Annotated in this window: 108 protein-coding genes, 1 tRNA gene and 2 riboswitches; of the genes, 58 read left to right on the forward strand and 51 right to left on the reverse strand. The window is 71.1% G+C overall.

Features of this window, described 5'->3' with window-relative positions; translation table 11 throughout:
- Positions 1 to 1,199: amidohydrolase family protein (locus CJ226_RS02325; protein WP_102208406.1), on the reverse strand; the 1,199-nt coding region annotated here is incomplete at its 3' end.
- A 164-nt stretch (positions 1,200 to 1,363) separates the two neighbouring features.
- Between CJ226_RS02325 and CJ226_RS02330 the strand changes: the two genes are divergently transcribed.
- Both CJ226_RS02330 and CJ226_RS02335 read left to right on the forward strand, forming a co-directional pair.
- Positions 1,364 to 2,806, forward strand: coding sequence for a glyceraldehyde-3-phosphate dehydrogenase (locus CJ226_RS02330; RefSeq protein WP_102208203.1), 1,443 nt, complete (start codon positions 1,364 to 1,366; stop codon positions 2,804 to 2,806).
- A 98-nt stretch (positions 2,807 to 2,904) separates the two neighbouring features.
- The gene (locus CJ226_RS02335; RefSeq protein WP_102208204.1) at positions 2,905 to 3,948 is read left to right on the forward strand and encodes a winged helix DNA-binding domain-containing protein; all 1,044 of its coding nucleotides are present in this window, start codon (positions 2,905 to 2,907) and stop codon (positions 3,946 to 3,948) included.
- A gap of 91 nt (positions 3,949 to 4,039) precedes the next feature.
- On the opposite strand, the gene CJ226_RS02340 is transcribed toward CJ226_RS02335, so the two are convergent.
- On the reverse strand, positions 4,040 to 5,482 hold the full coding sequence (locus tag CJ226_RS02340; RefSeq protein WP_025103893.1) for an XRE family transcriptional regulator: 1,443 nt from the start codon (positions 5,480 to 5,482) through the stop codon (positions 4,040 to 4,042).
- A gap of 109 nt (positions 5,483 to 5,591) precedes the next feature.
- On the opposite strand from CJ226_RS02340, the gene CJ226_RS02345 reads away from it, so the two are divergent.
- Positions 5,592 to 7,454 carry a phosphoenolpyruvate carboxykinase (GTP) gene (locus tag CJ226_RS02345; RefSeq protein ID WP_180964514.1) on the forward strand — a complete coding sequence of 621 codons (1,863 nt, stop codon included), beginning with the start codon at positions 5,592 to 5,594 and terminating at the stop codon, positions 7,452 to 7,454.
- Between the two features lie 247 nt (positions 7,455 to 7,701).
- Here the strand turns inward: CJ226_RS02345 and CJ226_RS02350 are convergent, their stop codons facing one another.
- Together CJ226_RS02350 and CJ226_RS02355 are read right to left on the reverse strand one after the other, a co-directional pair.
- Complete coding sequence (locus tag CJ226_RS02350) at positions 7,702 to 9,588, reverse strand: ABC transporter ATP-binding protein (RefSeq protein ID WP_102208205.1); 1,887 nt, start codon at positions 9,586 to 9,588, stop codon at positions 7,702 to 7,704.
- A 76-nt stretch (positions 9,589 to 9,664) separates the two neighbouring features.
- Positions 9,665 to 9,871 (reverse strand): hypothetical protein, encoded by a 207-nt coding sequence (locus CJ226_RS02355; protein ID WP_062633485.1) that lies wholly within the window; start codon positions 9,869 to 9,871, stop codon positions 9,665 to 9,667.
- A 119-nt stretch (positions 9,872 to 9,990) separates the two neighbouring features.
- On the opposite strand from CJ226_RS02355, the gene CJ226_RS02360 reads away from it, so the two are divergent.
- Both CJ226_RS02360 and CJ226_RS02365 read left to right on the forward strand, forming a co-directional pair.
- Entirely contained in the window at positions 9,991 to 10,236 is a 246-nt protein-coding gene (locus tag CJ226_RS02360; protein WP_146008188.1) for a hypothetical protein, read from the forward strand.
- Positions 10,233 to 10,619 (forward strand): type II toxin-antitoxin system VapC family toxin, encoded by a 387-nt coding sequence (locus CJ226_RS02365; RefSeq protein WP_102208207.1) that lies wholly within the window; start codon positions 10,233 to 10,235, stop codon positions 10,617 to 10,619. Before CJ226_RS02360 ends, CJ226_RS02365 begins: the two co-directional genes overlap by 4 nt.
- A 72-nt stretch (positions 10,620 to 10,691) precedes the next feature.
- Here CJ226_RS02365 and CJ226_RS02370 read toward each other — a convergent pair whose 3' ends face one another.
- Entirely contained in the window at positions 10,692 to 12,152 is a 1,461-nt protein-coding gene (locus CJ226_RS02370; RefSeq protein WP_060923458.1) for an MFS transporter, read from the reverse strand.
- 145 nt (positions 12,153 to 12,297) lie between these two features.
- On the opposite strand from CJ226_RS02370, the gene CJ226_RS02375 reads away from it, so the two are divergent.
- A complete protein-coding gene (locus CJ226_RS02375; RefSeq protein WP_102208208.1) occupies positions 12,298 to 12,795 on the forward strand; it encodes a metallophosphoesterase in 498 nt (165 codons plus the stop codon).
- Positions 12,792 to 13,295: a hypothetical protein gene (locus CJ226_RS02380; protein WP_062633492.1), complete on the forward strand. Its 504-nt coding sequence runs from the start codon at positions 12,792 to 12,794 to the stop codon at positions 13,293 to 13,295. Before CJ226_RS02375 ends, CJ226_RS02380 begins: the two co-directional genes overlap by 4 nt.
- Positions 13,296 to 13,303: 8 nt before the next feature.
- On the opposite strand, the gene CJ226_RS02385 is transcribed toward CJ226_RS02380, so the two are convergent.
- From CJ226_RS02385 to CJ226_RS02415, 7 genes are all read right to left on the reverse strand, one after another.
- Entirely contained in the window at positions 13,304 to 13,663 is a 360-nt protein-coding gene (locus tag CJ226_RS02385) for a hypothetical protein (RefSeq protein ID WP_062633800.1), read from the reverse strand.
- Between the two features lie 85 nt (positions 13,664 to 13,748).
- Complete coding sequence (gene ribH / locus CJ226_RS02390) at positions 13,749 to 14,222, reverse strand: 6,7-dimethyl-8-ribityllumazine synthase (protein ID WP_062633494.1); 474 nt, start codon at positions 14,220 to 14,222, stop codon at positions 13,749 to 13,751.
- On the reverse strand, positions 14,219 to 15,487 hold the full coding sequence (gene ribA, locus CJ226_RS02395; RefSeq protein WP_025103904.1) for a GTP cyclohydrolase II: 1,269 nt from the start codon (positions 15,485 to 15,487) through the stop codon (positions 14,219 to 14,221). The genes ribH and ribA overlap by 4 nt, the downstream gene beginning before the upstream one ends.
- On the reverse strand, positions 15,484 to 16,233 hold the full coding sequence (locus tag CJ226_RS02400; protein ID WP_102208209.1) for a riboflavin synthase: 750 nt from the start codon (positions 16,231 to 16,233) through the stop codon (positions 15,484 to 15,486). Before CJ226_RS02400 ends, ribA begins: the two co-directional genes overlap by 4 nt.
- Complete coding sequence (gene ribD / locus CJ226_RS02405; protein ID WP_102208210.1) at positions 16,233 to 17,291, reverse strand: bifunctional diaminohydroxyphosphoribosylaminopyrimidine deaminase/5-amino-6-(5-phosphoribosylamino)uracil reductase RibD; 1,059 nt, start codon at positions 17,289 to 17,291, stop codon at positions 16,233 to 16,235. The genes CJ226_RS02400 and ribD overlap by 1 nt, the downstream gene beginning before the upstream one ends.
- A 64-nt stretch (positions 17,292 to 17,355) precedes the next feature.
- Positions 17,356 to 17,500: riboswitch (FMN riboswitch) on the reverse strand.
- A gap of 67 nt (positions 17,501 to 17,567) precedes the next feature.
- The gene (locus tag CJ226_RS02410; RefSeq protein WP_102208211.1) at positions 17,568 to 18,431 is read right to left on the reverse strand and encodes an Fpg/Nei family DNA glycosylase; all 864 of its coding nucleotides are present in this window, start codon (positions 18,429 to 18,431) and stop codon (positions 17,568 to 17,570) included.
- A 50-nt stretch (positions 18,432 to 18,481) separates the two neighbouring features.
- Positions 18,482 to 19,045 carry a GNAT family N-acetyltransferase gene (locus CJ226_RS02415; RefSeq protein ID WP_102208212.1) on the reverse strand — a complete coding sequence of 188 codons (564 nt, stop codon included), beginning with the start codon at positions 19,043 to 19,045 and terminating at the stop codon, positions 18,482 to 18,484.
- A gap of 143 nt (positions 19,046 to 19,188) precedes the next feature.
- Between CJ226_RS02415 and mfd the strand changes: the two genes are divergently transcribed.
- Complete coding sequence (gene mfd / locus CJ226_RS02420; RefSeq protein WP_180964515.1) at positions 19,189 to 22,755, forward strand: transcription-repair coupling factor; 3,567 nt, start codon at positions 19,189 to 19,191, stop codon at positions 22,753 to 22,755.
- 61 nt (positions 22,756 to 22,816) lie between these two features.
- Entirely contained in the window at positions 22,817 to 23,413 is a 597-nt protein-coding gene (locus CJ226_RS02425; RefSeq protein ID WP_025103909.1) for a gamma carbonic anhydrase family protein, read from the forward strand.
- A 72-nt stretch (positions 23,414 to 23,485) separates the two neighbouring features.
- On the opposite strand, the gene gdhA is transcribed toward CJ226_RS02425, so the two are convergent.
- Together gdhA and CJ226_RS02435 are read right to left on the reverse strand one after the other, a co-directional pair.
- The gene (gene gdhA / locus CJ226_RS02430) at positions 23,486 to 24,856 is read right to left on the reverse strand and encodes an NADP-specific glutamate dehydrogenase (RefSeq protein ID WP_102208213.1); all 1,371 of its coding nucleotides are present in this window, start codon (positions 24,854 to 24,856) and stop codon (positions 23,486 to 23,488) included.
- Between the two features lie 132 nt (positions 24,857 to 24,988).
- Entirely contained in the window at positions 24,989 to 27,634 is a 2,646-nt protein-coding gene (locus tag CJ226_RS02435) for a phosphoenolpyruvate carboxylase (protein WP_374754509.1), read from the reverse strand.
- A 174-nt stretch (positions 27,635 to 27,808) separates the two neighbouring features.
- On the opposite strand from CJ226_RS02435, the gene nhaA reads away from it, so the two are divergent.
- The 4 genes from nhaA (at position 27,809) to CJ226_RS02455 (ending at position 31,840) form a co-directional block, all read left to right on the forward strand.
- Entirely contained in the window at positions 27,809 to 28,975 is a 1,167-nt protein-coding gene (nhaA, locus tag CJ226_RS02440; protein WP_062633510.1) for a Na+/H+ antiporter NhaA, read from the forward strand.
- Positions 28,976 to 28,994: 19 nt separating this feature from the next.
- Complete coding sequence (locus tag CJ226_RS02445; protein ID WP_102208215.1) at positions 28,995 to 29,657, forward strand: MazG family protein; 663 nt, start codon at positions 28,995 to 28,997, stop codon at positions 29,655 to 29,657.
- 67 nt (positions 29,658 to 29,724) lie between these two features.
- Positions 29,725 to 30,975, forward strand: coding sequence for a histidine--tRNA ligase (hisS, locus tag CJ226_RS02450; protein ID WP_219719846.1), 1,251 nt, complete (start codon positions 29,725 to 29,727; stop codon positions 30,973 to 30,975).
- 61 nt (positions 30,976 to 31,036) lie between these two features.
- Positions 31,037 to 31,840 carry an SGNH/GDSL hydrolase family protein gene (locus tag CJ226_RS02455; protein ID WP_257996457.1) on the forward strand — a complete coding sequence of 268 codons (804 nt, stop codon included), beginning with the start codon at positions 31,037 to 31,039 and terminating at the stop codon, positions 31,838 to 31,840.
- On the opposite strand, the gene CJ226_RS02460 is transcribed toward CJ226_RS02455, so the two are convergent.
- The gene (locus CJ226_RS02460; RefSeq protein ID WP_102208216.1) at positions 31,809 to 32,336 is read right to left on the reverse strand and encodes a glyoxalase/bleomycin resistance/extradiol dioxygenase family protein; all 528 of its coding nucleotides are present in this window, start codon (positions 32,334 to 32,336) and stop codon (positions 31,809 to 31,811) included. The genes CJ226_RS02455 and CJ226_RS02460 overlap by 32 nt on opposite strands.
- A gap of 92 nt (positions 32,337 to 32,428) precedes the next feature.
- On the opposite strand from CJ226_RS02460, the gene CJ226_RS02465 reads away from it, so the two are divergent.
- Entirely contained in the window at positions 32,429 to 33,208 is a 780-nt protein-coding gene (locus tag CJ226_RS02465; RefSeq protein WP_102208217.1) for a helix-turn-helix domain-containing protein, read from the forward strand.
- A 5-nt stretch (positions 33,209 to 33,213) separates the two neighbouring features.
- Here the strand turns inward: CJ226_RS02465 and CJ226_RS02470 are convergent, their stop codons facing one another.
- Together CJ226_RS02470 and CJ226_RS02475 are read right to left on the reverse strand one after the other, a co-directional pair.
- Positions 33,214 to 34,452, reverse strand: coding sequence for an APC family permease (locus CJ226_RS02470; RefSeq protein ID WP_102208218.1), 1,239 nt, complete (start codon positions 34,450 to 34,452; stop codon positions 33,214 to 33,216).
- A 41-nt stretch (positions 34,453 to 34,493) separates the two neighbouring features.
- The gene (locus tag CJ226_RS02475) at positions 34,494 to 34,964 is read right to left on the reverse strand and encodes a PaaI family thioesterase (protein ID WP_071328137.1); all 471 of its coding nucleotides are present in this window, start codon (positions 34,962 to 34,964) and stop codon (positions 34,494 to 34,496) included.
- A 99-nt stretch (positions 34,965 to 35,063) separates the two neighbouring features.
- Here CJ226_RS02475 and CJ226_RS02480 point away from each other — a divergent pair, with 99 nt between their 5' ends.
- The 11 genes from CJ226_RS02480 to CJ226_RS02530 all read left to right on the forward strand — a co-directional run bounded on the left by CJ226_RS02480 (position 35,064) and on the right by CJ226_RS02530 (position 45,847).
- Entirely contained in the window at positions 35,064 to 35,471 is a 408-nt protein-coding gene (locus CJ226_RS02480) for a GntR family transcriptional regulator (protein ID WP_102208219.1), read from the forward strand.
- Positions 35,458 to 36,513, forward strand: coding sequence for a hypothetical protein (locus CJ226_RS02485; protein ID WP_102208220.1), 1,056 nt, complete (start codon positions 35,458 to 35,460; stop codon positions 36,511 to 36,513). Before CJ226_RS02480 ends, CJ226_RS02485 begins: the two co-directional genes overlap by 14 nt.
- Positions 36,510 to 37,469: a CPBP family intramembrane glutamic endopeptidase gene (locus CJ226_RS02490; RefSeq protein ID WP_102208221.1), complete on the forward strand. Its 960-nt coding sequence runs from the start codon at positions 36,510 to 36,512 to the stop codon at positions 37,467 to 37,469. The genes CJ226_RS02485 and CJ226_RS02490 overlap by 4 nt, the downstream gene beginning before the upstream one ends.
- Positions 37,470 to 37,473: 4 nt before the next feature.
- Complete coding sequence (locus tag CJ226_RS02495; protein WP_102208222.1) at positions 37,474 to 38,133, forward strand: O-methyltransferase; 660 nt, start codon at positions 37,474 to 37,476, stop codon at positions 38,131 to 38,133.
- A gap of 112 nt (positions 38,134 to 38,245) precedes the next feature.
- Positions 38,246 to 39,526 (forward strand): phosphopyruvate hydratase, encoded by a 1,281-nt coding sequence (gene eno / locus CJ226_RS02500; protein WP_062633535.1) that lies wholly within the window; start codon positions 38,246 to 38,248, stop codon positions 39,524 to 39,526.
- A 77-nt stretch (positions 39,527 to 39,603) separates the two neighbouring features.
- On the forward strand, positions 39,604 to 40,137 hold the full coding sequence (locus tag CJ226_RS02505) for a septum formation initiator family protein (protein WP_172400116.1): 534 nt from the start codon (positions 39,604 to 39,606) through the stop codon (positions 40,135 to 40,137).
- 47 nt (positions 40,138 to 40,184) lie between these two features.
- Positions 40,185 to 40,727 carry a DUF501 domain-containing protein gene (locus tag CJ226_RS02510; RefSeq protein ID WP_062633538.1) on the forward strand — a complete coding sequence of 181 codons (543 nt, stop codon included), beginning with the start codon at positions 40,185 to 40,187 and terminating at the stop codon, positions 40,725 to 40,727.
- The gene (locus tag CJ226_RS02515) at positions 40,724 to 42,043 is read left to right on the forward strand and encodes a S8 family serine peptidase (protein WP_102208223.1); all 1,320 of its coding nucleotides are present in this window, start codon (positions 40,724 to 40,726) and stop codon (positions 42,041 to 42,043) included. The genes CJ226_RS02510 and CJ226_RS02515 overlap by 4 nt, the downstream gene beginning before the upstream one ends.
- Positions 42,044 to 42,068: 25 nt before the next feature.
- Positions 42,069 to 43,565, forward strand: a complete 1,497-nt coding sequence (locus CJ226_RS02520) for an NAD(P)/FAD-dependent oxidoreductase (RefSeq protein ID WP_102208224.1) — start codon at positions 42,069 to 42,071, stop codon at positions 43,563 to 43,565.
- A 160-nt stretch (positions 43,566 to 43,725) separates the two neighbouring features.
- Positions 43,726 to 44,784, forward strand: a complete 1,059-nt coding sequence (locus CJ226_RS02525; RefSeq protein ID WP_102208225.1) for a hypothetical protein — start codon at positions 43,726 to 43,728, stop codon at positions 44,782 to 44,784.
- A 196-nt stretch (positions 44,785 to 44,980) separates the two neighbouring features.
- Entirely contained in the window at positions 44,981 to 45,847 is an 867-nt protein-coding gene (locus CJ226_RS02530; protein ID WP_102208226.1) for a cation-transporting ATPase, read from the forward strand.
- A 3-nt stretch (positions 45,848 to 45,850) separates the two neighbouring features.
- On the opposite strand, the gene CJ226_RS02535 is transcribed toward CJ226_RS02530, so the two are convergent.
- Positions 45,851 to 45,923, reverse strand: a tRNA-Leu gene (locus CJ226_RS02535).
- A 64-nt stretch (positions 45,924 to 45,987) separates the two neighbouring features.
- Between CJ226_RS02535 and CJ226_RS02540 the strand changes: the two genes are divergently transcribed.
- The 3 genes from CJ226_RS02540 to CJ226_RS02550 all read left to right on the forward strand — a co-directional run bounded on the left by CJ226_RS02540 (position 45,988) and on the right by CJ226_RS02550 (position 49,195).
- Positions 45,988 to 47,232 carry an alanine racemase gene (locus CJ226_RS02540; protein ID WP_062633548.1) on the forward strand — a complete coding sequence of 415 codons (1,245 nt, stop codon included), beginning with the start codon at positions 45,988 to 45,990 and terminating at the stop codon, positions 47,230 to 47,232.
- Entirely contained in the window at positions 47,229 to 48,542 is a 1,314-nt protein-coding gene (locus tag CJ226_RS02545; RefSeq protein WP_102208227.1) for a D-arabinono-1,4-lactone oxidase, read from the forward strand. The genes CJ226_RS02540 and CJ226_RS02545 overlap by 4 nt, the downstream gene beginning before the upstream one ends.
- A gap of 86 nt (positions 48,543 to 48,628) precedes the next feature.
- Positions 48,629 to 49,195 (forward strand): LemA family protein, encoded by a 567-nt coding sequence (locus tag CJ226_RS02550; protein WP_025103933.1) that lies wholly within the window; start codon positions 48,629 to 48,631, stop codon positions 49,193 to 49,195.
- Positions 49,196 to 49,204: 9 nt separating this feature from the next.
- Here the strand turns inward: CJ226_RS02550 and CJ226_RS02555 are convergent, their stop codons facing one another.
- Both CJ226_RS02555 and CJ226_RS02560 read right to left on the reverse strand, forming a co-directional pair.
- Entirely contained in the window at positions 49,205 to 50,104 is a 900-nt protein-coding gene (locus CJ226_RS02555; protein ID WP_102208228.1) for a hypothetical protein, read from the reverse strand.
- Complete coding sequence (locus tag CJ226_RS02560; RefSeq protein WP_102208229.1) at positions 50,101 to 51,360, reverse strand: winged helix-turn-helix domain-containing protein; 1,260 nt, start codon at positions 51,358 to 51,360, stop codon at positions 50,101 to 50,103. Before CJ226_RS02560 ends, CJ226_RS02555 begins: the two co-directional genes overlap by 4 nt.
- A gap of 85 nt (positions 51,361 to 51,445) precedes the next feature.
- Between CJ226_RS02560 and CJ226_RS02565 the strand changes: the two genes are divergently transcribed.
- Positions 51,446 to 52,642 (forward strand): AI-2E family transporter, encoded by a 1,197-nt coding sequence (locus CJ226_RS02565; protein WP_082802822.1) that lies wholly within the window; start codon positions 51,446 to 51,448, stop codon positions 52,640 to 52,642.
- On the forward strand, positions 52,639 to 53,868 hold the full coding sequence (gene ilvA / locus CJ226_RS02570) for a threonine ammonia-lyase (protein ID WP_062633556.1): 1,230 nt from the start codon (positions 52,639 to 52,641) through the stop codon (positions 53,866 to 53,868). Before CJ226_RS02565 ends, ilvA begins: the two co-directional genes overlap by 4 nt.
- A 63-nt stretch (positions 53,869 to 53,931) precedes the next feature.
- Here ilvA and greA read toward each other — a convergent pair whose 3' ends face one another.
- Both greA and CJ226_RS02580 read right to left on the reverse strand, forming a co-directional pair.
- Positions 53,932 to 54,423 carry a transcription elongation factor GreA gene (greA, locus tag CJ226_RS02575; protein WP_025103938.1) on the reverse strand — a complete coding sequence of 164 codons (492 nt, stop codon included), beginning with the start codon at positions 54,421 to 54,423 and terminating at the stop codon, positions 53,932 to 53,934.
- A 97-nt stretch (positions 54,424 to 54,520) separates the two neighbouring features.
- Positions 54,521 to 54,907, reverse strand: coding sequence for a DUF4307 domain-containing protein (locus CJ226_RS02580; protein WP_025103939.1), 387 nt, complete (start codon positions 54,905 to 54,907; stop codon positions 54,521 to 54,523).
- A gap of 68 nt (positions 54,908 to 54,975) precedes the next feature.
- On the opposite strand from CJ226_RS02580, the gene CJ226_RS02585 reads away from it, so the two are divergent.
- Entirely contained in the window at positions 54,976 to 55,263 is a 288-nt protein-coding gene (locus tag CJ226_RS02585; protein ID WP_085606660.1) for a hypothetical protein, read from the forward strand.
- A 7-nt stretch (positions 55,264 to 55,270) separates the two neighbouring features.
- Here the strand turns inward: CJ226_RS02585 and CJ226_RS02590 are convergent, their stop codons facing one another.
- The gene (locus CJ226_RS02590) at positions 55,271 to 56,002 is read right to left on the reverse strand and encodes a hemolysin III family protein (protein ID WP_102208230.1); all 732 of its coding nucleotides are present in this window, start codon (positions 56,000 to 56,002) and stop codon (positions 55,271 to 55,273) included.
- Between the two features lie 96 nt (positions 56,003 to 56,098).
- Between CJ226_RS02590 and CJ226_RS02595 the strand changes: the two genes are divergently transcribed.
- From CJ226_RS02595 to CJ226_RS02605, 3 genes are all read left to right on the forward strand, one after another.
- Positions 56,099 to 56,878 (forward strand): isoprenyl transferase, encoded by a 780-nt coding sequence (locus CJ226_RS02595; RefSeq protein ID WP_025103942.1) that lies wholly within the window; start codon positions 56,099 to 56,101, stop codon positions 56,876 to 56,878.
- A 33-nt stretch (positions 56,879 to 56,911) separates the two neighbouring features.
- On the forward strand, positions 56,912 to 58,042 hold the full coding sequence (locus CJ226_RS02600; protein ID WP_102208231.1) for an aminotransferase class V-fold PLP-dependent enzyme: 1,131 nt from the start codon (positions 56,912 to 56,914) through the stop codon (positions 58,040 to 58,042).
- A 158-nt stretch (positions 58,043 to 58,200) separates the two neighbouring features.
- A complete protein-coding gene (locus tag CJ226_RS02605) occupies positions 58,201 to 59,583 on the forward strand; it encodes a PhoH family protein (RefSeq protein ID WP_025103944.1) in 1,383 nt (460 codons plus the stop codon).
- A gap of 538 nt (positions 59,584 to 60,121) precedes the next feature.
- On the opposite strand, the gene CJ226_RS02610 is transcribed toward CJ226_RS02605, so the two are convergent.
- The 6 genes from CJ226_RS02610 to xseA form a co-directional block, all read right to left on the reverse strand.
- Positions 60,122 to 60,958 (reverse strand): type IV toxin-antitoxin system AbiEi family antitoxin domain-containing protein, encoded by an 837-nt coding sequence (locus tag CJ226_RS02610; RefSeq protein ID WP_102208232.1) that lies wholly within the window; start codon positions 60,956 to 60,958, stop codon positions 60,122 to 60,124.
- Positions 60,959 to 61,299: 341 nt separating this feature from the next.
- Positions 61,300 to 62,694, reverse strand: a complete 1,395-nt coding sequence (locus CJ226_RS02615) for an aspartate ammonia-lyase (RefSeq protein WP_062633568.1) — start codon at positions 62,692 to 62,694, stop codon at positions 61,300 to 61,302.
- On the reverse strand, positions 62,691 to 63,365 hold the full coding sequence (locus CJ226_RS02620) for a carbonic anhydrase (RefSeq protein ID WP_025103947.1): 675 nt from the start codon (positions 63,363 to 63,365) through the stop codon (positions 62,691 to 62,693). Before CJ226_RS02620 ends, CJ226_RS02615 begins: the two co-directional genes overlap by 4 nt.
- Positions 63,362 to 64,006: a DUF4245 family protein gene (locus CJ226_RS02625; protein ID WP_062633569.1), complete on the reverse strand. Its 645-nt coding sequence runs from the start codon at positions 64,004 to 64,006 to the stop codon at positions 63,362 to 63,364. The genes CJ226_RS02620 and CJ226_RS02625 overlap by 4 nt, the downstream gene beginning before the upstream one ends.
- A complete protein-coding gene (locus CJ226_RS02630) occupies positions 64,003 to 64,236 on the reverse strand; it encodes an exodeoxyribonuclease VII small subunit (protein ID WP_062633571.1) in 234 nt (77 codons plus the stop codon). The genes CJ226_RS02625 and CJ226_RS02630 overlap by 4 nt, the downstream gene beginning before the upstream one ends.
- 36 nt (positions 64,237 to 64,272) lie before the next feature.
- Complete coding sequence (gene xseA / locus CJ226_RS02635) at positions 64,273 to 65,550, reverse strand: exodeoxyribonuclease VII large subunit (protein ID WP_102208233.1); 1,278 nt, start codon at positions 65,548 to 65,550, stop codon at positions 64,273 to 64,275.
- A 100-nt stretch (positions 65,551 to 65,650) separates the two neighbouring features.
- Between xseA and CJ226_RS02640 the strand changes: the two genes are divergently transcribed.
- From CJ226_RS02640 to CJ226_RS02650, 3 genes are all read left to right on the forward strand, one after another.
- The gene (locus CJ226_RS02640; protein ID WP_164498174.1) at positions 65,651 to 66,697 is read left to right on the forward strand and encodes a 4-hydroxy-3-methylbut-2-enyl diphosphate reductase; all 1,047 of its coding nucleotides are present in this window, start codon (positions 65,651 to 65,653) and stop codon (positions 66,695 to 66,697) included.
- A 2-nt stretch (positions 66,698 to 66,699) separates the two neighbouring features.
- Positions 66,700 to 67,491 carry an IclR family transcriptional regulator gene (locus tag CJ226_RS02645; RefSeq protein ID WP_102208234.1) on the forward strand — a complete coding sequence of 264 codons (792 nt, stop codon included), beginning with the start codon at positions 66,700 to 66,702 and terminating at the stop codon, positions 67,489 to 67,491.
- 233 nt (positions 67,492 to 67,724) lie between these two features.
- Positions 67,725 to 68,246 carry a DUF6264 family protein gene (locus tag CJ226_RS02650; RefSeq protein WP_025103953.1) on the forward strand — a complete coding sequence of 174 codons (522 nt, stop codon included), beginning with the start codon at positions 67,725 to 67,727 and terminating at the stop codon, positions 68,244 to 68,246.
- 64 nt (positions 68,247 to 68,310) lie between these two features.
- Here the strand turns inward: CJ226_RS02650 and fbaA are convergent, their stop codons facing one another.
- The gene (gene fbaA, locus CJ226_RS02655; RefSeq protein WP_025103954.1) at positions 68,311 to 69,339 is read right to left on the reverse strand and encodes a class II fructose-bisphosphate aldolase; all 1,029 of its coding nucleotides are present in this window, start codon (positions 69,337 to 69,339) and stop codon (positions 68,311 to 68,313) included.
- Positions 69,340 to 69,526: 187 nt separating this feature from the next.
- On the opposite strand from fbaA, the gene glpX reads away from it, so the two are divergent.
- Both glpX and CJ226_RS02665 read left to right on the forward strand, forming a co-directional pair.
- Positions 69,527 to 70,513 (forward strand): class II fructose-bisphosphatase, encoded by a 987-nt coding sequence (gene glpX, locus CJ226_RS02660; protein ID WP_025103955.1) that lies wholly within the window; start codon positions 69,527 to 69,529, stop codon positions 70,511 to 70,513.
- A 172-nt stretch (positions 70,514 to 70,685) separates the two neighbouring features.
- On the forward strand, positions 70,686 to 70,973 hold the full coding sequence (locus CJ226_RS02665) for a hypothetical protein (RefSeq protein ID WP_062633577.1): 288 nt from the start codon (positions 70,686 to 70,688) through the stop codon (positions 70,971 to 70,973).
- 36 nt (positions 70,974 to 71,009) lie between these two features.
- On the opposite strand, the gene rmuC is transcribed toward CJ226_RS02665, so the two are convergent.
- The gene (gene rmuC / locus CJ226_RS02670) at positions 71,010 to 72,278 is read right to left on the reverse strand and encodes a DNA recombination protein RmuC (RefSeq protein ID WP_102208235.1); all 1,269 of its coding nucleotides are present in this window, start codon (positions 72,276 to 72,278) and stop codon (positions 71,010 to 71,012) included.
- Positions 72,279 to 72,329: 51 nt separating this feature from the next.
- Positions 72,330 to 72,923 carry an exonuclease domain-containing protein gene (locus CJ226_RS02675; RefSeq protein WP_025103958.1) on the reverse strand — a complete coding sequence of 198 codons (594 nt, stop codon included), beginning with the start codon at positions 72,921 to 72,923 and terminating at the stop codon, positions 72,330 to 72,332.
- Positions 72,924 to 72,982: 59 nt separating this feature from the next.
- On the opposite strand from CJ226_RS02675, the gene CJ226_RS02680 reads away from it, so the two are divergent.
- The 4 genes from CJ226_RS02680 to CJ226_RS02695 all read left to right on the forward strand — a co-directional run bounded on the left by CJ226_RS02680 (position 72,983) and on the right by CJ226_RS02695 (position 76,850).
- The gene (locus CJ226_RS02680; protein WP_102208236.1) at positions 72,983 to 73,723 is read left to right on the forward strand and encodes a class I SAM-dependent methyltransferase; all 741 of its coding nucleotides are present in this window, start codon (positions 72,983 to 72,985) and stop codon (positions 73,721 to 73,723) included.
- Positions 73,724 to 73,836: 113 nt separating this feature from the next.
- Positions 73,837 to 74,910 (forward strand): redox-regulated ATPase YchF, encoded by a 1,074-nt coding sequence (gene ychF / locus CJ226_RS02685; protein WP_062766410.1) that lies wholly within the window; start codon positions 73,837 to 73,839, stop codon positions 74,908 to 74,910.
- Between the two features lie 108 nt (positions 74,911 to 75,018).
- Complete coding sequence (locus CJ226_RS17775) at positions 75,019 to 75,801, forward strand: hypothetical protein (RefSeq protein WP_146008191.1); 783 nt, start codon at positions 75,019 to 75,021, stop codon at positions 75,799 to 75,801.
- 62 nt (positions 75,802 to 75,863) lie between these two features.
- The gene (locus CJ226_RS02695) at positions 75,864 to 76,850 is read left to right on the forward strand and encodes a phospholipase D-like domain-containing protein (RefSeq protein ID WP_102208238.1); all 987 of its coding nucleotides are present in this window, start codon (positions 75,864 to 75,866) and stop codon (positions 76,848 to 76,850) included.
- A 79-nt stretch (positions 76,851 to 76,929) separates the two neighbouring features.
- Here CJ226_RS02695 and CJ226_RS02700 read toward each other — a convergent pair whose 3' ends face one another.
- The 6 genes from CJ226_RS02700 to CJ226_RS02725 all read right to left on the reverse strand — a co-directional run bounded on the left by CJ226_RS02700 (position 76,930) and on the right by CJ226_RS02725 (position 82,485).
- Positions 76,930 to 77,214 (reverse strand): hypothetical protein, encoded by a 285-nt coding sequence (locus tag CJ226_RS02700; protein WP_102208239.1) that lies wholly within the window; start codon positions 77,212 to 77,214, stop codon positions 76,930 to 76,932.
- Entirely contained in the window at positions 77,211 to 77,705 is a 495-nt protein-coding gene (locus CJ226_RS02705) for a BLUF domain-containing protein (protein WP_062633591.1), read from the reverse strand. The genes CJ226_RS02700 and CJ226_RS02705 overlap by 4 nt, the downstream gene beginning before the upstream one ends.
- Complete coding sequence (locus tag CJ226_RS02710) at positions 77,702 to 77,959, reverse strand: hypothetical protein (protein ID WP_025102908.1); 258 nt, start codon at positions 77,957 to 77,959, stop codon at positions 77,702 to 77,704. The genes CJ226_RS02705 and CJ226_RS02710 overlap by 4 nt, the downstream gene beginning before the upstream one ends.
- A gap of 84 nt (positions 77,960 to 78,043) precedes the next feature.
- Entirely contained in the window at positions 78,044 to 80,404 is a 2,361-nt protein-coding gene (locus CJ226_RS02715) for a glycoside hydrolase family 65 protein (RefSeq protein WP_102208240.1), read from the reverse strand.
- 145 nt (positions 80,405 to 80,549) lie between these two features.
- Positions 80,550 to 81,602, reverse strand: a complete 1,053-nt coding sequence (locus tag CJ226_RS02720; RefSeq protein WP_102208241.1) for an SDR family oxidoreductase — start codon at positions 81,600 to 81,602, stop codon at positions 80,550 to 80,552.
- Position 81,603: 1 nt separating this feature from the next.
- Positions 81,604 to 82,485, reverse strand: coding sequence for a manganese catalase family protein (locus CJ226_RS02725; RefSeq protein ID WP_085606628.1), 882 nt, complete (start codon positions 82,483 to 82,485; stop codon positions 81,604 to 81,606).
- 200 nt (positions 82,486 to 82,685) lie between these two features.
- Here CJ226_RS02725 and CJ226_RS02730 point away from each other — a divergent pair, with 200 nt between their 5' ends.
- Entirely contained in the window at positions 82,686 to 84,083 is a 1,398-nt protein-coding gene (locus CJ226_RS02730) for a M20/M25/M40 family metallo-hydrolase (RefSeq protein WP_062633599.1), read from the forward strand.
- Between the two features lie 144 nt (positions 84,084 to 84,227).
- Positions 84,228 to 84,797 carry an alpha/beta fold hydrolase gene (locus tag CJ226_RS02735; protein WP_062633601.1) on the forward strand — a complete coding sequence of 190 codons (570 nt, stop codon included), beginning with the start codon at positions 84,228 to 84,230 and terminating at the stop codon, positions 84,795 to 84,797.
- A gap of 64 nt (positions 84,798 to 84,861) precedes the next feature.
- Here CJ226_RS02735 and CJ226_RS02740 read toward each other — a convergent pair whose 3' ends face one another.
- Together CJ226_RS02740 and CJ226_RS02745 are read right to left on the reverse strand one after the other, a co-directional pair.
- Complete coding sequence (locus CJ226_RS02740; protein WP_060921362.1) at positions 84,862 to 85,161, reverse strand: hypothetical protein; 300 nt, start codon at positions 85,159 to 85,161, stop codon at positions 84,862 to 84,864.
- Positions 85,162 to 85,269: 108 nt separating this feature from the next.
- Entirely contained in the window at positions 85,270 to 85,725 is a 456-nt protein-coding gene (locus CJ226_RS02745) for a GNAT family N-acetyltransferase (protein ID WP_025102916.1), read from the reverse strand.
- Between the two features lie 152 nt (positions 85,726 to 85,877).
- Between CJ226_RS02745 and CJ226_RS02750 the strand changes: the two genes are divergently transcribed.
- A complete protein-coding gene (locus CJ226_RS02750) occupies positions 85,878 to 86,438 on the forward strand; it encodes a Dps family protein (RefSeq protein WP_102208242.1) in 561 nt (186 codons plus the stop codon).
- Between the two features lie 34 nt (positions 86,439 to 86,472).
- On the opposite strand, the gene CJ226_RS02755 is transcribed toward CJ226_RS02750, so the two are convergent.
- A complete protein-coding gene (locus CJ226_RS02755) occupies positions 86,473 to 87,018 on the reverse strand; it encodes a DUF6328 family protein (protein WP_062633606.1) in 546 nt (181 codons plus the stop codon).
- Positions 87,019 to 87,099: 81 nt separating this feature from the next.
- Between CJ226_RS02755 and CJ226_RS02760 the strand changes: the two genes are divergently transcribed.
- Positions 87,100 to 87,303 carry a hypothetical protein gene (locus CJ226_RS02760; protein WP_062633608.1) on the forward strand — a complete coding sequence of 68 codons (204 nt, stop codon included), beginning with the start codon at positions 87,100 to 87,102 and terminating at the stop codon, positions 87,301 to 87,303.
- Positions 87,304 to 87,307: 4 nt separating this feature from the next.
- Here CJ226_RS02760 and CJ226_RS02765 read toward each other — a convergent pair whose 3' ends face one another.
- Complete coding sequence (locus tag CJ226_RS02765; RefSeq protein ID WP_060921358.1) at positions 87,308 to 87,892, reverse strand: 1-acyl-sn-glycerol-3-phosphate acyltransferase; 585 nt, start codon at positions 87,890 to 87,892, stop codon at positions 87,308 to 87,310.
- A gap of 23 nt (positions 87,893 to 87,915) precedes the next feature.
- Entirely contained in the window at positions 87,916 to 88,509 is a 594-nt protein-coding gene (locus tag CJ226_RS02770) for a carboxymuconolactone decarboxylase family protein (protein ID WP_062633610.1), read from the reverse strand.
- A 125-nt stretch (positions 88,510 to 88,634) separates the two neighbouring features.
- On the opposite strand from CJ226_RS02770, the gene CJ226_RS17965 reads away from it, so the two are divergent.
- A complete protein-coding gene (locus CJ226_RS17965; RefSeq protein WP_164498172.1) occupies positions 88,635 to 88,781 on the forward strand; it encodes a hypothetical protein in 147 nt (48 codons plus the stop codon).
- A gap of 30 nt (positions 88,782 to 88,811) precedes the next feature.
- Here the strand turns inward: CJ226_RS17965 and CJ226_RS02775 are convergent, their stop codons facing one another.
- Entirely contained in the window at positions 88,812 to 90,287 is a 1,476-nt protein-coding gene (locus CJ226_RS02775; protein ID WP_025102922.1) for an MDR family MFS transporter, read from the reverse strand.
- A gap of 165 nt (positions 90,288 to 90,452) precedes the next feature.
- On the opposite strand from CJ226_RS02775, the gene CJ226_RS02780 reads away from it, so the two are divergent.
- Positions 90,453 to 92,528, forward strand: a complete 2,076-nt coding sequence (locus CJ226_RS02780; RefSeq protein ID WP_102208412.1) for an ABC transporter ATP-binding protein — start codon at positions 90,453 to 90,455, stop codon at positions 92,526 to 92,528.
- Positions 92,529 to 92,540: 12 nt separating this feature from the next.
- Here CJ226_RS02780 and CJ226_RS02785 read toward each other — a convergent pair whose 3' ends face one another.
- Genes CJ226_RS02785 through CJ226_RS02815 form a run of 7 tightly spaced genes read right to left on the reverse strand, consistent with a single transcriptional unit; the run spans position 92,541 to position 99,870 of the window.
- Positions 92,541 to 93,314: an SDR family NAD(P)-dependent oxidoreductase gene (locus tag CJ226_RS02785; RefSeq protein ID WP_102208243.1), complete on the reverse strand. Its 774-nt coding sequence runs from the start codon at positions 93,312 to 93,314 to the stop codon at positions 92,541 to 92,543.
- A 22-nt stretch (positions 93,315 to 93,336) separates the two neighbouring features.
- The gene (locus tag CJ226_RS02790) at positions 93,337 to 94,284 is read right to left on the reverse strand and encodes a glycosyltransferase family 2 protein (RefSeq protein ID WP_102208244.1); all 948 of its coding nucleotides are present in this window, start codon (positions 94,282 to 94,284) and stop codon (positions 93,337 to 93,339) included.
- 23 nt (positions 94,285 to 94,307) lie between these two features.
- The gene (locus CJ226_RS02795) at positions 94,308 to 95,444 is read right to left on the reverse strand and encodes a cysteine desulfurase family protein (protein WP_102208245.1); all 1,137 of its coding nucleotides are present in this window, start codon (positions 95,442 to 95,444) and stop codon (positions 94,308 to 94,310) included.
- A 4-nt stretch (positions 95,445 to 95,448) separates the two neighbouring features.
- Positions 95,449 to 96,300, reverse strand: coding sequence for a carboxylating nicotinate-nucleotide diphosphorylase (gene nadC, locus CJ226_RS02800; RefSeq protein WP_102208246.1), 852 nt, complete (start codon positions 96,298 to 96,300; stop codon positions 95,449 to 95,451).
- The gene (gene nadB, locus CJ226_RS02805; protein ID WP_102208247.1) at positions 96,300 to 97,823 is read right to left on the reverse strand and encodes an L-aspartate oxidase; all 1,524 of its coding nucleotides are present in this window, start codon (positions 97,821 to 97,823) and stop codon (positions 96,300 to 96,302) included. The genes nadC and nadB overlap by 1 nt, the downstream gene beginning before the upstream one ends.
- On the reverse strand, positions 97,820 to 99,157 hold the full coding sequence (nadA, locus tag CJ226_RS02810) for a quinolinate synthase NadA (RefSeq protein WP_102208248.1): 1,338 nt from the start codon (positions 99,155 to 99,157) through the stop codon (positions 97,820 to 97,822). Before nadA ends, nadB begins: the two co-directional genes overlap by 4 nt.
- Positions 99,154 to 99,870, reverse strand: coding sequence for an NUDIX domain-containing protein (locus tag CJ226_RS02815; protein ID WP_062633624.1), 717 nt, complete (start codon positions 99,868 to 99,870; stop codon positions 99,154 to 99,156). Before CJ226_RS02815 ends, nadA begins: the two co-directional genes overlap by 4 nt.
- A gap of 265 nt (positions 99,871 to 100,135) precedes the next feature.
- On the opposite strand from CJ226_RS02815, the gene CJ226_RS02820 reads away from it, so the two are divergent.
- The 9 genes from CJ226_RS02820 (at position 100,136) to CJ226_RS02860 (ending at position 112,085) form a co-directional block, all read left to right on the forward strand.
- Entirely contained in the window at positions 100,136 to 101,833 is a 1,698-nt protein-coding gene (locus tag CJ226_RS02820) for an ABC transporter substrate-binding protein (protein ID WP_102208249.1), read from the forward strand.
- Positions 101,834 to 101,876: 43 nt separating this feature from the next.
- Positions 101,877 to 102,872: an ABC transporter permease gene (locus CJ226_RS02825; protein ID WP_062633628.1), complete on the forward strand. Its 996-nt coding sequence runs from the start codon at positions 101,877 to 101,879 to the stop codon at positions 102,870 to 102,872.
- Positions 102,865 to 103,845: an ABC transporter permease gene (locus CJ226_RS02830; protein ID WP_062633630.1), complete on the forward strand. Its 981-nt coding sequence runs from the start codon at positions 102,865 to 102,867 to the stop codon at positions 103,843 to 103,845. The genes CJ226_RS02825 and CJ226_RS02830 overlap by 8 nt, the downstream gene beginning before the upstream one ends.
- Positions 103,842 to 104,696 (forward strand): ABC transporter ATP-binding protein, encoded by an 855-nt coding sequence (locus tag CJ226_RS02835; RefSeq protein ID WP_025102934.1) that lies wholly within the window; start codon positions 103,842 to 103,844, stop codon positions 104,694 to 104,696. The genes CJ226_RS02830 and CJ226_RS02835 overlap by 4 nt, the downstream gene beginning before the upstream one ends.
- On the forward strand, positions 104,693 to 105,550 hold the full coding sequence (locus CJ226_RS02840) for an ABC transporter ATP-binding protein (RefSeq protein ID WP_102208250.1): 858 nt from the start codon (positions 104,693 to 104,695) through the stop codon (positions 105,548 to 105,550). Before CJ226_RS02835 ends, CJ226_RS02840 begins: the two co-directional genes overlap by 4 nt.
- A gap of 49 nt (positions 105,551 to 105,599) precedes the next feature.
- A riboswitch (glycine riboswitch) is annotated at positions 105,600 to 105,694 on the forward strand.
- 149 nt (positions 105,695 to 105,843) lie between these two features.
- Positions 105,844 to 106,959, forward strand: coding sequence for a glycine cleavage system aminomethyltransferase GcvT (gene gcvT / locus CJ226_RS02845; RefSeq protein WP_102208251.1), 1,116 nt, complete (start codon positions 105,844 to 105,846; stop codon positions 106,957 to 106,959).
- Positions 106,956 to 107,333, forward strand: coding sequence for a glycine cleavage system protein GcvH (gene gcvH, locus CJ226_RS02850; protein ID WP_025102937.1), 378 nt, complete (start codon positions 106,956 to 106,958; stop codon positions 107,331 to 107,333). Before gcvT ends, gcvH begins: the two co-directional genes overlap by 4 nt.
- A 61-nt stretch (positions 107,334 to 107,394) precedes the next feature.
- Positions 107,395 to 110,235 carry an aminomethyl-transferring glycine dehydrogenase gene (gene gcvP, locus CJ226_RS02855; protein ID WP_374754510.1) on the forward strand — a complete coding sequence of 947 codons (2,841 nt, stop codon included), beginning with the start codon at positions 107,395 to 107,397 and terminating at the stop codon, positions 110,233 to 110,235.
- Between the two features lie 215 nt (positions 110,236 to 110,450).
- Positions 110,451 to 112,085 carry an ABC transporter substrate-binding protein gene (locus CJ226_RS02860; protein ID WP_102208253.1) on the forward strand — a complete coding sequence of 545 codons (1,635 nt, stop codon included), beginning with the start codon at positions 110,451 to 110,453 and terminating at the stop codon, positions 112,083 to 112,085.
- Positions 112,086 to 112,128 lie beyond the last annotated feature (43 nt).

Genomic DNA, 112,128 nt, shown 5'->3' on the forward strand with positions numbered 1-112,128 from the left:
GCGGCGCCGTCCTGGATCGCGGCGTCGGCCGTCATGGTGCGCAGCAGCCGGCGCCGCGTTGCGGCGTCGTCCGCCCTGCCGTCGGCGGCGAGGAGGGCGAGGGAGGCATCGAGGCTGGGTCGCCAGTCCGGCGTGGCAATCGGGGCGTCGCTGGTCACGGTGGTCAGCGCCCCGGTGGAGAGCATCTCGGCCAGCGGCCACGCGGCGGCGACCCGGACCTCGCCGAGCTGCACCGCCGCCCAGGAGTGCGTGTGGGCGGCGATGAGGGGCTGCACGGCGAAGCCGACGCCGAGGCGTTCCGCGCGACGGATCTGCGCGGGGGTCGCGAGGTCGCCGTGCACGATGTGGTGGGGCGCCGGCGGCGGAGGCGTCCGGCCGTGCCGTTCCAGTGCGGTGAGGAACTCCTCGATCGAGCGGTCGCCGGTGGCGTGCACCGCGATCTGGAGGCCGCGACTCGCAGCCAGGGCGATCATCTGCTGGAAGGCGCTGAGCGGATCCGCATCGCCGCGCGTGAGGAGGTGCCCGGTCGTCCCGTCGGGGTAGGGGTCCGACGTCCAGGCGGTGGCCATCGGCGGGATGCCGTCGGCGAAGATCTTCACCCCGGGGATCGCGAGCCAGCGGGAATCGGTCGACGGGGGCGGCACCGGGAGTCCGGCGGCGAAGTCCTCCAGGGAGCTCTCGCCGTCGATCGTCCCGAACAGACGCAGCAGTGTCACGCGCGAGGTCTGCGCGCCCTCCCGGTGCAGCTCCACGTACGCGTCGAGCATGTCGGTGCCGAAGCAGCCGGTCTCACCGCGGTCCTCTCCGGGGCCGATGCCCGGCTCCGTGTAGCTCGTGACGCCGAGCTCCGCGAGGAGCGCCCAGGCCCGGCGCAGGGCCGCGCGTCGCTCGTCGGCCGTGGCCAGGAGGCGGCCGGTGGGCTGCTCCTCGGGCGGGGTGTCGGAGAAGAACAGGTGCGGCCAGCGTGCGCCCAGCCAGGCGGCGTGGAGGTGGGCGTCGTTGACGCCGGGGATCGCGGTGCGACCGTCGAGCTGCACCACTTCGCGGGCCGAGAGGGCTTCGGCAGCGGCGTCGGTGGCGACGATCACCCCGTCCCGGACGGCGATCGCGGTGGCGACGGAATCGGTGGCGTCGACGGTGTGGATCCGGCCGCCGCGGACGAGGAGGTCGGCGTCGTCGCCGAGGAGTGCACTGCTCATTATTCCACCAGTGTAGACGTAAAACTCTGGTGTACGGGAGGTCCCGCGCCGGCCGATTCGGCGCGCGGTTCCGCGGCTTGTACCCTGGAGTCATCCCCCGAACACCCCGGCAACCTCGTGCGCGCCGGCGATCTCGGCGCGCGCTCACACATGCAAGGACGCAGATGAACGATTCCGCGGCACACCGCGACGAATGGACGGCGAGCGAAGAGCTGGCGGAGCGGATGATCCCGCTCATCGGGGCTCTCAAGCGCGAGCGCGACGTGGTCACCTCGTTGCACGGCCACCGCCTGCTCGGCCTCTCGGCGACCGGCCTCGTCGAGGTGCACGAGCGCGTCGCCCAGCTCGGGCACGAGCGCCTCGAGGTCGAGGACAGCTTGGCCGTGCTCGAGGGCATCCACGCCCTGGCCCCCGGCGCCTCGTCGATCGACGTGGCCCGCCTCGTGGAAGGGTACGCGGAGAGCGGCCGCCCGCTCGAGGAGTACCTGGCCGAGACCCTGGCCCCGGCCGTCGGCGCGGTCCCGGCGCCGCCGACCGACGTCGTGCTCTACGGCTTCGGGCGCATCGGCCGCCTGCTGGCCCGCATCCTCATCGCGCACACCGGCGGCGGGAGCGGACTCCGGCTCCGCGCCATCGTCGTGCGCCGCGGCTCCGAGAACGACCTCGTCAAGCGCGCGTCGCTGCTGCTGCGCGACTCGGTGCACGGCCGCTTCGCGGGCTCGGTCACGGTGGACGAGGATGCCGAGCAGATCATCGCCAACGGCACGCGCATCCAGGTCATCTACTCCGACGACCCGGCCGCCATCGACTACACCGCCTACGGCATCGACGACGCGATCGTCGTCGACAACACCGGCCGCTGGCGTGACGAGGCGGGGCTCTCCCAGCACCTCCGCGCGAAGGGCGTCGCCCGCGTGCTGCTGACCGCCCCCGGCAAGGGCCCGCTGAAGAACATCGTGCAGGGCATCAACGACGACACGATCACCGACGAGGACCGCATCGTCTCCGCGGCGTCGTGCACGACCAACGCCATCACCCCGGTGCTCGCCGCGATCGACGAGGCCTACGGCGTCGTCAAGGGCCACGTCGAGACCGTGCACTCGTTCACGAACGACCAGAACCTCATCGACAACTTCCACAAGGGCGACCGCCGCGGCCGCTCGGCCGTGCTGAACATGGTCATCACCGAGACCGGGGCGGCGAAGGCCGTGGCCAAGGCCCTCCCGCAGCTGGAGGGCAAGCTCACGGGCAGCGCGATCCGCGTCCCCACGCCGGACGTCTCGCTCGCGGTGCTGCACCTCACGCTGGAGCGCCCCGCCACCAAGGACCAGGTCAACGACTACCTGCGCCGGGTGTCGCTGCACTCGAAGCTCCGGCAGCAGATCGACTACGTGGAGAGCCCCGAGGTGGTCTCCACGGACTTCGTCGGCTCGCACCGCGCGGGCATCGTCGACGGCCTGGCCACGATCGCCGACGAAGACACCCTCATCCTCTACGTCTGGTACGACAACGAGTTCGGCTACTCCTGCCAGGTGATCCGGGTGCTGGAGACCATGGCGGGTTCGCACCCCATCGTCCTCCCCGCCCGTCGCGAAGTCACCCTCTGACCGTCGACCCACCCCCTTCCGCTCGACCCGGCCCCCTGCGCGCGCACGCAACGGGCCGGGGCGCGCGAAAGGGGGTGGGTCGCGGCATGATGAGGGGCATGAAGACCTCACGATGGCGGGAGGAGCGGCTGCGGTGGCAGGGGCTGACCGCGCCGGCGGCGGACGTGACGGGGGCGGCGGCGCGGCTGCTCGCGGTGCAGAGCCAGGACTTCACGGCCGGACGGTGGGCGCTGGCCGTGCGGACGAAGGGCGACGTGCACCTCCACGATGTCGACGCCGCGTTCGACCGTGGGGACCTCGTCCGGGCCTGGACCATGCGGGGGACGCTGCACACGATCCCCGCACGCGACCTCGGCTGGGTGCTGGAGGTCACGGCCGCACGACAGCAGCAGCAGGCGGCCTCCCGACAGCGGCAGCTCGGCATCGACGACGCCATGATCGACTCGGTCGTCCGGGAGCTCACGCCGCGGCTCCGTGACGGCGGCCTCACCCGGAGCGAGATCTTCCCGGTGCTCAAGGGCATCGGCATCGACCCCTCAGGGCAGCGCGGCATCCACCTGCTGTTCGCGCTGACGGTCGCCGGCGTGCTCGTGCAGGGGCCGGTCGTGCCGCGGGAGGGCATCACGCGGGAGCAGCGGTTCGTGCTCGCGGCGGACCACATCCGCGATCACGTCCGCCCGGAGGACCCGCTGGCCGAGCTGTTCGTCCGCTACGTCGAGGGACACGGGCCCGCCGGGGTCGCGGACTTCGCGTGGTGGTCGGGGCTGACGCTCGGGCGGTCCCGGGAGGCGGCGGAGCGGGCGGCGACCCGGGTGAGCGAGGTCGAGGACGGGGTCTTCGTCGGCCGCACCCCACCCCGGCGCGCGGCGGGCCGGCCGTCCGTGTTCGCCCTCGGAGCCTTCGACGAGTACTACATCTCCTACGCCGACCGCACCGTCGTCTGCGCTCCGGAACACCTCGCCGCCGTCGGACCGGGGAAGAACGGGATGGTCCGGGCGACCGTGGTGGAGCACGGCCGCGTGATCGGCTGTTGGACCCACGCCGCCGCCGCGCACACCACCCCTCCGACTCTCTTCGAGCCCCCCGAGGACCCCGCCGCCGTCACCGCCGCCCTCGTCCGCTTCGCCGCGTTCCTCGCCTGACCCCTCGTCGACCCACCCCTTTCCGCGCCTCCCGGCCCCTTACGCCCGCGCGTAACGGGCCGGGGCGGACGCAAGGGGGTGGGTCGGCGGGTCACTCACTCGCGTGGCGGCCCAGGAAGTTGTAGACCTCGTTGTCGTCCACGCCGGGGAACATACCGCGGGGGAGCGGCGAGAACATGTGGGTGTGCACGCGGGCGCTCGGCCACGCCCGGCCCTTCCAGCGCTCCGTGAGCTCGGGCGACGGGCGACGACAGCACGCCTCGTCGGGGCAGGTCGACACGGCCCTGTCGTTCGTCTCGCGTCCCCGCCACCAGCGGGCGTCGTCGAACGGCACGCCGACCGTGACGGAGAACTCGCCCTCGCTCGACGACCCGGTCTGCGTGGAGCACCAGAACGTGCCGGAGGGTGTGTCGGTGTACTGGTGGTGCTCGACGGTGCGGTTCTGCTCCGTGAAGGCGGAGCGGGCCTGGAACTTCCGGCACACCCGCTGCCCCTCCACCGCTCCTGTCACGTCCATCGGCAGCGGCAGGTCGTCGTTCTCGTAGACGCGCGTGATGGCCCCGGTCGAGTCGACGCGCAGGAAGTGCAGCGACATGCCGAGGTGCTGCGTGAGCAGGTTGGTCATGCGCATGCCGGCGGCCTCGTGCGTCACGCCGAACCCGTCGCGGAAGTCCTCCACCGCGAGGTTGCGGTCCTTCTTCGCCTGCTGCAGGAAGGCCACCGCGGCGGTCTCCGGCATCAGGCAGCACGCGGCGAAGTAGTTGATCTCCAGGCGCTGCTGCAGGAAGTCGGCGTAGTCGGTCGGCGGCGTGTGCCCGAGCAGGCGGTGCGCCATGGCCTGCAGCGCCATGGACCGCAGGCCGTGTCCGCCGGGGATGGACGCCGGGGGCAGGTAGATGCGGCCGTTCTCGAGGTCGGTGACCGAGCGCGTCGAGTGCGGGAGGTCGTTGACGTAGATGAGCTCGAAGCCGAGCTTCTCGGCCATGATGCTCACGGTGCGGTGGGTCAGGGCGCCCTGCGAATGGCCGGCCGCCTTGAGCTGCTTCTCCGCGAGCTTCTCGATGTCCGGGAGGTAGTTGTTCTGTGCGCGCATCCGCAGGCGCAGCTCCGTGTTGGCGCGACGGGCCTCCTCCGGGGTCGCGATGGCCTCGCGCTCGCGCCGCTGCAGCTCGCGGTGCAGCCCGAGGATGGACTCGATGGTCTCATCGCTCATGCCCTTCGTGACGCGGACGGGCGAGACCCCGAGCTGACGGAACACCGGACTCTCCTGCGCCCGCTCCAGCTCGATCTCCAGGGCCGCGCGGCGGTTCGGTGGCTCGCCGGAGATGAGATCGGTCACCTCCGTGCCGGTGGCCTGCGCGATCGCCTGGAGGAGCGACAGCTTGGGCTCGCGCTTGCCGTTCTCGATGAGGCTGAGCTGGGAGCCGGCGACCCCGACGAGGGCTCCGAGCTCGTCGAGCGTGTAGCCCTTCTCCAGGCGGCGGTGCCGGATGCGGTGGCCGAGGGTCGTGAGGTGGATGCCGGAGGACGCCATAGTTTGAGTCTAGCGAAAGAAGTGTGATTCTTATCGCTCGATTTGGCCGAAAGTCCGCGCCGAGGGCGAAGAAGATGGAAGCAACGCCCCACACTTCGAAGGAGCAGTCATGGCCATGGCCGAAGTTCTCACCCCTCGCACGTCCCCTGTCGCCCCGACGCGCACGTTCGGCACCGCCCCTTCCTACGACACCCCTGCGATGGCGGAGCTCGCCGCCTGGGTCGAGGAGATCCGCGCGCTCACGCAGCCGGACGCCGTGCACTGGGTGGACGGCTCGCGCGCCGAGAACGACTGGCTGCTGCGCGGACTCGTCGACGAGGGCAAGCTCATCAAGCTGAACCCCGAGTGGCGTCCCGGCTCGTACCTGGCGCGCTCGCACCCCAGCGACGTCGCCCGCACCGAGGCGCGCACCTTCATCGCCTCGGAGCGCGAGGAGGACGCCGGCCCCACCAACAACTGGGCCGACCCCGCCGAGATGCACGCGAAGATGGACGAGATCTTCGAGGGCTCGATGCGCGGCCGCACGATGTACGTCGTGCCGTTCTCCATGGGTCGCGTCGGCGGCCCCCTGTCGCACATCGGCGTGCAGATCACCGACAGCGCCTACGCCGTCGCGTCGATCGGCATCATGACCCGCGTGGGCGACGAGGTCACCCGCCAGATCGCCGAGGGCGCGCCCTGGGTCAAGACCGTGCACTCCGTCGGCGCTCCGCTGGAGGCGGGCGAGCCGGACGTCGAGTGGCCCTGCAACGACGACAAGTACATCGTGCACTTCCCGGAGACCCTCGAGGTCTACTCGTACGGCTCGGGCTACGGCGGCAACGCGATCCTCGCGAAGAAGTGCTTCGCGCTGCGCATCGCGTCGGTGATCGCCCGGGACGAGGGCTGGCTCGCTGAGCACATGCTCCTCATCCGCGTGATCGACCCGCAGGGCAAGGCGTACCACGTCGCCGCCGCGTTCCCGTCGGCCTGCGGCAAGACGAACCTCGCGATGCTGCGACCGACGATCCCCGGCTGGAAGGTCGAGACCCTCGGCGACGACATCGCCTGGATCCGCCCCGGCGAGGACGGACGGCTCTGGGCGATCAACCCGGAGGCCGGCTTCTTCGGCGTCGCGCCCGGCACCGGAGAGTCGACCAACGTCACCGCGGTCGAGACGCTGTGGGGCAACACGATCTTCACCAACGTCGCGCTCCGCCCCGACGGCGACGTGTGGTGGGAGGGCCTGACCGACGAGGCGCCTGCGAACCTCATCGACTGGGAAGGCAACGACTGGACGCCCGACTCCGGTCGCCCCGCGGCGCACCCCAACTCTCGTTTCACGGTGTCGGCGGCCCAGTGCCCGCAGATCTCCGAGGACTGGGAGGAGGCCGTGCCGCTCGACGTCATCCTGTTCGGCGGACGCCGCGCGAGCAACGTGCCGCTTGTCGTCGAGGCCACCGACTGGACCCACGGGGTGTTCCTGGGCTCGAACATCTCCTCCGAGCGCACGGCGGCCGCCGAGGGCACGGTCGGCGAGCTGCGCCGCGACCCCTTCGCGATGCTGCCGTTCTGCGGCTACAACATGGCCGACTACTTCGGTCACTGGCTCAAGGTCGGCCGCGGCCTGCGCTTCGACCGTGCACCGCGCATCTTCCAGGTGAACTGGTTCCGTCGCGGAGCGGACGGACGGTTCCTCTGGCCCGGCTTCGGCGACAACTCCCGCGTCGTCGACTGGATCATCCGCCGCGTGGCCGGTGACGTGCCGGCCGTGGACAGCCCCATCGGACGCCTGCCGCGCGTGGAGGACCTCAACCTCGACGGCCTCGACATCCCCGCGGAAGACCTCGCCGAGCTCTTCTCGGTCGACCCCGAGGCGTGGAAGGCCGAGGCCGACCTCACGGAGGAGTTCTACGACACCTTCGGCGACCGCGTTCCGGCGGCGCTGCGCACCGAGCTCGCGTCGCTGCGCTACCGCCTCGCGAAGGCGTAGCCCCCAGACCGGTGCCGGTTCGGGGGAGCCGGCACCCTCGGCCTCCGGGTCGAGACAGACCCGCGAAGGCGGGGCATCAGAGACGAACCCATGGCTGAGTGGTCTCCGACGCCCCGCCTTCGTGGCACCCACTTCCGCCGAGACCCCGGTTTCGCGTCGAGACCCCGCCCCGCATACGTGCGGAAGGCGGGGTCTCGGCGGAAACGCGGGGTCTCGGCGGTGGAGAGGGGGAGGGGGGAGGGGGGAGTTAGGCGAGGAGCTGGTGGCGGGCGAGGTCGCGGTAGAGCGGGGTCGACTCCACGAGCTCGGCGTGGGTGCCCTGTCCGACGACCACGCCGTCCTGCAGCACCACGATGAGGTCGCTGTCGACGACGGTGGACAGACGGTGCGCGATCACGACGAGCGTGCGGTCGGTGGCGACGGCGTCGATGGCCTCGCGCATGCGCTGCTCGTTCACGCCGTCGAGCGACGAGGTCGACTCGTCCAGCAGCAGGATCGGGGCGTCCGTGAGAAGTGCCCGGGCGATCGCGAGCCGCTGCCGTTCGCCGCCGGAGAGCATCACGCCGTCCTCGCCGACCGGAGCGTCGACCCCGAGGGGGTTCCGCTCCAGCACGTCGCCGAGGTTCACGGCGCGGAGCACGCGCTCGCAGTCCGCATCGGTGGCGTCGGGGGAGGCGAGTCGCAGGTTTTCGGCGAGGGTGCCGGCGAGGGTCGGGGCGTCCTGCTCGACGTAGCCGAAGTGGGCGCGGAGCTCGTCCCGCGCGTAGGTGCGGGTGTCGTGCCCCTTCAACAGGATGGAGCCGCCCGTCGGGTCGTAGAAGCGCTCGATGAGGGAGAGGATGGTGCTCTTTCCCGCCCCACTGGGACCGACAAGCGCCACCCGAGCTCCCCGGGGGACCGCGAAGGACACCCCGCGGAGCACCTCGTGGTCCTGCGGGTCGGCGGCGGCCTCGGCCTGGTCCAGGTGCGCGTCGGCGAGCAGGGTCTGCGCCTCCCTCGCGGCGGCGCGACGGGCGGCGACGACGTTCTCCGGGTAGCGGAAGCGCACGTCGCGGAACTCCAGCGCGGGGGGGTCCGCACCGGGCTCCTCGTCGCGGGGGAGGGCCGCGGCGGTGGCCGCGTCGTCCTGGGTCTCGGTGGGCAGGTCGAGGACCTCCTGGATGCGGCCGAGCGCGCCGAGGGCCTGGTTGACGGAGGTGATCGCGCCGAACGTCGAGGCGAGCGGCATCACCAGCAGGAAGAGGAACATCACGAACGAGATGAGGGCCGCGATCGAGATGGCTCCGGCGGCGACGCGGAAGCCGCCCACGCCGAGCACGACGAGCAGGGAGAGCTGGAGGGCGATGCCGGCGACCGGCACCACGAGCGAGGAGATCTTCGCGATCCGCACGCCGATGCCGTACGCCTCGGAGGCCCGCTCCGTCACCGCCGCGGTCTCGCGCTCGGTCGCGCCGGAGGCCCGGATGGTGCGGATGGAGCCGACGGCCCTCTCGACGCCCGAGGCCAGCTCGCCGACCTTCCCCTGCTGGGCGGTGGACGCCGTGCGGATCCGGCCGCTGAGGGCGACGACGACCACGACGGAGACGCCGATCACCACGACGATGAGCAGCAGCAGCACGGGGTCGATGAGCAGCATCGCGATGAGCGCCCCCGCGAAGAGCACGACGTTGCCGACCGCGTCGGCGAGCCCCTGCGTGAGGACGGCGTAGAGGAGCGTCGTGTCGGTGCCGACGCGAGAGACCAGGTCGCCGGTGCGCCGGGCGTCGAACTCGGACGTCGGCAGATGCAGGATGCGGGCGATGAGCTTGCGGCGGCTGGAGTACACGACCGCGGTGCCGGTGCGCTGCAGCAGGTAGTGCTGGAACCCCGAGATGATCGACGACACGATCACGAAACCGACGAGCAGCCACACGAGCACGCTGATCGTGCCGTCGGATTGCACGGCCTCGATGACCTGGCCAACGAGGAGGGGCTGCACGAGCGAGGTCGCGGCGCCGAACACGCTGAGGACGGCGACGACGACGAGGGTGCGCTTGTGCTCGAAGAGGAAGGGGAGGAGCTGGCGGAAGGTGGCGCGGGGCCCGTCGGCCGGTGCGCCCCGTCCGCGTCGGCGTGCTGTCGCCGTGCGGGACATGGGGGACCTCGATCTGGAGATGGTACTTCGACCGTACTCGGGGGACGGTCGTTTCCTATGGGGCGGCTGTATGGGCTCAGGTGCGACCGAAGCGCCGATGTGCCGCCTGCTTGGTGACGCCGAGGGCGCTCGCGATCGCCTGCCACGAGTAGCCGCTCGTGCGGGCGCGACGGACCTGGGCCTCTTCGGCGCGCGCGAGCTCCGTGCGCAGCGCGGCCAGGCGGTGGAGCTCGGCGAGGGGTTCGCCGCCCTCGGCCGCGGCGATGGTGGTCGGTTGAGACATGGGGACCTCCTTCGCGTCAATATTTGTTGACGCGGTGGGCTGGTGTCAAGAAGTGTTGACGAGCACGTTGTCCACAGCATGGCCTTGCCCACATGTGGAGCGCATGCGATCCTGACAGGATGGCTCGCATGCTGCAAGTGAGGAACCTGCCCGATGAGGTTCACGCCCGGCTCAAAGAGCGTGCAGCGGCGGAACGCATGAGCCTGTCGGACTACGTCGCGCGCGAGCTGGAAGACCTCGTCCGGTACCGCAGCAATGCCGAGGTCCTCGAGGCGTCGCGGGCACGGGCGCGCGCGGCCGGCGTCTCCCTGACGCGCGTGGGCATCCTCGCCGCCCGTGATCGCGAACGGGACGAGCGCGAGTGAGCGGGACGTCCGGGGCGGTCGTGCTCGATGCCTCGGCGGCGATCGAGGCCCTGCTCGGCGACGAGGTCTGGACGCACGGCGAGGAGTTCCATGCACACGCGGGTCTCGATATCGAGGTCCTCTCCGTGCTCCGACGCCTCACGATGCGGTCCTCGATGCCGGCGCATGCTGCTCGTGAGGCTCTCGACGCGTTCGGAGCGCTGCAGATCACCCGCCATCCGCTGCGTCGGCTCATCCCGCGGATCTGGTCGCTGCGCGATGACGTCTCCGCGTACGACGCCGGTTATGTCGCGCTCGCGGAGGCCCTCGACGTCCCTCTGCTCACGGCCGATCGCCGGCTGGCGAAGACGGCGGGCCGGTACTGCCACGTCGTGGTGCTGTGAGCGTCGGGCGAGGAAGACGAGAACGGCTGCACCCCCGAGGGAGTGCAGCCGTTCCTGTCGTTCGGTCGGCCTCTAGAGCTCGACGGCGGAGGCGAGACCGAGGTCGTCCTCGTAGTCGTGGTCCTTCGTCTCCGGGGTGAAGATGAGCGCGATGAAGGTCAGCACCGCCATCGACGAGAGATACAGCCCCACGAGCCAGGGCTCGCCGCCGACGGCCGCCCACAGCGCCACCGCGATGAACGGCGCCACGGCCGCACCGAGGATCGACGACACGTTGTACGCGATCGCCGAGCCGGAATAGCGCACGTTCGTCGGGAAGAGCTCCGGCAGGAGGGCGCCCATCGGGCCGAACGTCGTGCCCATGAGCATGAAGCCGAACACGAGGAAGGCCTGGGTGAGAGCGCCGGTGAACTTCGGGTCCGCCTGCGGGAGCAGGAAGATGTTGAACGACAGGCCGAAGACGACGATGAGTCCGGTGACCCACAGCAGCAGCTTGCGGCGCCCGATGGCGTCGGCGATCGGCCCGGACAGCAGCGTGAAGATCCCGAAGAACACGACACCGATGATCTGCATGAGCACGAAGTCCGTGTAGCCGAAGCCGAGGCCCGGGTAGAACTGCGCCGCGAACGCGCTCGGGTCGAAGTCCTTTCCGGTCGCCTCCGCGGCAGCACGGGCGGCGGCCGAGGCGGTCTCGAGGTCGGCGGCCTTCGTGCCGTAGGTGAGCGTGAAGTTCGTCATCAGGTAGAACAGCACGTACGTCGCCAGCATGATGAACGTGCCGAGGATGAGCTGCTTCCAGTGGTGCCGGAACACGGTCGCGAGCGGGAGCTTGCGGATGGCCCCGGTCTTCTCCGCCTTCTTGAACGTGTCCGACTCGACGAGCCGGAGCCGCACCCACAGGCCGATGATGACCATGACGGCGGAGAACAGGAACGGCACACGCCAGCCCCAGGAGAGGAAGGCCTCCGACTTCAGCGCCGGGTCCTCCGGGTGGGGGAGCGCGAAGTTGATGGCGAGGAAGATGCCGTTCGCGATGATGAATCCGAGCGGCGCGCCGAGCTGCGGGAACGAGCCGTACCAGGCGCGCTTGCCCTTCGGGGCGTTCTCGGTGGCCACCAGCGCCGCGCCCGACCACTCGCCACCCAGCGCGAAGCCCTGGGCGAGACGGAGGATCAGCAGGAGCAGCGGGGCGACCCAGCCGATCTGCTGGAAGGTGGGCAGGAGACCGATCACGAACGTCGCGATACCCATGGTGAGGAGCGATGCGACGAGAGTCGCCTTGCGCCCGAACTTGTCGCCGAAGTGCCCGAAGACGACGGCGCCGATCGGGCGGGCGACCATCGCCGCGCCGAAGACGGCGAACGACGACAGCAGCGACGCGGTGTCGTTCGTGCTCGGGAAGAAGAGTGTCGGGAAGACGAGCACGGCTGCCGTCGCATAGACGTAGAAGTCGTAGAACTCGATGGTGGTGCCGACGAGGCTCGCGGTGATGACGCGCGAGCGGGGGTTCGCGGGGGTGGTGGCGGTGCTCAAGGGGTCTCCGATCCTCCGCCGGTATACCAGCGGACTCGGGCGAGTCTACGCCTTCCTGGGAGTTCGCTGGACGTTGATGACGGGACGGGGTCCAGCGCGTCGGTGCCCCCGCGTAGAGTCGGGGGAGGCCGGCCGGAGGAGGACCATGACCACGCGGATGCTGCTCCTCGCCGACACGCACGTCCCGAAGCGGGCGAAGCGGCTGCCGGACGCGGTGCTCCAGGCCATCGACGAGGCCGATGTCGTCGTGCACGCGGGGGACTGGGTCGATCTCGCCACCGTCGAGCTGCTCCAGTCCCGCGCGCGCGTGCTCCACGGCGTGCACGGCAACAACGACGGCCCCGAGATCCGCGGGGTGCTGCCGGAGATCGCGCGGTTCACCGTGGAGGACACCGCCGTCGCCGTCATCCACGAGACCGGCGCCGCGACGGGGCGGGAGAAGCGGATGGATCTCGCCTTCCCCGACACCGATCTGCTGGTCTTCGGGCACTCGCACATCCCGTGGGACACCGTGACGCCGAACGGACTGCGGCTGCTCAACCCGGGCTCTCCCACCGACCGGCGCCGGCAGCCCGTGCACACGATGATGCACGTCGTCGTCGACGGACGCGATGTCGAGGCGACCCTGGTGCCGGTCCGATGACCGACGACGGAGCCGATGTCCCGATCGCCTACCGGGCACCGATGCGCTCCCGCGACGATGCCGTCGCCCCGGGGGTCGCGGTCGAGCGCGCGCTCGCCGAAGGGGCGTGCGGCATGGGCGGGCGGCTCGACAGCCCGCCCCGTTCCCTGACCGCGGCGCTCGCGGCCGTCGACGCCCGTCATGGCGAGCGGGCCGCGCGGCGGCTGGAGCGGTTCGCGGCGCTTCCGACGGGAACCCTCGTCTGGACGCGGGACGTCGACGGGTACTTCTGGCTCGGGACGCTGACCGGGCCGTGGCGCTACGACGACGATCCAGCGGCGGTGGCGGCAGACCTCGTGCACGTGCGCGACTGCACCTGGACGTCCCGCCCGGTGGCGCCTTCCGATGTCCCGCCGGGCGTCACGGCCACGTTCGCCCGCGGGGGACGCAACGGCCAGCGCATCCGCACGGCCGGGGTCGGGGAGCAGTCAGCCGCACTCTGGGAGCGCAGCCTCCGCTGATCCGCGCCTCAGCGCCAGATCGCGGCGATGGCCGCGTTGACCGCGGTGAGGATGCCCACGAGCCAGAAGACCGCGGACGGCACCACCTGGTCGCGCTTCTGGCGCGCCGTGCCGATCCCGAGCAGGGCGCCGATCGCGAGGAGGATGACGAGCTTCGTGCCGATCTTGGCGTAGTTCATCTCGACGCCCTCGGGAAGGCCCCACGGGGCGGCGAGGGCGAGGCCGGCGACCGCGGCGATCGTCATGCCGATGGTCATCAGACGCGTGAACACCCGCTTGCCACCGAACGCCTGCGCCGCCCAGGCCCCGAAGAGCACGGCGAAGCCGATGAGGTGGACGAAGAGCACGATGTGGCGCAGGGTCTCCATGCCCTCACCGTACGAGAGCGCGGCGTTTCGCGCCACCAAGGCACGCCTGACCTCGCGCCCGCGATCGGGCGCGAGGTGGAGGGAGTCAGCCGCGCAGCTCGCGGATCACGAGGGCGGTGCGCAGCGCGGCGTCCGCGGCCTCTGCTCCCTTGTCCTCCTTCGAGCCCTCCAGGCCTGCGCGGTCCAGCCCCTGCTTCTCGTCGTCGAGCGTGAGCAGCCCGAACCCGACCGGCTTGCCGGCATCGAGGGAGACGCGGGTGAGGCCGTCGGTCGCCGCCGCCGAGACGTACTCGAAGTGCGGCGTGCCGCCGCGGATGATGACCCCGAGAGCGACCACCGCGTCTGCACCGCCGGCGAAGGCGGCCTGTGCGGCCACGGCGAGCTCGAACGAACCGGGCACTCGCACCAGGCGATACGTCGCCCCCGCCTCGTCGAGCACCCGCTGGGCGCCGGCGATCAGGCCGTTCGAGATCACCTCGTGCCAGGTGCCGGCGATCACGACGACCTCCAGCCCCCGCCCGTCGATGTTCCCCGTCTTCGGTGCTCCGGCGCCGCTCATTCCTCGTCCTTTCCTGCCGCGAGGGCCTCGGCGAGCTCTGCTTCGCCGATGATGTGACCCATGCGGTCGCGCTTGGTCTCCAGGTACTGGTGGTTGTTCGGGCCCACGCCCACGATCAGCGGCACCTGCTCGACGACGTCGAGGCCGAGCTCGCGCAGCTTGTTCACCTTGTCGGTGTTGTTGGTCAGCAGCCGGACCTTCGAGACGCCCAGGTCGGTGAGGATCCCGGCCGCCGCGGCGTAGTCGCGGGCGTCCGCCGGGAGCCCCAGTGCCAGATTCGCGTCGACGGTGTCCAGGCCGTCCTCCTGCAGGCTGTAGGCGCGCAGCTTGTTGATGAGCCCGATGCCGCGCCCCTCGTGCCCGCGCATGTAGATGACGATGCCGCCCTCGCGGTCGATCGCGTCCAGCGCGGCGTCGAGCTGCGGCCCGCACTCGCATTTCTGGGAGCCGAACGCCTCGCCGGTCAGGCACTCGGAGTGCACGCGCACGAGGGCGGTCTCGGTCGGCTCGCCCGACACGACGGCGATGTGGTCGGTGCCGGTGACGCGGTCCTTGTAGGCGAGGAAGCGGAACGTGCCGTGGTCGGTGGGCACGGTGGCGTCGGCACGCAGGCTCACGCGGCGTCCGCGCTGGGCAGCCGGCGTCGCTCCGTCCGGGTCGATCTCGTTGAGGTGCGCGATGAGCTGCTCGATCGTGATGACCGGCACGCCGTCGCGGGCGCCCAGCTCGAGGAGCCCGGGAAGCCGCATCATGCTGCCGTCCTCGGCGACGACCTCCGCGATCGCGCCGACCGGCCGGAGGCCGGCGAGCTTCATGAGCTCGACCGCGGCCTCCGTGTGACCGCTGCGCTCGCGCACACCGCCGTCGACGGCCCGCAGCGGCAGCACGTGGCCGGGGCGGATGATGCTCGTCGCCGTCGAGGACGGATCGGCCAGGACGTTGAGGGTGTGCGCGCGGTCGCTCGCGCTGATCCCCGTCGTCACCCCTTCCGCGGCGTCGACGCTCACGGTGTAGGCGGTGGAGCGGGCGTCTTCACTGGCCGCGACCATCGGCGGGAGGTTGAGGCTGTCCGCGAGGTCGGTGGGCATCGGCGCGCAGATGAAGCCGGACGACCAGCGCACCGTCCACGCCACCCATTCGGGGGTGGCGAGCTCGGCGGAGAGGACGACGTCCCCCTCGTTCTCGCGGTTCTCGTCGTCGGCCACGAGCACGGGCCGGCCGGCGCGCAGCGCCTCCAGGGCCTCGGGGATGGTTGCCAGGCTCATCGCGAGCCCCCTTCCGGTGCGGCGCGGAACGCGAGCAGGCGCTCGACGTGCCGCGCGAGGATGTCGGTCTCGAGGTTCACGCGGTCGCCGACCGCGTGGGTGCCGAGGGTGGTCGCCGCCAGGGTCTCCGGGATGAGCGACACCTCGAACCAGTGCCCGCCCCGCGTCCCTGAGCCCTCCTGGGTCCCTGAGCTTGTCGAAGGGTGGGTCCCTGAGCCTGTCGAAGGGTGGGTTCCTGAGCCTGTCGAAGGGTGGGTCCCTGAGTCTGTCGAAGGGGTCGAAGGGGTCGAAGGGCTCACCGCGCTCACGGTCAGCGAGGTGCCGTCGACCGAGATGGAGCCCTTGTCGACGACGAGCGGCGCGAGGTCGTCCGGAAGGCTGATGCGGAGCACGCTCCACTGCGCGCCCGGGCGCACCTCGAGCACGACACCGGTGCCGTCGACGTGGCCCTGCACGATGTGCCCGCCGAGCCGCGCACCGACGGGCATCGCCTTCTCGATGTTGACCCTGGTCCCGACGCTCGCCGTACCGAGGGCCGCGACGTCGAGCGTCTGCTTCATGACGTCGGCGTCGAAGGTCTCCGCGGTGGAGCCTACGACGGTCAGGCAGACGCCGGAGACCGCGATCGACTCCCCGTGCACGGCGTCGGCGGCCGCCTTCGGGGCGCGGACCGTGAGCCGCCAGCCGTCGCCCGCCTCGGCGATGGCGGTGATCTCGCCGATCTCCTCGATGATTCCGGTGAACATCAGAGGCTTCCCTCCTTCTCCGGGCCCGTGTGGTCCGGGTCGTCCGCGTGCGCAGGATGCGCGATCGCGAGCAGGTCTGCGCCCAGCGGTAGCCACTCGTCCACGACGAGGCGACGTGCCTGGTCGATCGAACGGACACCGATGTCGGTCACGGCTAGACGGCTCCCGCCCAGGAGGACCGGGGCGACGTAGGCGAGCACACGGTCCGCGAGTCCGGCGGCGAGGAACGCGCTGGCGAGCGTCGGGCCGCCCTCCACGAAGAGTGTCTGGATGCCGCGCGCGTGCAGCGCGGCGAGGACCGCCGACAGGTCGTGCGTGTCGAAGAACAACGGCGTGTGCGGATGACGGTGCACCGCCGCATCCGCAGGGGTGGGCCGCGCGCCGATCACGACCGGGACGGGCTGATGCGGAAGGAGCTCGTCGCCGGCGCGGGCGGTGAGCGCGGGGTCGTCGGCGAGCACGGTGCCCGTGCCGACCGCGATGGCGTCGGCCGCGGCGCGTCGCCGGTGCACGTCGGCACGCGCCTCTGGCCCGGTGATCCACTGGCTGGTGCCGTCGTCCGCCGCAGCCCTGCCGTCGAGGCTCTGCGCCCACTTGACGGTGACGTGCGGACGGCCGCGCCGTGCCGCGAAGAGCCAGTCGCCGATCAGCGCGCGCGCCTCCGCGGCCCGTTCGCCGGACTCGACGCTGACGCCCGCGGCGCGTAGCCGCTCCGCGCCGCCGCCGGAGACCTCACCCGGGTCGTCGAGGGCGTAGACGACCCGTGCCACCCCGGCCTCGATGAGCGCGAGCGCGCACGGACCGGTGCGACCGGTGTGGTTGCACGGTTCGAGGGTGACGACCGCGGTCGCGCCGCGTGCGGCGCCGGGGGCGAGCTTCGACAGCGCGTCGACCTCGGCGTGCGGAGTGCCGGAGCCCCGGTGCCAGCCCTCGGCCAGCACCTCGCCGTCGGGGGAGAGGAGCACGGCGCCCACCTGCGGATTGACTCCGCGGGGGCCACGGGTCGCGAGGGCGAGCGCGCGATCCATCGCGCGGCGCTCTGTCGCGGTCACTGCCATCCGTCGTCCTCTCTGCGGCCTCGGGGTCGCTGCAGGGTGGCGGAACGGACGCACGCGCTTGCGCCTCGTGCTGCCTCCCTTCCGGACTAGCGAGGTGTCCCTCGCATCACCGTCGGTTCCGGAATTCCACCGGATCGGCATCCCGATCACTCGGAACGCTCGCGGACTGTCACCGCCGGTTCGGATTCCCACCGACCCCGGAGCACGTTGCTGCTCTGAGTGTACTCAACGCGTCTGCACGCGTTTCATTCCGTGGCAGGGACCGTTCCCCGCCCCTCACTTGAGCAGACGGGAGAGCCGCCGGTCGGCGAGCACCTTGCCGCCGGTCTGACAGGTGGGGCAGTACTCCAGGGAGCGGTCGGCGAAGAAGACGCTGCGCACCTCGTCGCCGCACACCGGACACGCCTCGCCCCGGCGGGCGTGCACCCGCATGCCGCGGCGCTTGGCGTCCTTGAGGTCAGCCGGAGGTTTGCCCGCGGCGGCCGCGACGGCCTCGGCGAGGGTCTCCTGCATCGCCGCGAACAGGCGGTCGATCTCGGCGTCGTCCAGCGTGCCGGCGATCGCATACGGCGACATGCGGGCCGCGTGCAGGATCTCGTCCGAGTAGGCGTTGCCGATGCCCGCGATCACGCCCTGGTCGCGGAGCAGCCCCTTGATCTGCATCCGACGGTCGTCCAGCAGCGCGGCGAAGGCGTCGCGAGTGAAGGACGGATCGAGCGGGTCGGGGCCGAGCCGCGCGATGCCGGGCACCTCGGCGGGGTCGCGGACCACGTACACGGCCAGCGACTTCTTCGTCCCGGCCTCGGTCAAGTCGAAGCCGCTGCCGTCGTCGAGGGCGATCCGCAGCGCGATGGGCGACTTGCCCGGCTTGAGGAGCGTCGTCGGCAGGGTGTCGTACCAGCGCAGCCATCCGGCCTTCGCCAGGTGGAAGACGAGGTGCAGCTCGGCGCCGCAGGACAGCACCACGAACTTGCCGCGGCGCTCCGCCCCGGTGATCGCCGCGCCTTCCAGCGCCGAGATCGGCGGGTCGTAGGTCTTCAGCGCGGCGATCGCGGCCACGGAGGCACGGGTGATCGTGCGTCCGGTGGTGCGCTCGCCGAGGAACGCGACGAGTCCTTCGACCTCCGGCATCTCAGGCATGCAGCCATCCTGTCACCGGGGTCCGACGCTGTCACGCGTGGGACGTGCGGTCAGAGCACCGGCCACTCGACCGGCGTCCGGTCGTCCTCGCGCAGCAGCCCGGCGAGCCAGCCGTCGTCCCGTCCGCGCTGGCTGGTGAGTCCCTGCCGCATGGTGCCCTCGAAGCGGAAGCCGAGGGCGCGGGCGGCGCGAGCGGAGGGGACGTTGCCGACCACGGCCTGCCAGCGGATGCGGGCGAGGCCGAGCTCCGCGAAGCCCCAATCGAGCACGGCCCGCGCGGCCTCGACGAGGTAGCCGCGGCCGCGGGCGTCGGCGACGACCCAGTAGCCGAGCTCGGCATGGCCCCCGGCCGGATGCTCCCCGATGTGGTGGAGCCCGACCATGCCCACGAGGACGTCGTCGACGTAGACACCCCAGACGGTCTGCGAGCCGTCCTCCCACCACTGCTCGACGAGGGCGACGAAGTCCTCCGCGTCCTGCCGGAAGTAGGGGGAGGGCACCGTCGTCCACCGCGCGATCTCCGTGTCCTGGCACGCCTCGGTGATCGCGTCGACATCCGCCTCCGTCGGGGCGTGGAGGACGAGTCGTGCGGTGGTGAGGGTGACCGGAAGCATCCGTCCAGCCTAAAACGCTCGACCCGGCCCCTTCGGTTCGCCCCGGCCCCTTCCGCGCGTCCGTAACGGGGTGGGAGGCACGGAAAGGGGTGGGATGCAGGGAAGCCGACCGCAGTGTCCGTGGGCGCGATTAGGCTTGTCCGGTGACTGTTCCGGGGATTCTGCGCGCCTTGGAAGAGGCGTCTCTGTATCGTGACGCTCTCGCCTGGGCGCACACCGACGCCGACCTCGGCCTGGTCGACGGGCTCGACGCGCCCGTGCTCGCCGGTCTGCTCGCCAAGCGCGCGGCGGCCGGCCACCCGGCGGCGCTGCTGGCCGTGGTGCCCACGGGGCGCCGCGCGGAATCGGTCGCGCAGGCCCTGGAGACGTACGTCCCGGACGCCGAGGTGCTCACCTTCCCCGCCTGGGAGACGCTGCCGCACGAGCGCCTCAGCCCGAGCCCGGACACGGTCGGCCTCCGACTGCAGACCCTGCGGCGCGTCGCCGAGTGGTCCGGGGAGCGTCCCCTCGTGGTCGTGGCCTCCGTGCGCGCCGCGCTCCAGCCCATCGCCGGGAACCTGGGCGACATCGTGCCGCTCGAGCTGACCGTGGGCAGCCGCGGCAACGAGCTCGACCACGTCTCCGAGCAGCTTGTCGAACGGGCCTACTCCCGCGTCGACATGGTGTCGCGACGAGGCGAGTTCGCCGTCCGCGGCGGCATCCTCGACGTCTTCCCTCCCACGTCGGAGCACCCGTACCGCGTGGAGTTCTTCGGCGACGAGATCGATCAGATCCGGGCGTTCTCCGTGGCGGACCAGCGTTCCCTCCCCGGCGATGTGCCGCGCGTCGACCTCCCGCCCAGCCGCGAGCTCCTGCTCACCGCCGAGGTGCGGGAGCGCGCCAGGGCGCTCATCGGCGGCTTCCCGGCCATCAGCGGCATGCTCGAGAAGATGGCCGAGGGCATCCCGGTCGAGGGCATGGAGTCGCTGCTGCCCGCGGTCGCCGGCCCCCTCAAGTCGCTCGTCGAGTACCTGCCCGAGGGCACGGCGACCGCCGTGATCGACCCGGAGCGCTCGACCGCCCGCGCCCTCACCCTCGGCGAGACGAACCGCGAGTTCCTCGACGCCGCCTGGAGCGCGGCGACTTCCGGTGCCTCCGCCCCCATCGATCTCGGCGCCGGTGACTTCCTCACCATCGCGGAACTCCGGGAGGTCGTGCGCGACCGCGGCGGCGTCTGGTGGCGCCTGAGCCCGTTCGGGATCGGCGATGTGACGGCGGAGAGCGTCGAGGCGGCCACGGTCATCCCCTCCTTCCACGGCAACGTCGACGGCGCCATCGCCTTCGTCGACGCGAAGGTCACCGACGGCTGGCGGGTGGTCGTGCTCGCGACCGGACACGGCCTCGTCGACCGCGCCCGCGACGTGCTGTCCGACCGCGGCATCGCGGCGCGGGTCGTCGAGACCATCGCGGACGCGCCGGACCCGGGGGTCGCGACCCTCACGGTGGGCGGCGTCGAGGCCGGCTTCCAGGTGCCGGAGGCGAAGCTCGCCGTCCTCACCGACAACGAGTTCTACGGCCGCACCATCGGCGGCGACCAGCGCGTCGTCAAGAAGCTCGCCTCCCGTCGGAAGAACGTCGTCGACCCGCTGCAGCTCAAGCAGGGCGACTTCGTCGTGCATGCGACGCACGGTATCGGCCGGTTCGTCGAGATGACCCAGCGCGAGGTCTCCACCGGGGGCCGTAACGCCGCGAAGTCCGTCCGCGACTACCTCGTGCTGGAGTACGCGCCGTCGAAGCGCGGCTACCCCGGCGACAAGCTGTTCGTCCCCACCGATCAGCTCGACCTCCTGTCGAAGTACGTCGGCGGTGAGGCCCCGACCCTGTCGAAGATGGGCGGCAGCGACTGGGCGCAGGCCAAGGGCAAGGCGCGCAAGGCGGTCCGCGACATCGCCGTCGAGCTCGTCAAGCTCTACTCCGCCCGGATGAGCGCCAAGGGATACGCCTTCGGCCCGGACACCCCCTGGCAGCGTGAGCTGGAGGAGGCGTTCCCGTTCGCGGAGACGCAGGACCAGCTGCAGACCATCGACGAGATCAAGGCCGACATGGAGCGGCCCATCCCGATGGATCGGCTGCTCTCCGGCGACGTCGGCTTCGGCAAGACCGAGGTCGCCGTCCGTGCGGCGTTCAAGGCCATCCAGGACGGCAAGCAGGTGGCGATGCTCGTCCCGACGACCCTGCTCGTCAAGCAGCACCTCGAGACGTTCACGGAGCGCTTCGCCGGGTTCCCGGTCAAGGTGCGGCCGCTGTCGCGGTTCCAGACCGACAAGGAGGCGCGGCTCACGCTGCAGGGCCTCCTCGACGGTTCGGTGGACATGGTGATCGGCACGCACCGCATCCTCACCGAGCAGGTGCTGTTCAAGGATCTCGGCCTCATGATCATCGATGAGGAGCAGCGCTTCGGCGTCGAGCACAAGGACGCGCTGAAGAAGATGAAGACCAACGTCGACATCCTCGCCATGAGCGCCACCCCGATCCCGCGAACGCTGGAGATGGCGGTCACCGGCATCCGCGAGATGTCGACGCTCGCCACACCGCCGGAGGACCGGCACCCGATCCTCTCGTTCGTCGGACCCCGCAGCGACAAGCAGATCGCCGCCGCCATCCGCCGCGAGATCCTCCGCGAGGGGCAGGTCTTCTTCGTGCACAACCGCGTGCAGTCGATCCAGCGGGTCGCGGCCGAGCTCGCCGAGCTGGTCCCCGAGGCGCGGATCGCCGTCGCGCACGGGCAGATGGGGGAGCACGCGCTGGAGCAGGTCGTCGACGACTTCTGGGAGCGCAAGTTCGACGTCCTCGTCTCGACCACGATCATCGAGACCGGCCTCGACATCTCCAACGCGAACACGATCATCATCGACCGCGCCGACAAGTACGGGCTGAGCCAGCTCCACCAGCTCCGCGGACGCGTGGGTCGCGGACGGGAGCGCGCCTACGCGTACTTCCTCTACGACGACATGAAGCCGCTGAGCGAGACCGCGGCCGACCGGCTGCAGACCATCGCGGTCAACAACGACCTCGGCTCCGGTATGCAGGTCGCCCTCAAGGACCTCGAGCTGCGCGGTGCCGGAAACCTCCTCGGCGCGGAGCAGGCCGGACATATCGCGGGGGTCGGCTTCGACCTGTATCTGCGCATGATCGGCGAGGCCGTCGCGACCTTCCGCGGCGAGGAGGTCGAGACCGGGCAGGAGCTCCGGCTCGAGCTGCCGCTCGACGCCCGCATCCCCGAGGACTACATCGACAGCGAACGCCTCCGGCTCGAGGCGTACCAGAAGCTCTCCGCCGCCTCGGCCGCGACCGCGAAGGACGACGCCATCGACCTCGTGGTGGAGGAGCTCGTCGACCGGTACGGCACGCCGCCGGAGGAGGTCACCGGACTCGTGTCGATCGCACGGCTGCGGCGCCGGGCGGCCAGGGCCGGGCTCACCGACGTCGTGGCCATGGGCTCGAACCTGCGCCTCGCGCCCGCCCGCCTCGAGGACTCCATCAAGGTCCGGCTGCAGCGGCTGTATCCGAAGGCGAAGCTCGTCTCCGGCGGGGAGGCCCTGGTCGTGCCGATGCCCACGGTGCCGGCGGCGGTCGGCGTGGGCGTGGAGCCGCTGCCCGACGCGGAGCTGCTCGCCTGGGTCGACCAGCTGTTCACCGCCATCTTCCCCGAGCCCGCCAAGCCCGAGTGACCCGGTGGTGATGATCCCCGAAGTCGTGCACGCCGCAGACGCCGAGGGCTAGTCTGGCCGCATGTTGTACGAGCACCTCGGGGCTCGCCCCCGCATCCACGACACCGCCGTCGTCGCTCCCACCGCCGTCATCTCCGGTGACGTGGAGCTCGGCCCGGGCTGCCAGGTGCTGCACGGCGCCGTCATCACCGCGGAGGGCGGCCCGATCACTCTCGGCGCACATGTCATCGTGATGGAGAACGCGCTGATCAGGGCGACCGCGGCCAACGCCGTCCACATCGGGGCGCACACCCTCGTCGGGACACTGGCCAGCATCGCCGGGGCGACGGTCGGCGAGGAGGTGTTCTTCGCGTCCGGAGCCCGGGTCTTCAACGGCGCGCTCGTCGGCGATCGGTGCGAGGTGCGGGTCAACGCCATCGTGCATCGCCGGGCCGTGCTGCCGTCGGGGACGGTGGTGCCGATCGGGTGGGTCGCGGTCGGCGATCCAGTGCAGCTGCTCTCACCCGACCGGGACGCCGAGATCGCGGCCGCGCAGCCCGAGCTCGACTTCCCCGGACACGTCTTCGGCGTCGATCGGGACACTCCCGACCTCATGGTGCAGCTCACGGAGCGCTACGGCAGCTCCCTCGCGCGGCACGCCGACGACCGTCAGGTCTGACCCCCACCCTTCGAATCGCCCGAATGGTCGCATCTCGGCCGGATTTGCAACCATTCAGGCGATTCGAACGGGTCAGATGACGCCCTGGGCGAGCATCGCCGCGGCGACGCGCTCGAAGCCGGCGATGTTGGCGCCCGCCACGTAGTCGCCGGGGACGCCGTGGCGCTCGGCGGCCTCGAAAGCAGCACGGTGGATGTCGCCCATGATCTCGCGGAGCTTGTTCTCGCTGTCGCCGAAGCTCCAGCGCTGCCGCGAGGCGTTCTGGCTCATCTCCAGCGCCGAGGTCGCGACACCGCCGGCGTTCGCGGCCTTGCCCGGGGCGAACAGCACGCCCGCCTTCTGGAAGGCCTCGACGGCCTCGGGCACGCACGGCATGTTGGCGCCCTCGGACACGGCGCGCACCCCGTTCGCGATCAGGGCCTCCGCATCGGCGAGGCTGACCTCGTTCTGGGTGGCGGAGGGCACCGCGATGTCGACGGGCACCTCCCACACGCTGCCGCTCTCCACGAACCGGGCGCTCGGGCGGCGGTTCGCGTACTCGACGATGCGCGCGCGCTCGACCTCCTTGAGCTGGCGCAGCAAGTCGAGGTCGATGCCCGCGTCGTCGACGACGTAGCCGGAGGAGTCGGACGCCGTCACCGCGGTCGCGCCGAGCTGGGCGGCCTTCTGGATCGCGTAGATCGCCACGTTGCCGGAGCCCGAGATGCCGACGCGCTTGCCCTCGAGGGAGTCGCCGTGCACGCCGAGCATCTCCTGCGCGAAGAACACCGCGCCGTAGCCCGTGGCCTCCGTCCGCACCTCGGCGCCGCCCCATCCGGTGCCCTTGCCCGTGAACATGCCGGACTCGTGGCGGTTGGTGACCTTGCGGTACTGGCCGAACAGGTAGCCGATCTCACGGCCGCCGACGCCGATGTCTCCTGCAGGGACGTCGGTGTGCTCGCCGAGGTGCCGGTAGAGCTCGTTCATGAACGACTGGCAGAACCGCATGACCTCGGCGTCGGACTTGCCGTGCGGGTCGAAGTCGGAGCCGCCCTTGCCGCCGCCGATGCCCTGACCGGTGAGCGCGTTCTTGAAGATCTGCTCGAAGCCGAGGAACTTGATGATCGACAGGTTGACCGACGGGTGGAACCGCAGGCCGCCCTTGTACGGACCGAGCACGGAGGAGAACTGGATGCGGTAGCCGCGGTTGACCTGCAGCTTCCCGGCGTCGTCGACCCACGGCACGCGGAACATGATCTGCCGTTCCGGCTCGACCAGGCGCTCCAGGATCCCGCCGTCGACGTACTCCGGACGCTGCTCCAGCACCGGGGCGATGGAGTGCAGCACCTCGTGGACGGCCTGGTGGAACTCCGGCTCGTGCGGGCTGCGCGCCAGCACCGTGTCGAAGACGGGCTGCACGGAGGCGGCGAGCGGGTGGAAGTCGGTGGGGGTGGTGACGGTCACGCGGGAGGGCTTTCTGATGGGGGATGGGGTGCGGGCGATCGTGTCGCGCGCGAAAGCAGAGCCGGGTGAGGCGGAGGTTTCACTCTAGCGTCGGCGACGAGGGCCTCCGCGCACACGGCGGAGCGGCCGGGGTCACCCGGTGTTCTGCAGGCCGGCGGCGACCCCGCTGACGGAGAGGAGGAGCAGGCGCTGCTGCTCGGCGTCCGCGCCGGAGCCCTCCGGCTGCTCCGGCGCCGACCGGAGCGCGCGGAGCGCCCGCAGCTGCAGGAGCGAGAGGGCGTCGACGTACGGGCTGCGCAGCTGCACCGCCCGCTGCAGCACGGGCTTGTTCTCCAGCAGACCCTCGCCTCCGGTGAGACGGATGACCCAGCGCCGCGTGAGGGCGAGCTCGTCGAGCACCAAGGTGGCGAGGTCGTCGCGGTCGCCGAGGGCGAGGTACTGCCGGGCGATGCGCTCATCGGTCTTGGCGAGGCTCATCGCGACGTTGTCGACCATCGTGCGCAGGAGTGGCCACTCGCGGTAGGCCTCCGTGAGCAGCTCCTCGTCGCCGACGGCCTCGAGCGCGGTGCCGAGTCCGAACCAGCCGGCGAGGTTGATCCGGGCCTGCGTCCACGCGAACACCCAGGGGATGGCCCGGAGGTCTTCCAGGGACTCCACCGAGAGCCCACGGCGGGCGGGCCGCGAGCCGAGCGCGAGCAGGCCGATCTCCTCCATCGGGGTCACGGTCGCGAACCACGGGGCGAAGCCCTCGGCCTTGACGAGCGCGAAGAACCGCTCGCGGGAGGCGGCGTCCATCGTCGCGGCGACGTCGGCGTAGCGGGCGGCCGCGCGGCTCGTGCGCTCCTCGACCGTGGGGGAGGAAGCCAGCAGCGTCGCGGCGGCGACCTGGTCGATGTGCCGCATCGCGATCGCGGGCTCGCCGTAGCGGGCGAAGATGACCTCGCCCTGCTCGGTGAGCTTGAACCGGCCGTCGACGGAGTGCGGGGGCTGCGCGAGGATCGCGGAGTTGGCGGGGCCGCCGCCACGGCCGAGCGCACCGCCGCGGCCGTGGAAGAGAGTCAGCTCGATGCCGGATTCCTGGGCCCAGCGGGCGATCTTCTCCTGCGCCGTGTACAGCGCGAGGTTCGCGGCCACGGGCCCGACGTCCTTGGAGGAGTCGGAGTAGCCGAGCATGACCTCCAGCCGGTTGCCGGTCGCGGCCATCCGCTCGCGGAACTCCGGGAAGGTGACGGCCTCCGCGAGGATCCCCGGGGCGGCCTGGAGGTCGGCGAAGGTCTCGAACAGCGGCACGACGTCGAGCACCGGGGCGTCGTCGCCGAGCGCATGACGGGCCAGCTCGTACACGTTCGCGAGGTCGGAGGCCGCCTGCGTGAAGGAGACGACGTAGCGACCCGCGGCGCGGAGACCCCGGTCGCGCTGGATGTCCGCGATCGCGCGGAACACCTCCAGCACCTCCTCGGTCTGCGTGCTGATCGCCCCGCCGGCCTCGAGCTCGGCCAGGGCCTTCGCGTGCACCTGGGAGTGCTGGCGCACCTCCAGCTCCGTGAGGTGGAAGCCGTAGGTCTCGACCTGCCAGATGAGATGCTGCACGCCGCCGAACGCGTGGCGGCGGGCTCCGGCGGCGACGAGGGAGGACTGCACGGCGCGCAGCTCCGCGAGCAGCTCCTCCGGACCCGGGTAGCCCTCGTCGTCTCCGCGGCGCGTGGCCGCCACGCGGCGGGCCATGACGAGGACGACCCGGCGGTGCGGCTCGTCAGGGGAACGGGCCGCGAGCTCGTCGGCGACCGTCGGCTCCGCGGCCGCGAAACGCTCCCAGAGCGCCGTGACCTCGGCGCTGGGCGGGGTGTCGTCCGCGGCGAGCGTGAGGGTGCGGCCGATCCGGTCGAGCGCCCGCTCGAGGCCGCGGAGCACGTGGTCGGAGGCGATCTGCGACGCTTCGCGGGTCACTGCGGCGGTGACGAACGGGTTGCCGTCGCGGTCGCCGCCGACCCAGGAGCCGATCCGCACGAACGCCGGGACGACCGGGGCGCTGGCGCCGGACTCCTCGCCGCGGAGGGCGTCGTCGATCCGGCGGTAGACGTGGGGGACCGTGGTGAACAGCGTCTCGTCGAAGACGCCCATGACGGTGCGGACCTCGTCGGTCGGGGAGGGCTTCTGCGCGCGCAGCGGCGCCGTGCGCCACAGGGTGTCGATCTCCTCGAGCATCCGGCGTCGGGCGCGGTGCTCCTCGGAGCCGCCTGCGCTGGCCGCGTCGTGCTGGGTGAGTAGCTCGGAGAGCCGGCGGATGCTCGATGAGACCGCACGGCGGCGGGCCTCGGTCGGGTGGGCCGTGAAGACGGGGTGGAAGCGCAGGCCGTTCAGACGACGACGGGCCTCGTCGTCGCCGACCTCCTCGCGCAGCCGGGCGTACGCCCCCGCGACCGTGTCCGTCGCCTGGGCCCCTGAGCCTGTCGAAGGGCCTGAGCCCCCCTGGGTCCCTGAGCCTGTCGAAGGGGCCTGCCCCGCCCGCTCCCGGAGCACGCGCACGCGCTGGTGCTCCTCGGCGAGGTTCACGAGGTGGAAGTAGCAGGTGAACGCGCGGGCGACCTCGTCGGCACGGGCGATCGTGAAGGAGTCGGCGATCGCCGCGGCGCGGTCGAACGCGTCGGAGCTGTGGTCCTCGTAGGCCTGGATCGTCGCGAGGCGCAGGCGCTCGACGTCCTCGAACAGGTCGTCGCCGCCGGCCTCGCGGAGCACCTGGCCGAGGAGCTGGCCCAGCATCCGCACGTCGGAGCGCATGGCATCGGGGATGCCGCGACCGGCTTCGAAACGACCGATCACGCGGATGGCCTCGGTGGGCGTCGGCTCGGAGAAAGCGGGGGAATCGGGGGTCACCCTCCGAGAGTAGCCGGGCGGATCGGGGTGTCCTGCACGCATGACGACCGTGTGACGCCGCGGCCTACGATGGACGGGATGCGCATCACAGCGAACCCCCTCCGCGGGCAGCAGTTTCCCGCCGTCCTCCTGCTCGTGGCCGCCGGCCTCGGCCTCCTCTTCGCGAACCTGCCGACGCACGACGCGATCGCCGGGCTGTTGGAGACGCACCTCACCGTCCCGGGGACGGCGCTGGACCTGTCGATCGCGCACTGGGTGTCGGACGGCCTGCTCGCGATCTTCTTCCTCGTCGTGGCGATCGAGCTGCGGCACGAGCTCACCCACGGCGAGCTCGACTCCCCGCGGAAGGCCGTGCAGCCGGCCATCGCGGCCACCGGCGGCGTGCTCGTGCCGATCCTCGTGTACCTGCTGATCGCGGGAGGGCCGGCGACGGCGTCCGGGTGGCCGATCCCGACCGCCACCGACATCGCCTTCGCGCTCGGCGTGCTGGCAATGTTCGGACGCGGACTCCCGTCCCGGGTGCGGGTGTTCCTGCTGGCCCTCGCGATCCTCGACGACATCATCGGCATCATCTTCATCGCGGTGCTCTTCGCCCACGACGTGCAGTGGCTCCTGTTCGGGCTCGCGATCGTCGGGGTGGCGGTGTTCTGGCTGCTGAGCCGCCTGCTGCACGCCACCGGACACACGCTCGTCGCGGTCGCGATGGCCGTCGTCGGCGTCGTCACGTGGGGCCTCGTCGCCTCGTCCGGCATCCACGCGACCATCGCCGGCGTGATGCTCGGCCTCGTCATGGCGCCGGTGCCCGCCGGACGCACCCGGCATGCGCTGGAGCCGACCGTGAACGGCGCGATCCTGCCGCTCTTCGCCTTCGTGGCGGCCTTCGTCGTCATCCCCGCCGTCTCGCCGACGGCCCTCTCCCCGGCCTTCTGGGCGATCGTGGTGGCCCTTCCGGTGGGGAAGATCATCGGCATCTCCTTGTTCGGCTGGCTCGCCATGCGCATCCGTCCGAAGGGGGCCGACCCGGCGCTGCCCTTCGCGGACATCCTCGCCGCTGGCGCCCTGGGCGGCATCGGATTCACCGTCTCGCTCCTGCTCGCGAACCTCGCGTTCGAGGGCGACGCGGTCATCCGCGACCAGGCGATCCTCGGCGTCCTTGTAGGGTCGCTCCTCGCGCTGATCCTCTCCGGCATCGTCGTCACCCTGCGCGCCCGGTGGTACCGTCGCGCTGCGCCCATCCCCGCCTGAGCCGGAGTCCGGAGGAAGCATGACCAGCGAGCAGCGAGGCCCCGAGGACATCGACGATCCGCTGCGCGCGGCCGCGGAGACCATGCGTGCGGTGCGGGAGCGGTGTGTGTGGTCGCAGCGCATCACGCACCGTGATCTCGTGCCGTACCTCATCGAGGAGTCGCACGAGGTGATCGACGCGGTCGAGGACGGCTCGCGCGCCGACCTCCGCGAGGAGCTGGGCGATCTGCTGTGGCAGGTGCTGTTCCATGCCGCGATCGCGGCACAGGATCCGGACGACCCGTTCGACATCGACGACGTCGCCCGCACGGTCACCGAGAAGATGGTGCGGCGGCATCCGCACGTGTTCGGCGACGAGGTCGCGGAGACGCCGGAGGAGGTGCTCGTGCACTGGAACGCGGCGAAGGCGGCGGAGAAGCGCACGCGCCGCAGCGTGCTCGACGGGATCCCGCGCGCGATGCCCGCCCTCGCGCGTGCGCAGAAGATGTCGGGTCGTGCCGCCGGTGCCGGCGTGGTGCCCGCGCAGCCGTCCGCCCTGCGCCCGTCGTCGGAGGAGGAGCTGGGCGATGCGCTCCTCGCCCTCGTGGACACCGCTCGGGCCGAGGGCTGGGACGCGGAGCGCGCCCTCCGGGAGCGGCTGACGCGCCTGGAGGACGAGGTCCGCGCCGCCGAGGCCGGTTGACCCGACACGGACACCGTCGCCGACCTGGGAAGATGGACGGGTGGCTACCGTGAACGCGCCGCGCGGCATGCGCGACTTCCTCCCCGCCGACAAGGCCCGCCGTGAGCGGGTGCTCTCCGTCATCCGCGACCGCTATCGCGCGCACGGATTCGACGAGATCGAGACCCCCGTGGTCGAGGAGTACGACCGGCTGCATGCCGGCATCGGTGGCGACAACGAGAAGCTGTCGTTCAACATCCTGCGCCGCGGCCTGGATGCGGAGGCCGTCCGCGCCGCCGCCGACGATCCCGCGGAGCTCTCCGACCTCGGCCTGCGCTACGACCTGACCGTGCCCCTCGCCCGCTTCTACGCGAGCAACCGGGGACAGCTCCCCGGCGTCTTCCGGTCCATCCAGATCGGTCCCGTCTGGCGGGCCGAGCGTCCGCAGAAGGGGCGCTACCGCCAGTTCGTGCAGTGCGACATCGACATCATCGGCGACGCGTCCGCGCGCGCCGAGGCCGAGCTGCTGGCCGCCTCGCTCGACGCCGTCGACGCCCTGGGGCTGGAGGGCGCGAGCGTGCGGATCAACGACCGCCGCGTGCTGGAGTGGATGCTGGGGCACTTCGGGTTCACCGAGGACGAGCGCCCGCAGGTGCTGATCACGATCGACAAGCTCGACAAGATCGGGCCCGAGGGTGTGGCCGCCGAGCTCCGCGAGCGCGGGGCCACGACGACCGCGGTCGACGCGTTCCAGGCCTTCCTCGGTCGCCCGCAGACGCTCGAGTACCACCCGTTCGGCGACCGCCAGATCCGCAAGGCGCTCCCGGACGGCGCGCCAGACGAGCTCGTCGCCCACCTCGTCGGCATCGGCGAGGCCGTCGCGGCGGGCCGAGGGCAGGACGACATCCCGCTCGTGTTCGACCCGTTCCTGGTCCGCGGCATGGGGTACTACACGGGGACGATCTTCGAGCTCGCGCACCCCTCCGTCACGTACTCGCTCGGCGGTGGAGGACGCTACGACGGCATGATCGGCCGGTTCCTCCAGCAGGACGTGCCGGCGGTGGGCTTCTCCCTCGGGTTCGAGCGCCTGGTCGACCTCGTCTCGACGGACCCGGCCACCGCGGCGCAGGCGATCGTGCTGGTCCACGACGCGGCCGTCCCCGTGGCGGAGCTCGTGGCGCACAAGACGGCCCTCGTCGCGAAGGGCGCGCGGGTCCGCCTCGAACAGCGCACGAAGAACCTCAAGGCGCTGCTGGAGCGCTCCGCCGCGGACGACTACACCCACTTCGCGAGCGTGCGTCCCGGCGACGACGAGCTCGAGGTGAAGACGCTGGCCTGAGTCGCCCCCGTCGGGACGAGGCGTTCACCGGACGTTCACGGCGGTCGGCTGAAATCGCGCCGTGCGTCGTCTGCCTCTGCTGACCCTGGTCGCGCTCGCCGCCGCGCTCGTCCTGGGCGCCCGCGCGGTCCTCGACCGGCAGGCCGCCCTCGCACGCCGGCGCATCGGGAAGCCGCTGGGGGAGCAGTCGCTCGACGCCGACCGTGTCTGGCGCCCGGGGCTCGAGGGCGAGCCGCTCGACCTCCTGCTGCTGGGCGACTCCCTCGCTGCCGGCCTGGGAGCGGCACGGCGGAAGGAGACCCTCGGGGCACGGCTCGCGAAGGCGACGGCACGCCGACTCGGGCGTCCCGTGCGGCTGCGCACCGCCGCGGTCGTGGGGGCGGAGTCGCGGGATCTCGACGGGCAGCTCTCCCGCCTCCCCGCGGACTATCGCCCTGACGTCGCCGTGATCGTGGTCGGTGGCAATGACGTCACCCACCGCCTCCCGGCAGCGGAGTCGGCCCGCCACCTGCGCGCGGCTATCGTCCGGCTGCACGCTCGCGGTGCCCGCGTCGTCGTCGGCACCTGCCCCGACCTCGGCGCCCTGCGCGCGGTGCCGCAGCCGCTGCGCCGCATCGCCTCCGGTCTGTCCCGACGGCTGGCGGAGGCGCAGGCGGAGGCCGCGCACCGGGAAGGAGCGGAGACGGTGGACCTGCGGCGGGCTGTCGGCCCGATGTTCTTCGACGAGCCGGAGGAGATGTTCAGCCTCGACCGCTTCCACCCGAGCGCCCTCGGCTACCGCCGCACCGCGGAGGCGCTGCTGCCGGCCGTCGAGCGGGCCGCCCTGGTCGCGCTCAGCTCCCGGCACTCTCCGGCGCCGCGCTGAACGAGGCCGCCCACTCCGCGACCCGTCGTGCGCTCTCCTCGTCGGAGAGGTCCTCCACGCGGGTCATGATCGACCAGCGGACGCCGAACGGGTCGCGGATGCTGGCGTAGCGGTCGCCGGAGACGAACAGGGACGGCGCCTCGCGGACGGTCGCCCCCGCCGCGACGGCGCGCGCGACCACGGCGTCCACATCCGGGACGTAGAGGCCCATCGAGTAGCAGTCGTCGTCGCCGGAAGGCGCGGGCACGAGGTGGTACTCGGGGCTGGGTTCGCCGAGCTGGAGCCGTCCAAGCCCGAAGTCGAGGTCGGCGTGCGCGACGACACCGCCGAACTCCGTCACGTCGACCACGCGGGCGCCGAAGACGTCCCGGTAGAACTCGACGGCGCGGGCGGCGTCGGGGATCGCGAGGAAGGGGGTGAGCGAGGTCGCGCTGTGCGGGCGGCCGTCGGTGGTGTGTGCGCCGGTCACACCGGCCGGAGGTGTCTGTGCGGTCATGCGGCCACGGTAGGCGGGCGAGGGTACCCGCCGCTTGAAGATCCGCGACACGTCGCCGACGCCGTGTCGGTGGCGCGTTCTACGCTGGGCCCATGGTGGACCGGACGCGCGGAGTGCTCTATCCCGCACAGCTGCCCTCGTTCCATCGGCTGCCCCCGCCCCCACACGCCGCCGCGCTCGTCTCCTGGTTCTGGATCCCGGAGTGGAGCCTCCCGGACGGCGAGGTGTCCCGGCAGGAGATCGTCTCGTATCCGGCCGTCAACCTCGTCGTCGCCCCGGAGGGCGTGTCGATCTCGGGCGCCACGAGCCGCGCGTCGACCAGGGAGCTGCGGGGGTCGGGGTGGGCTGTGGGCGCTCTGCTCCGCCCCGCCGCGGTCCCTGCTCTCACCGACGACCCTCCGGCCCTGATCGACGCGGAGCACTCCTTCGACGCCCCCGAGCTGCATGCGGCGGTGACGACGGCGATGCGGACCGCGCCCGAACGCCGGGAGCGCGCCGTCGCGGTCTTCTCCGCGTGGCTGTCGCAGCGCGTGGGCCCGGTCGGCGCGGCGGGGCGGCAGGCCAACGCGATGCTCGACGTGCTGCTGGGGGAGGGGGCGGCGCTGACGCCGGAGGAAGCGGCGACCCGACTCGCGCTCTCGGTGCGCACGCTGCAGCGGCTCACGCACCGCACCGTCGGGCTCTCGCCGGGCGCGATCATCCGCCGCCGTCGGCTGCAGGAGGCGGCGCAGCGTCTCCGCGAGGAGCCGGAGACGGACCTGACGGCGCTCGCCGCCGCGCTGGGGTACGCCGACCACGCCCATCTCACGCGCGACTTCGCGACCGTCCTCGGCCTGCCGCCGCGGGACTATCGCGCCAGGCTCTCCGGCTGAGGCGATCAGCCGTGTCGCTGCTGCTGCCGCCGTACCCGCAGCGCCCGTCCGGCGACCCCGAGCAGCACGACGCCCATGCCGACGAGCGAGGCGAGGGCGGGAAGCGTGCTCACGAGCACGAGGCAGCCGAGGGCTCCACCCACCTGCAGTGCCCGGGGGTATCGTCGGGCCGCGCCGTGCTGGCGGAACGCGGCGGCGTTCGCGATGAGGTAGTACAGCAGCACGCCGAAGGAGGAGAACCCGATCACCTCGCGGAGATCCCCGACGAGCACGAGTGCGATCACGATGACCGCGAGGATGATCTCGGCGCGGCGCGGCACCTGATGGCGCTCGTCGATGCGGGCAAGGAACCGGGGGAGGTCCCCCTCTCGCGCCATGGCGAGCGTCGTGCGGCCGATGCCGGTGAGCAGGGCGAGCAGAGCGCCGAGGGAGGCGGCGGCCGCGGCGACCCGCACCACGGGGGCGAACGCCGACCAGCCGGCCGCGGTGAGGACATCGGCCAGGGGCGCGGCGGCTCCCCGCGCGTCGCCACCGAGGACGAGGAGCACCACGACGCCGACGAGCGCGTAGACGACGACGGCGCCGCCGAGAGCGAGCACGATCGCGCGGGGGATCGTGCGCGCGGGGTCGACGACCTCCTCGCCCATGGTGGCGATCCGGGCGTAACCGGCGAAGGCGAAGAACAGCAGTCCGGCGCCCTGGAGCACGCCGTACACGGTCGTGTCGGGGAGCGGCGCGGGGGTGGCGGTCGGCGCGGCGCCGAGGCCGACCGCCACCACGACCGAGAGCCCGAGCAGCGAGCAGGCCACGAGGATGCGGGTCGCCAGCGCGGTCCGCGTCACGCCCAGGCAGTTCACGACCGCGAGGGCGGCAACGGCGATCACGGCGATCAGGGTCTGCCACCCCGCCGGAGCGGCGTAGGCGGCGAAGGTCATGGCCATGGCGGCGCAGCTCGCGATCTTCCCGATCACGAAGCTCCAGCCGGCGACGAAGCCCCACCACGGTCCGATCTCCGCGCGCGCATAGGCGTACGTGCCTCCTGCCACGGGGTGCACGGCCGCGAGCTGCGCGGACGCGGTGGCGTTGGCGTAGGCGACAGCGGCGGCGATCGCGAGGGCGAGGAGGATCCCGCTGCCGGCGACCTCGATGGCCGGTCCCCAGACCGCGAACACGCCGGCACCGATCATCGATCCGAGGCCGATGGCGACGGCGTCCGGCAGCGTCAGGCGGCGGGCGAGGGGCACCCGGTCATCGTCCCACGCCGGGGTGAACGGCCGGTGACGCGTCAGCCGCGGGACGCGGTGACGCGCTTCTTCTCGCGGATGTAGACTTCGCGGCGCACCGTCGCCACGACGTCTCCGTCGCGATCGGTGATGACCGTCTCGAACCACTCGAGCACCTTCGCGCCGCCGTGGGCGCGCTGCCGGAGCTCCTCCGCCTTCTCCCGCGTCACCTCGAACTCCGCGGTCAGCACCCCGCGCCCCGGCTTGAGGAACTCGATCTCGCCTCGGGTATCCCACACGACGTAGTCCCGCCCGAGCTGATGCATGACGAGCATGAAGAAGTACGGGTCGGTCATCGCCGACATCGACCCGCCGAACGCGGTCTTGACGTAGTTGCGGGTGAGGAGGTTCACGTGCAGCTCCACGGTCGCGTGGGTCCAGTCGTCGCTGAACCGGCGGACGCGGATGCCGCTGCAGAGATTGGGGATCCAGAGGCTCATGCCGAGGGCGAGGCGGCGGGGCGTGATGCGCATGAGGTCAGTGTGGAGGATGCGCCGAGTTCCCGCGAAGACGTCTGGAGGGTTGGCACAGTTATTCTAGTTCACATAGAATAAATAGCGAAGGGAGATGCCATGCTCATCCGCGTCGATGTCGACAGCCCGCACGCGCTCTACGACCAGGTCGCCGCCTCGGTGCGCGCCGACATCCTCTCCGGTGCCCTCGCGCCCGGCGATCGTCTGCCGGCCGCCCGCGACGTGGCCGCCGCGCTCGACATCAATCAGCACACCGTCCTGCACGCCTACCAGCGCCTCCGCGACGAGGGCCTGGTCGACCTCCGGCGGGGGAGGGGCGCCGTGATCGCCGCCTCTGCCGCGCCGCTCGCCGAGCTCTCGCATGAGATCGATGGGCTGATCCGCCGGGCGGCGGCCCTGGGCGTCTCCGCCGAGGCCCTCGCCGGGATCGTCCGCACGCACCGCGCAGATGCCGAACCTCCCACCCCCGCCGCGACCCCCCAGGAGGCCTCCCATGGCGACGCCTGACCCCACCCGCACCCCTCCGGCCACCCTGCGCCGCGCACGACGGGCCTTCGTCCTCGTGGCGCTCGTCCTCCCGGTGCTCATCGTCGCGGTCTCCGCTCTCGTGCTCACGGCCTGGCTGCCGTCGTTCCCCACCGACGTCGCGATCCACTGGGGCGTCGACGGGGCGGACGGTTCCGGCCCGGCCGCCACCTACCTCTGGGTGCTCCTCGGCGTCGGTCTCGGCATCCCGGTGCTCCTGACCGTCACGACGCTGGTCGCCGTCGGGGCGCACTGGGGCGCGACCGCCCGTCTCCTCGGAGCGACCGCGGCCGGGATGTCGGCATTCGCGGGCGTGATCTGCCTGGGCTCCCTGGCGATCCAGCGCGACCTCCCGCCCTCCGGTGAGGTCCCGGGCATCGCGGGAGTGATGGCACTGGCCTTCGCGGCTCTCCTCGGCGTGGGCGCGATGGCGTGGTTCGCGCAGCCGCGGGTGCAGTCGGTGCCCGGCGCCGCTCTCGAGCCCCGCCACGACGTGCGGGTCGGCGACGGCGAGCGGGTCGTCTGGGTGGGCACCACGACCATGCCCACCGGTGCCCTCGTCTTCCTCTTGCTCGTGCTGCTCGGGCTCGTGGCGCTCGCCGTGACGATGCTCGTCATGGGCACCCCGCTGGCCTGGGTCTCGGGTCTGGTCGCGCTCGTCGTCGGGTTCGCGCTGGCGGCGACCGCCTCGTTCCGGGTGCGCGTCACGCCGGACGGCATCGACGCGCGTGCCGTGATCGGGTGGCCTCGAAAGACCATCCCGGTGGCGGAGATCGCGTCGGCCAGGGCCGTGCGCATTTCGCCCTTCGGCGAGTTCGGCGGCTGGGGGTGGCGTCTCGCTCCGGACGGCCGCAGCGGGATCGTGATGCGCCAGGGGTCGGCGATCGAGGTGCATCGCCGCGACCACGGACCGTTCGTCGTCACAATCGACGGCGCGGAGGAGGCGGCGGCGCTCCTGCAAGCCTACGTGGACCGATCCGCGGGGCCTGCGCCCTCCGGAGGAACGGAGAGGACGGCACGATGAGCGCTCTGACGCCGACCCGCGTGCCCTGGCGCGCGGTCCTCATCTTCACCCTCACGGCCTGCGGGCTCGCGGCTCTCGTCTGCCTGCCCCTGTGGCTCGGCGACGGCCTCGCCGAACCCTTCGCGGGAGCGCTCCTCCCGGTGATGATGTTCACACCCGCGGCCGCGGTGCTCGTCGTCATGCTCACCACGGGCGTGCCGGAGAAGGGCAGTCGGGCGCGCTTCCTCGGGATGTGGCCGCTGCGGCCCGCGAAGCGCGTCGTCGGGCTGCTGGTCGCGGCCTGGCTCGTGCCGCCGCTGCTCGTCGCCCTCGGCGTCCTCCTCGCGGCCGCATTCGGGTGGGTGCGGCTCGACCTCACCTTCTCGACCTTCGCGGATCAGCTCGCCCAGGCTCTTCCCCCGGGGACACCGGTGCCGCCGGTCGGCGTGGTCGTGTTCGCGCAGCTCGCCGCGATCCCGGTCGGGGCGCTGGTGAACAGCGTGCTCGCCTTCGGTGAGGAGCTCGGCTGGCGCGGCTGGCTGCTCCCGGCGCTGCGTCCGCTCGGCACCTGGCCGGCGCTCCTGCTCAGCGGGGCGATCTGGGGACTGTGGCACAGCCCCGTCATCCTCCTCGGTTACAACTTCGGCCGGACGGACGTCACCGGCGTGCTGTTCATGATCGGCGGCTGCGTGGCGTGGGGGGTGCTGTTCGGCTGGCTGCGGCTGCGCTCCGGCTCGCTGTGGCCGGCGGTCGTCGCGCACGGGGCCTTGAACGCCGCCGCGGGCCTGGTCGTGATCGTCGCCGCCGAGCAGCCCGACCTCGCCCTCGCCGGACCGCTCGGTGTCGCGGGCTGGATCGTCGCTGCCGTCGTGGCCCTCGTCCTCGTGCTCACGGGGCAGTTCCGCCGACAGCCGGAGCTCGCCGCACCGCCCACCCCGCCGACGCTTGACGGCCGGCCGGCGCCGGGGGTTGGCTGAGCACATGGAATCCACTCCCGCCGCCTGGGCCCGCGCCGACACCTTCCTCGCCGACATGCTCGTGGGTCCGGACTCGGCCCTGGCGTCGGCGTTGGAGGCGCAGCGCGCGGCGGGGCTGCCCGAGATCGAGGTCGCCCCGGTCGCGGGGAAGCTGCTGAATCTCCTCGTGCGGATGAGCGGCGCGCGCCGCGTGCTGGAGATCGGCACCCTCGGCGGCTACTCGACGATCTGGATGGCCCGCGCGGTCGGACCGGCGGGACAGGTCGTGACGATCGAGGCGGAGGCGGACAACGCCGCCGTCGCCCGGGCCAGCATCGACGCGGCAGGAGTGGGGGACCGCGTCGACATCCGGATCGGTCGGGGAGCCGACGTGCTGCCGACACTCGCCGGCGCCTTCGACCTCGTCTTCATCGACGCCGACAAGGAGTCCAACACCGTGTACCTGGACTGGGCCGCGAAGCTCGGTCACCCGGGCACCGTTGTCGTGCTCGACAACATCGGCCGCGACGGCGAGATCGTCCGCGACGACTCGACGGACCCCAAGGTGAACGGCACGCGCGCGGGGCTGCGGATGCTCGGGGAGGACCCGCGCTTCGACGCCACGGCGCTGCAGACGGTCGGGATCAAGGGATGGGACGGCATCGCGCTCGCCCTCGTCGTCTGACGCGGGCGGATCCCCCCGGCTCGTCTCCGGGTGCGGTCCGACGCCGGGGATAGACTGGGCGCGGATCGACGACGCTCCACACACCCTTCCATCCTGAGCAAGGAGCACATCAGTGGCACTGATCGAGGCTGTAGGCGCACGCGAGATTCTCGACTCGCGCGGAAACCCGACCGTCGAGGTGGAGGTGCTCCTCGACGACGGCATCGTGCAGCGCGCCGCCGTCCCCTCCGGTGCCTCGACCGGCGCCTTCGAAGCGTACGAGCTGCGGGACGGCGACAAGAGCCGCTACGGCGGCAAGGGCGTGCTCAAGGCCGTCGAGGCGGTCATCGACGAGCTCGGCCCGGCTATCGAGGGCGTGGAGGCGAGCGAGCAGCGCATCGTCGACGAGATCCTCATCGAGGTCGACGGCACGGACAACAAGAAGCGTGTCGGCGCCAACGCCATCCTCGGCGTGAGCCTCGCGGTCGCGAAGGCCGCCGCGGACTCCGCCGACCTGCCGCTGTTCCGCTACCTCGGCGGTCCGAACGCGCACGTGCTGCCCGTGCCCCTGTTCAACGTCATCAACGGCGGAGAGCACGCCGACAATGGCATCGACATGCAGGAGTTCTTCCTCGCCCCGATCGGCGCGGAGACCTACTCCGAGTCGCTGCGCTGGGGCGTGGAGACCTACCACGTGCTGCGCGCGGAGCTGAAGGCCGCCGGCTACGCGACAGGTCTCGGCGACGAGGGCGGCTTCGCCCCCGACCTGCCCAGCAACCGCGAGGGCCTCGACTTCCTGGTCAAGGCGATCGAGAAGGCCGGCTTCACGCCCGGCACCGACATCGCCCTGGGCCTCGACGTCGCCGCGACCGAGTTCTTCAACGACGGCGTCTACCGTCTCGACAACAAGGACTGGGACGCCGAGGCGCTCACCGAGTACTACGTCGGGCTCGTCAACGACTTCCCGATCGTCACGATCGAGGACGCGCTCGCCGAGGACGACTGGGACAACTGGAAGCACCTCACCGAGGCCCTGGGCTCGAAGGTGCAGCTGGTCGGTGACGACCTGTTCGTCACCAACCCGCAGCGTCTCGCCGACGGCATCACGCGCGGCGTCGCCAACTCGCTGCTCGTGAAGGTCAACCAGATCGGCACGCTCACCGAGACGTTCGACGCCGTCAGCCTCGCGCAGCGCTCCGGCTACACGGCGATGCTCTCGCACCGTTCGGGTGAGACCGAGGACACGACGATCGCCGACCTCGTGGTCGCCACGAACGCCGGCCAGATCAAGGCGGGTGCCCCGGCGCGCAGCGAGCGCGTCGCGAAGTACAACCAGCTGCTGCGCATCGAGGAGGAGCTGGGCGACGCGGCGGTCTTCGCCGGCCGTTCCGCCTTCCCGCGCTACCAGGGCTGAGCGCCCGCGACAGCGACCACGCCGCATCCGCGGCACGACCGCGCCGCCCGGATGGCGGCTGACACGAAGGAGGAGCCGTGGCACGACGACCGGCTCCTCCTTCGCCGTCGATCGGAGCGGCGACGCCTCGCTCGACGTCCTCGTCGCGACAGCCGCGGAGCGGCGCCCCCGCCGCACCCCGCGTGGACGTGCGCGAGTGGGCCTCGGGCATGCGGCTCTCGGCCTTCTCCGTGATCATGCTCTCCCTCGTGGTGCTGGGAGCCTGGGTGCTGGTGCCCACGCTGGGCACCTTCATCGATCAGCGGCAGAAGATCGCGGCGCTGGAGCAGTCCGTGCAGGTGAGCGAGGACGAGATCGCCGCGCTGACCGCGGAGCGCGAGCGCTGGGACGACCCCGCGTACATCACGACCCAGGCCCGTGAGCGCCTGTACTACGTCAAGCCGGGCGAGGTCGTGTACCTCATCGACAACGACCTCGATCCCTCCACCCTCCCGCGCGAGCAGGAGCCGGTGAGCGACACCCTCGAAGAGAAGCCCGCCGACTGGATGCCGCAGCTGCTGCGCACCCTCGTCTCCGCGGGACTGAGCGACACCGCCGTCCCCGCAGGCTGAACCCGGGCTCCGAGCATCCTCCCGGACGGCTCCCCTACGCTGGTGGGGTGACCACCCCGCCGTTCCCCGCGCCCACCTCCGCCGAGCTCGCCGTCGTCTCGACCCAGCTCGGACGCCCCGCTCGCGGTGTCGTCGGCATCGCGGCCCGCTGTCGGTGCGGGAACCCCACGGTGGTGGCCACCACCCCGCGCCTGCCCGACGGCACGCCGTTCCCCACGTTCTACTACCTCACGCATCCGGCGGCGACCGCCGCGATGTCGACGCTCGAGGCGAACCAGGTCATGCCCGAGCTCGCGGCGCTGCTCGCGGAGGACGAGACCGTGGCCGCAGCCTACCGGTCCGCCCACGAGGCGTACCTCGCCGACCGTGCGCAGTTCGGCGAGGTGCCCGAGATCGACGGGATCTCCGCCGGAGGCATGCCCACCCGGGTGAAGTGCCTGCACGCCCTCGCCGGACACGCCCTGGCGGCGGGAGCCGGTGTGAACCCGATCGGCGATGCCGCGCTGGCCCGCAGCTCGTGGTCTCCCGAGGTCTGCCGCTGCGAAGAGCCCGGCGCCGCCCTCCGCGACGATCCGGCACGTTCGGCATGACGCGGCGGCGGATGCTGCGCGGCGCCGTCGCCCTCGTGGCGGTGGCGGCATCCGTCCTGCTCCTCGGTTCCACGGCGACGCCGACGCCGACGCCACCTCCGGTCGCCGACGACCCTGGCGATCCGGTGCGGGCGGCCGAGTACTGGCTGGACGGTGCCCGCATCCGCGACGCCTGGCAGACGACCCGCGGGGAGGGCGTCACCATCGCCGTCATCGACACGGGCATCGGCAAGGTGCCGCAGGTCTTCGACGACGCCGTCGTCGGGGGAACGGACGTGTCCGGAGCCGGGACGCCGGACGGCCGCACGCCGCTCGGTGCCGTCGACGGCAACCACGGCTCGTGGGTGGCGTCGCTCGCGGCGGGCCGCGGCAAAGCGGACGGCACCGGCATGATCGGGGTCGCGCCCGAGGCGGAGCTCCTCTCGATCTCCGTGGGGTTCGGCGCCGCCGCGGCGGTGCCGTTCACCGAGCAGGTGGCCACCGGCATCCGCTGGGCCGTCGACCACGGCGCCGACATCATCAACCTCTCGTTCACGACGAACACGCTCGACTGGGATCAGAGCTGGGACGACGCCTTCCTCTACGCGTTCGAGCACGACGTCGTGGTCGTCGTCGCGGCCGGCAACCGGGGGAGCGGCACGAACATCATCGGCGCGCCCGCCACGATCCCCGGCGTGCTCACGGTCGGCGGCGTCGACCAGACCGGCACCGCGAGCATCGAGGCCTCGACGCAGGGCATCACCATCGGCATCTCGGCGCCGAGCGAGGGCCTGCTGGGGGTGTCGGCGGACGGCGAGGTCGTCTCCTGGAGCGGGACCAGCGGCGCGGCTCCGATCGTCGCCGGCGTCGCGGCGCTCATCCGCTCCGCGCACCCCGACATCTCCGCGAACGACGTCATCAACCGCATCATCAAGACGGCGATGCCGGTGGCGGATGCGAAGAAGCCGCGCGATCCGCTGTACGGCTTCGGCCTGGTGGACGCGGAGGCGGCGATCTCGGCGAACCTGCCGTCCGTGAGCGAGAACCCCATGGGCGATCTCGCGGAGTGGGTGCGGCTGTACCGCCGTGCCGACAGCGCGCCCACGCCCGAGCCGTCGCTCGCCCCCGTGGAGGTGCCGCCGCTGCCGGACGCGGATGCCCCCACCGACCCCGGTTCACCGCTGCTTCCCAGCGCCGACTCCCTGCGCTACGGTACCCTGCCGCTCATCGCCCTCACTGTCCCTGGTATCCTGGTAGCGCTTGGCGTCACCGCAGCTGCCCGGCGCATCCGATCGGCGCGCGTTCCCGTACGCCACAATCCCGACTCCGAGGAGTAGTTCTTCTGTGCCTCAGAACAGCACTGTGCCCAAGATCCTGATCGTCGGCGGAGGGTACGCAGGTTTCTACACCGCGTGGAAGCTCGAGAAGCATCTGCGCAAGGGCGAGGCCGACGTGACCATGGTCGACCCGCTGCCGTACATGACGTACCAGCCGTTCCTCCCGGAGGTCGCCGCCGGATCGATCGAGGCCCGGCACTCCGTCGTCGCGCACCGCCGTCACCTGAAGCGCACGCACGTGCTCACCGCCAAGGTGACGAACATCAACCACGCGCAGAAGGTCGCCACCATCACGCCGCCCGTCGGTGAGCCGTACGAGTTCGCGTACGACCAGATCGTCGTCACCGCGGGCGCCGTCTCGCGCACGTTCCCGATCCCCGGCATCGCCGACAACGCGATCGGGCTCAAGACGATCGAAGAGGCCGTTGCCATCCGTGACAAGGTCATGTCGAACTTCGACAAGGCCGCGTCCCTCCCCGCCGGTCCCGAGCGCGACCGCCTGCTGACCGTCGTCGTCGTGGGCGGCGGCTTCGCCGGCATCGAGGTCTTCGCGGAGCTCCGCTCCCTCGCGTCCTCGCTGGTGAGCAAGTACCCGCAGCTGTCCTTCGAGGACACGCACTTCCACCTCATCGAGGCCATGGGGCGGATCATGCCCGAGGTCTCGCTGAAGACGAGCGAGTGGGTGCTGAAGGACCTCGCCAAGCGCGGCGCCAACGTCCACCTCGACACGCAGGTCACGGGTGCCATCGACGGCAACGTCGAGCTCTCCACCGGCGAGGTCATCCCGACGGACGTCATCGTGTGGACCGCCGGTGTCATGGCCAACCCGACCGTCGTTCGCGGCGGTGATCTGCCGGTGGAGGAGCGCGGTCGCATCCAGACCCGCGCCGACCTCCGCGTCGGCACGCCCGAGGCGTTCGTCGAGGGTGCCTGGGCCGCGGGTGACGTCTCGGCCGTTCCCGACCTCTCGGGCGGCGGCGTCGGCGGCTTCTGCGTCCCGAACGCACAGCACGCCGTGCGTCAGGCGAAGCTCCTGGCCAAGAACGTCGTCGCCGTGATCCGCGGCGAGGACCCCAAGGAGTACTTCCACAAGAACCTGGGTGCGGTCGCCGGCCTCGGCCTGTACAACGGCGTCTTCCAGTCGGGCAAGATCGCGCTGAAGGGCTTCATCGCCTGGCTCGCGCACCGCGGCTACCACGGTCTGGCCATGCCGACGTGGGAGCGCAAGTGGCGCGTGCTCTGGGGCTGGTGGAACAACCTGTGGCTGGGCCGCGACCTCGTGAACCTGCAGACGGTGCAGAACCCTCGCTACGTCTTCGAGGAGTTCGCCGCCCGCCCGCGTCCCGCGGCACCCGCCGACGCCACCCCGGCAGCCAAGGCGCCGGTCGCTGAGAAGCCGGCCGCTGCGCCCGCGGCGGAGACGCCGTCCGAGATCAAGAAGCCGGCCGCCAAGCGGCCCGCAGCGAAGAAGGCTCCGGCCTCCTCCGCGAAGGACTCCGCGGAGACCGCTGCGGCGAAGTGACCGTCCGGTTCTGAGGAGAAGGCCCTGAGCGCGTGAGCGCCGGGGCCTTCTTCCGTTGACCGGGGACGGGAGTTGGTCACGTAACATCTCACATTGTACGCTCGCAGGGGTGCTCGGGAGGGGTGTGTGCGAGGCACCCCCGATGCGGGGAGGAGGTCCGGTGAGCGCGCACGGGGGAGAATCGCCGACCGTCAGTGTGTCGATCCGGACGGGGCCGGGCGAGGACGCGCATGCCGCACAGCTCGCGGCACGGCTCGACGGCGCTCCCGTCCGCATCTGCCCGACGGGCGCCGCGGCATGGCGGCCCTGGACGCGACGAGCCACGCATCATCTCGTCCTCGACGCTGCGGTGCGCCCGCACCCTCACCTCCTCGCCCAGGTGCAGGAAGCCGTCGCCGCGCAGCCCCGGGCGGTCCTGAGGCTCTTCACCCGCAGTGACGGCTACGCCTCGCATGCGTCCCGGGTGGCGGCGTTCTCCGGGTGCTCGTGGTTCGTGCCACCGGGGCCCGTTCCGTCGTCCGTCGCCGTCGTGCTGCCGGTTCCCGAGGCGGCGGAGTTCGCACGTTCCGTCCCTGGTGGCGATCTCGACCCCGTCGGGCTGCTGCTGCAGCGGTTCGCGGCGGGACAGGGCCTCAGCCTGCTCGCGAGCACGGCCGATCTCGTCCAGCTCGAAGGGCCGGGGGCGCACGCTCCGGCCACCGCCTTCCTGTCTGCGGCGAGGGCGCCGGCGGACTGGTGGCGGCGGCCGTCGCTCGTGTCGCCGTCGTCGATCCCGGTGGTCCATCTCCGGGACGGCGAGCCGCTGTCGTACGAGTCCGTGCCTGGCGCGCCGGATGGTTGGCGCCTCCGCGCACGCCGGGAGGTGCCGACGCCGCACGCCCGACGGCTCGCACGAGTGATGCAGGAGCGCCTTCTCGGCACGGAGGTGGCCCGCAGCCATCTCCGCGCAGCGGCCGTGCTCCTCGGCGTGGCGGGAGTGCTGCGCGACCAGCTCCTCCTCGCCGCGGGGCAGGGCCGTCCGTCCGATGAGTTCGGCACGGCGGTGGCGCGGGAGGCGGCGGCGACCCTCGCCCTCGGGCCGCTGGCGGAGGCGGTCCCGGCTGCGAGTCGACCGGATGGTGCCGCAGAGCTCCGCGACGCCTTCCGAGTGCTGTACGACGAGATGACTGCCATCCTGGGCACGGCGCCTCCCGGACCGGCGCGTGGAGCCGATCCATAGGCCGCCTCGCTAGCGTGTCGACCGCAAGGGGAGTACTCCCGTCTGCAGCGACGTCGTCATGACGGGCATGTCATCGTGCCCCGGCCCGCTGGCCCGCGAGGGTGGAGGAGACCTTGGCACCCGAATCGCGGGCTGCCCGGAACCTTGCGTCGACAGACGTCGCGGAGACGGCGGTCCGTCCCACGAAGGGACCCCCATGTCGAAGCTCTCCCGCCTGATCCGCCTCGCCACCGACGCCATCGACGCGAAGGGGGGAAGCCCCGGCGCGCGCGGCGGCGAGGGCGCGCGTGCCTCCACCGACTGGAGCGGGATGATCCGCGGGGCGGTCGACGCCGTGCGCGGCACCGATCCTCAGGCGCAGCGCCCGACCACGCCTCCTCCCGCGTCCCCGGCGCCCGCCCGTCCCGCCGGACGAGCATCCGCCGCAGGGGCGTACGCCCCGCCGCCCGCCCCCGCGGCCGGGGGTGCGTCGGACGTCTCCGCGGCGGACCGCGCGGCCATCGCCCGGTACGACTACCTCCTGCAGACAGCGGATCCGCATCGGATCGAGCAGATCCATCGCGAGGCCTTCGCGCGCCTCACGCCGTCGCAGCGCGCGCACGTCGACGCCCGCATGCGGGCGGAGCTCCCGGCGGAGGAGCGACCGCGCTCGTCGTCTGCGGACGACCTGGCCCGCGCGGCCGGGCGGGCCGAGGCGGTGCAGCCGGGCCGCCTCCGCGGACTCCTCTCCCGCACCCGTGGCGGCGGGGCCGCGGTCGCCGCGGGCGGCGCGGCGGTCGGTCTCCTCGGCGTGGTGGCCGGCGGAGCCGTCGTGAGCGCCGTGGCCGCACCGCTCCTGGAACAGGCGGCGGGGCTCGGGGTGGACTTCGACGCGCTGGCGCAGGGCATCGACCTGGATGCGCTCGCCTCCGGCGTCGACATCGATGCGCTGGCCGGCGGCGCCGACGAGATCCTCGGCTCGGCCGGCGAGGTCGTCTCGGGGCTCGGCGAGACGGCGACCGGCTGGGGGGAGCGGCTCGGCGATCTCGGTATCCCCGGGATCGGCGACATCCTCGGCCGCTGACGGTGCCCCCGCTGGGACTCGAACCCAGACTGAGGCGATTTTAAGTCGCCTGCCTCTGCCATTGGGCTACGGGGGCTGCGCCGCCAGCCTATCGTCGGCGGGGTCGTGACCCGGCGGGGCTCAGGCCGTAGGGTGGGGGAGTGCTCGACCTCACCGACGAACTGAGCCCCGTCCCGGGTGGCCCCGCGGTCGCCCCCGAATGGGAGGACCCGGGCCGCTACTGGCCGCGCCTGTCGGCCGCGACCGGGCATCTTCCGGCGCCCGTGGCGGTCATCGATCGCGAAGCGCTGCGCTACAACGCCATGGACCTGCTCGTCCGTGCCGGCGGTCTGCCGATCCGCGTGGCGTCGAAGTCGGTGCGGGTGCGTGCGGTCCTGGATGCCGTGCTGCGCCTCCCGGGTTTCCGCGGGATCCTCGCGTTCACGCTCGAGGAGGCGCTCTGGCTCGCGGAGACCCACGACGACATCGTCCTCGGCTACCCGACCGTGGACCGGGCGGGCATCGAACGGCTGTGCGCCGACGAGCAGGCGGCGCAGCGCATCACGCTCATGATCGACGACCCCGTGCACCTGGACCTCGTCGACAGCGTGGTGGCCCCTTCCGCGCGCCCCGAGCTCCGCGTGGCCATCGACGTCGACGCGTCCTGGCGATCCGCGCTGCTCGGTCACATCGGCGTCCGCCGCTCGGCCCTCTTCTCCGCCGGGGAGGTCGCCGCGTTCGCGCGGACGGTCGTCGCACGCCCCGGCTTCCGCCTCGTGGGGCTGCAGATGTACGACGCCCAGATCGCGGGACAGGGCGATGCCGGCCCCGATGGGCCGCTGATCCGTCGCGTCCAGGCCCGCTCGCGCGAGGAGCTACGGGAGCGAAGGGCGGCGATCGTCGCCGCGGTCGGCGCCGTGACGCCGCTCGAGTTCCTCAACGGCGGGGGCACCGGCTCCCTGGAGTTCAGCGGCAGCGACGAGTCGCTCACCGAGGCCAGCGCGGGCAGCGGTCTGCTCGGCGGACACCTGTTCGACGGGTACCGGTCCTTCCATCCGGCGCCGGCCGCGGCCTTCGCCTTCGACGTCGTGCGCCGTCCCGCTGCCGACATCGCCACGGTGCTGGGCGGCGGCTGGATCGCCTCGGGTCCGGCGCTGGCCTCGCGACAGCCGCGCCCGGTGTGGCCGGCGAACCTCCGCACGCTTCCGCGAGAGGCTGCCGGCGAGGTGCAGACGCCGCTGCAGGGGCCGACAGCGGCGACGCTCGGCGTCGGCGATCGTGTCTGGTTCCGTCACGCCAAGAGCGGCGAGCCGGCCGAGCGCATCGCCGCCTACCAGCTCGTGTCGGGCGACGAGGTCGTGGACGAGCTGCCGACGTACCGCGGTGAGGGGAAGGCGTTCCTGTGACGAGAATCGGCGGCACCTGGCAGAACTGGGGCCGGTCGGCGTCCGTGCGCCCCGTGCGGGTCGAGCGCCCGCGCAGCCCCGAGGGCGTGCAGCGTGCCGTGCGGGCAGCGGTGCGACAGGGGCTCACGGTCAAAGCAGTCGGCGCCGGTCACAGCTTCACCGGGATCGCCATCGCCCCCGGTGTGCTCCTGGAACTGGACGACCTGCAGGGACTCGTGTCCGCGGACGTCGCGAGCGGACGGGTCACGCTCCTCGCCGGTACCCGGCTGCACCGCATCCCCGGGCTGCTCGCCCGCTACGGCCTCGCGATGGAGAACCTCGGCGACATCGACCGCCAGTCCATCGCCGGCGCGATCTCCACGGGCACGCACGGAACCGGCGCCGGTTTCGGCGGACTCGCCACCCAGGTCGTCGGGGTGACCCTCATCACCGCCGACGGGGAGTTCCTCCGCATCGACGAGGCGCACAGTCCGGAGCTCCTGCCCGCGGTCGCTCTGGGGCTGGGCGCGCTCGGCATCATCGTCGAGGTCACCCTGCAGTGCGTGCCCACGTTCGTGATGCATGCGGTCGACGAGCCGCTGCCACTGGAAGAGGTGCTCGGCACGATCGACGAACGCGTCGCCGCCGCCGACCATTTCGAGTTCTACTGGTTCCCGCATACCGACGTCGCGCTCACCAAGCGGCAGTCGCGTCTGCCGGAGTCGACGCGACGGAGGCCGCTCCCGGTCGTGGGCCGGTGGGTGGATGAGACCCTGCTCGCGAACGGCGTCTACCGCGTCGTCTGCGCGGCGGGACAGGCGGTCCCGGCGATCACGCCGCCGTTCAACCGGCTCGCGGTGCGGCTCACCGGTGACCGTGAGTACACCGACCTCTCGAATCGCGTGCTCACCCAGAGCCGGACCGTGCGCTTCCGCGAGATGGAGTACGCGCTGCCGGCGGCCGAGGTGGTGCCCGCATTCCGCGCCCTCCAGGAGCTCATCGCCGAGCGCGGCTGGCGGATCGAGTTCCCCGTGGAGGTCCGCTTCGCTGCCGCCGACGATCGCTGGCTCTCCACCGCGTACGGCCGCCCCAGCGCCTACATCGCGGTGCACCGGTACTGGCGCGCGGACCCGACGGCGTACTTCGGTGCGGTCGAGGAGATCATGCGGGCCCACGGCGGTCGCCCGCACTGGGGCAAGCTGCACACCATGACCAGGGAGACGCTGCGGGAGAGCTACCCCCGCTTCGACGACTTCGTGGCGCTGCGCGACCGCCTCGATCCGGATCGCCGCTTCACGAACCGCTATCTGGAGCGGGTGCTGGGACGCTGATCGGCGGCGCTGGTCCGTCGCATCCCCAGTCCACGTGCAGGCACCGCGTCTAGGATGAGAGAAATACGGGAAAGGGTGGGGCACTGATGGAATGGCTCGTGCCGGTACTGATCGTCGTCGGGGTGATCCTGCTCGTCGGCGTCTATCTCTGGGCGACGTACAACTCGCTGGTGCAGCTGAACGTCCGCGTGGACGAAGCCTGGAGCGGCATCACCGTCCAGCTCAAGCGCCGAGCCGACCTCATCCCGAATCTCATCGAGACGGTCAAGGGTTACGCCTCGCACGAGAAGGCGGTGTTCGAGAACGTCACCCGCGCCCGCGCCGAGACCCTCTCCGCCGGCAGCCCCGGCGAGGCGGGGATCGCCGAGGGGCACCTGCAGCAGGCCCTGCGCAGCCTCTTCGCGGTGGCCGAGGCCTACCCGCAGCTGCAGGCCAGCCAGAACTTCCTCCAGCTGCAGCAGGCCCTCGTCGACACCGAGGACAAGATCCAGGCCGCGCGGCGCTTCTACAACGGCGGCGTCCGCGAGCTCAACACCAAGATCAAGGTGTTCCCCAACAACCTCTTCGCCAAGGGACTCGGCTTCACCGAGCGCGAGTTCTTCGAGGTCGCCGACAGCGGCGCCATCTCGGAGCCGCCGCGCGTGCAGTTCTGATCCTCGCCCTCACCACACGGTGAGGGCGAGTTCGTCTGCGGTGATGTCCACGCCGCCGCGGACGCTCCACGCGGTGCTGCGGTAGGTGGCGGTGCGCGCGGCGCCGTCCTGGCCGGTGCCGGTCACGGTCGCCTCGAGGATGCCGTCATCCGCGGTGAACCCGCCGGGGGAGAGCGTCACCGCGGGGAACCGCTCGACGCGGAACGCCACGTCGGAGACGTCCCGGAACTCCGTGCCCCACGGGATCCGGATGCCGCAGTTGTCGGGAATCGCGTGGCCGTCGGCGGTGCAGGTCTCCAGGTAGCCGTCGAGCTGCGTCTGCGCGGCCTCCGTCGCCTCCGGGCGGAGTTCGGCGGTCACGCGTGCGGTGGCGTCGTCGCCGGGGAGGACGACGGCCTCGGTCGTGCCGGCCAGCAGCGCCCGCGGCGCGGCCGCGACCGGGTACACGCCAGGGAGCAGCGCGGCGTCTTCGGTCACCGGGAGGACCGCATCGCCGACCTGGACCGCCGTCCCGATCGTCGTCGTGGCGCGGAGGGCACCGAGTCCGGAACCGTCGACGGTCCAGCGGCCGCTCTCCGGCGTCAGCCGGACGTGCGCCTGGTGCTCGTCCCCGTCGAGTCGGAAGCGCACCGTCGCGGACGCGTCACCGTCTCCCTCGCGCACATCGGTGACCTCGGCGTCGGCGATGGTCGACGTCGCTCCGGCGAACGCGGTGAGGGCGGCGTCGGACACTGCGGTCCCGGTCGCCGCGACCGCCTCGGGATCGCCCGACTCCAGCGCCCGGAGATAGGCCAGCGCCGCGTCCTCCGCGGTGGGCGAGCGGAGCGCGGACAGCCCCCACCACACTGCGCCGGTCAGGGCCACGGCCACGACGACACCGCCCAGGAGCCACCAGCGACGACGGCTCACGCGACGCCCTCCCGGACGTGGACGTGACGACGCACCGTGTCCGGCGCGGTGGAGGCGAGCGCGGTGTGGACGGCAGCGGTCGCATCGCCCCATCCGGAGACCGACACCTGTTCGAGACCCTGCCACCGCGCGGCGCGGAGGAGCTCCGCCGCGATCGCCTCGGCGTCGCCGGGACGCGCCTGCGGCTCCCACCACGCCGACTGCACCTGCAGCGTGGACGTGGCGCGGTCGGCCTTGAGGTCGACCCGCGCCACGATCCGGTCGCCGACGAGCACGGGCAGCGAGTAGTAGCCGTAGCGGCGCTTCGCCGCCGGCACGTAGATCTCGATGCGGTAGTCGAGCTCGAAAGTCCGCAGCGCCCGTTCCCGGAACCACACCACCGGATCGAACGGGGTCAGCAGGGCGGCGGTCTCGACCCGGCGCGGAAGAACTGCGTCGCGATGCCGCCAGGCGGGGAGGGGCCGGCCTCCCCGCTCCCAGCCGCGGACGGTCACGGGTTGCACGTCGCCGGCGTCGACGAGATCGGCGATCGCCCCGGTCACCGCGGCACGGTCGCGGAGGCGGTAGTAGTCGGCCAGGTCGGCCGCCGTCCCGACGCCGCTGGACCGCGCGGCGCGTCGGACGAGCTCGCGGACGGCGTCCTCGCGCGGGATCTCGCGCGAGAGGATGCGCTCGGGGATGACCTGCTCGGCGAGGGCGTAGGTGCGCTCGAACCCCCGGCGCCCGCTCACAGCGACGTCGCCCGTGCGCCACAGGTGCTCGAGGGCGAGCTTGACCTCGTCCCAGTCCCACCAGGTGCCGCGCTCGCGCGGGGCGTCGGCACGGAGGTCGACCGGGCGGAGCGGTCCGCGCGCACGGAGCTCGTCCTGCACCCACTGCACCGTCCGGGCGTTCGTGCGGAGCCAGGAGTCCTCCGCGGACCAGCGCCGCCGGAAGTCGTCCATGCGGAACCGCCACAGGGGCCAGTCCTCGACGGGGATGAAGGTCGCCTCGTGGGCGAGGTACTCCACATAATGCGTCGTGCGCGACAGGAAGAGGCGGTCGAGGAGTGCGGGATCGTAGGCGCCGAGCCGGGAGAACAGCGGGACGTAGTGCGACCGGGCGAACACGTTGACCGAGTCGATCTGCAGCACGCCGAGCCGGTCCATCACCCGGTGCAGATGGCGACCGGAGACGGTGGCCGGGCGTGCGCGGGTGAAGCCCTGAGCGGCGAGAGCGATCCGTCGTGCCTGGGCGGGACTGAGGGTGTCGGTCACGCCGCCAGCGTATCCCCGCTCTCCGACATCGTCCTGGCGTTCAGGATGCGTCGAACGGCATGCGGCATGACCGTAGACTGAGGCGATGAGCGAGGACCAGCGACCCCGGCTGCGCGATCTGTTCCGTCCGCGCCCCGTGGTGACCGATCGGACCGTGACCACCGAAGCCGACGAGGCGGTGCCGCTGCCCCTGCGCATCACGGCGAGCTACGCCTGGCGCCTGCTGCTCATCGCGGCGGCCATCGGCGTCTTCATCTGGCTGGTGATGCTGCTCAAGCTCCTCGTCATCCCGCTGATGGTGGGCATCCTCATCACCGCCCTGCTGTGGCCGGCGTTCTCCTGGATGCTGCGTCACGGATTCCCGCGCTGGCTCGCGATCGCCGTCTCCCTCATCGGCACGATCGCCATCGTCACCGGGCTGATGTGGCTCGTGGTCTGGCAGGTGCGCGCCCAGCTCCCGGACGTGCAGCAGCGCACCACCGAGGCCTTCGACCAGTTCCAGGTGTGGCTGCACGACGGTCCGCTGAACCTGTCGGACACGCAGATCGCCGACTACCTGCAGCAGGGCCTCGACTTCATCAGCGAGCAGGCGCAGGTCCTCTGGACGGGGGCCCTCGCGATCGGGACGACCGTCGGGCACGTCGCCACCGGCGCGCTGCTGTCGCTGTTCATCCTCATCTGCCTCCTCGCCGACGGCGCCGGCATCTGGCGCTGGACGCTGCGCATCTTCCCCCGGAAGGCCCGCCCCGCCGTGGACGGCGCCGCGCGGAACGGCTGGACGACGATCGTCAACTACGCCAGGACGCAGCTCTTCGTGGCGACGATCGACGCGATCGGCATCGGCCTCGGCGCCTTCCTGCTCCAGGTCCCGCTCGCGCTGCCCGTCGCCGTGCTCGTGTTCCTCGGTTCGTTCATCCCCATCGTCGGTGCGGTGGTGACCGGTGCCGTGGCCGTCTTCCTCGCGCTCGTCTACAACGGGCCGTGGATCGCCCTCTGGATGCTCGTCGTCGTCCTCGCCGTCCAGCAGATCGAGGGCCACATCCTGCAGCCGATCATGATGGGCTCCGCCGTCAAGGTGCACCCCCTCGCCGTCGTCCTCGTGGTCGCGGGCGGCGCGATGATCGCGGGCATCCCGGGTGCCCTGTTCGCCGTCCCGCTGGCCGCGTTCGTGAACGTGGCGGCGGTGACCATCAGCTCGGGATCCTGGCGCACCGGCGTGGGGCCGAGCGGAGATCTGATCTGGAGCACAGTTCCGCGCGAGCGGAGACGGAGGAATCGATGAGCGCAGTCCCCAGCCTGACCGAGTTCCAGGACGCGGCTCGAAGTCTGGCTGAGGTGATCGCGCACACCCCGACGCTGCCCTCTCGGGCGCTGTCCGACGCGCTCGGTGCGCCGGTGCTGCTGAAGATGGAGAACCTGCAGCGCACGGGGTCCTTCAAGATCCGCGGCGCGGCGTACCGGCTCTCCCGGCTCAGCGCGGAGGAGCGCTCCCGTGGCGTCGTGGCGGCCTCGGCCGGGAACCACGCGCAGGGTGTCGCTCTGGCCGCCCAGGCGCTCGGCATCCCCGCGACGATCTTCATGCCGCTCGGGGTCCCCGTGCCGAAGCTCCTCGCCACCCGCGGCTACGGGGCCGAGGTGGTGCTCGAGGGGGAGACCGTCGCCACGTCGCTGCGCCTGGCCGCCGAGTTCGCGGAGCGCACCGGCGCCGTCCTCATCCACCCGTTCGACCACCGCGACATCGTGATCGGGCAGGGCACCCTCGGCCTGGAGCTGCTGGAGGATGCGCCCGAGATCGACACCGTCGTCCTCGGCATCGGCGGAGGAGGGCTGATCGCCGGCGTCGCCGCCGCGGTCAAAGCCAAGGCCGCCGAGCTCGGGCGGACGATCCGCGTGATCGGTGTCCAGGCGGAGAACGCGGCCGCGGTGCCGCCGTCGCTCGCGGCCGGGGAGCCGGTCGACATCGTCACGCGCCCGACCATCGCCGACGGCATCCTCGTCGCCCGCCCGGGGGCTGTGCCGTTCGAGATCATCAAGGACCTCGTCGACGAGGTCGTCACCGTCTCGGACGACGACCTCGCGCGCGCCATGCTCGTGCTCCTGGAGCAGGCCAAGGTCGTCGTGGAGCCCGCCGGTGCGGCGGGCGTCGCCGCGATCCTCTCCGGACGTGTGTCGGCGACCGGCACGACGATGGCCGTGCTGTCGGGCGGCAACATCGACCCTCTCCTGCTGCAGCGCGTGGTGTCGCACGGCCTCGCCGCCTCTGGGCGGTACCTGACGATCCGCATCCCGCTGCCGGACCGTCCCGGCCAGCTCGCCCGCGTGTCCGAGCTCATCGCGGAGGCGGGAGCGAACGTCATCGAGGCGATGCACACGCGTCACGGCCACGGACTGCAGATCAGCGAGGTCATCCTCGAGCTCAGCGTCGAGACCCGCGGCGCGGACCACTCGGCCCACACGCTCGACACCCTCCGTCGCGCGGGCTTCGCGCCCATCGTCGTCCAGGACTGACCCCCGGACGCGCGACACCCCCTCGACCGTGGCGGTCGAGGGGGTGTCGCGTCAGGGGGGGCGTCAGCCCGTGTAGGTCTCCACCTTCACGATCTCGACGCTGATCGAGCGGCCGTTCGGTGCCTCGTACGACGAGGACTCGCCGACCTTGAGACCGAGGATCGCCTGGCCCAGCGGGCTGGCCTCGCTGTAGACGTCGAGGTCGCTGCCGGCGGCGGCGATCTCGCGGCTGCCGAGGAGGAAGACCTCCTCGCCGCCCGCGACGATCGCGGTCACGACGGTGCCCGGCTCGACGATGCCCCGGCTGGCAGGGGCCTCGCCGACCTTGGCGGTCTTCAGCAGCGCCTCCAGGGTGCGGATGCGGGCCTCCTGCTTGCCCTGCTCGTCCTTCGCCGCGTGGTAGCCGCCGTTCTCCTTGAGGTCGCCCTCCTCGCGGGCCGCCTCGATGCGCTTGGCGATCTCGTCGCGACCGACGGTGGAGAGGTGTTCCAGCTCGGCGACGAGCCGGTCGTAGGCTTCCTGCGTGAGGAAGGGGACCTGAGCATCGGTGGACATGACGAAGCTCCTTCTATCGGGATCCCGCCGAGATGCCGCGGGGGATATGCCAAGACGCCCCGGCACGGTGCCGGGGCGTCGTCTGTCTGGCATCAGTCTAGGCGACCCAGCAGGTGTTCACCAAACCTGTCGTGGCCTCCGCGACGGTCGGGATGCGCTCCGCACGGGTGAGCGCATGGGCGTCTCCCGCCGGGATCTCCACGATCTTCCAGCCCACGACGCCGAACTCCTCGTCGAGGGCCTCGAGCACGCACACGACGTCCTTGCCCTGGACGCCGGTCACCTGGAAGCGCACGTCGACGGCGTGCTCGTCCACGAGCTCGAAGCCCAGATCATCGGCGTCGACCGAGCTCAGCGACTGGCCGACGATGGACCACGCGAGGGCCGCGAGGAGGAGGAGCGCGACGGCCCCGGCGAGGAACCACGGCCACCGGCGGCGGCGGGTGCGGCCATAGCGTTCGTCGAGCTGGAGGGCGGTCGTCACAGGTGGGGTCTTCCGGTCGTTAGGCTGGTGATACCAGGTTATGCGACCTGCGTACGAAAGGCCGATTCATGCGCTTCCTCTCCGAGACCCCGATGCCGACACCGTCGATGACGGTGGCCCCGGAGTCGGTCACGCCGGGCTTCGCGGGCTTCGCGGTGATCGTCATCGTGCTCGTCGCCGTGATCCTGCTGATCTGGGACATGAACCGCCGGATCCGCCGCGTGCGGTACCGGGAAGAGGTCCGCGAGGAGCTCGACGCGGAAGAGGCCGCCCGCGCCGCCGAGAACGCCGCGGACGACGGCCGCACCGCACCGGACGCACCGGCCGCGCCCGACGAGGAGCCGCGCGAGCGCTGACCCCCGCTCAGGGCGCGCCGAGCGACGGCGAGAGCGGGTGCAGGGCGATCAGCAGGCACGCGGTCCAGTGGCACAGGAAGGCCAGGACCGTGCACACGTGGAAGATCTCGTGGAAGCCGAAGTGGCCCGGCCACGGGTTCGGCTTCTTCAGCGCGTAGACGATGGCGCCGCCCGTGTAGAGCAGACCGCCGACGATCACGAGCACCATCATGGCGACGTTGGCGTCGAGCAGGTCGACGATGTACATCACCGCGGCCCAGCCGAGCAGCAGATACAGCGCGACGTAGAGCCAGCGCGGCGCGTGGATCCAGAACACCCGGAAGAGGATGCCGAGCAGGGCCCCGCTCCAGACCAGGGTCAGCAGCAGGACGCCCTTGGCCGGCGGCAGCGCCAGGGTCGCGAGCGGGGTGTACGTGCCGGCGATGAGCAGCAGGATGTTGGCGTGGTCGATCCGCTTGAGGATGCTCTTCACCCGCGGTCGCCAGTTGAAACGGTGGTACAGGGCGGAGTTCCCGAACAGCAGCAGCGAGGTGGCCATGAAGACCGCCGCCGCCCACTTGGCCGCCGCTCCCTGGGACAGGGTGACGAGGACGATGCCTGCGGCGATCGCGACGGGGAACGTGCCGGCGTGGATCCACCCGCGCCAGGTCGGCTTGATCTCGGTCGCCGCGTCGGCGGCCGCCGCTTCGAGCAGCGGCAGCTTCGGGAGGTCGGCGCCGGTCTGGTCGGAAGTGCTCACGTGCTCACTCTAGGTCGGAGCGCATGCCCGTCCCCGTACATGTCCCCAGGTTCTCCACCGGCGCGGAAGGGCGAGGCAGGGTAGCGTAGGTGGGTGATGTCACGCGAGAGCCCGGGACGGGGACCGCTGTACCGGCTGTACACCAGTCGGCTGCGTCGCCACCTCGATCCGGCCTCGGTTCCGCACCACGTCGCCATGATGATCGACGGCAACCGCCGGTGGGCGCGGCAGCTCGGATTCGACACCCCGGCCGAAGGGCACCGCGCAGGCGCCGCCAAGATGCAGGAGTTCCTCGGCTGGTGCGACGAACTCGGGGTGCGCGTGGTCTCGCTCTACCTCCTCTCCAGCGACAACCTCCGCAAACGGGACTCGGCCGAGCTCGCCGACCTCATCGAGATCATCGCGGAGCTCGCCGAGGCGCTGTCCCAGAAGGGGAACTGGCGGGTCAAACACGTCGGCCGCTCCGACATCCTTCCCGCGGAGCTGGCGCGCGTGCTCGCCGATGCGGAGGAGCGCACGAAGGACCACACCGGCCTGCACGTGAACCTCGCGGTCGGGTACGGCGGCCGGAACGAGATCGTCGACGCGGTGCGCAGCATCATCACCACACACGAGGCGTCGGGCGGCACGCTGGAGGACCTCGCGGCGCAGCTCACTCCGGAGATGATCGGGGAGCACCTCTACACGGGCGGCCAGCCCGACCCGGACCTCGTGATCCGCACGAGCGGCGAGCAGCGACTGAGCGACTTCCTGCTGTGGCAGAGCGCGCACAGCGAGTTCTACTTCGTCGAGGCGCTCGGGCCCGATCTGCGACAGGTCGACTTCCTCCGCGCGATCCGCGACTACGCCGACCGCGACCGCCGCTTCGGTCGCTGATCCGGAAGCCGCGGGGCGTGGCACAATGACGCAGTGAGCGCTTTCGACGACTACCTGAGCACGTTCGACGCGGAGCCCGGTTATCTGAACTGGGCGGCGTTCGGCCCCGTGTCGCCCTCCGTCCGCGCCGAGGTCTTCGCCGACGCGGACCTCCTCGGGAACGGCCGGCCGTCGTCGCTGGCGCTCGTGGGGGAGCGGATCGGACAGGCGCAGGAGGTCATCGCCGAGCTCCTCGGAGCCGAGGCCGCGGAGGTCACGCTGCAGCCCTCGTCGACGCACGGCCTCATGCACGCGCTCTACGGGGTCTCCGGCGCGGTCGTCGCGAGCACGGCGGAGTTCCCGAGCGTGAGCCTCACCCTGGAGCGCGCGGCGACCGCATCCGACCACGCGGTTACGCCGCGCTGGATCACGCCGGAGGACGGGCGGGTGACTCCCGATGCCGTCGCTGCGGTCCTCGACGACGATATCGTGGCCCTCGCCGTCAGCCACGTCGACTTCCGCACCGGCTATCGGGCCGACCTCGCCGCGCTGCGGGACGTCCTCGGCCCCGACCGCCTCCTCATCGTCGATGCCGTGCAGTCCTTCGGCGTGGTCGACGCGGACTACAGCGTCGCCGACGTCGTCGTCGGGCACGGCTACAAATGGCTGCGCGCGGGCCGGGGCACCGGGTTCGCCTGGTACTCGCCGTACGCACGGGAGCGCATCGCACCCGTGCTCTCCGGCATCACCGGGACGGCGGCGAGCGGGCTGGTCGTCGACGAGCTGCCCGCCCCGGCACCGGACGCGAGGGCCTACACGATCAGCATGCCGGACACGCTCGCCGCCGGTCGGCTCGCGATCGGCGCTCGGGACGTCAGGGACGCCGGTGTCGCGGCGATCGAAGAGCGGCTGTCCGCGCACGTGGACGCGGTGATCGCCACGGCCGACCGCCACGGGATCGCCGTCGCCTCGCCGCGCGAGCGCACCGAGCGCGCGGGGATCGTCGCGCTCGCACCGGAGGACCCGGCGCGGCTCGCCGCGGCTCTCGCCAACGCCGGACTGGTCGTCACCGCTCGGGGCGGATCCATCCGCATCGCGCCGCACGCCGGAACCGACGCCGAGACCCTTGCCCTGCTCGATGAGACCCTGGGCGCGTTCGGCAAGGAATCGTTCATCGTCCCGTAACGAATAGCTGGCGTGTCGAGTCCGTGGAAAACCCCTGAGCGGCCGTACCTTCAAGGCATCGGGCAAGGCGCCCGGTCGGGTCGGCCTCAGGTTCGCGACTCGTGACCCCCTGGTCGACTCGTTCGAATAGCCGGGAATCCCCGGGTCGGGAGTGGGTCGTGACCACACGTACAGCGCAGCAGTCCACCAGCACCGCGCAGCAGTCCACCCGTCAGACGCCGAGTCAGGCCGCGGCCGCAGAACCCGCTCAGGATCTGCGCACCTACGTCCTCGACACCTCGGTCCTGCTGAGCGATCCGCAGGCGCTCTTCCGGTTCGCGGAGCATTCCGTGGTGCTCCCGGTCGTCGTCATCACCGAGCTCGAGGGCAAGCGGCACGACCCGGAGATCGGGTACTTCGCCCGCCAGGCGCTGCGGCACCTCGACGATCTCCGCGTCGAGCACGGCCGCCTCGACTTCCCGGTGGAGGTCGGCGAGGGGGGCACTCTCCGCGTCGAGCTGGGCAACGCCGACCTCTCGGTGCTCCCGGCCGGCATCCGCCTCAGCGACAACGACAGCCGCATCCTCTCCGTCGCGATGCACCTCGCGCAGGACGGCCAGGACGTGACCATCGTCTCGAAGGACCTCCCGATGCGCGTGAAGGCCGCGTCCCTCGGGCTGCGTGCCGAGGAGTACCTCGCGGAGCAGGCCGTAGACTCGGGCTGGACCGGCATCGCCGCCCTCGATCTCTCCGGCGACGACATCAGCGACCTCTACGAGAGCGAGGTCGGGCTCAGCGAGGACGTGCACGGGCTTCCCGTCAACACCGGCCTCATCATCCACTCCGAGCGCGGGTCCGCCCTGGGTCGGGTCACCGGGGACGGCGAGTTCCGGCTCGTCCGCGGTGACCGGGACATCTTCGGCATGCACGGGCGCTCCGCCGAGCAGCGCATCGCGATCGACCTGCTCCTCGACCCCGAGGTGGGCATCGTGTCGCTGGGCGGGCGCGCGGGTACCGGCAAGTCGGCGCTCGCGCTGTGCGCGGGGCTGGAGGCCGTGCTGGAGCGGCAGCAGCAGAAGAAGATCATCGTCTTCCGTCCGCTGTTCGCCGTGGGCGGCCAGGAGCTCGGGTACCTCCCGGGCGACCAGGGCGAGAAGATGAACCCCTGGGGCCAGGCGGTGTACGACACCCTCGGCTCCGTGGTCTCGGGGAACGTCATCGACGAGGTGGTCGAGCGCGGGCTCCTGGAGGTGATGCCCCTCACCCACATCCGCGGACGGTCCCTGCACGACGCCTTCGTGATCGTGGACGAGGCGCAGTCCCTGGAGCGGAACGTGCTGCTCACGGTGCTCAGCCGCATGGGTCAGAACTCGCGCGTGATCCTCACCCACGACGTCGGGCAGCGCGACAACCTCCGCGTCGGCCGGCACGACGGCATCGCGAGCGTCATCGAGACCCTCAAGGGACACGGCCTCTTCGGTCACGTCACCCTGACCCGCTCGGAACGCTCCGCCATCGCCGCCCTCGTCACCGACCTCCTGGAAGGCGGCGAACTCAGCTGACCCGAGCCGTCGGGCGGGCTCTGCACGGCCCGAGCCCGCCCGCACGCTCTCGTCCCGCCTGCACGACCGCGCCCCGGCTGCACGATCCCGTCCCGCCCGCACGATCCCGTCCCGCCCGCACGACGCCGTCCCGCCCGCACGATCCCGTTCCGCCTGCACGATCGCGCCCCGGCTGTGGGCCCCACCGGCCTCTTCGATCGTGCATCCGTGTCAGACTCGTGCATCCGGAGATCCAGATGTCACGTCACACGAGCGGGTGGATACACGGTCCCGTCGGATGCACGGTCTCCCGGATGCACGATCCGACGACAGTGGTGGGGCGATCAGGGGTGTTCCGTCGTGCAGGCGTATCCAGGTCGTGCATCCGTGGCGCGGGCCTCGGACGTCGGTAGCGACACCTGCACGATCCTGCACCGTCGGCCGGCCGCTGCGGCCAGAGGGGTCGTGCGCGCGGAACGGGGTCGTGCACGCGGAACAGGGCGGGCACGCGGAGCCGGGGTCGTGCGGGCGGGACGAGAGCGTGCGGGCGGAGCCGTGGTCAGATGCGGTCGTTCGCCCGACGCAGGGCACCCTCGATCGCGGCCTGGACCGTCGGCCAGTCGTGCAGGACCTGGGCGTAGTCGAAGCGCAGCGTCTCGTACCCGAGTCGCGAGGCGGCAGCGTCACGGGCGAGATCGCGGTGGCGCATCGCAGGGGCACCGTGGTGCTCGCGGCCGTCGACCTCGATGATGAGCCGACCGTCGACAACGAAGTCGACGCGGCCGACACCGGAGATCGTGACCTGCGTCGTGAGCTGCACGCCGAGGATGTGGAGACGGAGGCGCAGGAGGGATTCCAGGCCGCTGTCCGCGTCGGAACGGGCGAAGTCCACGAGCCAACGCGCGGACCGGGGCAGCGCGGCGCGGATCCGGGCCCGTGCGGCCCGCCCGATCAGTCCCTGCCGCCAGGCCGACTCGAAGGACACGAAGAAGGCCTCGTCACCCTCGCACACGTGCAGATGCCGAAGCGCGTCCTCGACAGACACGATGCCGAACCGGGTGCGTCCCTCGAAATGATGCGGGATGCACCGGCACTCGATGTGCGGGTGCGCGCGGCCGTTGCGACCGAGCCAGACGTGCGGCGCATCGCTCTCCGACAGCACCCAGACTCCGTGGGCACGGAGCGCGGTGCCGCAGCTGATGGCCCCTCCGTGGGCAGCCGCCGTGAGCACCGTCGCGTCGAGGTCCCGACTGGCGAAGACCCCCGCGCGGACCCGATGGATCCGGCCGGCGCGCACCGCGCGGGACAAGGCGGAGCGGGAGATTCCGAAAGTCCCGAGGTCGCGGCCGCGGGCGATGCCTCCGAGACGGCGAAGGGTCGAGACGGGATCGAGCATTCGCCGATTCTGCGTCCTCCGGCGTCTCAGCGGGGCCCGAAGGGCGTCATGGGGACGAGTCGGGGTGTCCGGGGATCCGTGGAGGAAGAGTCACCTGCACGATCCGGAGCCGCGGGTCGTCCTGATCCGGGGATTCCGTCGTGCAGACGGAACGTGGTCGTGCATCCGAGGCAGGAACCGAGACCGACGGAGACGGGATCGGAGACGGACGGAGACGGGATCGGAGACGCACGGAGACGGGACCGGGGCCGGACGGAGAACGGGATCGAAGACGGGACGGGGCCGGAGACGACGGATGCCGCGGGGACCGAGGTCCTCGCGGCATCCGTGTCGGGTGGGGATCAGCCCGGGTGGGTCATCGACAGGAGGTCGAGCTTCTCGTCGAGCTGCTCGAGCGTCAGCTCACCGCGCTCGACGTAGCCGAGGTCGATCACGGCGTCGCGCACCGTGATGCCCTTGGCGACGGAGTGCTTGGCGATCTTCGCGGCGGCCTCGTAGCCGATCAGCTTGTTCAGCGGCGTCACGATCGACGGGCTCATGCCCGCGAAGGCGGCGGCGCGGTCGAGGTTCGCCTGCAGGCCGTCGATGGTCTTGTCGGCGAGCACCCGCGAGGCGTTCGACAGCAGACGGATCGACTCGAGCAGCGCGGTGCCCATGACCGGGATGGCGACGTTCAGCTCGAACGAACCGGAGGCGCCGGCCCAGGCGACCGTGGCGTCGTTGCCGATGACGCGCGCGCACACCATGAGCACGGCCTCGGGAACGACGGGGTTCACCTTGCCCGGCATGATCGAGGATCCCGGCTGCAGGTCGGGGATGTGCAGCTCGCCGAGACCGGTGTTCGGGCCGGAGCCCATCCAGCGCAGGTCGTTGTTGATCTTCGTGAGCGACACGGCGATGGTGCGGAGCGCACCGGAGGCCTCGACGAGACCGTCGCGGTTCGCCTGCGCCTCGAAGTGGTCCTTCGCCTCGGTGATGGGCAGCTCGGTCTCGGCCGCGAGCAGCTCGATGACCTTCTGCGGGAAACCGAGCGGCGTGTTGATGCCGGTGCCGACGGCCGTGCCGCCCAGAGGCACCTCGGCCACGCGGGGGAGCGCCGACTGCACGCGCTCGATGCCCAGGCGGATCTGGCGGGCGTAGCCGCCGAACTCCTGGCCGAGCGTGACGGGCGTCGCGTCCATGAGGTGCGTGCGGCCGGACTTGACCGCGTCCTTCCAGAGCTCCGCCTTGGCCTCGAGCGCGACGGCGAGGTGGTCGAGCGCCGGGATCAGGGTGTCGATGAGCGCCTGGGTGACCGCGATGTGCACCGAGGTGGGGAACACGTCGTTCGACGACTGCGAGGCGTTCACGTGGTCGTTGGGGTGCACGGTCGAGCCGAGGATGCGGCTCGCGAGCGTCGCCAGGACCTCGTTCATGTTCATGTTCGACGAGGTGCCGGAGCCGGTCTGGTAGGTGTCGACCGGGAACTCGCCGTCGTGGCTGCCCGCGGCGACCTGGTCGGCGGCCTGGGCGATCGCGTCGGCGATGGCGCCGTCGAGCGTGCCGAGCTCCTTGTTCGCCAGCGCGGCGGCCTTCTTGATGCGCGCGAGCGCGGCAATCTGCGTCGACTCCAGGCCCTTGCCGGAGATCGGGAAGTTCTCCACGGCGCGCTGCGTCTGCGCCCCGTAGAGCGCGTTCACGGGCACTCGCACCTCACCCATGGTGTCGTGTTCGATGCGGTACTCGGTGTCGGTCATTCCGAACCCTCCTTGGTTGCGGGGTCGATCCCCTCGGCTTCGATGCCGACCGTGATGACGGGCGCTGCCTCACCCTCGGCCAGACGATAGTTGGCGCCGACGATGCCGAGACGGCCTTCGGCGACGGCGTTGCTGATGATCTCGGACGACTGCAGCAGGTCGTTGACGGTGTTGCGCAGGTGCTCGCGTCCGACGAGCTCCGCATCGATGTCGGCCACCGTGCCGCCGCCGCTCTCCGCGAGGACCTTGCGCGCGGCAGGGACGATCGGCGCGATGAGCTTCCAGATGTGCGGGGGGAGCGGGTCGGCATCGATGGCGGTGCCGTCGATGGCGGCGCGCACCGCCCCACAGGAGTCGTGTGCGAGGACCACGATGAGCGGCACCTCGAGGACGGCGACCGCGTACTCCAGGCTCGCCACGATCGACTCGCCGATCACCTGCCCGGCGTTGCGCACGACGAAGAGGTCGCCGAGGCCGAGGTCGAAGATGATCTCGGCGGCGAGACGCGAGTCCGAGCAGCCGAACAGCGTCGCGACGGGGTGCTGGGCCGCGGTGAGGTCCTTGCGGCGGTCGACGTTCTGGTTCGGGTGCTGGGGCTCGTCGCGGACGAAGCGACGGTTGCCGTCCTGCATCTGCTTCCAGGCGGCGGCGGGGGTCAGCGGGTGGGTCATCGGGCCTCCGAGACGGTGCGGATCTGGGGGATGAGCGACTCCGCGAGCTCGGCGGTGGAGTCGGCCGAGCGGGAGCCGTAGAGGAGCACGTAGTCGTCGCCGGCCTGGGTGCCGAGCGCATACGTGACGTTCGCCTCCGCGCCGGCGGCCCCGGGCCGATAGACGTCCCACTCCCGGCCGCCGATGCGGACGGTGTCGGTCGGGGCGACGCCGTTCAGGCGCTGCGGGGCCCACGAGGCGTCGGCGTCGAAGGCCTGGGTGAGCTTGATGAACCCGCGCTCGTCCTGGGCCGCGGGGGCGAGGGTGACCTCCCAGACGACGGGGGCTCCGCTCTGGAGCTCGGCGGCGTTCACCCGCCAGAAGTCGTCCGTCTCGGGGACGATCGCCGGGCTGCCCATGGACGACTCCACGTCTGCGGCGATGGCGGCGACGTCGATCGGCTTCGCCGCGACCGGCTCGCCCCGGGGGACGAGCGCGATGATGACGACGACGACCGCGAGGGTCACCACGAGCGCGGCGACGAGATTGCGGACGGTCTGGCTCGACCGGTAGGCCTTGCTCGACGCGGCCTTGCGTGCGGCGGTTTCGTCGGGCGTCTCCGGTCGACCGAGGTCGGCGTTGATCGCGGGACCCTTGCTCATGACGCGTCGCTCTCGTCGGGGGTGGCGGTGCGCGCGGCTTCGAGGCGACGCTTCGCGCCGAGCAGCCACTCCTCGCAGCGGGCGGCCAGGGCCTCGCCGCGCTCCCAGAGCGCGAGTGAGTGCTCGAGGGTGGGCGCCCCCTGTTCGAGCTCGGCGACGACCCGGACGAGTTCGTCACGTGCCGCCTCGAACGACAGCGTGTCCACGGGGGTGTCGTTCACGGCGCTCACTCCTCCATCCTACGTCGTGCCTCGGACGCCGCCCGCTCAGGCGCTTTCCGCGATCTCGCCCTCCGAGCGCACCGCGAGCGACCCTCGGTCCACCGTGAGGGTGAGCGCGCTGCCCGCAGGCGCATCGGCCGCATCGCGGAGGATGACGCCGCCCTCCAGATGCGCGATCGCGTAACCGCGGGCCAGAGTGGCGGCGGGGGACAGGGCGCGCAGCGAGGCGCGCAGTTCACCGGTCCGCCGGCCGGCGTCGTCGAGCTGCCTGGTCACCGCGTCGCGACCGCGAGCGAGAAGCAGGAAGGTCTCCTGTGCGCGGCTGTCGATGATCGGATCGGGCGAGCGCAGCACCGGCCGCGACCGCAGCTGCTCGAGCTGGGCGATGTCGTGCGTGAGGCGCTGCGTGAGGCGGGTGGTGGCCCGGGACCGCAGCTGCGCGATGAGTGCGCGTTGCTCCCCGACGTCGGGGACGACGCGCTTGGCGGCATCGGTCGGCGTCGAGGCGCGCAGGTCGGCGACGTCGTCGAGGAGGGGGTGGTCGTTCTCATGGCCGATGGCGCTGACCACCGGTGTGGACGCGGCGGCCACGGCTCGGATGAGGCGTTCGTCGCTGAAGCCGAGGAGGGTCTGCGGGTCGCCGCCGCCGCGAGCGATGATGATGACGTCGACCTCGGGGTCGGCGTCCAGACGGGCGAGAGCCGCCAGCGTGTCCGGCACGCAGCGATCGCCCTGCACCGCGGCGTACGCGGTCTTGAACCGCACCTGCGGCCAGCGCAGCTCGGCGTTGCGATGCACGTCCTTCTCGGCGTCGGAGCGCTCGCCGGTGATGAGTCCGATGACATGGGGGAGGAACGGCAGGCGCTTCTTGCGGGCGGGATCGAAGAGGCCCTCCTGGCGGAGCTGCACCCGCAGCCGCTCCAGGCGCTCGAGCTGGTCGCCGAGCCCGACGTGCTTCATGGCCGAGACCGCGAAGCTGAAGTCCCCGGAGCGGACGAAGTAGTCGGCCTTCACGGCGGCGACCACGTGATCGCCCACGCCCAGGTCGGCGGGGATGCGGCCGCGCACGCTCGACCAGACGCGGATGGAGATCTGCGCGTCGGACCGGGTGTCCTTGAGGCGGGCGAAGACGTTTCCGGCGCGCACGTTCCAGGACGTGATCTCGCCCTCGACCCACACCGTGTTCCATCGCGCCACGAAGTCGCGGATGGTGGCGTTCAGTCGGGCGACCGACGTCGGTGCCTGGGCCGTGGAGTCGCGCGGGGCGACGGCATCCGCCGGCGGGGTCTCGCCCGGTCCCGTCGTCGCTTCGAAGACTGTCATCTGCTCCCGTTCCTGCCCGCGCACTCACCGGCCCCGCCCAGCCGCACGACGGTAGAATCGAGGGGTGACTTCGACTGCCGTTCATCTTCCCGCTCCTCGCATCCCACGAGTGCGCGCCGCGGCCGGGCGGCTTCAGGATAACCCGGTGCCCGGACACAAGCGCGTCCTGCTCGCCGCCCCCCGCGGCTACTGTGCAGGCGTGGACCGCGCCGTGGTCGCTGTGGAGAAGGCGCTCGAGCGCTACGGCGCCCCGGTCTACGTCCGCAAGCAGATCGTGCACAACATCCACGTCGTGACGGAGCTCGAGGCCAAGGGGGCCATCTTCGTCGAGGAGGTCGACGAGGTGCCCGAGGGGGCGCACGTCGTCTTCAGCGCGCACGGCGTCTCCCCGGCTGTCGTCAACGCCGCATCCGACCGTGGCCTGCACGCGATCGACGCCACCTGCCCGCTCGTCACCAAGGTCCACCGCGAGGCCGTGCGCTTCGCGCGGGACGACTTCGAGATCCTGCTCATCGGCCACGACGGGCACGAGGAGGTCGAGGGCACGGCCGGAGAGGCACCGGATCACGTCACCGTCGTGAACTCCCCGGAGGAGGCCGACACCGTGCAGGTGAAGGACCCCTCCAAGGTGGTGTGGCTGTCGCAGACGACGCTCTCCGTGGACGAGACCATGGAGACGGTGAACCGGCTCCGCACCCGGTTCCCCGAGCTGCACAACCCGCCGTCCGACGACATCTGCTACGCCACGCAGAACCGGCAGGTCGCCATCAAGAAGGTCGCCCAGGGGGCTGATCTGGTGATCGTCGTGGGGTCCGCCAACTCCTCCAACAGCGTGCGACTCGTCGAGGTCGCGCTGGAGTACGGAGCCAAGGCCGCCTACCGCGTGGACTACGCCGAGGAGATCCGCCAGGAGTGGCTCGACGGCGTGGAGACGGTCGGCGTCACCAGTGGCGCGTCGGTCCCCGAGGTGCTCGTGCGCGAGGTGCTCGACGCGATCGGCGATGCCGGGTATCGCGACGTGGAAGAGGTCAAGACGGCGGAGGAGGACCTCATGTTCTCCCTGCCGAAGGAGCTCCGTCAGGACGCCACGGGCCAGCGCGACGCGCGCGCCCTCGGCGGCCGCGCCTCCGCAGGAGGGGGTGCGTAGCGGTGAACGCCGCGGAGGCGGAGCCGACCCTCATCGGGTCCGTGCAACGCGCACTCCGCCTGGTCGACATCGTCGCGAACTCGCCGCGCCCGCTGCCGGCGAAGATGCTCTCGTCGATCACGGGCTTGACGCCGGGTACCACCTACAACCTCGTGCGCACGCTCGTGCACGAGGGGTACCTGAGTACGGAGCCCGACGGCCTCGTGCTGGGGAACCGGTTCCCGTCCTTCCAGCAGCAGATCGGCTCCCGAGGCGTGTTCCTCGCCCGCGTGCGCGCCGCCTTGCGCGCGGTGACCGAGGACGTCGGCGCCACGGCCTACCTATCGCGGTACGCGGATGGGGAGATCCACCTCGTCGACATCGTGGACGCCGTGCGGAACCCGCGGATCGAACTGTGGGTCGGGCTGCACGCCAGCGCGCACGCGACCGCCCTCGGGAAGCAGATCCTCGCCGCCCTCTCGGAAGAGGATCGGCTGGACTACCTCGCCCGGCATCGGCTCGAGGAGCTCACGCCGCGGACGATCAGCGACCGGACAGCGCTCCTCACCCAGCTCGAGCAGACCCCGGGGTGGGCGATCGATCGCGAGGAGTACGCGATCGGCGCGACCTGCGTCGCGGTGCCGGTCATCGCCCCGGGCGTGACGGCATCGCTGGCCGTCTCCCTCCCGGCCGACCAGGCCGTGGTCAACCGGCGGCTCGTCTCGAACCTGCAACGCGCCGCCCGTCGGCTGTCGGTGCAGCTCGGGGCCGATGCGCTCGACACCGACGGGCCGGACGCCGAGTTCACCATCTGAATTCGTGACCCTGGTGCCCGCCACGTCGCTTATCTATGATCGAAGGCGTAGTGGCTGACAACGCCCTATTGATCGCCCATGGCGTCCCCAGCGCCGGCGACCGAACGGGATGAGGAGCGTCCCCAGCGCTCTCCGTCCGCGGCCCCGAGAAGTCCCCACTTCTCCGGGGCCGCTATCGGTTGGGCCCCCTTTTCCTGAACGGGCGGCTGAGCGCCGGCCGATACCATGGCGGCATGACCGACCAGCGCCCCCGCTACGGGGAACTCGCCACGCCCGAGGAGCAGCGGAGGGCCGCGGGGCTGCCGCCCGTGGCTGAGGTGGTCGCCCCGTCGGCTCCCGTCTCGGACCCCGCGCCCGCGGCTCCTGCTCCGGCGCGCCCCTCCTCGGTGGACCGCTTCGCGACGATCGCGCTGCTCGCCTACGGCCTCGTGAACGTCGTCGTCACCGGCCTGTCCTACCTCGACATCGTCCCGGTGATGAATCAGACCATGGGGATGCTGGGCATCGAGGGGGAGTTCACCAACTACGCCGCCGGCCGCACGTGGGGAACGATCGCGGCCGTCGTGCTGGCGGTCGGCTGGTGCGTCACCGCGGCCCTGTCGATCCGTCGCCTGCGTCGTGGCCGCCTCACCTGGTGGGTCCCGCTCGTCGGAGCCGTCATCACGCTGGGCATCGCCTCGTTCTGCCTCGTCGTGCCGATGATGGGCGACCCGGCCTTCATCGCCTACCTCGACCAGGCGACCGGGGTGCGTTGACCCCGGGCACGCAGACGAAAGGGGCCCGGCATGATGCCGGGCCCCTTTCCTGTGTCTGCGTGTGTCAGCTCTTCGACTGGCCGTACGAGCCCAGCTGGCGGGTGGACTCGACCACGCGGGCGGCCATGGCCGACTCGGCGATCTTGCCCCAGGCGCGCGGGTCGTACTGCTTCTTGTTGCCGACCTCGCCGTCGACCTTCAGCACGCCGTCGTAGTTCTTGAACATGTAGTCGGCGATCGCACGGGTGTAGGCGTACTGGGTGTCCGTGTCGATGTTCATCTTGATGACGCCATTGGCGACCGCGAGGGCGATCTCCTCATCGGTCGAGCCGGAGCCGCCGTGGAAGACGAGGTCGAGCGGCTTCTCGCCGGTGTTGTACTTCGCGGCGACCTCGGCCTGGATCTCGCCGAGCAGCTCCGGGCGCAGCTTCACGCCACCCGGCTTGTACACGCCGTGGACGTTGCCGAAGGTGAGCGCGGCGATGTAGCGGCCCTGCTCGCCGAGGCCCAGCGCCTGCACGGCCTGGTCCACGTCGGCGAACGTCGTGTAGAGCGCCTCGTTCGAGCCCTCGTGCTGCACGCCGTCCTCCTCGCCGCCGACGACGCCGATCTCGACCTCGAGGATGGCGTTGATGGCCTTCATGCGGGGGAGCAGCTCCTTGGCGATCTCGATGTTCTCCGCGAGCGGCACGGCCGAGCCGTCCCACATGTGGGACTGGAAGATCGGGTTGCGGCCGGCCTTGACCTCTTCCTCCGAGGCGGCGATGAGCGGCTCGACGAAGCCCGCGAGAGCGTCCTTCGGGCAGTGGTCTGTGTGCAGGGCGACGGTGACCGGGTAGTTCTTGGCGACCTCGGTGGCGTAGCGGGCGAAGGCGAGGGCGCCGGTCGCGCGGGCCTTGACCGTGTGGCCGGCGAAGTAGTCGGCGCCACCGGTGGTGACCTGGATGATGCCGTCGGAGCCGGCCTCGGTCAGGCCCTGGAGGACGGCGTTGATCGTCTGCGAGCTGGAGACGTTGAACGCGGGGTACGCGAAGCCGCCTGCCTTCGCGCGGTCGAGCATGTCGGCGTACTGATCCGGGGTGGCGACGGGCATGAGAACTCCTGCGGTAGGTGAAGCCGGGACAGCTGCCACTCTATCGGGGCGGGTGTCCGGCTCCGGCAGGAGGAGTCGCGCGTCGGTGGGCGCCGTCCTTCGGTGGTGTTAAGAACCGCGATTTCTTCCTCGCGTACGGGCGGAAAACGAGCCGATCGATCCCCTGCTCGCGGATAGGCTGGGAATCATGGTGAGTCTTACTGCCGACCTGAGCCCGCTGCGTCCCGACCGTAACCTCGCGATGGAGTTGGTGCGCGCGACCGAGGCGGCGGCGATCCGTGCCGTTCCGTTCATCGGTCGCGGTGCGAAGGAGGCTGCCGACGGCGCCGCCGTCGACGCCATGCGGGCGTTCCTCGGGACGGTCGACTTCCAGGGCCGCGTGGTGATCGGCGAGGGCGAGAAGGACAACGCCCCGATGCTGTTCAACGGCGAGGTCGTCGGTACAGGACGCGGCCCGCTGTGCGACATCGCGGTCGACCCGATCGACGGCACGTCGCTGACCGCGGCGGGCCGGCAGAACGCGCTCTCGGTGATCGCCGTGTCCGACCGCGACACGATGCTCGACGCCTCCAGCGTCTTCTACATGGACAAGCTCGTGACCGGGCCCGCCGGCGTCGGCGTCGTCGACATCCGCCTGCCCATCGGCGAGAACATCCGCAAGCTCGCCGGCGCGCTGGACAAGCCGGTCGACGAGATCGTCGTCTCGGTGCTCAACCGCCCGCGGCACGAGCAGCTCATCCAGGAGATCCGCGACGCCGGTGCCGGTACGCGTCTCATGAGCGACGGCGATGTCGCCGGTGGCATCAACGCCGCCCGCCACGACGCCCGCACCGACATGTGCGTCGGCATCGGCGGCAGCCCCGAGGGCATCGTCACCGCGTGTGCGATCAAGGCCCTCGGCGGCCACATCCAGGGGCGGCTCTGGCCGCGCGACGACGACGAGCGCCAGCGCGGTATCGACGCGGGGCTCGACATGGACAAGGTCTACGAGGCGGACGACCTCGTGCAGGGGAACAACACGATCTTCGTCGCGACCGGTGTCACGGACGGCCAGCTCGTGGCCGGCGTCCGGCGGGAGCGCGGTTACGTGTACACCGAGAGCGTGGTCCTGCGCGGCGCCTCCGGCACGCTGCGCCGCATCGCGTCCGAGCACCTCGTCTCGAAGTGGCTGTGACGGCTCTCCCACGAGCCTGACCTTCGGTGAGGTCTCCAGCCATCGTTACCGACCCGGTATCGCCCTCTGCACGGGTCGGGCCCGGTTCGGCGAGCCGCCGTGTCACAATTGTCACTGGGTTTGTCGCCGTCGACGGAGCCGCCAGGCACCGCAGGCACAGGAGGGCGAACGCATGACAACGCAGCACACGACCGGCTCGAAGAGCGCCGCGCCGACGAAGATCATCACCACGAACACCGGACGCATCCTCCGGGTGAGTGCCGATGCCGAAGCGGCCGCCGTGGCCCCGCCGGCACCCGTCGCTCAGTCGGCCGTCGATCCGGCTCGCCGCGCCGACGTGCTGTTCCGCGTCCGTCGCGCCGAGGGGCACGAGGTCAGCGCCTGGTGGATGATCGGTGCCTTCCTCGCGACGAGCGGCCTCGTCATCCTGCTGCTCAGCGGCGTGCCCGGCGTCGCCTGACGCTCCCGCGGTCGGAACCTCCGGTCGCTCTCGCCCTCACTGCTCCCGGTCGTGGAGTGCGGAGGCGTGGTCGAGACGCGCGCGTACCTCGCCGACGTCGGCCTGCATCGCGTCGGCGGCCTCTTCGGCTTCGGTCGGGGCCAGAAGCTCCGGAGCGGTGAAGCGGCGCCCGTCCGCGGTGATCGGCGACGCCGGCGCCAGGGCCTCCGCATCCACGCCGGGGAACTGCCGGGCGGTCACGAGCACCCGGGACTCCAGGGATCCCGCGAAGCGGTTGTAGCTGTCGACCGTGCGCTCGATCGCCCGGCGCAGGTCGTCGGCGTGACCCGCGAGTGTGCCGAGGCGCTCGTACAGCTGCGTGCCGAGCGCGAGCAGACTCCGGGCCTCGGTGGACACCTCCTGCTGGGTCCATGTGTAGGCGACCGTCTTGAGGACCGCCCAGAGGTTGACGGGGGACGCGAGGGCCACGCGGCGGCTGAACGCGTAGTCGAGCAGCGTCGGATCCTCGTCGATGGCTGCCGCCAGCAGCGACTCGCTCGGCAGGAAGCAGATGACGAACTCGGGGCTCGCGTCGAGGCCCGACCAATAGGCCTTCTTGGCGAGGGCGTCGACGTGGGCGCGGACGGCGCGGACGTGCTTCTGCATGTGGGCGCGACGCTGGGATTCGTGGGCGTCGCCGAGGGGGAGCGCCGAGGCCTCGAGGTAGGCGTCGAGGGGAACCTTCGCGTCGACGGCGATCGACGTGCCCCCCGGGAGACGGACGACCATGTCGGGGCGCCCCTGGCCGCGGTCGGAGGTGATCGTCGCCTGGAGGTCGAAGTCGACGTGTCTGGTCAGCCCCGCCGCCTCGACGACGCGCCGCAGCTGGGTCTCGCCCCAGACGCCGCGCGTGGACGTGGAGCGCAGCGCACCCGCCAGTGACTCGGTCGTCGCGCGGAGCGCCTCATCCGACTCCTGGGCGCGCCGGAGCTGCTCGGCGAGCGTGCCGAACTGTGCCTGCCGCTCGCTCTCGATCGCGGCGACCTTGGACTGCATCTGCTGGAGACTCTCGCGGACCGGCGCCAGAGCTTGCAGCACGGCGTTCTGCTGCTGGACGCGCTGAGCCTCCGCCCGCTGCTCGGAGCGGGCGTGCTCGACCGCATCCCGATAGAGGTCGTACTGGCGATCGCGGTCGTCTCGCGCGGCCGCGAGCTCCGCCTGCGTGCGTGCGATGTCGGCGGCGCTGCGACCGGCTCGCAGGAACCACCCGAGAGCGACGCCCGCGGCGAGGGCCACGAGCAGGAGAACGATCGACAGGGCATCCATGGCTCCATGATGCCGGGGGCGTCCGACATCGCGGGGAGGACGCGAGGTGCGTCAGGCGACGGCGCGCTCCAGTGCCGGCACGGCGGGCTCGGTCACGCGGAGGCCGAGGACATCGGCGAGCGCGAAGACATCCGCGGCTCCGGCCCGCGCGGCCGCGTCCACGATGATCTGGGCGCAGGCGAGGGCATCCGCCAGCGCGTCGTGATGCGAGAACTCCGCGTACCCGGCCGCCGCGGCGGCGAGGGGCAGACGGTAGGAGTCGAGCTGGTAGGTCTTCCGCGCCACCTGGAGGCTGCACAGCGACCGGTACGGCGGACAGATCTGACCCGTGACCTCGGTCGCCCGTCGCAGGACGTTCAGGTCGAAGCCGGCGTTGTGGGCCACGAGCACGTCGGCACCCGCGAAGCCGCACAGACGGTCGAACTGATCGACCCACGTCGCCGCGGACAGCACGTGCTCGGGGCGGATGCCGTGGATGCGGACGTTCCACTCCTGGAACTCGTCATGGCCGGGCGGAGGCTGGATCAGCCAGTTCGCGGTGGCGACGACCTCCCCGTCCCGCACCCGCACGAGTCCCACGGAACACGCGGAGGCCGGGCTGGAGTTCGCGGTCTCGAAGTCGATCGCAGTGAAGTCCAGTGGCACGTCCTCACTCTCTCCCGGGCCTCCGACGTCGCTGTGCAGGCTCGCCGTATGCTGGCCACATGGCGAACGAACTCGCGAGATCCTTCGGCGCGGCGGCCGGAAGCTACGAGGCCGGACGGCCCGAGTACCCCTTCGAGGCCGTCGCCTGGATGCTGGAGCCGATGGCGGACGGTGCGCGTCGGGTCGCCGATGTCGGCGCCGGTACCGGCAAGCTCACGCGGGCGCTCGTCGCGGCTGCGGACGCCGAGGTGGCGGCGATCGATCCGGACCCCGCGATGCTCGCGGCCCTTCGCGACGCCGTACCCGCGGTGCCCACGTTCGTCGGGACCGCTGAGGAGCTGCCGCTTCCGGACGCGAGCGTGGATGCGGTCGTGCTCGGCCAGGCGTGGCACTGGGTCGAGCCGGTCGCCGCCTCGGCGGAGATCGGTCGCGCGATGCGCCCGGGCGGTGTGCTCGGGCTCGTCTGGAACCTCCGCGACGAGCGCGTGGACTGGGTGCGCCGGCTCACCGACATCATGCACGGCAGCAACGCCGAGATCATGCTCGCCGCGGGCGACCCCGTGGTGGCGGACCCCTTCGGCGCCCTGGCGCAGGAGCGCTGGGAGTGGTCGCGCCCCATGACGCGGGAGCTCCTGCACCGCATGGCCGCCTCCCGCAGCGCCGTGATCACCGCCGACGAGGCCGAGAAAGCACGGATCCGCCGTGAGATGGACGCCCTGTTCGATGAGCTCGGCCTGCACGGGGACGGTGTGATCGAGGTGCCCTATGTGACGAGGGCCTTCCGCGCGGTCCGCGACTGAACAGGCGTCCGCGCCGCATCAGGCACTTTTCCCCCCTGCCGCCTGACTCCGCGTGGGTGCCTGCCCTCGCGCGGGTGAGGTGGGGGAGAGCGGCGCAGGTAGACTCATACCCCGTGGCTCTCACTATCGGAATCGTCGGCCTGCCCAACGTCGGCAAGTCCACCCTCTTCAACGCTCTCACCAAGAACGACGTGCTCGCGGCGAACTATCCGTTCGCGACGATCGAGCCGAACGTCGGCGTGGTGAACCTTCCCGACCCGCGGCTCCAGAAGCTCGCGGAGATCTTCGGGAGCGAGCGCATCCTGCCCGCCGCCGTGTCGTTCGTCGACATCGCCGGCATCGTCCGAGGGGCGAGCGAGGGGGAGGGGCTGGGCAACCAGTTCCTCGCGAACATCCGCGAGGCCGACGCGATCGCCCAGGTGGTGCGCGGGTTCTCCGACGACGACGTGGTGCACGTGGACGGTGCCGTGAATCCGGCGTCGGACATGGAGACCATCAACGCCGAGCTCATGCTCGCCGACCTGCAGACCGTCGAGAAGGCGATCACGCGGTACGAGAAGGAGGTCCGCGGCAAGAAGATCGACCCGTCGGTCCTCGAAGCCGCGAAGGCCGCCAAGGACGCCCTGGAGCGCGGGATCCTGCTGTCCACGAGCGGCCTCGACCTCGAGCCGATCCGCGAACTCGGGCTCCTGACCGTCAAGCCCGTCATCTTCGTCTTCAACGTCGACGAGTCCGTGCTGACCGACGACGCCCGCAAGGCCGAGCTCGCCGCCCTCGTCGCGCCGGCGCAGGCGATCTTCCTCGACGCGAAGATCGAGTCCGAGCTCAAGGACCTCGACCCCGAGGACGCCGCCGAGCTCCTCGCCTCGACGGGACAGGACGAGTCGGGCCTCGACCAGCTCGCCCGCATCGGCTTCGACACGCTCGGTCTGCAGACCTACCTCACCGCCGGCCCCAAGGAGGCCCGCGCCTGGACCATCCCCAAGGGATCGAAGGCCCCGCAGGCCGCCGGCGTGATCCACACCGACTTCGAGAAGGGCTTCATCAAGGCCGAGATCGTGTCGTTCGACGACCTCGTGGAGACCGGTTCCGTGCAGGAGGCCCGTGCGAAGGGCAAGGCGCGCCTGGAGGGCAAGGACTACGTCATGCAGGACGGCGACGTCGTGGAGTTCCGGTTCAACAACTGATAGCGTTCCGGCTTATCGGCCGTAGGGCCAGTAGCGGCATAATTTCTGGGGGAAGAAGTGACGAGGGGCGGTGCGCGAGTCGAGTTCACAGCGGGTGTGCGTCGAGTTGTGGCACGCAAGGCGATGTATATCTGCTCAAACCCTGATTGTCTGCGCGTAACAGGATTCTCGACCAAGAAGGGTAAGCCGCGCGCGATTGCCCAGGCGGCGCACATACTTCCAGCATCTGAGAAGGGGCCGCGGCAAACAGATAAGGTAACGCTTTCCGATGGGTCTGAGGTCAAGCGGGGGGATGAAGAGAACGCTGTTTGGCTGTGTTTGCCCTGCCACTATCGTGTTGATGCGGACTGGGAGATGTATCCGTCGGAACTTCTCCTAAATTGGAAACGCGAACACGAACATCGTGCGTCTGCTCTCGTGGGGTTGGACCTAGAGCAGAGTCTCCTAAAGCTGGCTGAAGTGCGAGTCGGTCACGACTGGGCCCGGGAGATGCTCGCTTGGCTAGACGCTCACCGATTCATGTACTTCGACGACGCGCGTGAGCAGCCTGAGTACGTTTGGAAGGCGGTCGACGCCCTTCGCGTCAAACTCGTCGACATGCGATCTCGAGTTTTCGACATGGATTCGGATTTTGGGCGCGCGCTTTCAGGAATCGAGACCGCTGTTCAGGAGTTCATTATCACTCTCAACGATGTTCGCGTAGATACGATCCAGGTGACTTGGGGAGACCCGGACTTCGCGACATTCTCGGAAGCACTCACCCGCATGCGAAGCCGGATCTTGAAGGCTGTAAATGTAATCATGGAACGCGAGAATTATGCGTTCAGGAACATTCCCGTTGCCTGGTTGGAAGACAGTGGCGACGTCGTGGAGTTCCGCTTCAACAACTGACGAGCCCCCTCGCGATCGGACAGCCTCCAACGGTCCCGGAGACCGGTGGATAGGCTGCCGGCATGTCGAACTCTTCGCACCTCGTCGATCACGCGTACTCCTGGCTCAGCCGGGTTCTGGCATCTGCGGACGGGCCCGTCCTCCTCTCGAGCCCCTACCTGTCGTCCGAGGTGTGCCGCGAGCTGTCGGAAGCAGCGCGACGGTCCCCATACCCGTTCGTGCTCGTGACGGCTCTGGATCCGGGCGCAGTGGCCAGCGGGCATCTCACCCCGCAGGGGTTGCGGATGCTGATGGACGCCGGGGTGAAGGTGCGGCACGCCGATCGGCTGCACGCGAAGTGCTTCATCGTCGGCTCGCGCGCGATGATCGGGTCGGCCAACCTCACGGGTGCCGGTCTCGGCTCGTCTGCGAGGCCCAATCGGGAACTGGGAGTGGTTCTGGCGTCCGATCAGGTCGATGCCGCCCGTGCGCTCGTCACCGGATGGCCGGCGAAGGATGTCACTCCTGCTGACCTGGCCGATCTCATGGAGAACGCGAAGAAGCTGGGGCGTGTCGACGGGTTCCAGGATCATGAGCTCGACGCGACCTCGGCACTCCATCTCGCTGAGCGGCTTCTCCTCGACGCTCGCGACCCGGGGCGATCCCTATGGCTGAAGCTCGAGTACGGCGAGCCCGCGCTCGACGGCTGGCGGGAGGAATCCTGGTTCGCGAGTTCGAAGCAGGGAAAGCCCGGGTTCCGTGCCGGCGATCTCGTGATCGTCTCCGCGAAGGAGACTCGAGATTGCTACGCCGTGGTCGAAGTAGTCGGCGGCCCCGATCACCAACCGGACTTCTACATCGATTGGACAGCCGCACACGATCCAGAGGGGCTCACGCGGTGGCCGTGGGTCACTTTCACCAAGCCACGATTGGTGCCCAGTGGGTTGCTCGAGGTGAAGCTAGCAGAACTCGGCGTGAGCCCGTATGGACTCCAGAAAGGCCACGTGCGTCTGGGAATCGATCAGTTCAGCGCGGGGGTGCGTGCGTTGGCGAGGCTTTCCGGAGCGTGAGGATTCCCCGGGCGCGCCCAGACGGAGACGGGCGCTGACCGCGCTGCCTTATCTGCGACCGCGAGGCGCGAGCAATCCGCTAGTGCCGCACACCTGCGTCCGGCCCGTGGCGGTCCTCGAACGCACGGAGCGCGCGCCTCGCGCGGCGCGTCTCGACGATACCGACGACGATCCCGGCGGCGAACACGATGATGCTGAGAACGCGCCACAACCCGGCGGGCGCATCGAGGAGGAACGCGACCGTCCAGCCGACCGTCATCACCGAGGAGAACACGATCGCGTAGACGCCCCAGTTCCGCCGCCGTTCCAGCGCCATGCGCTGCTGGATGAGCGACGGCTCCGGTCCGCCCGCGGGCCCGCTCATACCCGGAGGGAGGAACCCTCGTCGCTCGCGGTCGGAATCGGAACCGCAGCGCCGGAGCGGGTGCGGAACCACAGGGTGAGCTCGAACAGGGCGCGCTCCATCGTGGAGGCGTCCGCGCCGTCGACGAGGTCGTCGAAGGAGTCGCGGAAGCCCGTGGGGGCGGCGGTGCTCCCCGTGCGGAACGACCGGTAGCCCATCGACCAGTCGGAGAAGAGCCGGGCGGTGATCGGCGTCTCCAGCAGGATGCGCATCGCGCGGTGACGCGGATCGTCGGCGATCACGTCGACGAGTCGGCGCACGGCCTCGACCGGTCCTTCGAGGACCTGGAGGAAGCGCCCCTGGCGGAAGAGGAGGAGGCCCGTGATGTCGCGGGCCGCGTTCGACCGGCGGCACTGCTCGAGCAGCTGCTCCAGAGCGGTCTCCCGGAACGGCTGCGCCGCCGTGCTGGTGTAGACGAGGCGGAGCAGCCCGTCGGCCGTGGCCGCCGTCACCCCTGCACCAGCTCCGGAGCGCCGAGGGCGGCGTCGCCCTCCGAAGGGCCGGCGTGGGCGACGACCTCCGTGGTCGCGTCGCTCAACGTGGCGTGCAGACCGAGCGGCTGCGCGGACGCGGAGAACGCGGCGAAGCGGCCGTCGGGCTGACGGTCGACGTAGCCGAGGAAGTCTCCGCCGCGGCTTCCGACATGGAAGCCGTCCTCGACGCACGCCCAGAGGACATCCGATGCGGGGTGGGGGGAATCAGGCACGGCTCCACACTACGGCGGGCGGCCGACATCGCCGCGGGCCTTGCGCTGACCCGTCTCGATATGGCACACGCCCCGAACGCCGCCTCAGTCGCCGGCGCGCGGTCGTCCCGGTTCTCGCCAGCGCGGCGGCACCGGGGCCGGGGTGAGCGGCTCGACGCGGTCCGGCGTCGGCAGTTTCGACGGAACGCCGGCATGCAGGACGAGCTCCTCGCCCGCGTGCCGGATCGTCACCGGTTCGCCCGCGCTCAGCCGGTAGGTCGTCTCCGCCGGCGTGATGTCGACGTGCAGCATGCAGCCGTGCAGCCGCACCCCGAACGCGAGACGGGTCACCCCCTCCGGCAGCTGCGGCCGGAAGGACAGGCCGTCGTCCCCCTCCCGCATGCCGCCGTAGCCGGCCGTGACTCCCGTCCAGACGCCGGCCAGAGCCGCGATGTGCAGTCCCTCGTCCGTGTTGCCGTGGAGGTCGTCCAGGTCGAGGGCCGCGAGCTCCGCGAGGTACGCCGCCGCGAGCTCGAGATGACCCACCTCGGCGGCGATCACGGCCTGCGCGGCCGCGGAGAGCGAGGAGTCACGCACGGTGAGGGCGTCGTAGTAGGCGAACGCCCTGGCCTTCTCCTCCCACGTGAACTCCTCGTGCGCGGTGTAGAGCGCCAGCACGAGGTCGGCCTGCTTCAGCACCTGCTTGCGATAGAGGTCGAAGTAGGGGAAGTGGCTGTGCAGCGGATAGTCGTCGGGGCCGGTGGCGTCGAAGTCCCACCGGGCGTGCGCGGTGAACCCCGCCGACTGCGGGTGCACCTGCCGCTCCTCGTCGTAGAGCACGGTCATGCCGTCGGCGGCGGCCTCCCACGCGGAGATCTCGTCGTCGTCCACGCCGAGGCGGGCGGCGACGTCCGGATGCCGCCGGACGGCTGCCGCGGCTCCGCGGAGATTCCGGCGGGCGGAGAGGTTGGTGTAGACGTTGTCGTCGACCACGGCGGTGTACTCGTCGGGCCCGGTGACCCCGTCGATGTGGAAGCCGCCGTCGTCGTCTCGGCGCCCGAGGGACAGCCAGAGGCGCGCGGTCTCGACGAGGATCTCCGTGCCCGCCTCCCGCTCGAAGTCCTGGTCGCCCGTCGTGCGGACATAGTGCATCACGGCGCCCGCCACGGCCGCGTTGATGTGGAAGGCCGCCGTGCTCGCCGGCCAGTACCCGGAGCTCTCGCGTCCGTCGATCGTGCGCCAGGCGAAGGACGCCCCGCGCAGGCCGAGCGTGCGCGCCCGCTCCCTGGCGTGATCCAGCGTCGCATGACGCCAGCGCAGTGCCTGGAGCGCGGCATCGGGAGCGGTCGAGGTGAGCACGGGGAGTACGAACGCCTCGAAGTCCCAGAACGTGTGGCCCTCGTAGCCCGAGCCGGTGAGGCCCTTGCCCGGCACGGATCGAGCCTCGGCGCGCGCCGACGCCTGGAACACCTGGAACAGCGCGAAGCGCACGGCCTGCTGCAGCCGGGCATCGCCGTCGATACGGACGTCGCCGCACTCCCAGTACCGATCGAGGACGGCGCGCTGTCCCGCCACGAGCGCGTCCCACCCCAGGCGAGCCGCTTCCTCCACGGCCTCCTCCGCGCGGTCACGCAGCGTCTGCGGTGCGAGAGACGCCGACCACTCGTGGCCGACGAGCTTGACGACCTCGAGCTCCTCGCCGGGGGCGAGGTCGACGCGGATGCGTGTGCGCGCCAGATCGTCGTCCACCTCGGTCGTCACCTCCGGCGTCCCCTCTCCGGAGATCTGCACGAGATGGTCCGCGCTCACCGCCACACGCAGACCGCTGCGGCGGGTGCGGTGCAGCAGCGTGCTCCGCGCGCCGCGCTCCGAAGCCGCGACGGCCTCCAGTGGACGGGCGAGGAGCTCCTGCACCCGCGGATCGTCATGGGTCACGGGAAGCGGCTCGTTCGCGAGCACCTCGGACAGCACGGTGACCGCGAGCGGAGCGTCGAGCGCCTGCACGCGGTAGCGCACGGCGGCCAACGACCGGTGTTCCAGGGAGACCAGACGGGTCGAGGCGATGTGCACGCGTCGACCCTCCGCCGACTCCCAGTCCACCTCCCGATGGAGGGTGCCTTCGCGGAGATCGAGGCGGCGGGTGTGCGCATGGACGGTCCCGTGCTCGACGTCGAACGGCTCGTCGCCGACCAGCAGGCGGATGAGCTGCCCGTTCGGCACGTTGATCACCGTCTGCCCGGTCTCGGGGTACCCGTAGCCGTCCTCGGCATGCGGCATCGGATGTTCCTCGAACACGCCGTTGAGGTAACTGCCCGCCACGCCCCGCGGATCGCCCTCGTCGAGGTTGCCCCGCCAGCCGATGTGGCCGTTGGAGAGACCGAAGACGGATTCCTCCTGCGCGAGATGGGCCGTGTCGACGCTCTCGATGCCGACGGCCCACGGCTCGACCGTGAAGCGCGCCGTCATCGGCGCGCTCCAGCCCCGAGACGCCTGTCCGTGGAGGAGGTGAGGATGCCGAGGAGCATGGAGTTCCCTTCTGCCGGAGACCATGTGCCTCGACGGTATCCGCGCCGATACGCCGGCACGAGGGAGTTGCGCCGCGTCGATCCGGTCAGGTAGGCGGTCGTCGACGCGAGCGGTGCGAGGGCACGAGCACCGCACCCAGGAGGCCGACGACCGCTGCTGTCCGCCACCCCGGGTGCACCCGCAGCCAGGTGCTGACGCTGCCGCGTCCGCGGTGCGGCAGCCCGCCGCGCTGCTCGGTGTCGCGGAGCGGCCCGACGAGGTTCCCGAACTGTGCGGGAGCGGCGTCGGCCGTGTGCATCATCCGCGGACCGAACCGGCCGAGGGCGGCATCGAGCACGCCCGGCATGACGCGCTGGACCCCGGTGAGCAGGAGGGCGCCGCCACCGACGTGGATGGTGCGTGCGGGATGCACGGCGGCATGGAGGATCGCTCGTGCCACGGACCGCGGACGGTAATGCGGGTGCGGCCCGCTCGGCCGGAACGCCATCCGGCTGCGGGCATGACGGTAGATGGGTGTGTCGATGACGGCGGGTCGGACCACCGTGATCGCGACCGGCGCGCGCTCGGCACGCAGTTCACGGCGCAACGCGTCGATCGCTCCTTCCAGCGCGTGCTTGGAGGCGGCATACGCGCCGTGCCACGGCATCGCCACCACGGCCTCGGCCGAGCTCACGACGACGATCGTCCCTCCCGACCGCCGGAGCGCCGGCAATGCCGCCTGGACGCCGTTGAGCTGTCCGACGACGTTGATGTCGAGGACGCGACGGAACTCCTCGGGCGAGGTGTCGGCGACCGGGGCATAGAGGAGCACACCCGCGTTGCCGACCCAGGTGTCGATCCGGCCGAACGCGTGCGTGATCTGGTCGACCGCGTCCTGCACCGCCCGGCGGTCGGAGACGTCGCACACGATCCCGCGGGCGTCCCCGCCTTCCGCGGCGATCTCCTCGACCGTCTCGGTCAGCGCCTGCTCGCCCCGGGCGAGCAGGACGACGGATGCCCCCGCTCGCGCGAAGCCGAGGGCCGCCTCCCGGCCGATGCCGCGGGAGCCGCCGGTGACGACGACCACCTGGGCGTCGAGAGGCGGCCGCCGTGCGCGTGTGCGCGGCGACCGCCCCTTCCGCGAGACCGATAGCGGCATCTCACTCCTTGTGGAGCGCGTCCTGCGCGGCGCCGGCGACCTTCTCCACGACGTTCGGCAGCTCGGTCGTGCCGTAGAAGCGCGCGTCGGGGTGGGTGGGCGGAGGCATCTCGGCCGTGGTCGTGGGGCCCTCGTGGTAGCTGAACTCGCCATGTCCGTCCGGCGTCGGTCCGGATGCCCACGTGCCTTCCGCGGCGGCAGGACCGTCGCTGAAGTTGAGGTACTGGTACGACACGTCGCGGTGCTCCTTGGAGAGCGGGAAGTTGCTGGGCACGGGCAGCTTCTCGGCGCCCTCGGCCTTCAGCTCCTCCGCGGCGGCGAGCCACTGGTTCTGGTGCATGGTGTCGCGCGCCAGCAGGAAGCTCAGCAGATCGCGCACGCCGTGGTCGTCGGTCATGTGGTAGAGCCGGGCGACCTGCACCCTGCCCTGCATCTCGGCGTTCGCATTGGCCATGAAATCGGCGAGGAGGTTGCCGCTCGCGGTGATGTACGAGCCCTGCCACGGGTTGCCGTTGCTGTCCACGGGGCGGGCGCCCGCCCCGGCGACGATGCCCTGCTGCACGTCCGTGCCGCCGACGATCGCGGCGACCGTCGGGTCGTCCTGCACGGCGTCCTCCGTGATGCCGAGCGGCGACTTCTCGAGGAGCTGCGCGATCATGACCGCGAGCATCTCGACATGGCCCATCTCCTCGGCCCCGATGCCGAAGACGAGGTCGCGGTACTTGCCGGGGATGTGCATGTTCCACGCCTGGAACTGGTACTGGAGAGCGACGGTGATCTCGCCGTACTGCCCGCCGAGGACCTCCTGCAGCTTGCGGGCGTAGACGGCGTCCGGGGCCTCCGGCGTCGCGGAGAATTGGAGCTCCTGTCGATGGAAGAACATATCGAGCCTTTCTCTTCTGGGGTGGGCTGGCCATGCAACGCCCGGTCGGCCGATCCACTCAGGGCCTTTCCAAACCCGGAGTCGCCTGGGACAATCACTCTCGGCCCGCGCGGCATCGGACCTCGCCGCGGTGATAGTCGGTCGGCGCCGACGCCGTCAACCCCCGCCCGTTTCCCCGGTCCTCCGGGCAGTCTGTTCCCATGACAGAGGACACGGCTGCAGCGCGGGACGCGATCGACGCCTTCCTCGAGTCCCACCTGGATGAGATGGTCGAGCGGCTGTCGGCCTGGGTCGAGGTCCCCTCCGTCTCGGCGGACCCCGAGCGCCGCATCGACGGCGTGCGGTCGGCCCATTGGATCGCCGCCGAATTGCGTGACGCGGGCTTCACGACGTCGCTGCTCCCGGCGGGCGATGCGGTGACCGTGTTCGCCGAGCGGGACGGCGCGCCGGGGGCGCCCACCGTGCTCGTCTACACCCACCACGACGTCCGCCACGCGAAGCCGGAGGAATGGAGCGAGACGGCGCCGTTCGTGCCGGTTCTCCGCGATGGGCGGCTCTACGGGCGCGGGGCGTCGGACGCGAAGGGTCAGGCGCTCGCGCACGTCTGGGCCCAGCGGGCGCTCGCCGCCGTGGACGGTCCCGCTGCGGGGGTGCATCTCAAGGTGCTCGTCGACGGCGAGGAGGAGATCGGCTCCCCGCACCTCAGGGAACTCCTGGAGGCCGACCCCGACCGGTTCGCGTGCGACCTCGTGGTCTTCTCGGACACTCTGCAGTGGGAGGTCGACTCTCCGGCTCCGGTGACCTCGATGCGGGGGACGTTGACCGCGACGCTCACGGTGCAGGGGCCCGACCGGGACGTGCACAGCGGCGCCGCCTCCGGCGTGACCGTGAATCCGGCCCTCGTCCTGTCCCGGGTGCTCGCGCAGCTGCACGACGAGGACGGGGGCATCGCGATCCCCGGCTTCCATGACGGCGTGGCCCCGCTCACCGACGAGCGCGCCGCGGAGCTCGACGCGCTGCCGTTCGATCCCGACGACTGGACGCGGCGCACCGAGACCAGGGTCATCGTGGGGGAGAAGGGGTTCACCCCGAAGGAGCGCCTGTGGGAGCGCCCGGCCATCGAGGTGATCTCCCTGCTCGCCGGTGACCCGGAGGGTATCGAGCGCTCCGTCATTCCGCGGGAGGCCATGGCCTCGCTGAGCATCCGGACCGTCGCCGACCAGCGCAACCATGACGTCGCCGACGCGCTCCGCGCCTTCATCGCCGACATCATGCCCCCCGAGGCGACGTACCGGCTCGAGGTCGACGAGGACATCGCACAGGAGCCGTATCTCTCTCCTCCGGGGCCGTACCGGGATGCGCTGGAGCGCGCTCTCGCCCGCGGGTACGGCCGGCAGGTCCAGGGAAGGATGGGCAATGCCGGGGGAGGGCCGGCCGAGCTGCTGTCCCGGGAGCTCGATGCCCCGGTCGTCTTCCTCGGAACGGGTCTTCCCGAGGACCGCTGGCATGCGAGCGACGAGAGCATCGATCTGCGCATGCTCGTCCGCGGCGCTGCGACCCTCGCGCATCTGTGGCGCGAGCTCGCCGCCGCTTCTTGACTCCGCCGGGGGATGCGAGGAGGAGGCTCGTCCCCCGGCGGGCTACGCTGGACGCAGGCGCCACCGCCCGGTGCCCGGTCGCAGGAGCCCGGCGCGGACGACGCCTGCGAACCTGACACCGACGGCTTGAGGAGAACGACGCCGATGACCGACACCCAGATCTTCGAGCCCGAGGGCCGTGCCATCCCCTTCGTCGACGAGGGCGACGGGCCGGTCAAGCTCGTGCTCATCCAGGAGCGCGGCCTTGCGGCCGACGTGCTCGGAGTGGTCGGTCACTACCTCGCCGAAGAGGCGGGATTCCACGTGGTGCGGATCGGTCATCGTGCCGACGACGCCGACACCTCGATCGACGACCGCGTCGCGGACGCGCTCGCCGTCATCGACCACCTCGGCCTCGGCGACACGTGGATCGGCGGCCATGGCTTCGGCGGCACGATCGCGCGGTCGTTCGCGCTGGCTCATCCGGACCGGGTGAACGGTCTCGCGCTCCTCGGCGTGGAAGACGTGGAGACACCCCTCGCCCCGGTGATCCCGGTGCTGCTGATCCAGGGGACGGCCGACGAGGTCACCCCGTCCGCGAACGCCGAGAGCCTGCGTGCCACGGCTCCGGAGCGCGCCAGCATCAAGGTCGTCGAGGGCGGAGACCACCTCTTCCCGATGACGCACCCCATCGAGACGGCCGTCGTGCTCGAGGAGTACCTGGACTGGGACTGACTTCGAGCCCGCACAGACGCGAACGCCGCGGCCGGAATGGCCGCGGCGTTCGGGGTCTGAGGTCTCAGGCGACCTGAGGGAGCACGGCGAAGGACACGGAGCCCTCGTCGTCCACGCCCGCGTCGAGGACCTTGTCGTCGAGCGCGGAGGCAGCGGCCTCGTCGAGGAACAGGCGCGTGCCCGACAGCTCGACGACCTGATCGGCGGGCTCCGGATCGGCGGTCACGGCGACGGCGAGACGGGCCGCGCCCGTGTCGTCCTGCGCCTCGGCGGTGTGGATGCGCAGCCCGGCGGCCGGCGCGTCGTTCTGTCGACTCACGAGGGTCGACACGATGGCGGTGGCGTTGTCGGTGAGGGTGAGCACGAGCTCTCCTTTCCGGTTGGGGCATGACGCGGTCGCGACATGTCCCGGCTACGATTCCCCATCGCCCCGGATCCTCTCGACCCCCTTGCGCCGACGGGGGCGCTGCCCTTAACCTCGCAGCCGTTTGCGGAGGAACACCTGCGCCGTGCCGTCGCCCTGCGGCACCCGTTCGCGCTCCTCGTATCCGCAGGACTCGTACAGCCGGATGTTCGCTTCGCTGAGGCTTCCGGTGAAGAGCTCGGACTCGCGGGCGTCGGAGGCCTGCTCCGCCGCCTCGAGGAGCTTCCGGCCGATGCCCTCACCCTGCATGTCGGGAGCGATCGCGATGCGTCCGATCAGGAGCAGGTCGTCGTCCTCGACGAACCGGATGGCTCCGACGAGGCGGCCGTCGATCCGGGCACCCAGGCCGCGCTCCGAGGTGAGCTCCGCCTCCATCTCGGCGAGTGTCTGGGTCAGCGGCGGCATGTCGACGCTCCCGTAGATCGCCGCCTCCGACACGAAGGCCGCCCGCTGGATCGTGAGCACCTCGCCGGCATCCGCCGCGGTCAGAGGGGCGATGACCACCTCGGGTCGATCCTCGTGTGCTGCTGTTCCCACTGTTCCGCCTCTCGTGATGGCCGTATCGCCTCCCTCACGTTCGGGGGTGCGCCCGGTGGGTGTCAACCCCCTCGAATCGGGTGCGCGGCGGGGCTACCGTGACGGAAGGAGGTCACACCATGGCAGACACGAAGTCCACGAAGACCAGAAGCTCCCGCAGCAAGGACGGGGCGGCGAAGGCCGGCGTCAAGACCACGCGCCAGCAGAACGCGGAGAAGGGGTTCACGGCATCCCCGACCCTCGCGGCGAACCTGCAGGCCGTGCTCGTCGATCTGCTCGAGCTCTCGCTGCAAGGCAAGCAGGCGCACTGGAACGTCGTCGGACGGAACTTCCGCGACACCCACCGTCAGCTCGACGAGATCATCGAGGACGCCCGGACGTTCAGCGATACCATCGCCGAGCGCATGCGCGCGCTGCACGCGGTCCCCGACGGCCGCAGCGCCACGATCGCGAAGACGACCACGCTGCCGGAGTTCCCGACCGGCGAGGTGTCCACGACAGAGACCATCGACCTCGTCACCGCGCGCCTCGAGGCCGCGGTCGGAACGATGCGCGACGTGCACGACGCCGTCGACGAGGAAGACCCGACGTCCGCCGATCTGCTGCACGCCGTCATCGAGCGGCTGGAGCAGTTCGCCTGGATGGTGAGCGCGGAGAACCGCAGTCCCGCCGGCCGTTGATCGACCCGCTGTCCGACCGCCGCCCTCGTCGCGCTCACGCCGACGGGGGCGGCGGTCCGTCGTGTGAGCGCACCCGCGATCGGGCGCGCCGCAGCAGGCCGGGCAGCGCCATCCACAGTCCGACCACGAGCACGAGGGACGCGATGAGCGCGACGATCCCGGCGGTCCGGCTGACCGTGAAGTCGATGATGAGAGTCGTGACGCCGATCGTGAGGGCGCCGATCACGAACAGGTCGATCTTCACCAACCGCGCCGCCGTCCGGACGAGGTCGGGCTTCAGCCGGCTGCCGAACAGGGCGCGGTGGATTCCGACGGGGGCGAGGGCGAGGATCGTCGCGAGAGCGGCGAGGGCCACGAGGACGACGTACAGGTCGCGCTGGAACTCGTCCATGTCGGTGAAGCGCGGCTGGAAGGCCACCGCCAGAAGGAAGCCGGTGAGGATCTGGGTTCCGGTCTGCATGACCCGCAGCTCCTGCAGCAGCTCCTCCCAGTTGCGGTCCGCGCGCTCGTTCGGGGTCTCGTCGCGGCCGTCGTCGCGGTCGTCGCGCTCGTCCGCGGCGCCACGGGGTTCTGCTCTCATGGCGATAGTCTCGTGGGCACGATCCGCCGCTGTCCAGGACCTTGCGCGGCCTGGCGGAGACGCCTCAGGAAAGGACCCGAGATGACCCTGCCTCCGATCGACGAATGGTGGCCAGAGCTGTCCGACGACGCGCGCCGAGCGGTCATCGGCAGCGGCTCGCGGCACCTCGATGAGGACGTCCGCGAGGAGATCAGGGAGATCACCGGAGCGGTTGTCGGGATGATCGAGTCGCTGTCCGACGACGACCTCGCGTACGCCCGAGACCACGCGCCCGCGGAGGAGTGAGGCGTCAGCCCTCCGGCCGCTCGGCCGTCTCCTCGCGCAGCCGCGGCTCCGTGCGGCGCTCCGGACGCACGCCGTGCTTGTCGGCGTAGAACGCGCGGATCCGGTCCATGTCGGCGGCCACGTCTCCCGTGAGGTCGATCGTCGGCCCGAGGCCGGTCGTCATCGTGTGGCGGTCGACGAAGCCGAGGGTGACCGGCATGCCGGTGGCACGCGCGATCCGGTAGAAGCCGCTCTTCCAGTACTCGTTGCCGCCGCGGGTGCCGTCGGGGGTGACGACGAGGCCGAACACGGTCCCGGCGTGAACTTGCTCCACGACCTCGCCGACAATGCGTGCCGGATCCGCCCGGTCGACGGCGATGCCGCCGAGGCCGCGCATGATCGGGCCGCGCCAGCCGCGGAACAGGCTCTTCTTGCCCAGCCAGTGCACTTCGATTCCCAGCCGCCAGGCGATCGCGAGCATGAGCACGAAGTCCCAGTTCGAGGTGTGCGGGGCGCCGATCAGGACGGTCGGCCGCGTGGGGGCGGCGTCGGCGACGAGGGTCCACCGGCTGACGGCCCAGTACACGCGGGCGAGGAATCGTCGGAGCATCCGTCCAGATTAAGGGGAGCGGCCTATCGATCACCTGGCGGCTCGGCCGCGGAGGCGTGCGTGAGCGCCGCGGCGAGAGCGGGGTCCAGCCCGGAGATCTCCTCGACGGGGACGGCCAGCGCGAGCAGTGCCCTGCTGAAGTAGTTGCGCGCCGCCGCCGCCAGGGTGATGTCCACGATCTGCCGGTCGCTGAACCCCGCCTCGCGCAGCTCCTGCGTGTCCGCATCGGTCATCGCCCAGGGAGCCGTCGACAGGCGTGCGGCGAAGCGGATCACGACCTGCTCCTGCTCCGTGAAACCGCGGTCGTCTCCGGCGGCGAAGGCGGCGAGTCCTTCCTCGTCGACGACTCCCGCGCGGAGGGAGCGGCGGCCGTGGGCGAGCAGACAGTGTGCGGAACCGAGGGCCCGCGCCGCACCGAGGGTCGCGGCTTCGTAGACTCCCACGCCGATCGACGGGACGACCGCGCGGACGAGCTCCTCGAAGGCGGCGTGGGCTTCGGGGTTCACGGCCATGGCGCGGGTGTGTGCGAACACGATCCCGTCGTCGGCGAGGTCGCTCTCGTACATCGCCGCGACATGTCCGGTCGCGGTGGCCCGCTCGGGAGGGTGGATGATCATGGCGCCTCCTCGGCTCCGGGGGCGCGGCGAGGGTGCGCACCCCCTCGCCGGGAACGATACGCCGCTCTCAGGTCGCAGAGAAGAGCCTCGGCGCCGGGTGCTCGTGGCAGGCGTACGATCGAGGGATGACCGAATCGAAGCAGGAGAGCACCGGGCAGGACGCGCCGCTCGGGCTGCAGCCGCTGCCGGGCGCGATCGAGCTGCTCGACGGCGGCGCCGCCGGCTACTGCAGCAACGGCGTCTGCCACATCCCCGCCCCGAAGGAGCGGTGAGCAGCAGACGCCGTCGGTGTCTCTGCGCGGTCAGTGACCGCCGTGCGCCGCGTCGCCGATGTCGTCGGCGGGCTTGCGCACCAGCGGGCTGAGCGCGACCGCGGCGAGCGAGATGATCGCCGCGATGAGGAACGCCGTGCGCGCACCGGGGGCACCGGCCACCGCCCGCGACAGGCCCTCGTCCTCGCCGGCGTGCAGGATGGCCGAGTACGTGACCGTGAGCAGCGCGACACCGGCGGCGCCGCCGACCTGCTGCAGCGTGTTCAGCACGGCCGAGCCGTGCGAGTACAGCGAACGGTGCAGCGACCCCAGCGACGAGGAGAAGAGCGGCGTGAACGACATCGCGAGGCCGACCGACATGGCCGCCTGCACGATGATCAGCAGCCACCACACGGTGTGCTCGCCGACCGTCGAGTAGAAGAAGAGCGACGCCGAGACGAGGATCGTGCCGGGGATGAGCAGCGGTCGGGTGCCCTTCGCGTCGTACACGCGACCCATGATCGGTCCGAGGAGACCCATCAGCACCGAACCGGGGAGCAGGATGAGGCCCGACTCCAGAGCGCTGAGTCCGGCGACGTTCTGCAGGTACTGCGGCAGCAGCGTGAGCGTGCCGAACATCGACAGCGCCAGGATCGTCATGATGATGACGGCCAGCGAGAAGTTCGCCGAACGGAACACGCGCAGGTCGAGCAGCGCGTCGTCCACCCGCTGCAGCACGAGCTGGCGCCAGACGAAGAGGGCGAGCGAGACGGCGCCGACGACCAGGGCGATGACGCCGGTCGTGCCGCCCGCACCGCCTTCGCCGCCGAACTGGCTGAGGCCGAAGACGATGCCGCCGAAGCCGAGCGCCGCGAGCGGGATGGACAGCACGTCGAGCGGAGCCTTGCGGGTCTCGCCGAGGTTCGTCATCCACTTCGCGCCCATGCCGAGCGAGATCAGGGCGATGGGCAGCACGATCGCGAACAGCGCGCGCCAGTTGAACGCGTCCAGCACGGCGCCCGCGAGCGTCGGGCCGATGGCGGGCGCGAGCGAGATGACGAGGCCGACGCGACCCATCATGCGGCCGCGGGACTGCGCGGGCACGACGTTCATGATCGTCGTCATCAGCAGCGGCATCATGATGCCGGTGCCGGCGGCCTGGATCACGCGACCCACGAGCAGCACGGAGAACCCGGGCGCGACGAGCGCCACGAGCGTGCCGAGCGAGAAGGCCGTCATCGCGGCGATGAAGACCTGTCGCGTCGTGAAGCGCTGCAGGATGAAGCCGGTGGTCGGGATGACCACCGCCATCGTGAGCATGAACGCGCTCGTCAGCCACTGCCCGAGCTCGGGCGGGATGCCGAGATCAGTGTTCAGGTGCGGGATCGCGATGCCCATCGTCGTCTCGTTGAGGATGGCGACGAAGGCGGCGACGAGCAGCAGCCAGATGACCCGCATGTCCTTGCGGGGGATGCCCCCGCTCGATGCGGGGGGCGTCGTGATGGAGCCGGTATCGACGGCAGACATGGGCGGCCTCCAGGGCATCGGAGAGAAGAGGAAGGTGCGAGAGTTCGCGAGAGTCATTCAGCGTAACGGGTCGGACGGACATTTCATTCCGAAATCTGGGATATCGCTGAACGCCGAGACAGCGGAGCCGGTGTCCTGGGGGGTGAGTACGCTGGCGCCATGAGCATGGGCGGGATGGGCGGTGGTCCGCGGGGCGGTTTCCGCGGCGTGGACGAGGACGCCCAGCGTCGGCTCAACGCGGAGGCTCCGAAGATCGACGGCCTCGGCACCCGGGTCGTCGCTCTGTTCAGCGCCTACCGGTGGCGCATCCTCTTCACCGGTGTCCTCGTGGTCCTCGGCGCGGGCATCGCGGTCATCCCGCCGCTCCTCGTGCAGCGCATCTTCGACGACGCGCTGTTCCCCGTCGACGGCGGCGGCCCCCACCTCTCGCTGCTCGGCGTGCTCGTCGGCGCGATGGTCGGCCTCTTCCTCTTCTCGGCGGTCCTCGGCGTCGCACAGACCTGGCTCACGGCCACGGTCGGCAACAGCGTCACGGGCGATCTCCGGGTGCGGCTGTTCGAGCACCTGCAGGCCATGGAGCTCGGCTTCTTCACCCGCACGAAGACCGGCGTGATCCAGTCCCGGCTGCAGAACGACGTCGGCGGCGTCTCGGGCGTGCTGACGAACACGGTCACCAGCATCCTCGGCAACGCCGTCACGGTGATCGCCTCCCTCGTCGCGATGATCCTCATCGACTGGCGCCTCACCCTCATCGCCGTCGTGCTCATGCCGTTCCTCGTGCTCGTGCAGCGACGCGTGGGACAGGTGCGCGCCCGCATCGCGGGGGAGACCCAGGAGTCGCTGTCCGAGCTGACCTCCATCACCCAGGAGACCCTGAGCGTCTCGGGCATGCTGCTGTCCAAGGCGTTCAACCGCCAGCGCACCGAGTCCGAGCGCTATCAGCAGGAGAACCGCAATCAGGTGCGCCTCCAGGTGCGGCGGGCCATGAGCGGTCAGGGTTTCTTCGCGGTCGTCCAGGTCATCATGGCCAGCGTCCCCGCCGTCATCTACCTCGTCTCCGGATACCTCATCGCGGGCGGCACGGGAGCGATCACCGCGGGGACGATCGTGGCCTTCACGACGGTCCAGGCACGGCTGCTCATGCCGCTCATGGGGCTCATGCGGGTCTCGCTCGATCTGCAGACCTCGTCGGCGCTGTTCGCCCGCATCTTCGAGTACCTCGACCTCGTCCCCGAGATCACCGACGCCCCCGATGCGATCGCCGTGGCGCAGGCCCCCGGGCCGCGTGGACGCATCGAGTTCCAGGACGTCGTGTTCCGGTATCCGGACGCGGCAGCCGACTCGCGTCCCACCCTGCACGGGGTCTCCTTCGTGGCCGAGCCCGGGCAGCACGTCGCCTTCGTCGGCCCCTCCGGCGCGGGCAAGACGACGATCCTCTACCTCGCACCGCGGCTGTACGAGGCCAAGGGCGGCGCGGTGGTGTTCGCGGGGGCCGACGTGCGCACCCTCACGCAGGAGTCGATCATCGACGACGTGGGCATCGTCTCCCAGGAGACCTATCTGTTCCACGCGACGATCCGGGAGAACCTCCGCTACGCGAAGCCCGATGCGACGGACGAGGAGCTGGTCGCCGCCTGCACCGCGGCCAACATCCACCACATCATCGCAGGATTCGAGAAGGACTACGACACGGTCGTGGGGGAGCGCGGGTACCGGCTCTCCGGTGGCGAGAAGCAGCGCATCGCGATCGCCCGCGTGCTGCTGAAGGACCCGCCGGTGCTCCTGCTCGACGAGGCGACCTCCGCCCTGGACACCGTGTCCGAGCGCGTGGTGCAGGAGGCCCTCGACGAGGCGGCCAAGGGACGCACGACCCTGTCGATCGCGCACCGCCTGTCGACGGTCATGGGGGCGGACGTCATCCATGTGCTGGAGGCCGGGCGCATCGTGGAGTCCGGCACCCACGCCGAGCTGCTCGCGCAGGGCGGCCTCTACGCCGAGCTGGCGGCGCAGCAGGTGGCCGCATCGCGCGTGCTCGACGCCGAGATCGAAGCGGAAGCGGAGGAGGAGGCGGCGATCCGGGGCGGTGTCGAGGAGGGCGTCGAGGCGGGCCTCGCCGCGCGCCGTGCGGATCGCGAGCCGGAGGATTCCGCCGCAGCCGATGCCGTCGTGGCGCTGACGACGGGCGTCCCGCTGCCGACGGCATCGAGCACTGACGCCCGGCCGCGCCCGACCGACGGGTGACGACCGCGAGGGTCAGTGCACGGAGAGCCCGCCGTCGATGAACAGCGACTGGCCAGTGACGTAGGCCGAGCCTGGACCGGCGAGGAAGATCGCGGCTGCGGCGAAGTCCTCCGGAAGACCGTTGCGTCCGATCATCGTCCGGGCCGCGAGGGCCGCGATCGTGGCTGGGTCCTCCTGCAGCCGGGCGTTCAGGGGCGTGAGGACGAATCCCGGGACGAGGGTGTTGCTCGTCACCCCGGTGCCGCCCCAGGCCTCGGCCTCCGAGCGCATGAGCGACTCGACCGCGCCCTTGGAGGCGCCGTACACCCCGCTGCCCACGAACGCGCGGTGCGCCTGCTGGGAGCTGATGTGGATCAGTCGCCCGTAGCCGCGCGCCGCCATGCCCTGCGCCCAGCGCTGACCGAGGAGGAACGGGGCGAGCGCATTGACGGTCATCGTGGCGTCCCAGTCCGCCTCGGTGATCTCCGCGTAGGGCGGACGGATGTTGATGCCGGCGGAGTTGACGAGGATGTCCGGCTCGCCGAAGGGCACGGCCGCGGCCTCCGCGACCGCGTGGATGCCGTCGCGCGTGCTCAGATCGCCGACCACGCCCGCGGCCCGGCACCCCTGTGCGTTCAGCTCCTCGACGGTCTCGGCGATGCGCTCCGCGCCGCGCGCGACGATCACCGTGGCCGCGCCGGCCCGGGCGAGCGCCGTCGCGATGCCGCGACCGATACCCGAGCTGCCGCCGGTCACGACCGCCGTGCGGCCGTCGAGCGCGAACAGCGAGGAGAGGTAGTCGGTCATGCGGGGGTCCTTCCGGCGGGGCTCACCACGCGAGGGCGTCGGCGAGGGTGGGGTCGGGGCGGGCGTCGGCGAACTCCGGAAAGGCACGCAGCTCGGCCAGGAACGCGGAGACCTCCGCCGCGTAGGCGGGATCGGGATGGGTGTCCGCGATCTCCCGGAGCGGAGCGACGTCCATCGCGAGGATGAGGTCGAGCCGCGCGGTCACGGCGGCATGCGCGCCCGCCTCCTGCAGGACGCGGATCCCGCCGCGGAGCGCGGCGAGGTAGTCGCGGAGCACGGGGAGCTGCGCCTTGCTCTGGGTGATCGAGGTGCCGTCCGCTCGGACGCGCCAGCGCACCACGACGTCCGGCAGCACGTCGAAGGCGCGCGCCCGGGTGTACATCGTCTGCGCGACGACCTGGTCCTCGTAGGCCACCCCTTCGGGGAACCGCAGGTCGGACCACATCTCCGTGCGGCTCACCTTGGACCACGCGACGATGTTCGACACGGCCTGCGGGTGCTCCGCGAGAGCGGTGCCGAGGCGGGCCGGAGAGGTCGCCGCGGCCACCCACGGCTGCACGCGGCCGGGCACGTATCCTCGCCCCTGCGGGCGCAGCCGCACGTAGGCGCCGGCGGCGAAGTCGCTCCCCGTGCGCTCGAGCGTGCCCACGAGCGTCGACAGGGCATCCGGCGTGAGCTCGTCATCCGCGTCGAGGAAGCCGGTGTAGGGCGTGTCGACCTGCGCGAGGCCGACATTGCGCGCGGCGCCGAGCCCGACGGAGGCCTCGTGCCGGATCACGGTGAACCGGGGATCCCTCGCGGCGGCGTCGGTGAAGATCGCTCCCGTGTCGTCCGTGGAGCCGTCGTCGATGAGGATGGCACGCCACCGCTCGTCCGTCTGCGCGCGGAGGGAGTCGAGGGCGGCCGGGGCGAACGCGGCGATGTCGCGTCCGGGCACGATCAGCGTCACGGTCGGGGAGGGGGCGGTCACTCCGCCGAGTCTAGGGCCGTCCGTCAGCCGCGGACCGCGACGACCGCCTCCGCGACCAATGCGGCGAGGCGCTCGGGAGCGTCCGCCGGGAGGGCGGTGCGCCCGAAGGTGAACCGCACGGCCGTCTGGGCGACCTCCGGGGTGATGCCGCAGGCGAGCAGCACGGGGGAGGGCTCGTCGCTGCCGGCCGCGCAGGCGGAGCCGCTGGACGAGATCACCCCGCGGCGCTCCAGCTCCAACAGCACCGCCTCGCCGCTCACACCCGCGATCGTGAAGCTCGCCGTCGCGGGGAGCCGATGCACGGGATGCCCGGTCAGCGTCGCGTCGGGCACCCGCCGGGTCACCTCGCCGATGAAGCGCGCCGTCGCCTCTGCCGCTCGGGCCGCAGCGGCCGCGCGCTCGTGCTCCGCGAGCTCGAGCGCCGTCGCCAGGCCGACTGCTCCGGCGACGTCCACCGTGCCGGACCGCCGTCCGCGCTCCTGGCCCCCACCGTGCAGGAGCGGCTCCAGAGGGAGGCGTCCGCGGACGACGAGCGCCCCGGTCCCTTTGGGAGCGCCGAGCTTGTGCCCGGCGATCGACACGGCGTCGGCATCCAGATCGTGCAGGGGCAGCCAGCCGGCCGACTGCACGGCGTCGACGTGGAGGGGCACGCGGCGGGCGCGGACGACCTCGCGGAGCGCGGCGATGTCCTGGACGGTGCCGATCTCGTTGTTCGCGTGTCCGACGGACACGACGGCCGTGTCGTCGGTGAGCACCGTGTCGAGGGCGTCCGGCCCGATCCGCCCGGTCCCGTCCACCGCGGGCATCGCTACCGTGGCCCCGTGGAACCGCGCGAGGTACGCTGCCGACTCCCGGATCGACTCGTGCTCGATGGGCGACACCACGACGCGCCGCCGCCCGGAGGCGAGCGCTGCCAGCGTGATCCCCTTCACGGCGAGGTTGTTCGCCTCCGTGCCGCCGCCGGTGAAGACGACGTCGCTTACCCGCGCCCCGAAGACGCGGGCGACCCTGGTGCGGGCGTCCTCCAGCGCCCGCGCCGCCGTCTCGCCCGCGGTGTGGTGGCTGGCCGGGTTGCCGAACACCGCGGTGAGGTAGGGCTCCATGGCCGCGCGCACCTCGGGGCGTACCGGCGAGGTCGCGGCGTGATCGAGGTACAGCACGGACTCAGTCGATCCGGAGGTCGAGTCCGAGATCCAGCGCCCGCGCGGAGTGCGTGAGGGCTCCGACCGAGATCACATCCACCCCGGTCTCGGCGATGGCGCGGACGGTGGTCAGGTCGACGCCGCCCGAGGCCTCCACGGTGGCGCGCTCGCCGATGAGGGCCACCCCGGCGCGCAGGTCGTCGAGGGAGAAGTTGTCCAGCAGCACCGTGTGGGCACCGCCGTCGAGCACCGCCGGGATCTGGTCGAGACGGTCGACCTCGACGACGACGTGGGCGGTGTGCGGCAGCCGCGAGAGCGCCTCGCGAAGAGCCGTCGCGAGGTCGAGCCCGGACCGCTGGAGCACTGCGAGGTGGTTGTCCTTCGCCATGACCGCGTCGGAGAGGGAGTACCGGTGGTTCCGGCCGCCGCCGGACACCACGGCGTGCCGCTCGAACGCCCGCAGTCCCGGCGTGGTCTTGCGGGTGTCGGCGATGCGCGCCCGCGTTCCCTCGACTTCGCGGACGTAGGCGGCGGTGAGGGTCGCGATGCCCGACATCCGCTGCACGAAGTTCAGGGCGACGCGCTCGGCGGTGAGGACCGCGCGGGCCGGCCCGGTCACGGTGGCCAGCACGTCGGAGGCGGTGAAGGCATCGCCGTCGCCCACGTGCAGGTCGACCGTGACGTCGGGATCGGTGAGGAGGAACGCGGTGGCGAAGGCCTCGCCGCCGCTGAAGACCCCGTCCTCGCGGGCGACGAGGTCCGCCGTGGCCGTCGTCTCCGCCGGGAGCAGGGTGGTGCTGGTGAGGTCGCCCCAGGGGGCGTCCTCCTCCAGCGCGGCTCCGACGACGCGGTGCAGGGTGGCGTGGGTGAGCATCAGGCGGTCTCCAGGATCGGTGCGTGTGCCGCGGTCGGCGTGGCGGGGGCGTGGTCATCGCGGTGGTGGGCGCCGACCGAGACGGGGCGGGCCAGGGCGGCGCGGATGGCGGCCTCGGCGACCCGCAGCAGGTTCCGGTCCTCGTGCGAGCGCACGTCGGACGCGGGCGGCATCCCGACGGCCCACGCGCACACGGTCCGGAGGGCGCGCTGCAGTCCGGAGCCTGTCCGGTGCAGACCGACCTCGTCCCACAGCAGCCGCTGCAGCGCCGCGCGGTCGAACGCGGGGAGGGGGTCCGGTGGTGCGAGCGCGTCTTCCCTGGTCGTCGCCGGCGGGGAGGGGAGGCGGTCGACCACGGGAGGCCACGGTCCGTCCAGCGCGGCGGCGGCCCTGGCGCCGAACACGGCCCCTTCGAGGAGCGAGTTGGAGGCGAGCCGGTTCGCGCCGTGCACCCCGGTGCGGGCGGTCTCGCCGACGGCGTACAGCCCCGGGATCGTGCTCCGTCCGTGCCGGTCGGTGACGACGCCGCCCATGAGGTAGTGCGCAGCGGGGGTCACCGGCACGGGCTCCGTAGACCAGTCGAAACCGCGAGCGCGCGTCACCCTGTCGATGGTCGGGAAGCGGCGGGCGAGCGCGTCCGCCCCCAGCGCCGTCGCATCGAGGTGCACGGGTGCCCCCTGCCGGGCGGCCTGCCGGGCGATGGCCCGCGCGACGACATCCCTCGGCGCGAGCTCCCCGTCGGGGTGGCTGTCGAACACGAACCGTCGCCCTTCGTGGTCGCGGAGCACGGCACCCTCGCCGCGGACGGCTTCGGAGAGGAGGAAGACCGGGCTGCCGGGAAGCGCGGTCGGGTGGAACTGCACGAACTCCAAGTCGGCGACGGCGGCGCCGGCGCGCAGGGCCGCCGCGATGCCATCGCCTGTCGTCTCCGCCGGGTTCGTCGTGTGCGCGTAGAGCTGCCCCGCCCCGCCCGTCGCGAGAATCACGGCGTCGGCGCGGATCTCGGTCGTGTCGCCCTCGCGGACGACCGTGATCCCGCGGACCCGTCCCTCCTCGACGACGAGGTCGAGGAGCATCGTCCCCTCGCAGACGGCGACGTGTGCGCGGCGAACGGCTGCGCACAGCACGCCGGAGATCGCGGCTCCGGTGGCGTCGCCTCCGGCGTGCAGGATGCGGGCATGGGTGTGCGCCGCTTCGCGCCCGCGAGCGAGAGCGCCGTCCGGTGCGCGATCGAAGGCGACGCCGCGGGCGAGGAGCTCGGCGATCCGGCCCGTGCCGTCCGCTACGAGCGCGCCGACCGCGGCCAGATCGCACAGCCCCCCTCCGGCGCGAATCGTGTCGGCGGCGTGGGCGTCCGCGCTGTCGCCGGGTCCGTAGCTGCCGGCCACGCCACCCTGGGCGAGAGGCATGCATCCGCCTCCGAGGCCGCCCTTCGTCACGACGGTCACCGTGTGCCCGGCCTCGTGCGCGTGCAGTGCGGCGGTGAGCCCGGCGATGCCGGAGCCGACGACGACGACGTTCATCGTGCCCCGGCGGCCACCGGCGGCTTGGCGGCCAGCATCCGCTCGAGCGCGAGGCGAGCCGGGTCGGCGACATCGGGGGAGACCGTGATGCGGTTCGGTGTGCGGCCGGCGACCAGCTCCTCCAGGACCCACGCGAGGTAGCCCGGATGGATGCGGTACATGGTCGAGCACGGGCACACGACCGGGTCGAGGCAGAAGATCCGGTGCTGCGGGTACTGTGCGGCCAGGCGGCGCACGAGGTTGATCTCGGTCCCCACCGCGAACGTCGTCGGCTCCGTGGCCTCGGCGATGGCGCGGCGGATGTACTCCGTGGACCCGGCCTCGTCGGCCGCGTCGACGACCTCCATCGGGCACTCCGGGTGCACGATCACGCGGACCCCCGGGTGCTCCGCGCGGGCCTGCTCGATCTGCGCCACGGTGAAGCGCCGGTGCACGGAGCAGAAGCCGTGCCAGAGGATCACCTGCGCGTCGACGAGCTCCTCCGCGGTGGAGCCGCCGAGCGCTCGCCGCGGGTTCCACATCGGCATCCGGTCGAGGGGCACCCCCATGGCCTTCGCGGTGTTCCGGCCCAGGTGCTGATCGGGGAAGAAGAGCACGCGACGGCCGCGCGCGAAGGCCCACTCCAGGACCGTGGCGGCGTTGGACGAGGTGCACACGATGCCGCCGTGTCGCCCGACGAAGCCCTTGATCGCCGCCGAGGAGTTCATGTAGGTGACGGGGATCACCGGCACGCGGCCGTCGGCGTCCGGGGTGTCGAGGTCGCCCAGCACGTCGGCGAGCTGCTCCCAGCACTCCTCCACCTGGTCGATGTCGGCCATATCCGCCATCGAGCACCCGGCGGCGAGGTTCGGCAGGATCACCGCCTGGTCGGGACGCGAGAGGAGGTCGGCGGTCTCGGCCATGAAATGCACGCCGCAGAAGACGATCGCCTCCGCGTCCAGCCGCATCGTGGCGGCGGTGGCGAGCTGGAACGAATCGCCCACCTCGTCGGCGTGCGTCACGACTTCCTCGCGCTGGTAGAAGTGCCCGAGGATCACCACGCGATCTCCGAGCGCGGCTTTCGCCACCTCGATGCGTCGGTGGAGCTCCGCCTCGCCGGCCTCGCGGTAGGCCGCGGGGAGCTCTCCCTGCCGGGGAGCCCCGGTGGGGATGACATCGCCCATGGAGGAGCCGGGGCCGTAGCCGGGGCGTGTGTCGAAGTCCCAGGGGCCGACGGCGAGGTCGGTCGTGCAGGTGGCGTCGGTGGAGACCCCGCCGACGATGGCCTGGATGGCGTGGTCGACGGACGGATCCGGCGACGGGACGGCGGGCATCGGGACGAAGGTGGTGCTCATCGGGTTCTCGTTTCCTCCGGGCGGAGCGGACCGCGGTCGGCCAGCTCGAGATCGGTGTCGTCGCGGTACAGGCGGGCCGGGCGATGACTGCCCGTCCGGAAGCGGTCGGTGCGGGTCAGGTTGCCGGCGGACTCGACCTGCCGCCGGAAGTTCGCGGGGTCGAGTGCGCGCCCCAGGATCGACTCGTAGGCCTCCCGGAGCTCGGCGAGCGTGAACTCGGCGGGCAGGAAGCCCTGGGCCACGCGGCTGTACCCGACCTTGTTCCGCAGGCGCCAGAGCGCGTACTCGATGATCTCGTGATGATCGAAGGCGAGCGCCGGCAGGTCGTCGACATCGAACCACTCGACATTCTCCGGCGCACGGCCCGATGCCCGGTGCGCGGTGATCTGGGCTTCCACGTCGTCCTGACGCAGCAGTGCCCAATACACGATCGAGACGACCCGCGTGGGGGAGCGGTCGACGGCGCCGAAGGCGTAGAGCTGTTCCAGATAGGTGGGCGCGAGGCCGGTCGTCTCGGCGAGCGTACGGGCGGCGGCGTCGACCGGCGACTCCTCGGAGGTGAGCCACCCGCCGGGGAGCGCCCACCGCTCGGCGAACGGCTCGCGGGTGCGGCGGACGAGGGGGAGCGCCAGCACGGGCGGACCGTCGTCACCGCGGCGCAGCGTGAGGATCACCGTCGAGACGGCGACGCGGATGTCCGCACTTCGAGTCATAGACACCTTAACCTCCGGCATCGATCTTAGTGTCATTGAGACCTTTAGTGCGCGCCTATGACGAGGGAAGACGTCGAGTCCGAAACGTTATCTCTCGCCCGCGGGAAGGCTTGTCCCCCCGCGGTGGGTTTGTTAGGTTACTGTCCTAACAAACCCCTTCGAGGGCGGCCGCAGGCCACCTCCCGGGGTTCCCGTGAACCCCGCCCGGGGTTCGGCTCCAACCGGAGAATCCCTCCTGCAGTGCAGCACCGAGAGGAAATGAAGAATGATCCGTAACGGAAAGCGCAAGATCGCGCTCACGGCGGTCGCGGGGGCCTCGGTCCTCGCCCTGGGCCTGACGGCCTGCGGCAGCGGTGGAGGCGGCGACGACGGCGGCAACGCCGACGGCGACCGCGCGCTCCGCGTCTGGGCCGGCAGCACGACCCCGATCACCACGAACTACAACCCCTTCGCCCCGAACGTGCTCCACGGCGCACTCGGCCCCATCTACGAGCCGCTGTTCTTCTACAACAAGACCAAGGACGAGGAGCCCATCGGCCTCATCGGCGAGTCCTTCGAGTACAACGAGGACGGCACGCAGATCACGGTGAAGATCAAGCCCGACCTGAAGTGGAGTGACGGCGAGCCGCTCACGGCTGCGGACGTGGCCTTCACCTTCCTGTACGAGGCGAACAACCCCGAGGGCAACAAGCTGATCTCCGCGGAGGCCATCGACGACACGACGGTCGTGCTCACCTACGGCATCGCGCAGTACACCACCGAGTTCCAGCGGATGGGGTCCAGCTACATCCTCCCCGAGCACATCTGGAAGGACGTCGACGACTTCGCGAACTTCACGAACGAGAAGCCGGTCGGCTCCGGGCCCTACGTCGTCGACAAGACCACCAGCGAGTCCTACACCTTCGTGGCGAACGAGAACTTCCGCGGTGCCGACGAGCTGGCCATCAAGAAGGTCCAGTACATCGCGGTCGACAACAACCAGACCGCCCAGGATCTCGTCGCCGCCGGCGAGCTGGACTGGACCGGGATGTTCATCCCGAACCCGGACGACGTGACCGGCAACGGCAAGATCGAGTGGATCAACACGCCGCAGGACCCGTCGGTCCTCTACACCTGCTCGAACGCCGACCTCGGCTGCACGGGCCCGCAGACCGACGTGGCCGTCCGGCAGGCGCTGAACGTCGCGATCGACCGTGCGACCATCAAGGACAAGGCGTTCGTCGGGCTCACCGCCGACATCTCACCGGCGTACACGCTGCTCCCGCGTGACGAGAAGTGGCTCACGGACGACGCGTACGAGGTCAGCCCGCAGGAGGCGAACGTCGAGGAGGCCACGTCGATCCTCGAGGCCGCCGGATACACCAAGGGCTCGTCGGGCATCTACGAGAAGGACGGCGTTCCGGTCGAGCTCAGCTTGATCTCGGTCGACGGCTGGACGGACTACAACGACGCCGCGAAGCTCATCGCCGAGCAGGCCGAGGCCGCGGGCATCAAGATCACTCCGTCGACCGTGCAGTGGCAGGAGTTCGTCGACACCCGCCAGTCGGGTGAGTACCAGCTGATCGTCGGCGGCGTCGTGGGCACCACGATCGCCGACCCGTTCCAGATCTACCGCGACTGGTTCGGCGGCACCGAGGTGCAGTCCACCAGCCCGGTCGGCACCGAGATCCCCCCGGGGCGCTGGAACTTCAGCCGGTACAACAACCCCGCCGTCGATGCGGCGATCCAGCAGGCCATCAGCACCGAGGACGAGGCGGAGCGCAAGGAGCTCTACGCCACCATCCAGGACGCGATCGTCAATGATGTGCCCTACATCCCGCTCGTGATCAACGCCACGCAGACCTTCTACAACACGAAGGACTACACCGGGTGGCCGACCGAGGAGAACCTCTACGCGTTCCCGCCGTCCTGGGGCGCCATCGCCGCCGGGTACGTGCTGACGCAGATCAAGCCCGCCGGCTGAGCGACGAGAGGAGCAGGGGAAGCAGGAAGTCAGGACGAGTGACATGAAGTTCTATGCACGAAGGATCGGGTTCTACGCGTTCACGCTGTGGGCCGCGATCTCCATCAACTTCCTGCTTCCCCGGCTCATGCCGGGGGACCCGGCCGATATCTTGATCGCCAAGATCCAGCGGGCCGGCGGAGAGGTCTCCGAGACCACCATCCGCAACATCAAGCTCCTGCTCGGCGGTGATGATTCCTCCCTCTGGGAGCAGTACCTCGCGTACTGGGGACGCATGCTCCGCGGCGATCTCGGGGTGTCGGTGACGAAGTTCCCCACCCCGGTGGCCGAGCTGATCGCCGGCGCCCTGCCGTGGACGCTGGTGCTCGTCGGCACCGCGACGGTCATCTCCTTCCTGCTCGGCGTCGTGCTCGGCGCGTGGGCCGGCTGGAAGCGGGGTACCTGGGTCGACCACCTGATCCCGGCGACCACCGTGCTGCAGTCCATCCCGTACTTCTGGCTCGCGCTCGTCCTCATCGCCGTCTTCGCGGTCGGTCTCGGCTGGTTCCCGATGTTCGGCGGCTACGACGTCTTCGACTTCCCGGACGGCCCGGAGCCGACCTGGGCGTTCTTCAGCGATGCGGTGGCCCACTCGCTTCTTCCCGCGATCACGATCGTGATCAGCTCGGTGGGCGGCTGGATGTTCGGCATGCGCAACATGATGGTCTCCACGCTCGCCGAGGACTACGTCCTCACCGCCGAGGCGAAGGGACTGCGGCCGCGACGCATCATGACGACGTACGCCGCGCGCAACGCGGCCATCCCGTCGATCGCGGGCTTCTCGATCACGCTCGGGTTCGTCGTCGCCGGCTCCATCGTCATGGAGCAGGTGTTCACCTATCCGGGCGTCGGCAAGCTCATGTTCCAGGCCGTCACCAACAACGACTACGCGCTGATGCAGGGGCTGTTCCTCGTGATCACCCTCACGGTGCTCGTCGCCAACTTCTTCATGGACCTCGTCTATGGCTTCATCGATCCGAGGGCTCGCCAGAATGTCTGACACGAAGAACCCGCTCCTCGTGGAGGAGCCTCCCACCGTCGCCCCCGAGGGCACCGTCGCCCTGGCCACGCAGCGTCAGGAGCGCCGGCGCCGCCGGATCCTGCCCCGCACGTCGCCGAAGTTCATCGTCGGCTCCGTGCTCGTGCTCGCCATCGTGCTCTTCGCGATCATCGCGCCGTTCTTCACGCAGAACCCGCGCAGCACCGACAACCCCGCTCTCGCCGCGCCGTCGGCGGAGCACTGGCTCGGCACGACCAAGCTCGGCAACGACGTGTTCGCGCAGCTCGCCGTCGGGGCGCAGGGGTCGCTGCTCATCGGCGTGACGGCCGGCGGCATCGCCATCGTGCTGTCCCTCCTCTTCGGCGTCCTGGCCGGGTATCTCGGCGGCTGGCGGGAGGATGTCCTCGCTCTCCTGACCAACGTCATGATCGTCATCCCCGGACTGCCGCTGGTCATGGTGATCGCGTCGTTCGTGCCGCAGCGCAGCTGGCAGCTCGTGGCCTTCGTCCTCGGCATCACGTCGTGGGCCGGCGCGGCGTACGTGCTGCGATTGCAGACCCGCTCGCTCCGCACCCGCGACTACGTGTACGCCTCGAAGGTGGCGGGGGAGAAGTCCCTGCGGGTCATCCTCGTCGAGATCATGCCGAACCTGCTCCCGCTGCTGACCGCGCAGTTCTTGTTCGCGATCATCTTCGCCATCCTCGGCGAAGCGGGGCTGTCGTACCTCGGCCTCGGTCCGAACTCCTCGATCACCTGGGGCTCGATCCTCAACGACGCCCAGTCCGGTCAGGCCCTCGGCCGCGGTGCCTGGTGGTGGTTCGTGCCGCCGGGCATCATGATCGCGATCCTTGGCGCGGGACTCGCGCTGATCAACTTCGCCATCGACGAGGTCATCAACCCGAAGCTGCGCAACGCACCCGATGCGGCCCGTCGTCTGCGCAAGGCCGCGAAGGAGAAGGGGGTCACCGCATGAGCGACGCCGTGCTCACCGCCAGGAACGTCTCGATCGAGTACGAGGTCGATCCGCCCGTCAAGGCGGTCCGGGATGTCTCGCTGACCCTCCACCGGGGCGAGATCCTCGGTCTCGCGGGGGAGTCGGGCTGCGGCAAGACCACCCTCGCGTACGGGATGAACCGGCTACTCAAGGCGCCGGCCCTGATGACCGACGGCGAGATCGTGTTCCACGACCGCGACGGTCATGACATCGACGTCGTCGGACTCGACGGGGACGGGCTGCGCGCCTTCCGCTGGGACAAGATCTCGATGGTCTTCCAGGGGGCGATGAACTCCCTCAACCCTGTCATCTCGGTCCGCGCGCAGATCTTCGACATCTTCGACACCCACCGCCCCGGAATGTCGAAGAAGGCCAAGCAGGAGCGCGCCGAGGAGCTGCTCACGCTCGTCGGCGTGGACCCCGGCCGGCTGACGAGCTTCCCGCACGAGCTCTCCGGCGGTATGCGCCAGCGCATGATGATCGCGATGGCGCTGGCGCTCGACCCGCAGGTCATGATCATGGACGAGCCCACCACGGCGCTCGACGTGGTCGTGCAGCGCGGCATCATCCGGGAGATCATGCGCCTGCGCGAGAAGCTCGGCTTCGCGGTCATCTTCATCACGCACGACCTGCCCATGCTCATCGAGATCAGCGACCGCATCGCTGTGATGCTGCAGGGCCGGATCGTCGAGCAGGGCACCGCGGCCGAGATCTACCGCAACCCGCAGCACGAGTACACCCAGCGCCTGCTGTCGAGCTTCCCGTCCCTCACGGGTGAGCGGGGCGACTTCGTCCGCAGCGGCGGCGTCAACCAGGAGGTCATCCGATGAGCGTGGACGGGACGAGGCGCGGCGGCACCCTCGAGGCGAGGAACCTCGTGAAGGACTTCCACCTGCGGTCGGGGTTCCGCACGAGCGTGCTGCACGCGGTGAAAGACGTGTCGTTCACGCTGGAGGCCGGGCGGACCACGGCTCTCGTCGGCGAGTCCGGGTCGGGCAAGTCGACCATCGCCCGGATGCTGATGAAGCTGGAGACGCCGACCTCGGGCAGCATCCTCCTCGACGGCGAGGAGTCCGGCACGCGGGGGTCGGCCCTCGAGCGCTACCGGTCGGACGTGCAGATGGTCTTCCAGGACCCGTTCGCGTCGCTGAACCCGTTCCACACCATCGTGCACCACCTGGAGCGTCCGATCCGGCTGCACCACCCCAAGCTCGACAGTCGCGAGGTGCGGGCGCGGGCGATCGAGCTGCTGGAGCGCGTGCGGCTCACTCCGGGCGAGAGCTTCGCCGAACGGCGCCCGCACGAGCTCTCCGGCGGACAGCGGCAGCGTGTGGCGATCGCGCGGGCCCTGGCCCCCGGCGCCCGGTTCATCGTGGCGGACGAGCCGGTGTCGATGCTCGACGTGTCGATCCGGCTCGGCGTGCTCAACCTGCTCGCCGAGCTGCAGCGGGAGGAGAATCTCGGCGTCCTCTACATCACGCACGACCTGGCGACCGCGCGGCACTTCTCCGACGACATCATGGTCCTCTTCCGGGGCGACGTCGTGGAGCGGGGATCGGCCGACGAGGTGATCCTGAACCCGCAGCACGAGTACACCAGGACGCTTCTGGCGGCGGCCCCCGAACCGGAGAACCTCGGCAGGCTCCGCGACGAGGTCAGGGCGGAGCTCGCGCTGGGCTCCTGAGCGGGCGGGGGAGACCGCTAGACTGAACCCACAATCGAAGACAGGCCGAACGACCGACGCGGGAGAGCCCCGGCGCATGCAGCCGGGCACCGAAGGAGCAAGCCTCCCCGCCAATCTCTCAGGTACGCGTACCGCGGAGGTCCGGCCGCTCTGAAAAGCGATCCCGAGCACCGGGGGATCCGCCGACGGTGAAAGCCCTGCGCTCGCGCGGGCGAAGCTCTCAGGCCCATGACAGAGGGGGAGTTCCCAGGGACGACGTCGTCGTCCCGCCCGACCCAGCCCGGGAGAACTCCATGTCCGACCCCCGCTACACCCCGTTGCGCGAGCGCCATGAGGCGCTCGGCGCCTCCTTCACCGATTTCGGCGGCTGGCAGATGCCGGTGCGCTACACGTCCGACCTCGCCGAGCACCACGCGGTGCGGCGGGCGGCGGGCGTCTTCGACATCTCGCACATGGCCGAATTCACGGTCCGCGGCACCGGCGCGGCGGCCTTCCTCGACTATGCCCTCGCCGGGCGGCTGTCGGCGCTCGCGGTCGGCAAGGCGAAGTACTCCCTGCTGCTGACGGCGGAGGGCGGCATCGTCGACGACGTGATCGTGTACCGGCTGGCCGACGACGACTTCCTCATCATCTCGAACGCCGGCAACCGCGACGCGGTGCGTCGGGCTCTCACCGAGCGGATCGCGGACGCGGACGCGGGCGCCGTGGAGGTCGCCGACGTCTCGGACGACTACGCGCTGATCGCCGTGCAAGGCCCGCGGGCCGAGGAGATCCTCGCGGCGACGGCGGGCATCACCGACGTCAGCATCCCCTGGGCGGAGCAGAAGTACTACGCGTGGGCGACCGCGTCGTTCGCCGGCGAGCCGCTGCTCCTCGCCCGTACCGGCTACACCGGGGAGGACGGCTTCGAGCTCCTCGTCCCGGCCGCCCACGCGACCGCGCTGTGGGACGCCGTCCTCGACGCCGGCGCGCCGCACGGGCTCGTCCCCGCCGGCCTCGCCGCACGCGACACCCTGCGCCTGGAGGCGGGCATGCCGCTCTACGGCCACGAGCTCAGCCTCGACACCGCACCCGCCCAGGCCGGCCTCGGCCGGGTCGTGGTCGCCGCGAAAGACCGTTTCGTCGGCAAGGACGCGCCGGCGCCCGTTGACGATGCCCGCATCCTCGTCGGCCTGACGGCCGAAGGACGACGCGCCGGCCGCGCCGGCTACGCGGTCGTCGACGCCGACGGCACCCCGATCGGAGAGATCACCAGCGGGGCCCTGAGCCCGACGCTCGGCCATCCCATCGCGATGGCGTACGTCGACCCTTCTTCCGCGGAAGAGGGAACCGCAGTATTCCTTGATGTGCGGGGGACCCGCATCCCCGCGACCGTGACCGCCCTGCCTTTCTACCGGAGGACAAAATGACCGACCTCAGCGCACTCCGCTACACCGACGAGCACGAATGGATCGCCGGTGACGGCGACACCGTGACGATCGGCATCACCGACTACGCCGCCGAGAAGCTGGGGGATGTCGTCTTCGTCGAGCTCCCCGCCGTCGGCACCGAGCTGACCGCCGGATCCGTGGTCGGCGAGATCGAGTCCACGAAGTCGGTCGGGGAGCTCTACGCTCCGGTCGCCGGCACGGTCGTCGAGGTCAACGACGCCGTCGTCGACGACCCCTCGCTCGTCAACGCCGAGCCGTTCGAGGGCGGCTGGCTGCTCAAGGTGTCCGTCGCCGCCGGTGCGCTGGACGGACTGCTGGACCGCGACGCGTACGTCGCACTCACGGAGGGCTGATCCGGAAGTGGTTGCATTCGCCGATCGTCACATCGGACCGACCGAGGCCGCCCAGCGCACGATGCTCGACGCGCTGGGTCTCGGCTCCGCCGGCAACGGGACGCTGAGCCCGGTCGAGGAGCTCATGCGTCAGGCCGTCCCCGCCTCGATCTACACGGGACCGGAGGACGCGGTCGCCGACTCCCGCATCCCGGTCGCCGCGTCGGAGACGGAGGCACTGGCCGAACTGCGTGCCCTCGCCGCGCGGAACACGGTGAACTGCTCGATGATCGGCCTGGGCTACTACGGCACCGTCACGCCGCAGGTCATCCAGCGCAACGTGCTCGAGAACCCGTCCTGGTACACGGCCTACACGCCGTACCAGCCCGAGATCTCGCAGGGGCGCCTGGAAGCGCTCATCAACTTCCAGACGATGGTGGCCGAGCTCACCGGCCTCACCACCGCGAACGCGTCGATGCTCGACGAGTCCACCGCGGTCGTGGAGGCGATGCTGCTCGCACGCCGCGCCTCGAAGACCGCGTCGAACGTGTTCGCGGTGGACGCGGACGCACTGCCGCAGACGAAGGCGATGCTCGCGTCCCGCGCCGAGGCGCTCGACATCGAGCTCGTCACGGTCGACTTCGCGGCGGGGGAGGAGCTGCCCGCTGAGCTCTTCGGCGTCTTCGTGCAGTACCCCGGGGCCTCGGGCCGCGTGTGGGATCCGTCCGCGGTGTTCGACGCCGCGCACGTCGCCGGTGCGCTCGCCGTCGCGGCCGCCGACCTCCTCGCGCTGACGCTTCTCACCGCGCCCGGCACCCTCGGGGCCGACGTGGCCGTGGGAACGACGCAGCGCTTCGGCGTGCCGATGGGCTTCGGCGGCCCGCACGCCGGCTACATGGCCGTGCGCGCAGGCCTGGAGCGGCAGCTGCCCGGACGTCTCGTCGGCGTGTCCGTCGACGCCGAGGGCAAGCCGGCCTACCGCCTCTCGCTGCAGACCCGTGAGCAGCACATCCGCCGCGAGAAGGCGACCTCGAACATCTGCACCGCCCAGGTGCTCCTCGCCGTGATGGCATCGATGTACGCGGTCTACCACGGCCCGGACGGACTCCGCGAGATCGCCCGCGACGTCGCCGCCAAGGCGACGCTGCTGCGCGAGTGGCTCGTCGAGGCCGGGGCCGAGGTCGTCCACGAGCACTTCTTCGACACGCTGACCGTGCGCGTCCCGGGCCGGGCGGCGGAGTACGCCGACCAGGCGCGGGGCGGCTACGGCATCCTCCTGCGGGTCGCCGACGCCGACACGATCGGCATCGCGGTCGACGAGACGACCACGGTGGCCGAGCTGCACCAGGTCGCGCAGGTCTTCGGCGGGAAGCAGGAGCGCGCCTTCGGCTTCGGCCTCGGCGACGCGGACGCGCTGCCGGACGCCCTCCGCCGCGAGGACGAGTACCTCACGCACCCGGTGTTCCACAGCCACCGCAGCGAGACCGCCATGATGCGGTACCTGAAGAGCCTGTCCGACCGGGACTACGCCCTCGATCGCGGCATGATCCCGCTCGGCTCGTGCACGATGAAGCTCAACGCCGCCACGGAGATGGCCGCCATCACGTGGCCGGAGTTCGCGGGCATCCACCCGTTCGCCCCGGAGGCCGACGTCCGCGGCTACCTGGAGCTCATCGACCAGCTCGAGGGCTGGCTCGCCGAGATCACCGGGTACGACGCGGTGTCGCTGCAGCCGAACGCCGGCTCGCAGGGTGAGCTGGCGGGCCTCCTCGCGATCCGCGGCTACCACCGCGCGAACGGCGACGACCACCGCATCGTGTGCCTCATCCCGTCCTCCGCCCACGGCACGAACGCGGCCTCCGCCGTGCTCGCCGGCATGAAGGTCGTCGTGGTGGCGAGCGACGCGCTCGGCAACGTCGACCTGGACGACCTCCGCGCGAAGATCGCCCAGCACGCCGACGACCTGGCGGCGCTGATGATCACGTACCCGTCCACGCACGGCGTCTACGAGGAGCAGGTCGTCGAGATCACCGGGGCGGTGCACGCGGCCGGCGGTCAGGTGTACGTCGACGGCGCGAACCTCAACGCGCTCCTCGGCTACGCCCGCTTCGGCGACCTCGGCGGCGATGTCTCGCACCTCAACCTGCACAAGACCTTCGCCATCCCGCACGGCGGCGGCGGCCCGGGCATCGGTCCGGTCGCGGCGAAGGCGCACCTCGCGCCGTACCTGCCGTCGCACCCGCTCGCGCAGCGCGCCGAGCACTTCGGTGGCCACACGTTCGAGGGTGCGGTGATCTCCGCGGCCCCGTACGGCTCTGCGGGCATCCTCCCGATCTCGTGGGCGTACGTGCGCATGATGGGGGCCGGGGGCCTCCGGCGCGCGACCGCCGCGGCCGTCCTCTCGGCGAACTACATCGCCGAGCGCCTCGGCGGGCACTTCCCCGTGCTGTACACGGGGGAGAACGGACGGGTCGCGCACGAGTGCATCCTCGACCTGCGTCCGCTCAAGGAGGCCACCGGCATCTCCGTCGACGACGTCGCCAAGCGCCTGATCGACTACGGCTTCCACGCGCCGACCATGTCGTTCCCGGTCGCCGGCACCCTCATGGTGGAGCCCACCGAGTCGGAGGACCTCGACGAGATCGAGCGGTTCATCGAGGCCATGATCATGATCAAGGCCGAGGCGGACGCCGTCGCCGCGGGGCGCTGGCCTGCGGACGACAACCCGCTCGTGCACGCCCCGCACACCGCGGTCTCGCTCATCGCGGGGGAGTGGGCGCACGCCTACACCCGCGAGGAGGCCGCCTATCCGGTGCGCTCGCTGGTGGCGACGAAGTACTGGCCGCCTGTCCGCCGGATCGACCAGGCGTACGGCGACCGCAACCTCGTCTGCGCCTGCCCGCCGATCGAGGCCTTCGCCTGACACGGACCCGCACGACGAACGGCGTCGCGCCCGCCTCCTGGCGGCGCGGCGCCGTTCGCGTTGCGCCATGTTTCCGTCATGTGACAGATGGTCACCACTCAGTAACAGTTCGTTAGCCGAATGTCCTGGACGCGCGACCCCCGGGTTACGCTCAGGTATCCCTGCGCGCTCGATGATGAGCCGCGCAGAATTCCCACGTCCACAGGAGGACAAAAGTGAAGCGCAACAAGATCGCCCTCGCGGGCAGCGCACTGTTCGTGATCGGCGCCCTGACCCTGGCAGGCTGCGCCAGCGGCGGCGGCAACACGAGTGACGGAGGAAGCGACGCGAACGCGGACGCCGACGCCATCATCACCACGAACGGCTCCGAGCCGGAGAACCCGCTCATCCCGACCAACACCAACGAGGTCGGCGGCGGCAAGATCCTCGACGAGATCTTCGCCGGGCTCGTCTACTACGACGCCGAGGGCAAGCCGGTCAACGACATGGCCGAGGAGATCGTCACCGACGACCCCCAGCACCTCACGATCAAGCTGAAGAAGGGGCAGACCTTCACCAACGGTGAGGAGGTCACGGCCGACAACTTCATCAAGGCGTGGAACGAGGGTGCCAAGGCATCGAACGCCCACCTGTCCGGCTACTTCTTCGAGGACATCGAGGGCTTCAGCTACGAGGAGGACACCGAGCTCACCGGGCTCGAGCAGATCGACGACTACACGTTCACCATCGCGCTGAACAAGCCCGCCTCGGACTTCGCTCTGCGCCTGGGGTACTCGGCGTACTACCCGCTGCCCGATGTCGCGTTCGAGGACATGGACGCCTTCGGACAGAACCCCATCGGCAACGGCCCGTACATGATCGACGGTGACGACGCCTGGCAGCACGACGTGCAGATCGACCTGGTCCGCAACGACGACTACGAGGGTGGACGCCAGGCGAAGAACGGCGGCCTGACCATCAAGTTCTACGCGACCCAGGAGTCCGCGTACGCCGACCTCCTCGGAAACGAGGTCGACGTGATCGATGCGATCCCGACCAACTCGCTTCCGGTGTTCACGGACGAGCTCGGCGACCGTGCGGTGAACCAGCCGTCCGCCGTCTTCCAGTCGTTCACGATCGGCCAGTTCCTCCCGCACTTCAGTGGCGAAGAGGGCAAGCTGCGTCGTCAGGCGATCTCGATGGCCATCAACCGGGAAGAGATCACCGAGACGATCTTCTCGGGAACGCGCACTCCGGCTGCCGACTTCACGTCGCCCGTGATCGCCGGCTGGTCGGAGGACGTGCCCGGCAACGAGGTTCTGGACTACGACCCGGAGAAGGCGAAGGAACTCTGGGCAGAGGCAGACGCCATCTCGCCGTGGGAGGGTGACTTCAAGATCGCCTACAACGCCGACGGCGGACACGACGCATGGGTTGACGCAGTCAGCAACAGCATCAAGAACACGCTCGGCATCGAGGCGTCCGGCGACCCGTACCCGACCTTCCAGGACCTGCGCACCAAGGTGAACGACCGCACCATCACCACGGCAGCGCGCTCCGGCTGGCAGGCGGACTACCCGGGTCTGTACAACTTCCTCGGCCCGCTCTACGCGACCGGTGCCAGCTCTAACGATGGCGACTACACGAGCCCGGAGTTCGATGAGCTCATCAAGGCCGGTATCAGCAACCCTGACCCGGACGCTCAGCTCGAGGACTTCACCAAGGCTCAGGAGGTCCTGTTCCAGGACCTCCCGGCGATCCCGCTCTGGTACTCGAACGTGACCGGTGGGTACAGCGAGAACGTCGACAACGTGACGTTCGGCTGGAACTCGGTCCCGCTCTACTACGAGATCACGAAGGCCGGCGAGTAAGTCTGACGGCACTTCACCTGTGAGGCGGTGGCGATCTTCGTCA

The sequence above is a fragment of the Microbacterium sp. UMB0228 genome, assembly GCF_002871415.1.
Taxonomy (GTDB): Bacteria; Actinomycetota; Actinomycetes; order Actinomycetales; family Microbacteriaceae; genus Microbacterium.

Bases quoted from the DNA above. Each gene is read 5' to 3' on its own strand.
- CJ226_RS02330 (WP_102208203.1), top strand. From the start codon at position 1,364: ATGAACGATTCCGCGGCACACCGCGACGAATGGACGGCGAGCGAAGAG.
- CJ226_RS02335 (WP_102208204.1), top strand. From the start codon at position 2,905: ATGAAGACCTCACGATGGCGGGAGGAGCGGCTGCGGTGGCAGGGGCTG.
- CJ226_RS02340 (WP_025103893.1), bottom strand. From the start codon at position 5,482: ATGGCGTCCTCCGGCATCCACCTCACGACCCTCGGCCACCGCATCCGG.
- CJ226_RS02345 (WP_180964514.1), top strand. From the start codon at position 5,592: ATGGCCATGGCCGAAGTTCTCACCCCTCGCACGTCCCCTGTCGCCCCG.
- CJ226_RS02350 (WP_102208205.1), bottom strand. From the start codon at position 9,588: ATGTCCCGCACGGCGACAGCACGCCGACGCGGACGGGGCGCACCGGCC.
- CJ226_RS02355 (WP_062633485.1), bottom strand. From the start codon at position 9,871: ATGTCTCAACCGACCACCATCGCCGCGGCCGAGGGCGGCGAACCCCTC.
- CJ226_RS02360 (WP_146008188.1), top strand. From the start codon at position 9,991: ATGGCTCGCATGCTGCAAGTGAGGAACCTGCCCGATGAGGTTCACGCC.
- CJ226_RS02375 (WP_102208208.1), top strand. From the start codon at position 12,298: ATGACCACGCGGATGCTGCTCCTCGCCGACACGCACGTCCCGAAGCGG.
- CJ226_RS02380 (WP_062633492.1), top strand. From the start codon at position 12,792: ATGACCGACGACGGAGCCGATGTCCCGATCGCCTACCGGGCACCGATG.
- CJ226_RS02385 (WP_062633800.1), bottom strand. From the start codon at position 13,663: ATGGAGACCCTGCGCCACATCGTGCTCTTCGTCCACCTCATCGGCTTC.
- ribH (WP_062633494.1), bottom strand. From the start codon at position 14,222: ATGAGCGGCGCCGGAGCACCGAAGACGGGGAACATCGACGGGCGGGGG.
- ribA (WP_025103904.1), bottom strand. From the start codon at position 15,487: ATGAGCCTGGCAACCATCCCCGAGGCCCTGGAGGCGCTGCGCGCCGGC.
- CJ226_RS02400 (WP_102208209.1), bottom strand. From the start codon at position 16,233: ATGTTCACCGGAATCATCGAGGAGATCGGCGAGATCACCGCCATCGCC.
- ribD (WP_102208210.1), bottom strand. From the start codon at position 17,291: ATGGCAGTGACCGCGACAGAGCGCCGCGCGATGGATCGCGCGCTCGCC.
- CJ226_RS02410 (WP_102208211.1), bottom strand. From the start codon at position 18,431: ATGCCTGAGATGCCGGAGGTCGAAGGACTCGTCGCGTTCCTCGGCGAG.
- CJ226_RS02415 (WP_102208212.1), bottom strand. From the start codon at position 19,045: ATGCTTCCGGTCACCCTCACCACCGCACGACTCGTCCTCCACGCCCCG.
- CJ226_RS02425 (WP_025103909.1), top strand. From the start codon at position 22,817: ATGTTGTACGAGCACCTCGGGGCTCGCCCCCGCATCCACGACACCGCC.
- CJ226_RS02435 (WP_374754509.1), bottom strand. From the start codon at position 27,634: ATGCGCTCCGACGTGCGGATGCTGGGCCAGCTCCTCGGCCAGGTGCTC.
- nhaA (WP_062633510.1), top strand. From the start codon at position 27,809: ATGCGCATCACAGCGAACCCCCTCCGCGGGCAGCAGTTTCCCGCCGTC.
- CJ226_RS02445 (WP_102208215.1), top strand. From the start codon at position 28,995: ATGACCAGCGAGCAGCGAGGCCCCGAGGACATCGACGATCCGCTGCGC.
- hisS (WP_219719846.1), top strand. From the start codon at position 29,725: ATGCGCGACTTCCTCCCCGCCGACAAGGCCCGCCGTGAGCGGGTGCTC.
- CJ226_RS02460 (WP_102208216.1), bottom strand. From the start codon at position 32,336: ATGACCGCACAGACACCTCCGGCCGGTGTGACCGGCGCACACACCACC.
- CJ226_RS02465 (WP_102208217.1), top strand. From the start codon at position 32,429: ATGGTGGACCGGACGCGCGGAGTGCTCTATCCCGCACAGCTGCCCTCG.
- CJ226_RS02475 (WP_071328137.1), bottom strand. From the start codon at position 34,964: ATGCGCATCACGCCCCGCCGCCTCGCCCTCGGCATGAGCCTCTGGATC.
- CJ226_RS02480 (WP_102208219.1), top strand. From the start codon at position 35,064: ATGCTCATCCGCGTCGATGTCGACAGCCCGCACGCGCTCTACGACCAG.
- CJ226_RS02485 (WP_102208220.1), top strand. From the start codon at position 35,458: ATGGCGACGCCTGACCCCACCCGCACCCCTCCGGCCACCCTGCGCCGC.
- CJ226_RS02490 (WP_102208221.1), top strand. From the start codon at position 36,510: ATGAGCGCTCTGACGCCGACCCGCGTGCCCTGGCGCGCGGTCCTCATC.
- CJ226_RS02495 (WP_102208222.1), top strand. From the start codon at position 37,474: ATGGAATCCACTCCCGCCGCCTGGGCCCGCGCCGACACCTTCCTCGCC.
- CJ226_RS02515 (WP_102208223.1), top strand. From the start codon at position 40,724: ATGACGCGGCGGCGGATGCTGCGCGGCGCCGTCGCCCTCGTGGCGGTG.
- CJ226_RS02530 (WP_102208226.1), top strand. From the start codon at position 44,981: ATGTCGAAGCTCTCCCGCCTGATCCGCCTCGCCACCGACGCCATCGAC.
- CJ226_RS02550 (WP_025103933.1), top strand. From the start codon at position 48,629: ATGGAATGGCTCGTGCCGGTACTGATCGTCGTCGGGGTGATCCTGCTC.
- CJ226_RS02565 (WP_082802822.1), top strand. From the start codon at position 51,446: ATGAGCGAGGACCAGCGACCCCGGCTGCGCGATCTGTTCCGTCCGCGC.
- ilvA (WP_062633556.1), top strand. From the start codon at position 52,639: ATGAGCGCAGTCCCCAGCCTGACCGAGTTCCAGGACGCGGCTCGAAGT.
- greA (WP_025103938.1), bottom strand. From the start codon at position 54,423: ATGTCCACCGATGCTCAGGTCCCCTTCCTCACGCAGGAAGCCTACGAC.
- CJ226_RS02585 (WP_085606660.1), top strand. From the start codon at position 54,976: ATGCGCTTCCTCTCCGAGACCCCGATGCCGACACCGTCGATGACGGTG.
- CJ226_RS02595 (WP_025103942.1), top strand. From the start codon at position 56,099: ATGTCACGCGAGAGCCCGGGACGGGGACCGCTGTACCGGCTGTACACC.
- CJ226_RS02610 (WP_102208232.1), bottom strand. From the start codon at position 60,958: ATGCTCGATCCCGTCTCGACCCTTCGCCGTCTCGGAGGCATCGCCCGC.
- CJ226_RS02615 (WP_062633568.1), bottom strand. From the start codon at position 62,694: ATGACCGACACCGAGTACCGCATCGAACACGACACCATGGGTGAGGTG.
- CJ226_RS02620 (WP_025103947.1), bottom strand. From the start codon at position 63,365: ATGACCCACCCGCTGACCCCCGCCGCCGCCTGGAAGCAGATGCAGGAC.
- CJ226_RS02625 (WP_062633569.1), bottom strand. From the start codon at position 64,006: ATGAGCAAGGGTCCCGCGATCAACGCCGACCTCGGTCGACCGGAGACG.
- xseA (WP_102208233.1), bottom strand. From the start codon at position 65,550: ATGACAGTCTTCGAAGCGACGACGGGACCGGGCGAGACCCCGCCGGCG.
- CJ226_RS02650 (WP_025103953.1), top strand. From the start codon at position 67,725: ATGACCGACCAGCGCCCCCGCTACGGGGAACTCGCCACGCCCGAGGAG.
- fbaA (WP_025103954.1), bottom strand. From the start codon at position 69,339: ATGCCCGTCGCCACCCCGGATCAGTACGCCGACATGCTCGACCGCGCG.
- glpX (WP_025103955.1), top strand. From the start codon at position 69,527: ATGGTGAGTCTTACTGCCGACCTGAGCCCGCTGCGTCCCGACCGTAAC.
- CJ226_RS02665 (WP_062633577.1), top strand. From the start codon at position 70,686: ATGACAACGCAGCACACGACCGGCTCGAAGAGCGCCGCGCCGACGAAG.
- rmuC (WP_102208235.1), bottom strand. From the start codon at position 72,278: ATGGATGCCCTGTCGATCGTTCTCCTGCTCGTGGCCCTCGCCGCGGGC.
- CJ226_RS02680 (WP_102208236.1), top strand. From the start codon at position 72,983: ATGGCGAACGAACTCGCGAGATCCTTCGGCGCGGCGGCCGGAAGCTAC.
- CJ226_RS02695 (WP_102208238.1), top strand. From the start codon at position 75,864: ATGTCGAACTCTTCGCACCTCGTCGATCACGCGTACTCCTGGCTCAGC.
- CJ226_RS02700 (WP_102208239.1), bottom strand. From the start codon at position 77,214: ATGAGCGGGCCCGCGGGCGGACCGGAGCCGTCGCTCATCCAGCAGCGC.
- CJ226_RS02715 (WP_102208240.1), bottom strand. From the start codon at position 80,404: ATGACGGCGCGCTTCACGGTCGAGCCGTGGGCCGTCGGCATCGAGAGC.
- CJ226_RS02720 (WP_102208241.1), bottom strand. From the start codon at position 81,602: ATGCCGCTATCGGTCTCGCGGAAGGGGCGGTCGCCGCGCACACGCGCA.
- CJ226_RS02725 (WP_085606628.1), bottom strand. From the start codon at position 82,485: ATGTTCTTCCATCGACAGGAGCTCCAATTCTCCGCGACGCCGGAGGCC.
- CJ226_RS02730 (WP_062633599.1), top strand. From the start codon at position 82,686: ATGACAGAGGACACGGCTGCAGCGCGGGACGCGATCGACGCCTTCCTC.
- CJ226_RS02735 (WP_062633601.1), top strand. From the start codon at position 84,228: ATGACCGACACCCAGATCTTCGAGCCCGAGGGCCGTGCCATCCCCTTC.
- CJ226_RS02750 (WP_102208242.1), top strand. From the start codon at position 85,878: ATGGCAGACACGAAGTCCACGAAGACCAGAAGCTCCCGCAGCAAGGAC.
- CJ226_RS02755 (WP_062633606.1), bottom strand. From the start codon at position 87,018: ATGAGAGCAGAACCCCGTGGCGCCGCGGACGAGCGCGACGACCGCGAC.
- CJ226_RS02760 (WP_062633608.1), top strand. From the start codon at position 87,100: ATGACCCTGCCTCCGATCGACGAATGGTGGCCAGAGCTGTCCGACGAC.
- CJ226_RS02765 (WP_060921358.1), bottom strand. From the start codon at position 87,892: ATGCTCCGACGATTCCTCGCCCGCGTGTACTGGGCCGTCAGCCGGTGG.
- CJ226_RS02770 (WP_062633610.1), bottom strand. From the start codon at position 88,509: ATGATCATCCACCCTCCCGAGCGGGCCACCGCGACCGGACATGTCGCG.
- CJ226_RS17965 (WP_164498172.1), top strand. From the start codon at position 88,635: ATGACCGAATCGAAGCAGGAGAGCACCGGGCAGGACGCGCCGCTCGGG.
- CJ226_RS02775 (WP_025102922.1), bottom strand. From the start codon at position 90,287: ATGTCTGCCGTCGATACCGGCTCCATCACGACGCCCCCCGCATCGAGC.
- CJ226_RS02780 (WP_102208412.1), top strand. From the start codon at position 90,453: ATGGGCGGGATGGGCGGTGGTCCGCGGGGCGGTTTCCGCGGCGTGGAC.
- CJ226_RS02785 (WP_102208243.1), bottom strand. From the start codon at position 93,314: ATGACCGACTACCTCTCCTCGCTGTTCGCGCTCGACGGCCGCACGGCG.
- nadC (WP_102208246.1), bottom strand. From the start codon at position 96,300: ATGCTCACCCACGCCACCCTGCACCGCGTCGTCGGAGCCGCGCTGGAG.
- nadB (WP_102208247.1), bottom strand. From the start codon at position 97,823: ATGAACGTCGTCGTCGTCGGCTCCGGCATCGCCGGGCTCACCGCCGCA.
- nadA (WP_102208248.1), bottom strand. From the start codon at position 99,157: ATGAGCACCACCTTCGTCCCGATGCCCGCCGTCCCGTCGCCGGATCCG.
- CJ226_RS02815 (WP_062633624.1), bottom strand. From the start codon at position 99,870: ATGACTCGAAGTGCGGACATCCGCGTCGCCGTCTCGACGGTGATCCTC.
- CJ226_RS02820 (WP_102208249.1), top strand. From the start codon at position 100,136: ATGATCCGTAACGGAAAGCGCAAGATCGCGCTCACGGCGGTCGCGGGG.
- CJ226_RS02825 (WP_062633628.1), top strand. From the start codon at position 101,877: ATGAAGTTCTATGCACGAAGGATCGGGTTCTACGCGTTCACGCTGTGG.
- CJ226_RS02830 (WP_062633630.1), top strand. From the start codon at position 102,865: ATGTCTGACACGAAGAACCCGCTCCTCGTGGAGGAGCCTCCCACCGTC.
- CJ226_RS02835 (WP_025102934.1), top strand. From the start codon at position 103,842: ATGAGCGACGCCGTGCTCACCGCCAGGAACGTCTCGATCGAGTACGAG.
- CJ226_RS02840 (WP_102208250.1), top strand. From the start codon at position 104,693: ATGAGCGTGGACGGGACGAGGCGCGGCGGCACCCTCGAGGCGAGGAAC.
- gcvT (WP_102208251.1), top strand. From the start codon at position 105,844: ATGTCCGACCCCCGCTACACCCCGTTGCGCGAGCGCCATGAGGCGCTC.
- gcvH (WP_025102937.1), top strand. From the start codon at position 106,956: ATGACCGACCTCAGCGCACTCCGCTACACCGACGAGCACGAATGGATC.
- gcvP (WP_374754510.1), top strand. From the start codon at position 107,395: ATGCTCGACGCGCTGGGTCTCGGCTCCGCCGGCAACGGGACGCTGAGC.